The following is a 112,964-nucleotide window of genomic DNA, read 5'->3' as shown; positions in this document are numbered from 1 at the left end:
TCATCGTTCCCATTATTGATCTACGGGTTAAATTTGCACAAAAAGGCGTTAGCTATAACGAAAATACCGTGGTGATTGTGCTGAATCTTGATCAGCGCGTTGTCGGTATTGTGGTTGATGGTGTGTCTGATGTGCTGTCATTGACCAATGAACAGATCCGTCCTGCCCCTGAATTTGCCGTCACTTTGGCGACCGAGTACCTAACGGGGTTAGGTTCTCTGGGCGAAAGAATGCTGATTTTGGTTGATATCGAGAAGTTGTTGAGCAGCGAAGAGATGTCGTTGATTGATGCGGTGGCGAAGGGATAAGAGTTTCGGGGCGAGATCTGGATCTGGTTTCGGTTGATATTCAGTTGAGTGACAAGTTCGGTTGTTAAAACTTCAGTGCTCAACTACCCACCGATGAACCAACCGCCAAAGGGGTTACAAGCGCGTAACCCCCTTGGGACCCCTGCACTAACGCACGGCTCGCTCGGCATCCATGCCTCGCGACCTACCTCCACTCTTCACTCGGCAGCTCAAATGTGCTTTTAACTTCAAAACCTAAAAACAGGGTTTTGATTTTGACTTTCTCTTTTGATGTTGAGCGCAATCAGGAATATTGCCGACAAAGATTGCAGGCCGAATGAGCCGCATGGACGCGGCGAAAGGGGCTGTCGAGCTGGGAGCGAGTCAGCCCCGGTTCGATTAGCCGGCAAGCTGCCGGAGGGAATGGCGCAGCCACAATATTTCGCGCCAGGCGCGGGTGTTGGGCCGCCGCCCTGCGGCCCGACTCGGTTGAGGCGACGGAGATCAGGTCATCACTGAACGAATATCAACCGAAACCAGATCCAATCCCAATCCCAATCACCAGAACGACTATCAACCGAAACCAGATCCAATCCACCACGCAGGAAAAGTGATCACTCAACCCAACCCCATAACCATTAACATGCCATTAAAATAATCCCCCTCCCCGGTAAAGTTCCCCCCTTTGATGCCGATAACAGAGTTAATTAGGCGTCTTGTGATTTGGCGTACCCGTATTTTGACATACCTATGTTTTGGCGTACTTATGAAGGGACAACATGTTTAAGCGTATGAAAGTGGTCACCAGCCTGCTGCTGGTGTTAGTGCTATTTGGTGCCTTACAGCTGGTTTCCAGCGGGCTTTTCTTCAACTCCCTGAAAAATGACAAAGAAAACTTCGCTGTTTTACAAGTTATCCGTCAGCAACAATCGGTGTTGAATGATAGCTGGGTAAATCTGCTGCAAACACGTAATACACTGAACCGCGCAGGCATCCGCTACATGATGGATGTCAATCACACCGGCAGTGGCCCTACGGTCAATGATCTTCTGGCTTCAGCCAAAGGTACATTGGGTGTGGCGGCAGACCGTTTTAAAAACTATGAACAAATTCCGCTGGATAGTCAGCAAGATGCAGAGTCAGCTAAAAAATTAAAACAGACCTATGACCAATACTTTGGCGCACTGACTGAGCTTATCCAATTGATGGAAGCGGGTAAAATCAACGAATTTTTTGATCAGCCAACCTCCAGCTTCCAGAATGCTTTTGAGCAAGATTATAACACTTACCTAACACAGAATGACCGCCTATATGCTTCCGCCGTGGAAGATAGCAACCGCTCCTTCAGCTTTGCTATGGGTGTGATTGTCGCCGTACTGATTGCGGTATTAGCCGTGATTATCGTGGTGTGGCTGGGTATGCAACACATCTTGATTAATCCACTGAAACACCTGATTGAGCATATCAAGCATATCGCCAATGGTGATTTGACCCAAACCATCGAAGTGCATAGCCGCAATGAGATGGGCACCTTAGCTGCCAGCCTGAAACACATGCAGTCTGAATTGGCGACCACGGTTAATGACGTGCGTTTAGGCGCAGATGCCATCTACAGCGGTGCATCTGAAATCGCCGCCGGTAATAATGACCTGTCCGCGCGTACCGAGCAGCAAGCCGCGTCACTGGAAGAGACGGCCGCCAGCATGGAGCAGTTAACCGCCACCGTGAAACAGAATGCTGAAAATGCCCGTCAGGCTAGCCAACTGGCATTGAGCGCATCAGAAACCGCGCAAAAAGGCGGGAAAGTGGTGGCAAACGTGGTGCAAACCATGCACGAAATTGCCGGTAGTTCGCAGAAAATCGCCGATATTACCAGCGTCATCGACGGCATTGCCTTCCAGACCAATATCCTGGCATTGAACGCCGCCGTGGAAGCGGCCCGTGCCGGTGAGCAGGGTCGTGGTTTTGCCGTGGTCGCCGGTGAAGTGCGCAACCTGGCGCAGCGCAGTGCACAAGCAGCAAAAGAGATTAAGGGCTTGATTGAAGACTCCGTCAACCGGGTCGACATGGGTTCGGTGCTGGTTGAAAGCGCGGGTGAAACCATGGGCGATATCGTTAATGCCGTCACGCGCGTCACCGACATCATGGGTGAAATCGCGTCTGCCTCTGATGAACAAAGTCGCGGTATCGACCAGGTTGGTCAGGCGGTCACCGAGATGGATCGTGTGACCCAGCAAAACGCCTCGTTGGTGGAAGAGTCTGCTTCTGCCGCCGCCGCACTGGAAGAGCAAGCCAGTATGTTGACCCAATCCATGTCTGTATTCGTTTTGCGTATGGATAACGGCAGTAGCACCAAGAGTGTGAGAAAAATCAAGCAGCCGACACAGGATCTGAGCGGTACTGCTAAAAAAACACTGGGAAGTGACCTGCAAGATAATTGGGAAACTTTCTAGACATCCCCCCTACACAAAAAATAGATAAAGCCGGCCTATGAGCCGGCTGAGAAGAGGTTACGATGTTTGGCCGAATCCGGATTTCTACCAGCTTTTTCCTGTTACTGATATTGATCTGCTCCATACAGTTAATTTCAAGTGGTCTGTCATTTACGGCTTTTCGCTCAGACTACCAAAACTTAAATCGTGTGGATCTCAGCAGTCAGCAACGGGATGCATTAAGCCTCAGTTGGGTATCCTTGCTTCAGGCGCGTAATACCTTAAACCGAGCGGGGACGCGCTCGGCTCTCAAAGTCCCTCAGGAGCAAGTTAACGCATTAATGGGCAATGCACGCAGCTCATTACAGAAAGCGGATCTCTATTTTAATCAATTCCTGGCGGTGCCGCGCCTTGATCAGAGTGAAACCGGTGGTGAGTTGCTGGATGCCACCAAAAACAGTTATCAGAATTTACGGCTCTCGTTACGGCAACTCATTGATTTTCTGGAGGCCGGCAATCTACAAGGTTTTATGGATCAGCCCACCCAGAAAACACAAGATCTGTTCGAGGCAGATTTTTTGCAGTATTTGCAATATGCCAATGAGGTGATTGCCGAGGCGGGCACAGAGAATCAGCAAGCTTACCACCTCTCTATCTGGATATTTGGTGGCGCGATTTTGATGGTGATCCTGATGGGGCTCTCTTCACTGGTTTGGTTACGCACGATGTTCGTGAACCCGCTGAAGATTATGCGCGCCCACTTCGATCGCATTGCTGAGGGGGATTTGTCCGCTCAGATTGATGTCTCTGGCCGCAATGAAATCAGTCAACTGTTTGCCAGTTTACGCACCATGCAGCACTCGTTAATCACCACTGTCAGCCACGTCCGTGATGGGACCGAATCGATGCTGACAGGGATCCAGGAGATCTCGGCCGGTAACAATGATTTGTCTGCGAGAACAGAGCAGCAGGCAGCATCACTGGAGCAAACAGCGGCCAGTATGGAGCAACTGACCGCCACCGTGAAACAGAATGCGGATAATGCGCGTCAGGCAACACAGTTGGCGCAAGATGCATCGGGAACCGCCGCCAAAGGGGGCGAATTGACCCACGGTGTGGTCACCACCATGCATGATATTGCGACCAGTTCGAAGAAGATTGGTGCCATTACCAGCGTGATTGATGGTATCGCCTTCCAAACGAATATTCTGGCGCTGAATGCGGCCGTTGAAGCCGCACGTGCCGGTGAACAGGGGCGTGGTTTTGCGGTAGTGGCAGGTGAAGTACGTAATTTGGCCCAGCGCAGTGCGCAAGCGGCAAAAGAGATTAAAGTGTTGATCGATGAATCGGTCAGTCGTGTTAGCCAGGGGTCCACACTGGTTGAAAATGCGGGTAGTACCATGGAAGAGATCGTTCGCTCAGTGACTCGGGTTACCGACATTATGGGTGAAATCGCTTCCGCCTCGGATGAGCAAAGCCGGGGTATTGAGCAGGTTTCACTCGCGGTAACACAGATGGATCAGGTCACTCAGCAAAACGCCGCATTAGTGGAAGAGGCTGCGGCTGCGGCTAACGCACTGGAAGAGCAGGCAAGTATGCTCTCCAATGCAGTGTCTGTTTTTCGTTTGGAGCAGGATAGCGACAGCGGGGAGGGGCGAAGCAGTAGTAAGCAATCTGTTGTAAAAGCCACGGTCGCAAAGGAAATCCCAGATTGTCAAATGACGTAACCAAGACTTTGTTATGGGGGGAGGCTGGATGAAATCATCATCGATGAAACAATCGTCTTTAAATCAAGCAGCTCAGCCATCACCCTTAGAGTCTGGGTCAATTCTGACCCAGATGATTCAACGGCTCCCGCTGTCGGATGTCCACTTCCGGCGCATTTGCCAACTTATTTACCAACGAGCCGGGATTGTACTGGCCGATCACAAACGGGAAATGGTCTATAACCGCTTGGTCAGGCGGTTAAGATTGCTAGATATTAACGATTTCGGTCAATACCTTGCGGTGTTGGAGAGTGACCCGAATAGTGCAGAGTGGCAGGCATTTGTAAATGCGTTGACCACTAATCTGACGGCATTTTTCCGTGAGGCGCACCATTTTCCGATTCTGGCTGAACACGCTCGCCAGCGTCCGGGGAGTTATTCGGTATGGAGTACGGCAGCATCGACCGGTGAAGAGCCCTATTCCATCGCCATGACATTAAGTGATGCGCTGGGAAATCGTGCCGGATCGTGTCAGGTCTTGGCCAGTGATATCGATACGCAAGTGCTGGAGAAAGCGACCAGCGGCGTCTATCGGCAGGATGAGCTGCGCTCACTGTCGGCGCAACAGATGCAACGCTATTTCTTGCGTGGCACCGGCCCCCATCAGGGTATGGTGCGGGTGCGGCCAGAACTGGCCAATATGATTCAGTTCCAGCAACTTAATCTATTGGCCCCTGAGTGGGCGTTACCGGGGCAATTTGATGCTATTTTTTGTCGTAACGTGATGATCTATTTTGATAAAGAGACGCAGGAGCGCATTCTGCGTCGCTTTGTCCCTTTGCTAAAACCCGGTGGCCTGATGTTTGCGGGTCACTCGGAGAATTTCAGTCAAATTAGTCGGGAATTCTATTTGCGCGGGCAGACCGTTTATGGACTGACCAAGGAGAGGTGATGAGTAAAATCAGAGTATTGTGCGTTGATGATTCTGCATTGATGCGCCAGCTAATGACAGAGATTATCAACAGTCACCCAGATATGGAGATGGTTGCAGCGGCACCGGATCCATTGGTCGCCCGCGATTTGATCAAAAAATTCAATCCGCAGGTTTTGACGCTCGACGTTGAAATGCCGCGCATGGATGGCTTGGATTTTCTTGAGAAACTGATGCGGTTGCGGCCAATGCCGGTGGTGATGGTTTCATCCTTAACCGGTAAGAACTCCGAAATAACCATGCGGGCGCTGGAGTTAGGGGCGATCGATTTTGTGACCAAACCCCAGTTGGGTATCCGAGAGGGGATGCTGGCTTACAGTGAGTTGATTGCGGAGAAGATCCGTACCGCCGCTAAAGCCCGCCTGCCACAACGCGGACCAGAACATGCTCCGGTGATGCTGACCCACACCCCGTTGCTCAGTAGTGAAAAGTTAATCGCCATTGGGGCATCTACGGGGGGAACAGAAGCTATCCGTACCGTGTTACAGCCTTTGCCGCCCACCAGTCCGGCGCTATTGATTACTCAGCATATGCCACCGGGTTTTACCCGTTCATTTGCCGAGCGGCTCAATAAATTGTGCCAGATCACGGTGAAGGAGGCAGAAGATGGTGAACGTGTATTGCCCGGACACGCCTACATTGCACCCGGTGATCGGCATATGGAGTTGGCGCGCAGTGGGGCAAACTATCAGGTGCGCATCCATGACGGCCCGGCGGTGAATCGCCATCGGCCCTCGGTCGACGTGCTATTTCGCTCCGTGGCGCAGTATGCGGGGCGAAATGCCGTGGGGGTGATCCTGACCGGTATGGGTAATGACGGTGCCGCCGGTTTACTGGAGATGCATCGGGCAGGGGCTTTTACCATTGCACAAAACGAAGCCAGTTGTGTGGTCTTCGGGATGCCGCGTGAAGCCATTGGCATGGGCGGCGTGAATGAAGTGTTGGATCTTAATCAGATAAGCCAGCGGATGTTGGCACAGATTAGTAGTGGCCAGGCGCTACGTATATAAAGCGACTTTAGATATTCATTTTCCGGTGGAAATCGGGCGTTGATAGTTAATCGCTCAGCGGTGAGCAACAAACTTTAGGAGTTGGTATGGCGGATAAGAATCTCAGATTTTTGGTGGTAGACGATTTTTCGACCATGCGTCGTATTGTCCGAAACCTGCTAAAAGAGCTAGGTTTTAACAATGTGGATGAAGCCGAAGATGGTGTAGACGCATTGAATAAATTACGAACAGGTGGTTTTGATTTTGTCGTTTCTGACTGGAATATGCCGAATATGGATGGCTTGGACCTGTTAAAAACTATCCGTGCTGACGGTGCTCTGAGTTCTCTGCCGGTTTTGATGGTCACTGCCGAAGCTAAAAAAGAGAATATCATCGCAGCAGCGCAAGCCGGTGCCAGTGGTTATGTAGTGAAGCCTTTCACTGCCGCTACCTTGGAAGAGAAACTCAATAAGATCTTTGAAAAGTTGGGTATGTAAGGAGGCGGAATGAGTAACCATCAAATGCCTGCATCAGATGCGGCATCAGCCAGTGATATTATTAGCCGTATAGGTAGCCTTACGCGGATGTTACGCGATAGCCTACGTGAGTTAGGTCTGGATCAGGCGATTGCTCAGGCCGCGGAAGCTATTCCGGATGCCCGTGATCGTCTGGACTATGTGGTCCATATGACCGCGCAGGCCGCAGAGCGAGCATTAAATTGCGTCGAAGCAGCACAACCGCGCCAAAATGAGCTGGAGTCATCGGCGAAAGCGCTTAAAGTTCGCTGGGATGAGTGGTTTGCCAATCCAATCGAGCTTTCTGATGCGCGTTCACTGGTCACGGATACCCGTGATTACCTGGATGTGGTGCCACAGCACACCTCATTTACCAATGCGCAATTGTTGGAGATCATGATGGCGCAGGATTTCCAGGACCTGACCGGTCAGGTTATCAAGCGCATGATGGATGTGGTGCAAGAGATTGAGAAGCAACTGTTGATGGTATTGATGGAAAACATCCCAGATATGCCGTCCAAACCGCAAAAGCCGACGGACAGTTTACTCAATGGGCCGCAAATGGATAAAACCGGTGCTGGGGTGATTGCCAATCAAGATCAGGTTGACGATCTGCTAGATAGCCTGGGCTTCTAAGCTGTCGGATGACCATAATATACCTGCAGATGAGAGATTCTCATCTGCAATCTCTCCTCTTCGCAATAACCCTGATCCAATAAATAGCCCACTAATTACCGCGTTGTTCCATCCATCGGCTAGCTGAATATTTGTCATGCTAAGCAGCAATTTTTATCTCTTATCCATTTACCTAATACGGAACGCTCACGCTGAATAGGAATATTGGCTGTGTCTGAAGATAGCGATCTGGAAAAAAGCGAGGAACCCACAGCCCACAAGCTGGAGAAGGCTCGCGAGAAAGGCCAGATCCCGCGCTCGCGCGAACTGACCTCGATGCTGATGCTCGGGGCCGGTTTGGCTATCTTGTGGTTTTCGGGGGAGTCGATGGCGCGACAACTTGCCGCGATGGTGGCGCAAGGGATGCACTTTGATCACGGCGTGGTCACCAATGATAAGCAGATGCTGCGACAACTTGGCATGTTGCTGCGCCAAACATTAATAGCACTGGTGCCGATTTTTGCCGGATTGGTGATAGTGGCACTGGCGGTCCCGATGCTATTGGGCGGGGTGCTGTTTAGCGGTGAATCGATCAAATTTGATCTGAAGCGCATGAGCCTTATCTCCGGCTTAAAGCGGATGTTCTCTTCTCAGGCGCTGGCTGAGTTACTGAAAGCGATTTTGAAGGCGACGCTGGTCGGCTGGGTAACCGGCATCTTCCTGTGGCATAACTGGCCAGATATTATGCGCTTGATCGCAGCGCCACCGGTGGCAGCATTAGGCGATGCGCTGCACTTGATTATTATCTGCGGGCTGGTGGTGGTATTAGGTCTAACACCCATGGTCGGCTTTGACGTGTTTTTCCAGATAACCAGCCATATCAAAAAGTTGCGTATGACCAAGCAGGAGATACGGGACGAATTTAAAGATCAAGAGGGCGATCCCCATGTGAAAGGGCGTATTCGTCAGCAGCAACGCGCGATGGCCCGCCGCCGCATGATGGCGGATATCCCTAAAGCCGATGTCATCGTCACCAACCCGACCCACTATGCGGTTGCTTTGCAGTACAACGAAGCAAAAATGAGTGCGCCCAAAGTGTTAGCGAAAGGCGCGGGGGCGGTTGCGCTGCGGATCCGTGAATTGGGCGCGGAACATCGCATTCCTTTATTAGAAGCGCCGCCGCTGGCGAGGGCACTGTTCCGGCACAGTGAGGTGGGGCAACACATTCCAGCCACCCTTTATGCCGCGGTGGCGGAAGTGCTCGCCTGGGTCTATCAACTGAAACGTTGGAAGCGGGAAGGTGGGTTAATTCCGAAAAAACCTGAACATCTGCCAGTGCCGGAAGCACTGGATTTTGCAACAGAGAGTGAGACTGACTAATGGCAAATTTGGCCGCCCTGCTTCGTTTACCGGGCAACTTTAAAGATACGCAGTGGCAAATACTTGCCGGGCCAATCCTGATCCTGATGATCTTGTCGATGATGGTGTTGCCACTGCCACCCTTCATCCTTGATTTGCTGTTTACCTTCAATATTGCACTCTCCATCATGGTGCTGTTGGTGGCGATGTTTACCCAGCGCACCCTGGATTTTGCGGCATTCCCCACTATTTTGCTGTTCTCAACCTTGCTGCGTTTATCCCTAAACGTCGCCTCCACCCGTATCATTCTGATGGATGGTCACACTGGGGCAGGGGCGGCGGGCCGTGTGGTTGAAGCCTTTGGTCACTTCCTGGTGGGCGGTAACTTCGCCATTGGTATCGTGGTCTTTATCATCCTGGTTATCATCAACTTTATGGTTATCACCAAAGGGGCGGGGCGTATTGCTGAGGTTGGTGCGCGCTTTGTTCTGGATGGGATGCCCGGTAAGCAGATGGCGATCGATGCCGACTTAAATGCGGGATTGATTGGCGAAGATGAGGCGAAAAAACGCCGCTCAGATGTGACGCAAGAGGCTGATTTCTACGGTTCCATGGACGGGGCCAGTAAATTTGTGCGCGGTGATGCGGTTGCCGGGTTAATGATCATGGTGATTAACGTGGTGGGCGGCTTACTGGTCGGGGTACTTCAGCACGATATGGCGGTAGGCCACGCGGCGGAAACCTATACCTTGCTGACCATCGGTGATGGTCTGGTGGCGCAAATCCCGGCCTTGGTAATTTCCACCGCCGCAGGTGTCATCGTGACCCGCGTGAGCACCGATCAAGACGTCGGCCAGCAGATGGTTACCCAGCTATTCAACAACCCACGGGTGATGGTATTAAGTGCCAGCGTACTGGGTTTGCTGGGCATGGTGCCGGGGATGCCTAACTTTGTGTTCCTGCTGTTCACTGTCGCCTTGCTGGCATTAGCCTGGCGCCTACGCGGCAAACAGACACAAAAACCTGCGGTAGCAGAAGCTCCGATGATTCAGGATCAACAACAGGCGGCTGAAGCGACCTGGTCAGATGTTCAGTTGGAAGATCCACTGGGGATGGAGGTGGGTTATCGCCTGATCCCGATGGTAGATTTCCAGCAAAATGGTGAGTTGTTGGGCCGTATCCGCAGCATCCGTAAAAAGTTTGCCCAAGAGATGGGCTATCTGCCGCCCGTGGTGCATATCCGCGATAATCTGGAACTGCCGCCCGCCAGCTACCGGATATTAATGAAAGGGGTCGAGATTGGCAGTGGTGAAGCCCATCCGGGGCGCTGGCTGGCAATCAACCCAGGTAACGCGGTCGGTTCATTACCCGGCGAGGCGACGCATGACCCTGCTTTTGGTCTGGCGGCGGTCTGGATCGAAAGTGCATTGCGTGAGCAGGCGCAGATTCAAGGTTTTACCGTGGTTGAGGCCAGTACCGTGGTGGCGACGCATCTAAACCACCTGATTAGCCAATTTGCCAGTGAACTGTTTGGCCGTCAGGAGACCCAGCAGCTTCTGGATCGGGTCACCCAAGAGATGCCGAAGCTGACAGAAGACTTTATTCCCGGCATCGTGACCTTAACCACGCTGCACAAAGTGCTGCAAAATCTGCTTATGGAGCGGGTGTCGATCCGCGATATGCGCACCATTATTGAGACACTGGCGGAACACGCGCCCAATCAAACTGACCCTTATGAACTCACCGCCGTGGTGCGCGTCGCATTGGGGCGCTCCATTGCGCAACAGTGGTTCCCTGGCACCGATGAAATTCAGGTTATTGGGCTGGATGCGGCATTGGAGCGCTTGTTGTTACAGGCACTACAAGGTGGCGGTGGCTTAGAGCCGGGTTTGGCTGATCGTCTGCTAGAGCAGTCTAAGCAAGCGCTGCAACGGCAAGAGATGCTGGGTGCACCGCCAGTGCTGCTGGTGAACCATGCACTGCGTGCACTATTGGCCCGCTTCCTGCGCCGCAGCCTGCCGCAGATGGTGGTGCTGTCTAATCTGGAAATTGGTGATAATCGCCAGATCCGTATGACCTCAACCATAGGGGCGGCCTGATGCCGATCCATCTCTCTCAAGTGATATTTGCAGGTTTGTTGTCGCTCTATTTGTTGCCGTTGAGTGCTGTTGCATCAGGGAGTTGGGTAGCAGACGACATTGGCGTAACACAAGGTTTGCGCGGTGTGGCAACCTCCGCCAGGCCGCTGCAATCACCGACGGCGCTGGTTCAGGATAATGCGCGGATTGTGTCCGTAGGCTGGCGCTACCAGTTAATGTCAGCAGCGCCAGATGGCTTACAGGTGAAGTTATGCACCCCCACTCGCTGTATGCCCCTTGAGGGCGGCAGCGGGCAGAGCCGGGGATTGGCCGGTGAAGCGGCGGCAACTCAACTGACTTTTGTCTACTTTATTGCCGGCAAAGGTCGGATTAACCCGCCGCTACAAGTGATCAACAATCAGGTATTGGTTAATTATCGGTAACTCCACATCGGGGGAGTACAGATGAAACAAAAACTGTAGGGGAGAAAACCCGCCCTCTTTATTTCAGCCGTTTGCGCGGTCTGAGTCATTGACAGTGCCCCACAGAACAGCAAACTCCACAACATATTGACTCTCTGTTTTCTCATATCGCCTCCTTATTGACTAAGCAAATAGTTGCTTAGCCACGCCAGAGTAGCGCGCCGCAAAAAAAGAGAAAAAACCCTTTTTTGAGGAGGTAGAAAGCAAAGGTATTGAGACGGCAAAATGGGAGGTAAAGCAGAGGGTTCCCACAGAGATAAACCCCGCGCAGCGGCAGTCAATCTCTGTGGCAAATCAATTCATTCAGATGTGATGGGGGAGTGCTAAACGCCAATCTTACGGCCCAGTAAGCTGGCACCTTTGGCGTGACCATCAGGGCCATAGAGTGACTGACCGTGGCGAGTGTTCAAAATAGCCAGCGCCTGAGTGTTATGCTCAATATGCTGTTGCAGCAGTAGCCCGTTGTGCAGGTTGCTGTACTGAAGATGCTCGGCCAGTTGCAACATCCGTTGCCACCGCTCAGCGAGCGCCTGATTGTTGCTATAGGGCGCGTGGATCTTGGCCGTGGCTTCAGTGGTGAGTCGGGTTTGATCCAGATAAGCCAGCGTCGCCAGTATTGAACTTTTTTGTTCAGTCACCCCTTGCAGCACGATGCCCTGAATCCGACCGGAGCAGAGTAATTGCTGCTCTTGTGCCACAACAGTCGTCAATGATTCTAGCAGTTCTAATTGCTGGTCCAGATTGATCTGTAATCTCTCCACCACGACGTTCCTTTTACGATAAATACTGGTTGTTACCACTAGCAATTTAGTTGCGATTAGCCATCAACTTAGTAGCGATTAGCAATATCGTCGCAACTAACTGTTCTTAAGGTCATCTGCGACATTTTTCAGCAAAGCATCGGCAATTTTACCGGTGTCCATGGTCAGTTGGCCTGAGCGAATAGCCTGTTTTAATGTCTCTACGCGCTCTACATTGATATCCTGACTGCCCGGTTGCATCAGTTTTGCCTGCGCATCACTCAATTTAACCTCGGTACCGCTCACCTGCGTTTTTGTCTGGGCAGAAGGCTTACGCGACTGTTGCGCAATGTCACTGATCTCCCGTGTTTGCACTTTTGTTGCTGGTGATAGCGGTTGAGTGCGTTCAATACTCATGTTGTGTTGCTCCCTCTAGCGCGGGATTGAGGTTTATCGACCCGCAATTTGATGGCGGGATTGTCACTATTTTACCCGCAAATAACTGCATATTAGTGTTATCGGCAAAGGTTAAAAAAACTTTAATCACGACACCCAAAGAACTTAACGTTGCAGGTAGGCAGCAAGCGTGTTAATCCCGATGAGCTTACATGAGTAAGTGATTCGGGTGAATACGCGCCGTCAACAACCCTGCAACTTTAAGGGCGAAGAGTTATAACATAATGCGAATGGTGCCATCTTCGCCCACGACACCACTGACTATCTGACCCGACGCCATGCGCACGCGGAGGTTATCCTGAATGGCCGCATTGTTCATCGCTTTACCATTACTGTTAACATTAAACCCTTCACCCTGCGCGAGCACCTGCACATCTTGCCCCGATTTTATGATCCACAGACGGCGCAACATATTGCGGGTCAATGGTTGCCCTGCATTGATTTGCCGCAAACTGACGGCACCTTGCGCAAAATGGGGTTCCAGTAAGGCACCGGGTGGCAGGGTATCCAATCGGCCTTGCTTCATCTCAACATCTTGCGCGGTAATTTTTGCACCAGCGGCTAGTTGACGAATGGCGACCACATAGCGGCCACTCACCTGAACTTGCGTCTGGATAAAGCGGCGCACGCCATCGCAACGTACCGACAGGCTGATATTCCCCCAAGGGCGGGTGTTGGTCGGCAGTGTTATTTCAGGCATTTCGCACTGCGGCCATTGGTTCTGCGGCGTTTTGATAATGACATTAACCTGACTCTCTTTATCAGGATATTGCTGCTGGAAGAGTTGATTTACCTGCGCGGATAAATCTGCCGCCATCGCCTGATGGGCGAATGCCTGACTCACCAGCAGCAGCCCCAAAGCTAAGGTTTTGGCGTCAACTCTTTTTATTGTCATTACTTCCATCTCCACCGCTATCATCGGGTAAAACCAGACTCTGCCTTTTAACACAGCCCCTTTTCGCATCCTAGTGTACCCGTACCGTCATCAGGTTAAGGGGACAAATAGCGACGCATTTTGCTCTTATTCTGACGATAGGCTTTCCTATGCGGCGTTTATGCTGTCGACTCCAAATTCTAACCTTGCGGGGGGACTATGCTCGACAAACTGGACGGTGCTCTGCGTTTTCAACAAGAGGCGCTGAACTTGCGCGCTCAACGACAGGAGATCCTGTCGTCCAACATTGCGAATGCGGATACACCTGGCTTTCAGGCACGTGATATTGATTTCTCCAGCCAACTGAAAAAAGTGGTGGAGCAAGGACGTGTTAGCGGTACAGGGGTGTCGCTCAGTTTAACGTCAGCCCGTCATATCCCGGCAAGTACGGTTCAACCCCCTGATCTTGATCTGTTATTCCGCGTACCGGACCAGCCATCAATGGATGGCAACACCGTGGATATGGACCGTGAACGTACCAATTTTGCCGATAACAGCCTGAAATATCAGACTGATTTGACTGTGATCAGCAGCCAAATCAAAGGGATGTTGTCAGTGTTACAACAAGGATAAGACGCATGTCTTTACTGAATATTTTTGATATTGCCGGTTCGGCACTATCAGCTCAGTCGCAACGATTGAACGTTAGCGCCAGTAACATGGCTAACGCTGACAGTGTGACCGGCCCGGATGGTCAGCCTTATCGCGCCAAGCAAGTGGTCTTTCAGGTGGCGGCACAACCGGGGCAGGAGACCGGTGGCGTGCGTGTGTCACAGGTGGTTGATGACCCCGCACCGGATCGTTTGGTGTTTCAACCGGGTAACCCGCTGGCTGACGCCAAGGGCTATGTCCGTATGCCTAACGTGGATGTGACCGGCGAGATGGTGAACACCATCTCCGCTTCGCGCAGCTATCAGGCCAATGTTGAAGTGCTCAATACCACCAAATCTCTGATGCTCAAGACGCTGACACTAGGTCAATAACAGGAGCCTGCATATATGGCCATTACCAATTCCCTGACCGATAGCGATTACGGTATTAACAGCAGCAGCGGCACGAACGCCAACGCCGCCAGTGGTAGTACCAGTCAGGATCTACAAAACAGCTTCCTGACGTTGTTGGTTGCGCAGTTAAAAAATCAGGACCCGACCAACCCAATGCAAAACAACGAGTTGACTACGCAACTGGCGCAGATCAACACCGTGAGTGGCATTGAAAAACTGAATACCACACTGGGTTCCATTTCCGGTCAAATTGACAGCAGCCAATCTCTGCAAGCCAGTAGCCTGATTGGTCACGGGGTGATGATCCCTGGCACCAATGTGTTGGCGGGTAGCAAAGATGGTGTTGTCACCACCACCCCATTTGGCGTTGAGCTGGATCGGGCGGCGGACAAAGTGACCGCCACCATCAGCGATAAAAATGGTCAGGTGGTGCGCACCATTGAGATCGGCAGTTTGAAGGCGGGAGTACACGCCTTTACCTGGGATGGCTCATTAGATGCCGGTGGCAATGCTCCAGATGGTGCTTACACCGTGGCGATCACCGCCAGCAATGGTGGCTCATCATTGATGGCGACGCCGTTAAGTTATGCGGTGGTTAATGGCGTTACCCGTGGCAGTGATGGTTCCAAATTGGATCTCGGGCTGGCAGGCACTATCACCCTGGATAAAGTCCGTCAGATTTTGTAGGTCAGTGATTCGTCGCAAGCAGTAGTCAAACCAATACGACGGTGGGCCAGGGATTCGAACTGACTCGCCATCAATTTTAAAAGCAGCATTGATATGTCATCAATGCGCAAGGTCTGTAACGGACCCCGAATTTAACGGAGAAGAAAATGGGCTTTTCTCAAGCAGTCAGCGGTTTGAACGCAGCATCCAGCAACCTGGATGTGATCGGTAACAATATCGCCAACTCGGCGACGTCAGGTTTTAAAGCCGGCTCAGTTTCTTTTGCCGATATGTTTGCAGGTTCTCAGACCGGTATGGGCGTCAAAGTGGCGGGGATCACGCAGGACTTTAACGACGGTACTGCCACCACCACCAACCGTCGTCTGGATCTGGCTATCAGCCAAAATGGCTTCTTCCGGATGCAAGACAGCAGCGGCGGGATCTTCTATGCGCGTAACGGCCAATTTAAGCTGGATGCGGATCGCAATATCATCAACATGCAGGGCCTGAGTCTGACCGGCTACCCGGCAACAGGAACACCGCCAACCATTCAGCAGGGTGCGAACCCGGTTCCGCTGTCGATTCCGCAGGATATGATCTCTGCTAAAGCGACAACCTCCGGCTCCATGGTGGCGAACCTGACCTCAACCCACGATATTGTTCCTGCCACTCCAGCCTTCGATCCGGACAAACCCGCCACTTACAGCTTTGTCAACAACATGACCACTTTCGATACCTTGGGTAACCGCCATGAGATCAATGTGTTCTATGTTAAGCGCACCGAAAGCTCAACAGCAGGTAACTCATGGGATGTCTACACCCGCGATAGCAGCGCCAATCCGGCGCAAATTGCGGCCTTACGTGGCTCCATGCAGTTTGATACTAATGGTGCACTGAAGACGGTGACCAATGGAGCGAACCCAGCCAGTGCTACTGATTTCACCCTGACTATCCCAATGGGGGTGGTGAATGGCGCAACAGCAGCTCCCTTCACGCTGAGTGTCGCCGGCACTAAGCAGCAAAACACCGGCACCGACAGCATTGTTTCGCAAAACCAAACCGGCTATGCCGCTGGTGAGTTCACCGGTTTCCAGATCAACAACGATGGCTCTGTGGTTGGCACCTACTCAAACTCACAGACCCAGTTGCTCGGCCAAATCGTGATGGCTAACTTTGCCAACCCAGAGGGGCTGTCATCGGAAGGCGATAACGTGTGGAAAGAGTCGCTGGCTTCCGGTAACCCAATGCTTGGGACGGCAGGCGGTGGCGGTTTCGGTACTTTGACCAGTGGTGCGCTGGAGTCCTCGAACGTGGATTTGAGTAAAGAGCTAGTGAACATGATTGTGGCGCAACGTAACTATCAGTCCAATGCGCAGACCATCAAAACCCAGGATCAGATCTTACAGACTCTGGTTAACCTGCGTTAATCGAACTGACGGGATAAGCTCATGGATCACGCAATATATACCGCGATGGGCGCGGCGCGACAGTCGCTGGATCAGCAGGCGGTCACGGCGAACAACCTGGCGAACGCCTCGACGCCGGGGTTCCGCGCGCAGTTGTCCGCCATGCGTGCTGTACCTATCGACGGGCCGAGCATGGCAACCCGCACTATGGTGGTGGCATCAACCCCCGGCGTGGATATCAGCCAGGGGACGATAAACTTCAGTGGCCGCCCGCTGGATGTAGCTTTACAGCAGGATGGCTATCTGGCGGTGCAACTGCCCGATGGCACGGAAGCCTATACCCGCAACGGGAATATTCAGGTGGCGGCTAACGGCCAAATGACCGTGCAGGGTTACCCGCTAATGGGTGATAACGGCCCGATCGAAGTGCCCCCTCAGGCAGCGGTCACCATTGCAGCGGATGGCACCATCTCGGCACTGAATGCCGGTGATTCACCCAATACCATTGCGCAACTGGGGCAAATCAAACGGGTTCGGGCAACACCGGGTGAAGTGATGCACGGCGATGACGGCTTGTTCCATCTGACTCCCGCCACGCAACAGACGCGGGGTGCTCAGTTGGCCAATGATCCGCTGATTAAGATCATGCCGGGCGTGCTGGAAGGTAGCAACGTGAAAGCGGTTGAGGCCATGACAGACATGATTGCCAATGCCCGCAGTTTCGAAATGCAGATGAAAATTATCCACAGTGTGGATGAAAACGAACAGCGCGCTAATCAGCTGTTAGCAATGGGCTAAGCGCGCAGGCGCAGAGGAGTAAACTGATGATCCGATCATTATGGATTGCCAAAACCGGTTTGGATGCACAGCAAACCAACATGGACGTCATCGCCAACAACCTGGCGAACGTCAGCACCAATGGCTTTAAACGTCAACGTGCGGTATTCGAAGATTTGCTCTACCAGACCATGCGCCAACCGGGGGCACAGTCCTCCGAACAGACCACCTTGCCGTCGGGTTTACAGATTGGTACGGGGGTTCGTCCGGTGGCGACTGAGCGTTTGCACAGTCAAGGCAACCTCGCCAAGACCGATAACACCAAAGATATCGCCATCAAAGGCGAGGGGTTCTTTCAGGTGCAGATGCCGGATGGCACCAATGCCTATACCCGCGATGGCTCTTTCCAGGTTGACCAAAATGGTCAGTTGGTCACTGCCAGCGGTTTTCCGGTGCAGCCGGCGATCACCATTCCGGCGAATGCGCTGAGTATGACCGTGGGCCGTGACGGGATAGTCAGTGTCACCTTGCAGGGGCAGACCGCCACGCAGCAAGTGGGGCAACTGACACTGACCACCTTCATTAATAACAGCGGCCTGGAGAGTATGGGTGAAAACCTGTATCAGGAGACCGCCAGCTCCGGCGCGCCGAATGATACCACGCCGGGCCTGAACGGCGGTGGCTTGCTGTATCAGGGCTATGTTGAAACCTCTAACGTCAATGTGGCGGAGGAGTTGGTCAATATGATCCAGACCCAACGCGCCTATGAGATCAACAGTAAAGCGGTTTCAACTTCCGACCAGATGTTGCAAAAACTGACCCAGCTGTAAATCCGCTTTCGGGGGGCGATAGCGCCCCCTGATTGCCGCAGAATAATGAGTATTCGGGGCTGACCTTGCCAGCCTCTAACAGGTAACAGGACTGATAATCAGAGATGGACAGAAAGCCGCTGCGCAAATCAGGTGGATTGAAATGGGTCTGTATGCCGTTGACGGCAATGCTACTCAATGGCTGCGCGTATATTCCGCATAAATCACTGGTGGATGGCACGACCTCTGCCCAGCCGGCACCGGCCAGTGCACCATTACCTAATGGCTCTATTTTCCAGGCTGCCCAGCCGATGAACTATGGTTATCAGCCGCTGTTTGAAGACCGTCGCCCACGTAACGTTGGTGACACCCTGACCATTACCTTGCAGGAAAATGTCAGCGCCAGTAAAAGTTCCTCCGCTAATGCCAGCCGTAATGGCTCAAGCAAATTTGGTGTGGCGACGGCTCCCCGCTATCTGGAAGGGTTGCTGGGCAATGCCCGCGCCGACATGGATATTTCCGGCGACAACACCTTTGGTGGCAAGGGGGGGGCGAATGCCAATAACACCTTCAGTGGCACCATCACCGTGACGGTTGACCGGGTGCTGGCCAACGGCAACTTGCATGTGGTCGGTGAGAAACAGATCGCCATCAATCAGGGAACCGAATTTATTCGCTTCTCTGGGGTAGTCAACCCACGCACCATCAGCGGCAGCAATACCGTGACCTCAACACAGGTGGCTGATGCACGCATCGAATATGTGGGTAATGGTTATATCAATGAAGCGCAGACCATGGGCTGGTTGCAGCGGTTCTTCCTTAATATCTCGCCGTACTAAGAGGCCCATCAATGCGTAAACAATCACTTATCACACTTTTTATCACGCTGCTTTCGCTGGTGTGGATGCCCGCGCAAGCAGAGCGTATTCGCGATTTGGTGACCGTTCAGGGAGTGCGTGATAACGCGTTGATCGGTTATGGACTGGTGGTTGGTCTGGATGGCTCCGGTGACCAGACCATGCAGACACCATTTACCACGCAAAGCCTGAGTAACATGTTGTCGCAGCTGGGGATTACTGTACCGCCGGGCACCAATATGCAGCTCAAAAACGTGGCTGCGGTGATGGTCACGGCTAAGTTGCCGGCATTTTCCCGCGCCGGACAGACCATCGACGTAGTGGTCTCCTCCATGGGGAACGCCAAAAGTATTCGTGGCGGCACACTGCTGATGACACCACTGAAAGGGGTGGATAATCAGGTTTATGCCCTGGCGCAGGGTAACGTCTTGGTAGGGGGCGCAGGGGCCTCATCCGGTGGTAGCAGCGTGCAAGTCAACCAATTGACGGGTGGGCGTATCAGCGGTGGTGCCACTATCGAACGTGAACTGCCAACCACCTTTGGTTCCGATGGCGTGATTAACCTGCAATTGAATACCGAAGATTTCACCATGGCGCAGCAGGTCAGTGATGCCATTAATCGCCAGCGCGGTTTTGGTTCGGCGACGGCGATTGATGCGCGCACTATTCAGATTTTAGTGCCGCGGGGTAACAGTTCACAGGTCCGTTTCCTGGCCGATATCCAGAATATACCGGTGAATGTCGATGCTGGTGATGCCAAGGTGATTATCAACTCCCGTACCGGCTCGGTGGTGATGAACCGCAATGTGGTGCTGGACTCCTGTGCGGTGGCGCAAGGGAACCTGTCGGTGGTGGTTGATAAGCAAAATACCGTCAGCCAGCCGGATACCCCTTTCGGCGGCGGTCAAACTGTGGTGACACCTAATACTCAGATCTCTGTTCAGCAGCAAGGTGGCGTGTTGCAGCGAGTCAATGCCAGCCCGAATCTGAACAATGTGGTGCGCGCCTTGAACTCGCTGGGGGCGACACCTATCGATTTGATGTCTATCTTGCAGGCGATGCAAAGTGCTGGCTGCCTGCGGGCTAAATTGGAAATTATCTGATGAGCGACCTGATGGGTATGCCCGGCACCACCAATGAGATGTTTGGGGCGGCCTATGACGCCCAATCACTGAATAGCTTAAAACGTGATGCGGCAAGAGATCCCGAGGGGAACCTGAAAAAGGTGGCCCAGCAAGTGGAGGGGATGTTTGTGCAGATGATGCTGAAAAGTATGCGTTCTGCCTTGCCGCAAGATGGTGTGATGAACAGTGATCAAACCCGACTTTATACCTCAATGTATGACCAGCAGATTGCTCAGCAGATGTCGGTCAAGGGGTTAGGTCTGGCTGACATGATGGTAAAACAGCTGTCAGGGGCCACCTCGCCAAGTGAAACTGCAGGGACAGTGCCGATGATGCTGGATGATGAAGTGTTGCAAACACTACCGGCACAGGCATTGGCTCAAATGGTGCGTCGGGCGATGCCGACGCCACCGAGCAACAGTGGTGTGTCACTGCCGCAAGGCCCCGGTAATTTTGTGGCGCGGATGTCGATTCCGGCACAAATTGCCAGTCAACAAAGTGGGATCCCTCATCAGTTGATTATGGCGCAGGCCGCGTTGGAGTCGGGCTGGGGGCAACGTGAGATCCCAACCGCTGACGGCAAAACCAGCTACAACGTCTTTGGTATTAAAGCGGGTAGCAACTGGGATGGCCCGGTCAGTGAAATTACTACCACGGAATATGAGCAGGGTGTGGCGACGAAAACCAAAGCCCGCTTCCGGGTCTATGGCTCTTATGTCGAGGCGGTCAGTGATTATGTCAAATTGCTGACGCAAAATCCGCGCTACGCCAATGTCGCCGCGGCACAAAGCCCTGAACAGGGGGCACATGCGCTACAACAAGCCGGTTACGCCACCGACCCGCAATATGCACAAAAGTTGGTTAGTGTGATCCAGCAGATGAGAAGTGCCGGTGAGCAGGCGGTAAAAGCCTACAGCAGCGACCTAGGCGATCTCTTCTAATAGGCTATTTTGCTTGCCATTTTGGGCTTGGGCAGTGCTCAGAATCCTCACGTACTACGTGTACGCTCCGGTTCTTGCGCGCTGGCCGCACCCAAACTGTCTGCACCAATAACGCCTATTGGATAGGTTGTAATTTGGCTGTGTTCGGTTGCCAGCATCACCGGTACCAATGAGGTGAGGATAGGCAGAAGAGTAAAGCGTCCGCGCCAAGGATGGCGCGGCACGAGCCTCCAGGGATGGATTGACGGCGTCTTTACGATCTGCCTGTTCTCACCGTAACGTGTGCGGCTTTATTCCTTGGTTTTACTCACAATAATGCTTGATATTTTCACTCAAGTTTCTCAATGTCGGGCCGATAATCATTACAGGCTGTGCGGGGGCTTAGGTTTCCTCAGGCAGTATCCCAATATTAATAAATGCAGGTGCGCGATGTTAATCACCTGCGGTAAAAGGATCTCTTCATGTCCAATAGTTTAATGAATACTGCGATGAGTGGTCTGAGCGCCGCGCAATATGCCCTGAGCACCGTCAGTAATAACATCACCAATTTCCAGGTGGCTGGCTATAATCGCCAGAACGCCATCTTTGCGCAAAATGGTGGCACACTAAGCCCGGCAGGATTTATTGGTAATGGCGTGACAGTGACCGGTGTCAACCGTGAATATAACTCCTTTATTACCAATCAATTGCGCTCATCACAGACGCAAAGCAGCGGCTTGACCACCTATTATCAGCAAATTTCGCAAATCGATAACTTGCTGTCCAACTCCTCCAATAACCTCTCCGTCACCATGCAGGACTTCTTTAGTAACCTGCAAAACCTGGTGAGCAACGCCGGTGATGATGCTGCGCGTAAAACGGTATTGGGCAAGGCAGAAGGGCTGGTTAACCAGTTCCAGAATGCGGATAAATATCTGCGTGACATGGATACGGGTGTCAACCAGAAGATCACCGAAAGTGTGACCAAAATTAATAACTATGCCGAGCAAATCGCTAAGTTAAATGACCAAATCACCCGCCTGCGCGGCAGCAGTGGCAGCGAACCTAACGCCTTGCTTGATCAGCGCGACCAACTGGTCACTGAACTGAACCAGATTGTGGGCGTCACTGTCACTCAGCAAGATGGCGATGCCTATAACGTCGCCTTTGCTAACGGTTTGCCATTGGTACAAGGTTCTAGCTCTTACAAAGTTGAAGCCATCGCCTCCGGCAGTGATGCTACTCGATTAGCCATTGGTTACAAATATGGCAGTGGTGACGTGATGGAAGTGGATGAGAGCCGTCTGGCGACAGGTAGCCTCGGCGGCACCCTGAAATTCCGCAGTGAAGCACTGGATAGCGCCCGCAATCAGTTAGGCCAACTAGCGCTGGTGATGGCCGATAGCTTTAACACGCAACATAAAGCCGGGTTTGATATCAATGGTGATCCGGGTGAAAAATTCTTTAGTTTTGCTCAGCCAAACGTGCTGAAAAACTCGAATAATCAGGGTGATGCCAGTCTGACGGTGAACTATGCCGACACCTCGAAAGTCAAAGCCAGTGACTACAGCGTGGAGTTTGATGGCACCAATTGGCAGGTGACCCGGTTGTCTGATAACACCAAAGTGCCGGCCAATCCGGTGGTCGATGCCAATGGCGACACCACAGGTTTGAGCTTCGACGGACTCTCCGTCAACATTGATAACGGCACCACTGGCGCACAAGCCAAAGATAAATTCCTGGTGAAAACCGTGTCTAACGTGGCTGCTAACCTCCAGGTTGATATTACCGACTCCAGCAAAATTGCTGCCGCCGGTACGGCCGATGGTGGCGCGAGTGATAACGTCAACGCCAAAGCTTTGCTGAATCTGCAAACCTTGAAGTTGGTTGACGGCAAAGCGACTCTCGCAGGGGCTTACGCGGGTTTAGTGAGTAATGTCGGTAACCAGACCAATACCGCGAAAACCAACAGTGCGGCGCAAGCCAATATTGTTACGCAGCTGACCGCCGAGCAGCAGTCTATTTCCGGCGTGAATTTGGATGAAGAGTACGGTGATTTGCAACGTTTCCAACAATATTATTTGGCCAATGCGCAAGTGATTCAAACTGCCTCGACGCTGTTTAATGCGCTACTGGATCTGCGTTAACTTGTTGTCTGCGGTAGAGTTTTAGTGCCGCAATCCACCACTATTTTGCGTTTGGCCAGCATGGGCGTTGAGACGGATTTGATGGTCGCTGCCCACTAACTGGCTGAACTGTGACTAAAAAGGAACTGACATTGTGCGCTTAAGTACTAGCATGATCTATCAGCAAACTATGCAGGGCGTTTCCACTGCCCAATCTCTCTGGATGCAGTCGGGCCAACAGCTCTCCACCGGTAAACGCGTGGTTAACCCCTCTGATGATCCTATGGCCGCCTCGCAAGCGGTGATGGTGTCGCAATCCCAATCGGAAAATAACCAATATACTCTGGCGCGTAGCTTTGCCCGTAATGAGCTATCACAGGAGACCAAAACCCTGGAGCAGGTGACCAGCACCATTCAGTCGATCCAAAGCATCATTATCAGTGCGAAATCTGATGTATTGAGTGACGATGACCGGGCCTCATATGCGACTCAGTTACAGGGTTTGAAAGATCAGTTGGTCAATCAGGCGAACTCGACTACCGGCAGCGGTCGTTACACCTTCGCGGCGTTTAAAAGTGATAAACCGCCCTTTGTGGTCAGTGCCACCGGCGCTGTAACCTATCAGGGTGGGGATGTTGCGATTGAGCAAAAAGTGGATGCCAGCCGTTCGATGACCATCGGGCACACTGGGAGCAGTGTTTTTCTGGCACTGACCAGTAATGCAAAACCTGAACCTGATGATGCGGCGGGTAATCCGGTCGCCTCTGAAGCCAATATCTTTAATACCATCGATACGGTTTTAAAATCGTTGAAAACGCCACTGTCGGGCGCAACAGATGCGGTGAAAGAGCAGGCACAGGCCGATCTGGACAAAGGGATCCGCGGCATGGCTAACTCATTGAATAATGTGTTGTCGGTTCAGGCGGAAGTGGGTACGCAACTGCAAGAGTTGGATAATCTGGATAGCTTGGGTAGTGATCGCACCTTGAGCAATAAACAGCGGCTGACGGACTTGGTGGATGTGGATTATACCTCGGCCATCTCCTCTTACGTCATGCAGCAGGCGGCATTACAGGCCTCTTACACCACCTTTACCAATATGCAGGGCTTGTCTCTGTTCCAACTGAATAAGTAATCCTGCTTTAACCTGTGGGCCAGCCCCACAGGTTCTCTCCCCAAAATGTTATCAGCTCGCCATCCCACCCAATACCAGCGCCAGGCGGTCAAAGAACTCGCTGAACAGGTGCTCAGCAAAGGGGGCCAGTAGCGGCATGATTAATCCCAGCGACAAAATGCCAACCGTCAGAGTCAGCGGGAAACCTATCACGAATACCGAGAGTTGTGGCGTCATGCGGTTAAGCATCCCTAAGGCTAAGTTTAGGGTTAACAGCAGGGTAATCAGCGGCAAGGCTAGCATCAGGCCATTCATAAAGATGAGTGAGCCGGTCTGCGCCAGAGTCAGAAAACCGCTGCCATTGAGCGGTTCGAACTGGATGGGTAGGGTATGGAAACTGTCGGCCAGCAACGAAATTAGCCATAAGTGACCATTAAAAGTGAGAAATAGCAGCATCGCCAGCAAGTTAAGCAAGCGGGATAATACCGAGGTATTTGGCCCGCCAGACGGATCAAAGAAGGTGGCGAAGGATAGCCCCATCTGCAAACCAATCACTTCACCGGCCAGTCGAATGGCGGCAAATGCAAATTGCATGGTTAAGCCGATAGTGACACCAATCAATATTTGCTGGGCGGCGACCCAAAGCGCGCCACTGGAGACCAATGGGATATTAACTGGCGGCAGCGCAGGGGCAATCAGAAACGTAATCAATACCGCCAAACCCACTTTAACTTTGCGGTTGATCTGCCTCTCGCTTAATACCGGCGCGGTGGTGATCAGCGCCAGTACGCGAATTAATGGCCAGAAATAGTGGCTGACCATGGTCGCAAGCTGGGTGGTGTCGAGGGAGAGCATAGTTGAGAACAGCCCTAGCCAATCAACGTGGGCAGACTGGTAAACAGGTTACGCATATAGTCCAGTATTAAGCTCAGCATCCACGGACCGGCGATCACCATGGTGGCGAAGACCGCCAGTATTTTCGGGATAAATGACAGTGTCATTTCGTTAATCTGTGTTGCCGCCTGCAACAGGCTGACTATCAGCCCGCTTATCAGCGCAGCCAGCAATAGTGGCGCGGCCAGTGCAAGGGCGACCTTCATTGCCTCGACGCCGAGGGCCATTACCGATTCAGGTGTCATGATCTGTTTACCCTTGCCTCAATGCGGCGAATGATTAGCTATAGAAACTTTGCGCCAGTGAACCTAATAACAACTGCCAACCATCAACCAATACAAACAGCATCAGCTTAAAGGGCAGTGAAATACTGGCGGGCGGCACCATCATCATCCCCAGCGCCATCAGCACACTGGCTACCACCAGGTCGATAATAAGAAAGGGAATAAAAACGGTAAAACCGATCTGGAAAGCGGTTTTCAGCTCGCTGGTGACATAGGCGGGCAGCAGGATCCGCATCGGCACCACTTCTGGCCCTTCCAGTGGCGGTAGATTGGCTAAACGGGCATAGAGCGCCAGATCTGATTCGCGGGTCTGGCGCAGCATAAATTCGCGTAATGGTTGCGAGCCTTTATCCATAGCCACTTCCATGCTTATCTTATCCTGACTGAAGGGCAGATAGGCATCCTGATACACCTTGTCGAACACCGGCGACATAATAAAGAAGGTCAAAAACAGTGCCAGACCCAGCATCACCTGATTCGGTGGCGCAGAGGGTGTACCCAATGCGTTGCGCAGCAAACCCAGCACAATAATGATGCGGGTAAAGCTGGTCATCATCAGTAAGGCCGCGGGCAGGAAGCTTAAAGCGGTGATAAAGACCAGTGTCTGCACGGGCAATGACCAACTCTGCCCACCATTCGCCAGGGGTTGGCTGATAAGCCCTGGAAGTTGCGCAAAGACCGCCGGGGAGCAGAGTAAGGTTAGCAGCAGCAGGGTGATTTTATTGAGTCGCAGGCGGAGTGACATCATGCCGATTTTTCCGGATGTTTCAATTTCTTATTAAACAGATGGTGGTTCAGTAGCTGGCGAAAATCAGCAGGTTTGGCATTTTTAGTCGGCAACTCGCTGGCGGTGTCATCCACCGGCGGGCGAGGTAGCGTATGGAGTGACGTCACCTGTTGTGATGTCACACCCAACACCAGCCAAGTGTTATCCACTTCGACGATGACCACACGTTCGCGCTGACCCACCTGACAACTGGCCTTCACACTCAACAACTTATTGTTGCGCGCTTGCGGCGCAAAACCCAAACGGCGCACCAGCCAGGCTCCGCATAGAATCAGCAGTAAAATACCGCCCAACACACTGCCGACCTGAGTTAACACCGAACCGGCGGGTATGGCTGGCGCGGTTTGTTGCACCGCAACACCCGGATGGCTAGCGGCAAAACCGGTGGTAGCCCCCGGAGCTACAGCAGCGGGGGTTGTCGCCTCAACAGAAGTTACTGTCTGCGTTGCAGTCATTAGCGGCTCAGGCGGCGCATACGTTCGGATGGGGTAATGATATCGGTGATACGAACACCATATTTATCCGCCACCACCACCACTTCACCCTGAGCAATCAGATAACCGTTAATCAAGATATCCAGCGGTTCGCCCGCCAGGCCATCCAGTGAGACCACGGAGCCTTGAGACAGGCGCAGCAGCTCTTTAATGGTCATCTTGGTGCGACCCAACTCAACGGTCAGTTTTACCGGGATATCCAAAATCAAATCGATATCTTGCAGGTTACCCAGTGCATCCGGCGCTTCCAGTGATTTAAATACACCTTCGGTGGTGGCTGCTGGTTTCTCCATCGCCTGCTGCTCATTAAACGCATCAGCCCACAGATCGTCCACGGATTCCTTTCCATCGTCAGACGGAAGCTTAGGGTCACTCATTGGGCTGTTCCTCATTCAGAGCATTCAAAATAGGGTTAATCAAATGTTCAACACGCAGGGCATATTGCCCGTTTAATGTCCCGTACTGACTGGTCAGTACCGGTACGCCGTCGACATGACCAATCAGTCGATCCGGCTTATCTATGGGCAGCACATCCCCTGGCTGTAGCTTGAGTATCTGCGACAGTCTCAGCGGGATATCAACAAAATTAGCCACCAATTCCAGCTCTGAATGCTGCACCTGTTTGACCAGCGTTTCACGCCAATGGCTATCTTCCTGACGGGAGTTTTCCAGTGGTGGATTGGTCAGCAGCTCACGCAGCGGCTCGATCATGGCAAACGGAATACAGATGTTAAACTCGCCACTCAACGCCCCGATCTCCACATGGAAAGGGGTGGTGACCACGATATCGTTAGGGGAGGTGGTGATATTGGTGAATTTCACCTGGATTTCAGAACGGACATACTCGACATCTATCTTATAGATAGGTGCCCATGCATCACGGTAAGCATCCAGCGCCAGCCGCAACATCCGATTGATCACCCGTTGTTCCGTGTGGGTAAATTCGCGTCCTTCTACTTTCGTCGGGAAGCGGCCATCGCCACCAAATAAGTTATCAACGGCAATAAACACCAAACTCGGGGCGAACACGAACAGCGCCGTGCCGCGCAAGGGTTTCAGATGGATCAAGTTGAGATTGGTCGGCACCGGCAGGTTGCGGGCAAAATCATGATAAGGCTGAATTTTTATCGGGCCGACCGTGATATCCGGACTGCGGCGTAACAGGTTAAACAGCCCCATCCTGAACTGACGGGCAAACCGCTCATTGATGATCTCCAGCGCGTGCAGGCGCTCACGCACCACACGCCGCTGGGTCGTCGGATCATAAGGTTTAACGTCTGTTTCAGTCCCCGTGACAGCTTCAGGTTCTTCACCCCCGCTATCACCGTTTAACAGTGCGTCAATCTCTGCTTGTGAAAGAATGCTATCGCCCATAATGATTATCGCAGTATGAATGCGGTAAACAGCACATCGCTGACTACCTGATTAGGTTGGCCTTTAACCATTGGCGGGCTAAGTACGTTTTTAATTTCATCGACTAAGCGCTGTTTACCCGCTTCATTCGACAAACTATCGGCAGACTGACGGGAGAGCAGCAACAGCAAGCGGCTGCGCACTTCCGGCAGATAGTCATTGAGTTTTGCGCGAGTGGCATCGTCGGGCAGCCTTAGTGTTAATCCGATATAAAGCACGCGGTCCAGATTGTTATCTGGCGTGATCAGATTGACCGTAAAGGTCTCCAGCGGCATGAATACCGGGATAACAGGGACGACTTTCGCGGTGGTAGATTTGCTTTTGTTGAGCAACCACCAGCTATAACCGCCGCCCGCAGATGCTGCTACAGCAACCAGCACCAACAGGATTACCCAGATCGAACTCTTACGCTTGGCCGGGAAAGTATTTTCAGACATGGAGAAGACAAATTCCTGTTTCGGTATCAAACCGGTGGATCACGATAATAACGTGGGGCAAATGACCCCAGGTTATCCGAATTATTACTGATGATTATCCCGCGTATCCTCAATGCCAATAGGCAGAATAGGTGGCGAAAAACGGCCTAACTTGCCCGTTTGTCATCTTTTGGCGAAACTCGCACCCCTTTTAGGCGAAAATATCAACACCGCCACTGCCGTTAGCCAATGATTGCAGTGCTGCTGGCGTGACTAATGGTGTGCTGGCAAGGGCGTCGACTGAAGCGGTGTCACCGTAGGCTGGCTGGTTGCGTGCGGCGAAACCTTGCTGATTTTGTTGGCTCTGCTGCTGAGCTTGTTGCCACTGTCCTTCACTGCCGACACTGCTCTGGCCCAGTTGAATACCACTTTCAGCCAATGCGCTGCGCAAACTTGGCATTGCCGCTTCAAGGGCGGCGCGGACCTGGCTGTGGGCTGAAGCAAAGTGTAGCTGAGCCTGGTTATCTTCCATCTTCAAACTAATTTGCAATGCACCTAACTCCTGCGGATGTAATCGCAGTTCGGCACTCTGCTGACCATTGCGGCTGAACATCACCACCTGTTGGCCCAGCGACTGTTGCCACTCCTGGCTGCCCAATTGGGCGCTTAAATGACCACTGACCGGCACACTGACTTGAGGGCCAGTGGTAGTGGTCAGAATGGGGCTGGAAACCGGCGCAAGAGAGGGGGTGACGGCCGATGAACTGACGAAAGTTTTATCCAGCGCCGAGGTTGGCGTCACCGCGCTATCTGTCTGTGCTGCCAACGGAGTGGCTTTCACGTTAAGAGCGCTATCGGCATCTTGCGCCGCCAGGCGAGCCAGCTTATCTGGTGAGGTTTTGCTTTTCGCGCTGCTTGCAGAGAGCGGGTCACTGCCCACCGATTTATCACTTTTCACATTGCTGACGGTGGCAAGAGTGCTGCCCATCAGGGCGGCTAAACCTCTATCTTGTGATGTCAGATTAGTGAGCGCGGCCAAATCTTGCCGGGTGCTGGTTTTACTGTCGATCAGGCCATTGCCCTCAGCCAAAGCGGCTTTTTGCCCATTATTGGCGGAGCCTAATGTGGTGGCAACCTGATGCGGTAACATCGCCAGCAAGGTTTGCAAGGCGCTGAGGTCAGCTTTGTCGGCGGTTTTATCCAGTGTGCGGTCATCATCAACCGTGGTTCTCTTCAGGCTAGCCGCTTCACCACTTTGCCCTGCGTGAGTCAGCCCCGCAGGTAGTGTGGCGCTGATATCGCCCAATGCCGCGAGCAACTGATTCAACTTACTGTTACCGGTGGCTGATTTTCCACCGTCAACATCGGCGGTGATATCAGTAGTGGCGGCTAATGATGATTTCAGTGTCGAAGCATCAATGGCAGTCAGCTCTTTACCCAGTTGATCGCCCAACAGTTTGGCAAAATCAGCCGGTAGCCCTGCGTCGGTAAATAGCGCCGCAATAGATGAAGAAGATGCAGCACCCTCAGTTTCACTGGCGGTCGCAGTGGCAGGCAGTAGGGCGATATTCATGAATTAAGACTCCTTTGTGAGGCGCGCTGGGCGAACTCATCCATCAATTTTTGATCCAAACGGTTCTCATGCAGGCGCTGAGTGGTTTCAGCGCGCTCTTGCAGGGTTTCAAACGCGTTCAGCCGTTGCTGCTTCTCTTGCCAATGCTTGACTGCCTGTTCAACTTTGACATTCCACTGCGCTAACTGATGACGATGCTGCTCAATGGCTTGTTCCAGTGTTTGAATAAACTGCTGATAATTTTGCCAACTGGAGGAGGCCATCCCGTTACTCAGCGTGTCATTCAATCGCACCCGATACTCATCCTGATAAGAGAGCAACATCGTGAGTTGCTGCTCAACATTATGGTAGGACAAGCGAACCTGACCCAACTGAGTGGTTGCCTGTTCGACCGCCTTTTGGGCCAAATCGCGCAAGGTGACGAGTGGTGACTGACTTTTCATCGCATTCCTCATACCCTGCGTTCTTGACGCCGCAGGGTTGTTAGCTACGTTCACTCACCCGAATCACTGACTTGAGTCAGCTCATCGGGGATTAATGAGCCTCATCCTTGAGGCTCACCCTGTGGGCTAGCATAAATGCTGTTCAAATCGTTTTTCGACCGATTTGTCATTCACTTGCTGCCTACCTGCAACGCCAATAACTTTGGGTATGTTTTTTCGTTCTCGACGCCGCAGGGTTGTTAGTTTTTAGCCAGGAAACAGGCTCTTTAGGTGCTGGCAGGCATCTTCGTAACTGCTGCGTTCATACATGCCTTGCTGCAAGAAGATCTCCATCTGCGGGTAGAGCGCAATGGCTTTATCCAGCAGCGGATCACTACCGGCCGCATAGGCACCGACACTGACCAAATCGCGGTTACGCTGATAACTAGCCAGTAACTGCTTGAACTGGCGAACTTTACTGTAGTGGTTCTCGTCGATAAGCGATGTCATGGCACGGCTTATCGAGGCTTCAATGTCGATGGCCGGATAGTGGCCGGATTCCGCCAGACGCCGTGATAACACCACATGCCCATCAAGAATGGCGCGGGCGGAGTCAGCAATAGGGTCCTGCTGGTCATCGCCTTCGGTTAATACGGTATAAAATGCGGTGATGGAGCCACCGCCGGTGACGCCGTTACCGGCCCGTTCAACCAATGCGGGTAATTTGGCGAATACGGATGGCGGATACCCTTTGGTCGCTGGCGGCTCGCCGATGGCGAGGGCGATTTCACGCTGCGCCATGGCATAGCGGGTCAGGGAGTCCATAATCAGCAATACGTGCTGGCCGCGATCGCGGAAATCTTCGGCGATGCGCGTGGCATAAGCGGCCCCCTGCATCCGCAACAACGGCGAGACATCAGCCGGGGCGGCAATCACCACCGAGCGGGCGCGGCCTTCCGGGCCTAGAATATTCTCGATAAAATCTTTAACTTCACGGCCACGCTCACCAATCAAGCCAACCACAATCACATCCGCTTGGGTGTAGCGGGCCATCATGCCTAGCAGCACGCTTTTACCCACCCCAGAACCGGCGAACAGGCCCATACGCTGCCCACGACCCACGGTGAGTAGGGCATTGATGGTGCGTACACCGACATCCAATACCTGCTCAATGGCAGTACGCTGCAAGGGGTTGATCGGGGGGGTGATCAGTGGTGCACGATAGCCGGTTTCAGGTGCCGGCAAGCCATCAAGGGGTTTCGCACTGCCATCCAGCACGCGGCCCAGTAATTCAGGGCCAAGTGGCAGTTGTTTACTGGCAGAGGCACCACCAGTGGTCATGCGCGCATAGACTCTTGCGCCGGGGACAATGCCCTCAACCTCTTCCAGTGGCATCAAAAACAGCCGTTGGCCGTTAAAACCGACCACTTCGCTCTCAACTTCCTGCACTTCGCCGTTATCGTAGCGCTCAATGAGGCAAGTTGCGCCCAATGGCAGTTGCAGCCCGGTCGCTTCTAGCACCAGGCCGGTAGCACGAACCAACCGCCCGTAGCGGCGAATAGTGGTTGATTGGCTGATACGCTCTTCGAACTTATCCATCGATGCGAGCCAGCGACCAAGACGGGCGGTCATTATAACTCTCCCGGTGCAGCCAGACGGCAGAGCTCATGCCAGCGGGTGGCCAGACTGGCATCAAGATCACCCTCTTCGGCGCTAACCTTGCAGCCGCCCGAATGAATTTGGCTATCACCCAATAAGCGCCAGCCATTGAGACTGAGGGTGGAACCCAAACGCTGCTCGACGATGGCTAAATCTTCGGGATTGACCCGCAATTGTGGCTTACCGGCAAACATCGGCTCTTGCTGAATCAGTTGCTGAATTTGTGCCAGTAACGCGGTGCCATCACAAATAGCCGGCTGCCCCAGAATTTGTTTCGCCGCCGCCAACGCCATTTGCATTAATCTGGAGGCGATCACGCTGTCCAGGGCATCAAGGGTGCTTTGGAAGTCATTCACCAACAGTTGCCAATGCGCAGTCATCGGGGCCAGCTCTTTCTGAGCATCCGCCAATGCCTGTTGATGACCCTCTTCCAGCCCGGTTTGGTACCCTTTATCCAGCCCCTCTTGCAACCCTTTGGCGAACCCTTGTTGACGACCCTGCTTCTCCGCTTCGAGTTGCAGATTCAGTAATGTTTGTTGCTCATCAACCTCAGTTGGCTCTGCATCAACGCCCGGCTCATCTGTAAACAGCATACTGATATCCGGTGCCTGGACCACCGGAGGTCTCTCTGGCTGACTGGCAAAGTCATTGAGTGACCAGGGCTGCCAGGGCAGGGCATTAATCCGATCAGACATAGATATCCTCGCCACCGCCAATGACTATCTCGCCGCTCTCCGCCAGACGACGGACGATAAGCAAGATAGATTTCTGTTCGTTTTCGACCAGTGACATGCGTACCGGCCCACGGGTTGCCAGATCGTCGCGCAGGATCTCTGCCGCGCGCAGTGACATGTTGCTGAGGAAGCGCTCGCGCAATGCCTGATCGGCACCTTTCAACGCCACCAGCAGTGATTCGTTGTCGATCTCTTGTAGCAAGCGCTGAATGCTGCGGTCGTCGACGCTGATCAGATTCTCGAACAGGAACATCTCGTCGATAATCTTCTGTGCCAACTCGCCGTCGTATTCGCGTACCGCTTCCATAACCGTCTCTTCCTGCTGGGTTTTCATCAGGTTGATAATCTCGGCGGCGGTGCGGATACCGCCCATTTTGCTGCGTTTGAGATTCTGACCATCGAGCAGGTTGTTCAGCACTTCCGTCAATTCAGCCAACGCCGCTGGCTGGACACCACCAAAGGTGGCGATACGCAGCATGACGTCGTTGCGCAGACGCTCGTCGAACAGCGCCAAAATGTCGGCCGCCTGAGCACGTTTCAGATGGACCAAAATGGTGGCGATAATCTGCGGATGCTCGTCGCGGATCAGATCGGCCGCCATCTGCGGCTCCATAAAGTTGAGTGTTTCCATACCACTGGTGGTTTCGCGCGACTCCAGAATGTCCTCCAGCAAGCTGGAAGCCCGCTCCTCGCCCAGTGCTTTGATCAGCACGGTGCGCAGATATTCGCTGGCGTTAACACTTAGCGCGGCATATTGTTCAGCGTCGTCTTCAAACTCAGCAAGGACATCGACCAACTGCTGGTGTGAAACCTGACGCATACTCGCCATAGTGGTACTGAGTTGTTGTACCTCGCGCGAGGAGAGGTGCTTAAACACCTCGGCGGCATGGTCTTCACCCAGAGTCATCAGCATGATGGCGCTTTTTTCAGTTCCGGTCAGGCTCATTGGTCATTACTCATCCATTGACGGATAACCAACGCAACAATACGTGGGTCTTTATCCGCAAGTTCGCGTATACGCTGGGCCTGAACTTCAGCACTCACGCGCTGCTGATTCTTCTTACGCAGGGCCAGCTCTTCTTTACTTTGCTTCACAGTCTCAGCGCTCTGTGCGGTCTGCACCATGCTATTGACCGAAGCTGCGGCTTTATCCGCAAGTTGTTTCTTGGCAATCATTGGGCGCACCAGTTTGCGCCACAGGATCCATGCCACCAGCAAGATAAGCAGATAACGACCGCCATTTAGCAACTGATCAAAGAACGACTGCTGTTTCCAGAAGGGCAGGGAGAGACCGCTACCATCGTCGGTGGCATTAAATGGTGTGTTGACCACATTTAAGGTGTCGCCACGATCAGTAGAGAAGCCCATCGCCTCGCGCGTCAGTGATTCCACTTGCGCCAATTGATCTTTCGACAAGGCAACCGGCTTGCCCGCTTTATCACTGCCGTAATTGACCACAACCGCCACCGACAGGCGCTGCACCATGCCCGCTTGTTGCTGGGTATGACGAATAGTGCGATCGACTTCGAAATTAGTGGTTTGGTCATGACGGCTATTGCTGGATGTGGCTGTCGATCGGGCTGCCGTGGTGGTCGCAGGACGATTGGCGGCATTGGCGTTATTTGCAGCCGCTCCGGCAGCTCCAGCTACAGGCGCTGGCTGAGGTACTTCAATTGGTGCCACTGGCGTAGCCGAGGGCTGATTGGATAGTGCGCCAGGTACGCCACCGACATTGCTGCCGCCCAGTTGCTCGCTATTACTGGTTTGCTGGGAGCGCACCGCCCCTTGATTGGCGGCCTGATTCGGTTTGTACTCTTCGTCGGTCTGTTCGCGGCTGGCAAAATCAACTTGTGCCGTGACCTGCGCATGAACATTACCGCTACCCACCATTGGTGCGAGGATAGTTTCGATGCGGCGCTGGAAGCGGTTTTCGACTTCATTGGTAAATTTGAGTTGCGCGGCATTTAAATCGCGACCGGCGCTGTCGGATTGCGTCAACAGACGACCGGTTTGGTCAACCACAGTCACATTACCCGGCGGCAAACCGGCCACACTGCTGGAGACCATATACACGATAGCATTGATCTGGCCGTCATCGAGTGCGCGTCCAGGTTGCAAGGCGAGGGTGACCGAGGCGGTCGGGGATTTTTGTTCACGGACGAATAGCGAGGGTTTTGGCATCGCCAAATGAACCCGCACATTCAGCACCGGCCCTAGGGTGCCGATAGTGCGGGCCAGCTCACCTTCCAATGCCCGTTGGTAGTTAATTTGTTCACTGAATTGGCTGATACCAAATTTTTCTTGATCCAGTAATTCAAAACCGACCGCACCGCCTTTCGGCAACCCCTGTTGCGCCAGACGCAGACGAGTTTCATGTACCTTGTCTGCCGGGATCAGCAATGCGCCGCCGTTATCAGCGAAGCGGTAAGGAATATTCAGTTGCGTCAGTTGCGTAACGATTTCACCACCGTCACGATCACTCAGATTGCTATAAAGGACGCGGTAATCCGGGCTTTTCGCCCATAACATCAGCGCGACAATGATAGCGACAGCGGCAGCCGCCGCAATCAGCAGTGGGATTTTTGGATTCGCGCGTAGGCGTGCCAGCGTCGTCGTAAAAGCATTATCACGATTTTCACCGCCAGTTATTGAGGCATTCATACACGTCCTTGGCCAAGCTGAACAACGTTTGAGTGAGTATTTTTTATATAATTAATGTGTCGGAACAAAACAGACTCCCAAGTGCTGTGAGCAATAAAGCATCAATAGCTGTTCTCCCCTTTTATGGGCATGTCATTATTTGCTGTAACTCCTGAATTCGATGGGTCAATAAGCTGGTATTTTTGGGCCTAATTAGCCGCTTTAGCGCAAAAATGATGTGTTAGGGTGTCATCCTGAAAATAGTGACAGGTGATAGTGGGTGTATAACGGCACCAACGGAATCATTTGCCACACCATTTTTCGATCAAAATGGTAATTTTACCAACGACCTATTCGGGGATGAGCATGTCTGTTCAAGGTATTGAAGGGGTTTTACAGCAGTTGCAGGTCACGGCATTGCAGGCATCGGGTACAGCGAAAACATTACCCGCTGAGGCCGGTTTTGCCAGCGAATTGAGAGCGGCTATTGGTAAAATCAGTGAAACCCAGCAACATGCCCGTACTCAGGCGCAGAATTTTGAATTGGGTGTCCCCGGTGTTGGTTTGAATGACGTGATGGTGGATATGCAGAAATCATCAGTCTCTTTACAACTGGGGATCCAGGTGCGTAATAAGCTGGTCGCCGCTTATCAAGATGTGATGAATATGGGGGTGTGAGTGGGTAATGCTGTTGCATTTATATCATGCATTCCTATCACTTTGATGAAAATCTAAGCCCGTCAATTATAGCATCCAAGTCTATCTCTCTCTTCGCTGATGTAAGTGCCATGCCCGTTTAAGCAAATGTCTTGCAAGCCACGGGCAATATCCATCTGATAAATCTCAGCCCCTTGCCATGATCGGCATTTTTAGGGGGCATCATCCTTAGGACCGTTCGATGGTCTCGCCAATCTCGCCTTAGCTACAATTAGGGCGGTTTCTTACTTACGGCAATTGATAAAATCAATAATATGCACTTTATCAGAAAGTTGCCTGATAAGTGTGCTGAAACGGTCATTGAGGCACTTCGTAAAATCATCAGTTCAACGTGTGAATCATCGCCTGAACTGATAGGTCAGAATTTATCACTTTAGTATAGGTGACTGACGAAAGGAGTATTTTATGATACATGGACTTCAATTTCCCGGACATTCCAGTTACGTCAATATTATTATGCCAGGTAACTGTCTGGGGGAGTGCCTGGGGGCTACCTCGCCATGGCTTCGCCGCCAGGCATCTAACCTGGGCGCTATTATTAGCCGAAATGTGATCTCCGTATCTATAACAACAGGGGTACGAGAGATAGTACGGCGCTCTATAGAAGCGAGTATCGGAAACGCCGGCGGGGCAGTTGCTCTGGGGGCTATTGCCGGATATTTGCCCTGCGTTTTACAATTTGGCGGACTTTGTCGTGATTTCTATAACCAAAATTATACGCGGTGGACTGTTATAGGCAGGGTTGTTTGTATCATACTGCCGGGTGCGGGTGTGACAATGCTGATTGCGACCGGGACTATGGATGGCGGTGCAGCAGCGGCATTAGCCTCAGCTAACTTTGTTTATACGCCATTACGTGACCTCTTTCAGCATTATATTAATTTTGAGAGTAATCTGGAGCTGGATAACTATCAACGCAGGCTCAGCGCAACGCTAGCGGCTTTGTCATATCTCCCTAATCAGTTTTTGGTCAATGAGGCTATGCAGTATTCGACTGATCTCCTTGTACCAAGCTTAGGCCCTGTCGCTGCGAATGCTGTAGCACGCTCTGTGGTGAACTTTTGGGGTGAAACTGTTGATGATGTGACAGCACTGACCGGTATGTCATTACACAGTAGAAGAGATGTAGAGGTGCATCTTCGGATACATAAGCCGTGGGAGCAGTCATGGGATCAGGTAAAAGACAAAATATTTAACGTCCATGCCAGCCGAAGTGCGTTGCTTTCGACGACGTTTAGTGCCGCTTATCTGACCAATGCCGCGACAACGTCAGCCAATCTCGCTGCAGCGGCAGCCAATTCCGCGATAATGGACAAACATGCTGCGCTTTTACTAGAAAGTGCAGCGGTGGGGGTTTCAGCCGCACTGGCTTATTTTCCTTTCCAGCTCATTTCGGGGCAGACAGCTTCCCATCATCGGAATGAAACGGATCTGAGAGCTGGCCACATGCAGAGTCTTCGTCCGGAAGGGCAGATTCCGCCACCTATTCGCAGAAGAATGAATGAAACCTCAGTATAACAGTCAGCCAGACGAGTCCGCACAGAGGAGATGCATGTTCCAGTTTATCGATTTTGACAGAGTCTTGAGAACCGACAATCCCACCTACGAGCGTATTTTGTGCAGTGATCTGCATGCTGTCATCAATCTGGTCCGGCACGGTTGGGGAACCTTTCGAGTCGAGCAACTGGCATCGGAGATGAAGAAAATATCAGCCATTAAGTGGCAGAAGTACCTGAAGACGAAGCAGTACTTGATCCGCGAATGTCCGGGGTTGCATGATCAACTGCGCCCCCAGTTGATCAACTTCCGTACATTTAACCTGACAGCCGGTGCAGCCGGTGCCATTGACCATACACTTATCTGGCAGAGCGACACCGGTGTACTGGGTGATCTCGCCCATATTCGCGTGCGCGAGAAGGTTTGCTGGCAGGCTCCTGAACACAGAGTGCTGCCCTATGTGATCAATGAGTACCGTCAGAAGGGGGTCCACTATGGTGTAGGTAATGCTATCTATATGCCCGGCAATACAGGTCAGGGTAACGACACCCATACGGTGTTGGGGCCATTTTCACCCAAGATGCTAAATTTTGGCGGTCCCGGCGAACTAGAATTTGTAATAACCCAGACCTACCAGCAAAGCAACGATGGTGGCAGATCCTGGACCGACATTCCTGACAGCACCTACCGGATCCGACGAATAGTCAGGTGTGCAGGGACAAAACTCCAGCTCACTATTTACAAAGAGAACCTGAGCAACCCGTGCGATGCACTAAGCAATATGACTGAAGTGTAATATAAGGGCTTCGTTTGGGAATGGATAATATTGGGCACTGCTACAAATAAGATCCCAGGTTGTCCTCTATTCGCGGTAGCTAATGCTATATTGGCCATGCCGTCACGGCTTATTTGCACCAGTACCCTCTGTTTCGTGTGACAAAGCCCATAAATATAGCGACGCTGTTGTGCCATAAGGGGTATAGCGGCGGCGATATATTTCAAAACGTTCGCGCGGTAGTGTTTTATGGCGATATAAATTCATCATGCCACGACGGATCGCCAAATCACCCCAACTGAGCACATCCGGGCGTGAGAGCGATGATATTAATAGCATTTCTGCGGTCCAAACCCCGACGCCATTGAGACTGGATAGCTGCGTAATCACATCATTATCGGGTAATTGCGCAATTGCCGCTAAATCCAGCGAGCCATCAAGTGCAGCCTCTGCGGCACCTTTAATGTATCCGGCTTTTTTCATCGTCATGCCGCAGCCCTGAATCGCCCCTGCCGATGCCTGCGCAATAGTTATCGGCGTAATTGCACCCAGTAATACCACCAGTCGTGCATTAACCGTGAGCGCCGCTTTAACCGATATCTGCTGATCGACAATATTTCTGATTAACGCCGCAAATAGATCTGGGGATAATGGCCGCGCGATCATCCCCAAACGGTCAATAGCGGCGGCCATTTTTTTATCCCGCCGCTTGAGATGATTGATTTCTGTTTCACCGTAGCTGTAGAACACGTATTCACTCCAGTCAGCGCCTAAGAGAAGGCAAAACCAAATAAAATCCTAACACCCAGTAGGTCGCTATTTAGCATAGCGCCACTTCAGGATAATAACTCTCCCTTTCTTGCTCTCTAAGCCGTCTCTGCCAGCGAAATATTTTGATGCCCCACTTGTTGCAGTAATGCTGAGATATCAATGATATCAACTTTATCCACTTGCAGATAAGCAACGGCATATTCATGCCAGATACCGGATTGCAGAAACAGAATAAACAGATCCCGGTCCAGATGATTTTCATTTACCATGTTAACCATAATATTCAGCGCTTCAGATAACAGTTTACCTGGTTTATAAGGGCGGTCTGCGGCGGTTAGCGCTTCAAATACGTCGGCAATAGCCATCATTCGCACCGGGATGCTCATCTGTTTATAGGTCAATTGGTAAGGATAGCCTTTGCCATCCATCCGTTCATGATGCCCACCTGCAATCACCGGAACATTCGCCATGGTGCGTGGGAAAGGTAATTTTTTTAGCATCACAATAGTTTGCATAATGTGTTCGTTTATTTTGTAGCGGTCCTCCTCCGTAAGTGTTCCACGGCGAATGCTGAGGTTATAAATCTCACCACGGTTATAGAGGAAGGTTGGCTCTTGTACCTTGAAATCATAATATTCCGGACGCTTATTTTTATTATCGCGGTAAATAATATGCTCTTCTTTATCTGCCAGCATCGACTCTTGTACCGGCAATGAAGGTGTGCTCTGCCGCGCCTTACGAACCCGCTCTTCATGGGCAATACCAGCGTTATCATCCAATGTACGAGTCCAATGGTAGCCCGCAATTTGTTGGATGCGCGCAATGGCCTCATCAGACATAAATTCGCCGCCAATATTACAGTGCGCGATAAAGTAAAAATCTTCATCCAACTGGCGTAATTCGTCAGCCAATATTTGCTGGTCTGCTTCACTGGCCGTGACGGTGGTATGACGACGTAAGAAGGCAATCTCTTTTTCACATTTTAATACTTCAAACCGCATGCGTATTTCGTGGATACGATCGTAAATTAACTCCAGCTTTGTTGATTTGTCGACGACAAATTCCGGAGTAGTTATCTTGCCACAGTCATGTAACCAGCAGGCGGTGTGCAGTTCTTCCCACTCGTTCTCGGATAAATTAAAGTGGGCAAAAGGCCCTTCTTTAATATTAATCGCTGCCCGGGCGAGCATCTTGGTTATTTCCGGCACACGTTGACAGTGCCCGCCGGTATAAGCACTTTTAGCATCAATTGCGCCAGCAATAAGCTCAATAAAGGCATTGAGCAGGTTTTTCTGTTCTTGCAGTAGGCGCTGGGTTTCTACTGAAACCGATAAGCTACCCACCAGCGCATTGACTAATTGGATTTTCGAGCGTTCACGTTCGGTATTTAAGACATAAGGATTAAACAGCAGTAAGAAACCTAATAATTGGTCATCATGTGTTTTCATCGGTACAGCAATAAAACGTAAAGGCAAATACGGTTGCAGGAAATCTTGTAGCTGATTAAATATATTCTCTTTATTCAAGGTTCCGACAATAGTTTTTCCCTCAAGCACTTGTTGGAAGGCGCTAAAGTTATCTTTTTCTACCTGTAGTGAAGACATCTCTGCAACGGGGATATTTTCGCCATTCCAGCGAAATGCTGTTGGCGTAAAAGTCCCAGTATCTTTATCTGTGAGAAAAATAATCCCGCCAGTCATGGCCGCAATTTCTGTGGTTTCACCTAATAATCCCTGCATCTGACGATAGAAATTACTTTCTGTTGTCAGCATATTACCCATCGAAATAAACTGTTTTAGCGTTGATTTCATTTTTGACATGGATTTATGTAGCTCATCCACTTCTTCAATGACTGAGTGCTCTAAATCACGATCTTCGAAATACAAGTTACTGATAGCATCGGCATCTTGACGCAGTCGAATCAGCGGTTTGGATATCTTTCTTGAGAAATACCAAACAAGCGGTAAACCGAGCATCAATAGGATAAACGCGATAAAGGTTGAATGATTACGGATAGAGTTCGCATCAGCAGTTAAATAACTCGCTGGCGTGGCAATAACCAACTGATAGGCGTTACCATTGGTATTGATATCAACAACTGAGCCGAACCAGTGCTGGTTTTTCGCTTCAAACATGATGCTATGGGGATGATCATCCCCTTGAGTATTATTGCTAGCAAGATTGCTTTTTTGAGTATTAAGTAGCGCTTGCAATACAGGAACTTGTTTATCTTCGCTAGCGGCTACTACCGTAGTCTCTTTGGTTTTTGGCAGGCTAGCGATAACTTCACCGCGAGAGTTAATAATAATGGCCTGGCTGCCTGGTGGCAGATTTTGTCTTACCAGGAATTGTGATAACGAAGCCAGAGAAACATCTAATCCAATGATCGCCTGTTTATTTTCGGCCTGACGACTATAAGTAAAGCCGACTTCGCCTGTACCTTTAAAAATATAGATAGGGGAGGTGACCAGCGTAGGGTTTGCGGCCGCCAAAATAAACCAATCTCTCCGTCGGGGATCGTAGTTATCATTATCTCGCGGCATCACCGCAATAACCTGCTGCTCCTTATTAAGGTAAATAAAACGTTTTTCCGGCAGACTATCAAGAAAACGATTACTTTGAATCATCCATTCGGCCTCTTCCGGGGCATGGAATAGTATACGGTTAGCCTCAGTCAGGCGTCGCAACATAAATAGATCGCCGTTGGGATGAGCACTATAGACAGCACTGGCATAGTTATTTTGTTGCAGAACTTCAATAAACTTACCGATAAAAGCCATTCTTTGCTCAAGTGTCGATAGTTCTGTTATTTGCATACTGGCGAGAAGGTTAACCGACATCATCATAGGGCGGGTTACCGCATCCAATTCAGCAGCAATGGCTTCCCCGGTTTTTTGATACTGTCGGTTGGTGCTGATCTCGGTCAATTTGGTCAATTGGCTATGACCAAAAGCAATAATGACAATCCCAATTGAGACGATCAGCAGAGTAAATAGGGCCGCTATTTGGATGTGCAAAGGATAGCGGCTTTTTAGTCCGAACAGGTTGCTTAGCATCATAGCCATCCCGAAGTTTATTATTCAATCAATCATAATCATAGAATGTGCTGAAATTATAAACACAGATCCCTAATATTCAGTGAGTTATAAGTAATTGTATGATTAAAAAGACTTTGTTCAATATTGGGTTAGGATTGTTGGATGAAAAAACTAATCGCGGTGTGAAAAAGAATGATTTAACGTGCGGAATATCTAAAAGCAGTATTTAGCAGTCCTGAATGTTGACTGTAAAAAGGATTCTGGCAAGTTAACTAAATGAGATGTGGCGATATTACTGAATGGCTTAACAAGTGTTATGGCAAGGATAAAGGATAAACTGAGTGGGTTACATTCGCCCTAAATCAGGCGTGTGCAAGCTTAAATAATTATGATAACCATCGGACGATGAGTCATTATCTGTTGCCTGTAAACGATGATGTCCGCGTATGGCCGTTGGCGCAAAGCCAAAACGTTTGCGAAAACGTTCGGCGAAACGTGATGCACTTTCATAACCCACTTGACTGGCAATTAAAGAAATTGGCCAATCAGTACCTTGCAACAAACGCAGTGCGCTGGTCATACGTACATCAATCATTAAATCGCGTAATAGTATATTTTCCGCCGCAAGTTTACGTCGTAATACCACTTCACTCATCGCCATATGATCTGCCACTTCTGATGCGGACCATATTTTATGCGGGTCAATAGCCAAACAACGGCGTACTTTTTCACTAAGCGAATGACTTTCACTAAGCGAAAATTTAACGCCACGTTGGGCTAACCAAAGTAGTAATTCAAGCATCCGATGCCTGACAATGGCGGGGGGAATATCACCGGTATCTGAAATTGCTTTAAATGTATTGCCGAATGTATTAATAAACTCAGGTGCTAAATTACGCACCGGCATAACTCCAGGAATAAGCCCAAGCCCAGCTGAAGCGGGATGATTGGCAAAGGTGGCTATCAATCGGGGGTCACAGCGAAGTTGGTGGCTAAAAAATAGTCCGTCATCAGACAAGCCATTAATAACATCAACAGTTTGTCCGCTACTTACCGCAACTATTTCACCGGCTTGAACAACGCACTCCTGATTGTCCCAGCGAATAATCTTATGCCCACGGTTAACCATAATGAGCAAGGGATTCTCAATATAGACTGAAGTGAGTAGCAGCTCTGTGTGTTGAATAACATGCGCTGAGCTACCCACACCAGGGCAAAAATTAATCGTACGTTCCATCGATATTCATTTCACAATTTTAGCCTGAGAATATCTTTACGCTTTGAATGGCAGACTAGCAACTCATTTTAATAGAAAATTCACAGTGACTGACTATTTTAGCGAAAAGTTTTAGGGGTTATAATAATAGCCAGTTCGACCTGAGTAATTGTTACTGTCAATATAATCTCATGTTAAAAATAGTGACAATAAAAACTGCTTACCATGTTAATAGTTGCAGTTGCATGTGATGCTTCACCACGAATCGATATATTAAGGTTCTGTGACCTACGATTACTGTGTCTCACCTAACAGCAATGCGTGGTCGGGAAACTGACCATAAGTATTATTAACCACTTGTTGTCGGGTGGATTGCCCAACTAATTCACTTAATGCGTCAAGGCGCTGTTGTAATAAACGCTTAATTTCCACTTCATTAGCCAAAATAGCGCTTAACTTATCCCGTAATAACTCTTGTAATGCCAAAGATGAGCATGAAGAAATGGTGACGTTAGCAGTACTTTCAACTGCTTTGAGATAAGTCATCTCTAGATCAACCAGCGCATCCCAATTACCCTCGGTCGCCAGCATTAACATTTGCTCACTGAGGGTCAGGATTTGTTGATATTCGGACAAAAGATGCTGGTGACGTTCCATTAAATGGGGTCCTAGTTGGGTTGATAATTTGGGCCGATCTGCCGCCAGGCATCCGCAATATTTTCGAGCAAAGCAGCGACTTCATTAATTGCCTGCTCGTCATTATGCAAATTGGCATGCAGTAAACGCCGTGACATATAATCGTACAAGGCAGATAAATTCTCAGCCATTTCTCCGCCTTTCTCCAAATCCAGCCCTGCATTCAGGCCGTTATTGATAATATCAATTGCTTTGGATAGCGCTGTGCCTTTACCTGGAATATCGCCTTGACTCATCAGGATGCGAGCTCGAACTAGGGCGCTTTGCGCCCCGTCGAACAACATCACGATCAATTGGTGTGGACTCGCACTCATTACACCACTTTCCAAGCCTACTTTAGCGTAGGCCTGGCTCCCTGAACGATTGTACATGTCCTATCCTTTAAAATGACCGGGTCAACAAAATGACCGGGTCAACACAGTTCGTTTTACTTAAATTGCTGCGTTAAGAAACTGGCGGTGTTATTCAACGAGCTTACTAACTTATCAAGTTGAGTAAATTGCGTTTTATACCGTTCGATCGTGGCAGTAATGCTTTCAGTCGTTGCCGTGACCTGCTTATCCAGATTTTTTAACGTTTTATTGATGCCATCAGTCACCGTTTTCAGGGTGCCCTTGGTGGTATCCAGTGCGGTCTTGAGCAATGTATCAGTCTGGGTAGCGAAACCAGTGGTAGTACCATCACCGACAAAAAATGCCGTCACACTGTTTGGCTTATCTTTTAGCGCGGCATCTAATTTGGTTGAGTCGACAACTAATTTGCCATCAAGATCCTGCGTAATGCCCATACTGGCCAATGTTTTTAGGTCACCGACTTGCGAAGATGCCAGTTGGCTTTTCAATTGAGTTTGAATATTACGTAATACGCCATCACCGACTAAAGCCCCATTACCCGCAGATTGGTCTTTGCCTGCTTCTACCGCAGTATATTTAGTCAAAGAACCAAAAGTGGTTTGTAATGAGTTATAGGCATCAACAAAACTTTGTATTGCCGCTTTGGTCGCTGTGCTATCGCGGGCAACAACCAGTTGTTCCGGCTCATTGGTTTTCGTTAAGGTTTTGATATTAATGGTCACACCCTGTGGTGCATCCGTAATTGTATTACTTTGGCGGGTAATGGAGACGCCATTGACACTTAATGTGGCATCTTCAGCTTTGACTTTCTGCGTCATTGCGCCGCTGCCACCAGTGCTGCTTGGCGTGTAATTCAGGAAGTCATTTAACTTGTCATCGCCGGTGACACTGATCGTCATTTCTGACTTGGTGCCGGTATCTTTCGCAGTTAATGAAAGATAATAGGTATCATCATCCGCTTTCATAATACTGGCGCTAACACTGCCTTCTTTTTTATTGATGGCATCGCGAATATCTGTCAGGGAGGTTTGCTGGTTGGTTAATGTCACTTCCAGCGGTTTTTCTTTCCCTGGCTGGGAAATGGTGATGGTACGAGTACCATTGTCATTTCCTAGTTTATCTGTCGCATTAGGGACATCTGCAGATAATAAAGACTGCGCCTTAGCAATGTTGGTCACTTCAATTGAGTAGTTGCCAGCCGTTGCTTTGCTATCGGTTGTCGCACTAAACGCAGTGTTAGAGCTGCTGATTGTAGTCGTGCTCAGTGTATCTGCTTTTTGTAATGCCGCAGATGCTGTTTCCAGCTTTGCCAGTGCACTTTGTAATACACCGTAGGCGGTGAGCTTAGCTTTATAGCTGGATTGCTGGGTGGTTAACGGTGTTAACCGGGTTTGCTCTGCTGCGGTTAACTTATCCAGCAAAGTGCCTAATTCCATATTTGACCCGATACCCAGTGTACTGATACTTGCCATGTCTAATCCTTAATATTCAAGTGTCGTTACCGGGTTATCGGCCAAGAAGAGGAAAAGTTTACACATAAAATAGAATTTATGATGGCTAGAATAACGGGGGATAACAGGGGGCTATTTGCTCCATTGAATAGAGCAGTAATTAAAGAAGAGATAAAGAATAATTTTCAGCTAATTTTAAAATTATTTCAAAGAATGGCTAAAGGTTCCTTAAAGAGCGCCGATACAAGTTGTGACGGTGATGAAGCCGTGGGCAGTAAGCCCAAATCATAACCCAATAGCATTTAAGGAATTCACTATGTCAGTAATTAATACTAACATCCTGTCTCTGAATACTCAGAACAACATGACCAAATCCCAGTCTGCTTTAGGCTCAGCCATTGAGCGTTTGTCTTCTGGTCTGCGTATCAACAGTGCGAAAGACGATGCTGCGGGTCAGGCAATCGCTAACCGTTTCACTTCTAACATCAGAGGCCTGACTCAGGCTGCTCGTAACGCTAACGACGGTATCTCTGTTGCACAGACTACTGAAGGCGCGTTGAACGAAATCAACAACAACTTACAACGTGTGCGTGAACTGACTGTTCAGGCATCCACCGGCAGCAACTCTACCAGCGACCTCTCTTCAATCCAAGACGAAATTCAATTGCGTATGGATGAAATCGACCGCGTATCTGCTCAAACTCAGTTCAACGGCGTGAAAGTTCTGAGCTCAGACACCAAAATGTCTATCCAGGTGGGTGCTAACGATAACGAAACTATCGATATCAGCCTGAAAGAAGTAACCTCTAAGACCCTGAATCTGGAAGGCTTCAACGTAACCGGTCCTAAAGGTGGTGCAACTGCTGCTTTAGCAACTGCTGATTTCCAAAAAGCCTTCGGCGCTACCACTGCAATGACTGCTGCAACTTCAGCAGAGACCACTGATGGTGCCTTGGCCGGCCGTCTGGGTGTTGCTAAGGCGAGTGTGACTGTTGCTGCTGCACCAACCAAAGACAGCGCAGGTAACTGGTTCACTAAAGTTGATATCAAAGCGGCTGATGCCACTGAAGCTAACAACCTGAAAGCCAATGGTTTCGACATCGCTTCTGGTGCAACTAAGTCATTCTATATCGCTGTTGACCCACAAACAGCTGATACCACTACAACAGCAGCCACTGCAGCGATTTCAATTGACACTGCTAACCTGAGCTTGAAAAAACTGACCACTGGCGCTACTAACGATCCGTTGAAAGCACTGGATGCAGCGATTTCTGATATCGACGTTCAACGTAGCTCCCTGGGTGCAGTACAAAACCGTTTCCAATCTACTGTAACTAACCTGAACAACACTGTTAACAACCTGACTGCTGCACAAAGCCGTATCCAGGATGCTGACTATGCAACTGAAGTGTCCAACATGAGCCGTGCTCAGATCCTTCAGCAAGCAGGTACTTCAGTATTGGCACAGGCTAATCAGGTTCCACAAACTGTTCTGTCTCTGCTGCGTTAATTGATATACCGAGTTATATAAAAAAGGCGGCATATTGTGCCGCCTTATTATTCTAAGTTAATTATTGTGACAGATTAATTCACTTAGCATAAAGAATTGGATTTATGGTTAATATTGAGGTTTGCTTGTGAAAGAACTTACCGTAGTTCAACCCGTTTATGTTGAGAACTTCAGTTGCATTGGTGCATCCTGTCGCGATCACTGCTGTAAACGCTGGACTATCTCTCTGGATAAAGAGACCTATCGGAAGTACGCCAAAAGTCATAATCCTGATATTAAGCGAATTGCGGTCACGAATATTGCTGTTACTCGAACCAGTTCCGCTAATTGGGCAGCAATTAAATTGACTGAACAGGGTAACTGCCCCTATTTAGATGTCGATCAGCTCTGCGGTATTTATAAGCGCTTAGGTAAAGATGCATTAAGTGATACATGTACCGTATATCCACGTTCTGAGCATATATATAAAACTGAAAAACGAAAGAGCCTGAATATCTCGTGTCCTGAAGCGGCACGGCAGGTATTGTTTAATCCTGATGGGTTAAATATGAATACCCAGGTGATTGAGCTGAAAAGTTTTTTTCAAGCACCTGAACTAAATATAGAGGGGCAGTTAATAAATCTGTTCTGTGCTAACTTATTGATGTCCGATCAACCTAAAATAGAAGAAAATCTTTATGCAATTGCGTCCTTTTTGCTTTTCTATCAAAAGCTAGAGGGCGATATTAATACTAAGCTGCCATATATGGAATCTGGTTATGAAGGACTATTGCAACAATTTGAATCCAATGAGATTTTAGATTGTTTGGGTAAGCTCACTTTCAATGCAGAGCTACAATGGCAGTTGCTCATAAGATTACAAAATTTCATGACGAAGACGCCTGAATCCAGAGGGCGGGAAACCATGTTTAATTACCTGAATCCGCTCCTTGATCATATAGTTGTGGGTTTTGATGTTGAGCTTGTCGCCGATAAAATGAAAGAATTAAGTCGAGTCTGGTGTGAGGATGCAGGCCCATTCTTTAGCGATAACCCGCATATTCTTCGCAACTATTTTCTTTATCGATTACACCATAACCAATTTGCAATACATGATGAGTTTTCGCTATTGAAACAATTTTATTTAATTGTTGTTGATTTTTTCTTTATACGATCGCTGATCAGCGTTTATGTAAAAAATAACAAACAGTTAACTGAAGATGTCATTATCGATATCTTCTACTCCTATCATGCATTTAGCCAACATAGTACTAGCGTTACAACGATGTTCATTGAGGAAATTGATAAAGTCAAAGTGAATGACGATCTCTCTTCGCTGCAACTACTGATATAGCGCGTAAAACAATAAATACAAAAAATTATGCGGATAAATACAGAATTAAGTCGATAAAAAAGAGGCATCAAAGCTTATAACGTGGGGCATAAGTCAAATAGCCGCCTTTTTATAGGTCTATTCCGGCGATTGTCTGACTGGCCTGACAGGATAATGGTACGACTCTCTTACCCTTAGGTGCCTGTCTAGTGAGCGATTTGTATACCGCCGAAGGCGTGATCGATAAAAATTCCCTCTGGCAACGCTATGTTCCTCTGGTTCGCCATGAAGCACTGCGTTTGCAGGTTCGCCTGCCAGCTAGTGTGGAGTTGGACGATTTGTTGCAGGCTGGGGGTATTGGTCTGCTGAATGCTGTCGAGCGTTACGACGCTTTGCAAGGAACTGCGTTTACCACTTATGCGGTGCAGCGTATCCGTGGCGCGATGTTGGATGAACTGCGCAGCCGAGATTGGGCACCACGCAGTGTGCGACGTAATGCCCGCGAGGTCGCCAGTGCTATGCAGCAGGTTGAACAACGTGTTGGGCGTCCTGCCACTGAGCAGGAGGTGGCGAAAATTCTTGATATTGATTTGGCGGAGTATCGCCAGATCCTGTTGGATACCAACAATAGCCAACTTTTCTCCTATGACGAATGGCGGGAGGAGCATGGCGAAAGTGTCGAACCCTTGCTGGAAGGGCATGAAGATGCCAATCCGTTGCAACATTTATTGGAAGGAAATCTGCGGCAACGCGTGATTGAAGCGATCGAGGCATTGCCGGAACGCGAAAAGATGGTGTTGACGCTGTATTACCAGGAAGAGCTGAACCTGAAAGAGATAGGAGCAGTGCTTGAAGTCGGGGAGTCCCGTGTCAGTCAGCTTCATAGCCAGGCGATAAAACGCTTACGCGCCCGTCTGAATAACGACTCTTAATTCACTTTCGCTCAGTGATATCACAGTGTTTAACTTTATTAATGCAGGTCTTCTTATGCCAGGACTTCAGCTAAAAAAGCGGCCGCTGAGCCGTTATTTAAAAGATTATAAGCACGGCCAAACTCATTGCTCACATTGTAATAAGCAACTTGATCGTATGGCGTTGGTTTTTCGCGGACAAATCATTAATAAAGAAGCGATCGCCGGTATGGATCAGCCGATCGATGATCAAGTGTGGTCAAAACTTCAGCATGAATTAACCGCATTGTGCCGTTTTTGCAGCGAGATATATTGCAACAGTACGCCGGGCTATTTTGATATTATGGCGTTCAAGCAGTACTTATTTGAACAAACAGAGATGAGCCATAGCACGGTTCGCGAATATGTCGTGCGCTTGCGTCGCTTGGATGAAATGTTGGTTGCTACTAATTATCCGGCAGAGAAATTCGCCAGTGAGACTATGCATCAACGCATTATTGATGAGCTGCCAAATGCAGCACATAACAATTATCGCATTGCTTTGCGTAAGTATGATCAGTATTTGGCGTGGCAAAAGAGTTACTAATTTCTGCCGTGAGAGCCATTAGGAGTTGAGAAAACTCTCTATTTTCACCGTCATCACTGATGATATAACGCAAAAATATCAAGTTATTATCTGTAGTGACGCTACGCCCGACGAGGTCCACCTTAGCCGGGCGTTTTAGTTTCTATTTCTGCCATTTTTCAAGCTATATCCACGGTGATTGCTCTCTCTAACGCGAATGACTTTCGGGCGTAAGCTCGTTAAAATCTATTTTTTCCCGCTTTCCTGCCCTTTTGAAATCTATTGGCTATAGCCTATTTATCCTGCAAATTAAGTTATTCCCCTGCGTTATCGATTACTGACATCTATAATAAAATCAGTGATTATTAATGTTACATCTGATAAATCTATGTGCCCCTGATAGTTGAAGTTGCAGGGTATTGGCTGCTTGTGCTGCTCTGAAACTTTAACTATTTTGGGTAATAATTGTCCTAAAATATTAACTCCCTGGGGGACCCGTGACGTTTCAACACAAACTGGCGCAATTTCCACGTCTGGATCTGGTCGGCAATGCCACGCCATTAGAAAAGCTATCCCGACTGTCCGATTATCTGGGACGTGAAATTTATATTAAACGTGATGATGTCACGCCGCTGGCTTTAGGCGGTAATAAGCTGCGTAAGCTTGAGTTTCTGGCGGCTGATGCATTGCATCAGGGAGCGGACACATTGGTTACCGCGGGTGCGATTCAGTCGAATCATGTGCGCCAAACCGCGGCAGTGGCGGCAAAACTTGGGCTGCATTGTGTGGCGCTGCTTGAGAATCCCATCGACACATCGCAGGAAAATTATCTGACCAATGGCAATCGATTGCTATTGGACTTGTTTAATGTTGAGGTGGTGATGTGTGACGGATTACATGCACCTAATCAGCAATTGGCTGAGTTAGCGACCCGACTCGAAGCGCAAGGTTTTCGCCCCTATGTGGTGCCCGTTGGCGGTTCTAATGCCCTGGGTGCGCTGGGTTATGTGCAATGTGCATTGGAAATTGCCGCGCAATCGGCGGGAAATGTTGCTTTTAGCTCGGTCGTTGTGGCCTCAGGTAGCGCGGGCACTCATGCCGGGCTGGCGGTTGGTTTGCAGCAATTGTTGCCGGATGCTGAATTGATTGGTGTCACGGTTTCGCGTAAAGCCGATGAGCAGCGACCAAAGGTGACACATATTCAACAAGAACTGGCTTCATCCTTGGCTATCACCGTCCCGCAGGCAGAGATTACTTTGTGGGATGACTATTTCGGCCCGCAATATGGTATGCCAAATGAAGAGGGGCTAGCCGCGATTGCGCTGTTGGCAAGGCTAGAAGGGGTGTTGTTGGATCCGGTTTATACCGGTAAGGCGATGGCGGGCTTACTTGATGGTTTGGCACTGAAAAAGTTTCGCGATGATGGTCCAATTCTATTTATTCATACCGGCGGCGCACCGGCACTTTTTGCCTATCATCCGCGGGTGTGACCTTTGGTTATTGCTTATTCCATTTGTAGCTATGGTTATTAGTTTATATTCCTTTGTTTCATTAATAGCACTGATAAAGTGTTGAATATCAAAAATAAACATAACAGTCGGGGTATTTATGGGTTTTTCAATTGTACGTCGTCGAGTCGTTCTGGGTATGGTTGCGGTGGCACTGGCAACCGGTTTGAATGTGAAGTCTTACGCGGCGGGTGATCTGCTGAATCAGGTTAAGGAGCGAGGCACCCTGATTGTTGGGCTAGAGGGCACTTACCCGCCATTCAGCTTCCAGGGTGAAGATGGCAAACTCACCGGTTTCGAAGTGGATTTTGCCAATGCTCTGGCTGAGCATATGGGCATCAAAGCAAAGATCACCCCGACAAAATGGGATGGTATGCTGGCTTCGCTGGAATCTAAGCGAATTGATGTGGCGATCAATCAGGTCACCATTTCAGATGAACGTAAGAAAAAATATGATTTCTCAACCCCTTATACGGTTTCCGGTATTCAGGTGTTGACCAAAAAAGGCAATGAAGGCAACTTCAACAAGCCTGAAGATTTGGAAGGCAAAAAAGTGGGTGTCGGGTTGGGTAGTAACTACGAGCAGTGGTTGCGTGAAAACCTGAAAGGCGTTGATATTCGCACTTATGATGATGACCCAACAAAATATCAAGATCTGCGTGTTGGCCGTACAGATGCCATCTTGGTTGACCGTTTGGCGGCACTGGATTTGGTGAAGAAAACCAACAATACACTGGCGGTTGCAGGCCCGGCGTTTGCTCGTCAGGAGTCAGGTGTTGCGCTACGTAAAAATAACCCTGAATTGTTAGCTGCAATCAATCAGGCCATCGCTGAGATGCAAAAAGACGGTACATTGGCCAAGATCTCTGAGAAGTATTTTGGTGCGGATGTAACTAAATAATGCATGAAAGTATTCAATTGGTGCTGGATTCAGCACCATTTTTATTGAAAGGTGCCTGGTTTACCCTCCAGCTGAGTCTGGGGGGGATGTTTTTTGGCCTGGCGCTAGGTTTTATGTTGGCAATGATGCGGTTATCGAGCTTCTTGCCGTTTTCACTCCTATCGCGTTTTTATGTCTCGATTTTTCGTGGCACCCCCTTAATCGCCCAACTGTTTATGATCTATTACGGTTTACCACAGTTTGGTATTGAGCTAGACCCAATGCCTGCGGCCTTGATCGGTCTATCACTTAACACCGCAGCTTATACGTCAGAAACATTGCGCGCGGCTATCTCATCGATTGAGAAAGGGCAGTGGGAAGCCGCAGCCAGTATTGGGATGACACGCTGGCAGACACTTTATCGGGTGATATTGCCACAAGCCGGGCGCACGGCTTTGCCGCCACTGGGTAACAGTTTCATCGGTTTGGTCAAGGACACGTCACTGGCGGCTACGATACAAGTTCCCGAACTTTTCCGTCAGGCGCAATTGGTGACTTCCCGCACATTAGAAGTTTTCACTATGTATCTGGCGGCGTCATTGATTTACTGGATTATGGCGACATTGCTGTCAGCGCTACAAAATCGGTTGGAAGCCCACGTTAATCGTCAGGATCAGGAGTAGCCATGAGTACCATCGACGTTAAAAAACTGACCAAACAGTTTAAAGGTCAACAGGTGCTGCACGGTATCGATCTTGAGGTGAATAGCGGTGAAGTTGTCGCGATCATTGGCCCAAGCGGTTCAGGAAAGACCACCTTATTGCGCAGTATTAATCTGCTGGAGATCCCCGATTCGGGGATGATTCGGGTTGGTGATATTGAGATTGATGGCAGCATACCGATTAGCAAGCAGCAGCGCCAGGTACGTGCGCTACGCCAACAAGTCGGGTTCGTTTTTCAGAGCTTCAATTTGTTTCCGCATCGTTCGGTGCTGGAGAACATTATTGAAGGGCCGGTTATTGTCAAAGGTGAAAAACGGGCTGTGGCGGAGAAACGCGCTCGTGAGTTGCTGGCAAAAGTGGGCTTGAGCGGCAAGGAAGATGCTTACCCACGGCGCTTATCTGGTGGGCAGCAGCAACGGGTTGCTATAGCACGGGCGTTGGCGATGCAACCACAGGTTATTTTGTTTGATGAGCCGACCTCTGCGTTGGATCCGGAACTGGTCGGTGAGGTCTTAAATACGATCCGCGCACTGGCAGAGGAAAAACGCACCATGGTTATCGTGACCCATGAAATGAGTTTTGCCCGCGATGTAGCAGACAGGGCGATTTTTATGGTTCACGGACGGATTGTTGAGCAAGGGCCAGCAAAAGAGTTGTTTGCCCATCCGCAACATGAGCGGACTCGGCAGTTCCTCGATAAGTTTTTGAATAATCACTAATTCGGCTAGATATTAGTGAGATAAGCAAAGTGAAATAAGGGGGCTGTCTATTGCCCCCCGTTTTATCGGTCCGCCTTACAGGAATGCCTCGAGTTTAAGGCGGTGGGCGGTGGTTTTAACTTCTTTCATCCGCCCATGACCGGGCAATACTTTTTGTTCAACGGTGACCAATCCGGCTTTTTTCAGAATAGCGACATCGCGGGTAACTGCACTGCGATCTCTTTTTAGCCGTGCTGAAAGGGAGGTGATAGAACCGGGATACATCTTTACTGTCCGCAGCAACAGGATACGTGCAGCACTTAATACCCGCACCATCTCCAATGGGTCTTCGAAGGTAATTGTGTGCTCCTCGGGTAGTGCTTTCCCTGCATCAGCCAAGGCCGCGAGCTGTTTGCCTCGCTTGAAAAACTCATCTTCCGTTGCTGTTTTGATGAATAGCTTGTCCATTAATTTCTCCTTAGTGAAGTCCAATCCTTTTGAAAGCAATCCTCTATCTGTTCAAAACTGATAAAATCAACCGCTTCAACTCCGCCCAGGTAGTGACGATGATGAAAACCATGGGAATTGTCATAACCGATTACCCGGCCATTATCACCCCGCGATAATCGATGGTTGATATAGGCTAAATTATAGCGGGTAACAACACCGTACTGGTCAGCCCATATCTCACGACGTAATTGACCATTACCGCGCCGATTAGCAATTTTATGAAGTTCATCGACAATTTTCTTATCAGCCATGAGTATAATAATCACCTCTGTAGGTTGTTGTACACAATATCTTCACTCAGAAGAAAGCTAGGGCCGCAAACATCTCAGTCATTTGCTTGAATTAATAATGGGTTAATGGCAACCAAGAGCACAAGGATGTCAAATGAAGGCTGCGCGATGGTGCCAGAAGAAAATGGTTTTGTTGCGGATTTGCATTATGTGATGCGAGCCATCTCGAAGAGTTAGCCACAAACCATGCTACTGGCGAGACAAAAAATAGAGGCCCCGGAGGGCCTCGATGGCGGATGATTGCAATGCGGAATTTGCCAAACCGCTAATCTGCAAAACTAGCCGATAGTCATCAGACTGGCATTACCGCCCGCCGCTGCGGTATTGACACTGAGGGAGTGCTCAATTAACAGGCGCTCGAGCAAGATATTCGTTTCACCACGGGCAAAGCCTTGCACCGAGACAATCGGCCCATCGATTTGCGCGATCTGCTCGCAGACCGTGCGTAGCTGATCGGCATCGCCATGGTAGATGGCGGCATCAAAGGTGATATTCGCCGTTTGCCAATTGTCGGTGAGGGTAATGCGCGCTTGCACTACCGCAGGTAATTTGCGCAACAGATCTTTTTGTACGCCATTTCCCGACCATAAAACCTCACTGCCGACGGCCAATACGGCAGCCAGTTGCAGCAGTGTATCCGCTTCATTATCCGCCAGGCAGAGAACACGCTCACGGGGGAGCAGGGCATAGGTGTTGCGTTCACCGGTCGGCCCCGGTAGCAAGCGGACAGTGCCCCCTTGCGCCAGTTCGCCATAGCGCTGTGCCAACGAGAGCAACTCACCCCGCTGCTGTTCGCCCATCCACTTGATCAGTGCCTGATGGGCAGTTTGCAATGTTTCACGGCCAGCGATATTGGGGGCCGACTCACTATCCTGCTGCGCCAGTGTGTTAATCACCGCATCTTCTGGCCGATGGGACAGCAGACGATATAAGTAGAGTGGCCCGCCGGCTTTCGGCCCGGTTCCGGATAGCCCCTCACCACCGAAAGGTTGGACACCCACTACGGCCCCGACCATATTGCGGTTAACGTAGAGGTTGCCCACTTTGGCTTTTTCAGTGACATGGGCAATGGTTTCATCAATACGGGTATGAATACCTAAAGTTAAACCATAACCCGATGCATTTATTTGATCGATTAGCGTACTGAGGTTCTGGCGCTGGAAGCGCACGACATGCAGCACCGGCCCGAAAATCTCTTTTTGCAGCTCATCAAAGCTCTCCAGCTCGATCAGTGTCGGCTTGATAAATGTGCCGCGTTGCCACTCTTGTTCATCCTGCGTGTTGGCGCGCGCCGCTTGGTAAACCTTACGCCCTTTGGCGCGCATTACTTGAATATGGCGCTCAATATTAGCTTTGGCGTCGGCATCAATCACTGGCCCTATATCGGTAGAGAGGCGCTCTGGATTGCCCATGCGACATTCAGCCATCGCGCCACGCAACATCTGCAACGTATGCTCAGCAACATCATCCTGAACACAGAGAATACGCAGGGCAGAGCAGCGTTGCCCGGCACTGTCGAAAGCGGAGGCCACCACATCAGTCACCACCTGTTCGGTGAGTGCTGACGAGTCGACTATCATGGCATTGAGGCCACCGGTTTCGGCAACCAACGGCGTTGGACGGCCTTGTGGGTCGAGTCGGCCTGCAATGCTGCGTTGCAAAATGGCCGCCACTTCAGTGGAGCCGGTAAACATCACGCCGCGTACGCGGTCATCATTTACCAGTGCTGCCCCGACACTATCACCCTGGCCCGGCAACAGTTGCAAAACACCCTGAGGAATACCGGCTTCCAACAAGATACGTACCGCCTGCGCGGCAATCAGCGGCGTCTGTTCCGCGGGTTTCGCTAACACACTGTTACCGGCGGCCAGTGCAGCGGCGACCTGACCGGTAAAGATAGCCAGCGGGAAGTTCCACGGGCTGATACAGACCACCGGGCCTAGTGGGCGGTGACTGTCATTGGCGAAATTATCTCGCACCAGTCCGGCGTAATAGTGGAGGAAATCAATGGCCTCACGCACTTCGGCAATGGCATTACTGAAGGTTTTACCCGCCTCGCGAACCAGTATCCCCATCAGGGTTTGCATCTGAGCTTCCATCAACTCGGCGGCACGCACCAGGATTGCGGCGCGCTCAGCCGGTGGTGTGGCAAACCAGATAGCCCCCGCACTGGTGGCAGCATCCAAGGCGCGGCTGACCTCAGCCTCCGTTGCTTCGCGCACGTAACCGACGATATCCATCGGTTCCGCCGGATTGATCACTGGTTGCAATGCGTTGTTTTCAAGCTCAATGCCACTATCAAGCTCGGCATCAATGATCGGTTCTGCCCGCCACACTTGGCTGGCACTGGTGAGCAGGGCGCTGGAGAGTGAGGCCAAGCGATGTTCGTTGGCCAGATCTAATCCGCTGGAATTAGCCCTCTCTTTACCGTACAACTCACGCGGTAATGGAATGCGTGGATGGGGTAAACCGAGCTGACCTTCAGTTGCCGCAATAGCTTCTACGGCACTGACCGGATCCGCGACCAGCTCATCCAGCGGTAGTGTGGCGTCTGCAATGCGGTTCACAAATGAAGTATTCGCCCCGTTTTCCAACAGGCGGCGCACCAGATAGGCGAGTAGGGTTTCATGGGTGCCTACCGGTGCATAAATACGGCATGGGCGGTTCAGTTTGCCGTCGGCGACTCTCCCCACCACTTGCTCATACAGCGGTTCACCCATGCCATGCAGGCATTGGAACTCATACTGGCCGGGGTAGTAATTCTGCCCTGCAAGGTGGTAAATCGCCGCTAAGGTATGGGCGTTATGGGTTGCAAATTGAGGGTAAATCAGGCTAGGCACCGCCAGTAATTTGCGGGCGCAGGCCAGATAAGAGACATCGGTATACACTTTGCGGGTATAGACCGGATAACCCTCTAAGCCCTCCACTTGGGCGCGCTTAATTTCGCTGTCCCAATAAGCCCCTTTGACCAGACGAATCATCAGTCGGCGGCGGCTACGCTGAGCCATATCTATCACAGCATCAATAGTTGCCGGGCAGCGCTTCTGGTAAGCCTGGATCACGAAGCCGATACCATTCCAACCGGCAAGTTTTGGCTCAAAGCAGAGTTTTTCCAGCAGATCGAGTGAAATTTCCAGACGATCGGCCTCTTCCGCATCAATGTTGATCCCGATGTCATACTGGCGGGCTTGCAGGGTGAGTGACAGTAATCGCGGGTAGAGCTCATCCATCACCCGCTGGTATTGAGCGCGGCTATAGCGGGGGTGCAGGGCGGAAAGCTTGATTGAGATCCCCGGCCCTTCATAAATTCCGCGCCCATTCGAGGCTTTACCAATGGCGTGGATCGCCTGCTGGTAGGAGAGCAGGTAGGCCTGCGCGTCTGCTTCCGTCAGTGCGGCCTCCCCCAACATATCGTAAGAGTAGCGGAACCCTTTATCTTCCAGCTTACGGGCATTGGCCAATGCCTCGGCAATGGTTTCGCCGGTGACAAATTGCTCACCCATCAGGCGCATCGCCATATCCACACCTTTACGGATCAGGGGTTCGCCACCTTTGCCGATAATGCGGTTCAATGAGCTGGAGAGTTTGACTTCATTGTGGGTAGAGACCAGATGCCCGGTAAATAGCAGGCCCCAGGTGGCGGCATTGACAAACATCGATGGGCTGCGGCCCAGATGGGAGTGCCAGTTGCCGTTGCTGATTTTATCGCGGATCAGCGCGTCACGCGTAGGTTTGTCGGGAATGCGCAGCAGCGCTTCCGCCAGGCACATCAATGCCACGCCCTCTTGCGAAGAGAGGGAGAACTCCTGTAGCAAACCTTGCACGATGCCTGCGCGGCCATTGGCACTTTTTTGATTACGTAGCTTCTCGGCAATGGAGTAGGCGAGTGAATGTGTCGCTTGCGCTAAATCAGCGGGCAAACGTGCTTGCGCCAGTAGCATGGGGATAGCTTCTGTTTCCGGGCGGCGGTAAGCGGCGGTGATGGCGGCGCGGGCCACTGATTGTGGCAGCACCTGCTCGGCAAAATCTAAAAATGGCTGGTGGGCGCTATCAGCGACTTGCGGCATAATGTCGTCCGCTTCGGATTGAGAGGGGGCATGTGTGGTTGGTAGCTCAGGTAATTCACTGCCACTTTCCAGCCGCTCTAAATAGTTAAAAATGGCTTGCTTGATCAGCCAGTGAGGTGTGCGGTCAATATGCTGTGCTGCGGCCTTGATACGGTCGCGTGTTACTTCATCGAGTTTCACACCCATTGTGGTACTAGCCATGCTGCCAGGCTCCTTTTATAAGGGGAGTTATGATTTTATTTCAGACAATATCAATCATGTTGCAACTTTGTGCAACCGTGTTAAATCGGGTTGATGAATGAACTGTGAAATTAGTCTGGTTTTTAACAATTAATCCGCAGGTGAGATGGCGAGAATATTACGTAACATGATGGTTAACCCTAATAATGATAGGGTTTGTGGGGCATTTACCTAAGGTGTCACTCATTTTGTTATGGAAGGTGTCACTCCAAACAAGGATTAATGTGATGTGGCGTGAATTTTTTGTAAATAAATTGTTTAAATTGTTGTGGGCGGAGAAAGTCCTCCACTAGGATAGCCACCGTGAGGTAGCGGTTTGCTAGCAAATAGTTGTGCTGATAATTTATCTGAGGTTAATCGTTCGTCCCTGGTGCAACTTAGTGTCACGTTCCGACCGCCAGAGATAAACATGACGCCGCACTCAGAGAGAAGAACTAAAAATAGCGGGACATATTAAAACGATAATACGCACTATGGAGATGTTGCATGACCATGAATACACCGATGTTGGTGACTTTTTTAGTTTACATTTTTGGGATGATATTGATTGGCCTTATGGCCTACCGGGCAACCAATAACTTTGATGACTACATTCTGGGCGGGCGAAGTTTAGGCAGTGTGGTGACTGCACTATCTGCCGGCGCTTCCGATATGAGTGGCTGGCTATTAATGGGGCTGCCGGGTGCAATCTTCCTGTCAGGTATTTCTGAAAGCTGGATAGCTATTGGTTTGACGATTGGTGCTTACCTTAACTGGAAGCTGGTTGCAGGGCGTTTGCGGGTGCATACCGAAGCCAATAATAATGCGCTGACACTGCCGGATTATTTCACCAGCCGCTTTGAAGATAAAAGCAAATTGCTGCGGGTGATATCAGCCGTGGTTATTCTGGTCTTCTTTACCATCTATTGCGCTTCAGGCATTGTTGCCGGTGCGCGCCTGTTCGAAAGCACCTTTGACATGAGTTACAGCACTGCATTGTGGGCCGGTGCTGCTGCCACCATCGCTTATACCTTTATTGGTGGTTTCCTGGCGGTCAGTTGGACCGATACCGTGCAGGCAACACTGATGATTTTCGCCCTGATATTAACGCCGGTTATCGTTATTCTGGCTGTGGGTGGCATCGATACCTCAATGATGGTAATTGCGGCGAAAAACCCAGCCAATATTGATATGTTTAAAGGGCTAAATCTGGTTGCGATCCTCTCGTTGTTGGGCTGGGGTTTAGGCTATTTCGGCCAGCCACATATTCTGGCGCGCTTTATGGCGGCAGACTCCCATCGGACTATTCGTAGTGCACGCCGCATTAGTATGACCTGGATGATCCTCTGTCTGGCAGGGACTATCGCTGTGGGCTTCTTTGGTATTGCTTACTTTGAAAACCACCCGGAACAAGCGGGGAACGTGAGCCAAAATGGTGAGCGGGTATTTATTGAGTTAGCCAAACTGCTGTTCAACCCATGGATTGCGGGTATTTTGCTCTCCGCGATCCTGGCGGCGGTAATGAGTACGTTAAGCTGCCAACTGCTAGTGTGCTCCAGCGCGCTGACAGAAGATCTGTATAAAGCCTTCCTGCGTAAAAAAGCTAGCCAGAAAGAGTTAGTTTGGGTAGGCCGTGCCATGGTGTTGCTAGTGGCATTAATTGCCATTGCGCTGGCAGCGGACCCCGATAACCGGGTTCTTGGTTTGGTGAGTTATGCATGGGCGGGCTTTGGCGCTGCATTTGGCCCAGTGGTGCTCATCTCGGTGACCTGGCCACGGATGACCCGTAATGGCGCGTTGGCGGGGATGCTGATTGGTGCTATCACCGTTATCGTCTGGAAACAGTACGCCTGGCTGGGCTTGTACGAAATTATCCCAGGTTTCGTGTTTGCCAGTATCGCCATTGTTGTCGTGAGCTTGATGGGTAAAACACCAAGCAATGCGATTACTGAACGTTTCCACCATGCTGAAGCTGAGTTCAAAACCGTTTAATCACCACGTTGGCTCTACTTACATCGGCCCCCTGTTTTTACTGGGGGCTTTTTTTTTACAGAAAATCCTGTGTGCCTTTGACGGTGATATGAATAGCTATCTTGATGAATTTATTTGTTATCTAACCACTTAGAAACAATTTGCCACACTTTGATTAACAATATTCTTACGCCGTCTATTGAATTTCTTTTTAACAGAATGATAATCACTATCGTTTTAAGTTTTACTTTTCTTTACGCCAATTGACACTACTTGTCATCATCAAGTTATACCCATACCTACCGCAGGGGTTCTGGCATGTTCGTCCCATTTCTTATTATGTTTCGTGAAGGGCTGGAGGCCGCGCTGATTGTTAGTTTGATCGCCAGCTATCTTAAACGTACTCAACGCGGTCAATGGATGGGGGCAGTTTGGATTGGCGTGATAACAGCGGCGGCGCTCTGCCTGGCTATCGGCATCTTTATTAATGAAACCACCGGTGAGTTCCCACAAAAGCAGCAAGAGCTGTTTGAAGGGATTATCGCGGTAGTGGCAGTTTGCATATTAACCTATATGGTTTTCTGGATGCGTAAAGTATCCAAGTCGGTGAAAACGCATTTGGAAGGAGCCATCGATAGTGCGCTGAACTCTGGCCGCAGTCAGGGCTGGGCCTTGGTGGCAATGGTGTTCTTTGCCGTGGCCCGTGAAGGGCTTGAGTCGGTGTTCTTCTTACTGGCGGCTTTCCAGCAGGATGTCGGGATGGGCGCACCCATCGGTGCAATATTGGGGCTGACCTGCGCCATTCTGGTCGGTATGGCTATCTACTGGGGCGGCATTAAGTTGCATCTGGCGAAATTCTTCAAATGGACCAGCCTGTTTATTCTGTTTGTTGCCGCAGGGCTTGCCGCGGGCGCGATCAGAGCCTTCCATGAAGCAGGTCTGTGGAACCATTTCCAGGATATCGCGTTCGATCTGACCAATGTGCTCTCGACCCACTCATTGCTCGGCACCTTCCTCGAAGGCATGTTCGGCTATCAAGAAGCCCCAACAGTCAGTGAAGTGGCGGTCTACTTTATCTATCTGATTCCGGCATTAATCCTATTTTTCCTCCCACCACGCACCACGGCGGCCTCAACCGCACCTGCTGCGCGGAAAACTAACTAATCATTCAGGGATTTATTACATGTCTAACCGGTTCTTCCGTCGCACTGCTCTGCACGCCGCTTTACTGGCACTGCCTGCTGTGGCTATCAGCGCACAAGCTGCTGATATTCCGCAAGTTAAAATCACGGTTAATGATAAGCAGTGTGAGCCAATGGCGCTAACTATTCCCGCCGGTAAAACTCAGTTTATTGTCCATAACGTCAGCCAGAAAGGTCTGGAGTGGGAGATCCTCAAAGGCGTCATGGTGGTTGAGGAGCGGGAAAATATCGCCCCTGGTTTTACCCAAAAGATGACCGCTAATCTGGAACCGGGTGAATATGACATGACCTGCGGTTTGCTCAGCAACCCGAAAGGTAAGTTGACCGTCACGGCGGCTGGCGCTGAAACCGCAGTGAAACCGGATGCTATGGCATTGGTTGGGCCGATCGCTGAATACAAAGTCTATGTCACACAAGAAGTTGCCCAGTTAGTCACCCAAACCAAAGCCTTTACCGATGCGGTGAAAAAAGGGGATCTGGCACTGGCCCGTAAATTGTACGCGCCGACGCGCCAGCATTACGAGCGCATCGAACCCATTGCTGAACTGTTCTCTGATCTAGATGGCAGAATTGATGCCCGTGAAGATGACTTTGAGCAGAAAGCCGCTGATCCGAAATTTACCGGTTTCCACCGTTTAGAGAAAATTCTGTTTGGCGACAATACCACCAAGGGTGCAGCTAAATTTGCCGACCAACTCTATCTGGACACCTTAGAGCTGCAAAAACGCATTACCAGCCTGACATTTGCGCCGAATAAAGTGGTTGGCGGGGCGGCGGGATTAATTGAAGAGGTTGCGGCCAGCAAAATAAGCGGTGAAGAAGATCGTTACAGCCGCACTGATTTGTGGGATTTCCAGGCTAACGTTGATGGCGCACAGAAAATTGTTAATCTGCTGCGGCCACTGCTGGAAAAAGCCGATAAGCCACTGCTGCAAAAAATCGATGCCAACTTCAAAACCGTGGATAGCGTATTGGCTAAATACCGCACTAAAGAGGGCTATGAGTCCTACGAGAAGTTAACCGATGCCGATCGCAATGCGATGAAAGGGCCAATTACGGCGCTGGCGGAAGATCTTGCTCAGCTCCGTGGTGTGTTAGGTCTGGATTGAGGCATTAACCATGAGCCAGAAAACCGGCCCACAACAGGGGCCGTATCAGCAAGATAACGGGGCGGCCTTGCCGTCACGTCGGCGTTTACTGCTAGGGATGGGGGTGATGAGTGGCGCACTGGCGCTCGGTGGGGCAAAAGCTGCTCGTGCGGCGGATTGCCCGGCACCTGAGGTAGCGCCTGCCCAGGATGAACGTTGGCAGAAACAACCCTTTTACGGTCAGCATCAATCCGGCGTGTTAACCCCACAACAGGCGGCAATGATGCTGGTGGCGTTTGATGTGCTGGCAGCGGATAAAGCCGCATTGACCCGCTTGTTCAAACTGTTGACCGAGCGCATCGCCTTTTTGACCACTGGCGGAGATGCGCCATCAGTCAATGCCAAATTGCCACCGCTGGACTCAGGGATTATGGGGCCAGAAATCTACCCGGATAATCTGACTATCACAGTTTCCGTCGGTGATTCGCTGTTTGACCAGCGCTTTGGCTTGCAGGGGCAAAAACCAATGCGGTTGCAGAGAATGACACGTTTTCCGAATGATTCACTGGATGCAGCTCTGTGTCATGGTGATCTATTGCTGCAAATTTGCGCCAATACCAATGAAACCGTGATCCATGCGCTGCGCGATATCATTAAGCACTCACCGGACCTTCTCAGTGTCCGCTGGAAGCGCGAGGGTTTTATCTCGGCCCATGCGGCGCGCAGTCAAGGCAAAGAGACACCTATCAACTTGTTGGGTTTTAAAGATGGCACCGCGAATCCAAAAACCAGTGATAAGCCCTTGATCAAGCAAGTGGTTTGGGTGCAGGAGAGTGCTGGTGAACCGGCATGGGCAGTCGGGGGAAGCTATCAGGCGGCACGAATTATCCGCTTCAAAGTGGAGTTTTGGGATCGCACCCCATTGCAGGAACAGCAAACCATTTTTGGCCGTGATAAGCACAGTGGCGCGCCCTTGGGGATGGTGCATGAGCACGATGAGCCGGATTTCAGCAAAGATCCCTATGGCAAAGTGATTAAGTTGGACTCGCATATTCGTCTGGCCAATCCCCGGACAGCAGAAACCCAGAGTAACCTGATGTTGCGCCGTGGCTACAGCTACTCGCTGGGTGTCTCCAATTCGGGGCAATTGGATATGGGGTTACTGTTTGTCTGCTACCAATCTGATTTGGAAAAAGCCTTTCTGACGGTACAACAGCGGCTGAACGGTGAGGCGTTGGAAGAGTACATTAAACCCATTGGCGGGGGATATTTCTTCACGTTACCGGGTGTGGTGGATGCCAATCACTATCTGGCCCAAGCTCTGCTCGAAGCCTAAATCTGCTCGCAACTTAATTTCAAACACCGACGACTCGATCGATAACGGTGAGGACAGGCAGAAGAGTAAAGCGTCCGCGCCACGGATGGCGCGGCTCGAGCCATCAGGGATGATTTTACGGCGTCTTTACGATCTGCTTGTTCTCTCCGCTCAGGCGACTTTATCAATAACCTTGAGCACCGTTTTCACACGGTGCTTTTTTATGACCTTTAGCTCTTCAGCTTGGCCGTGATCTTCGCCACATGTTCACCCTGGAAACGGGCAATCGCCAGCTCTTCAGCGCTGGGTTGACGGGAGCCATCACCACCTGCAATGGTAGTTGCGCCATACGGGGTGCCACCGCGAGTCTGCGAAACATCGAATAACTCTTTAGCGCCATAACCGATAGGAACAATAATAAAGCCGTGATGTGCCAGCGTGGTCCAGGTTGAGGTGATGGTATGTTCTTGTCCACCACCAGTACCGGTTGAGGAGAATACGCTGGCGACCTTGCCGAACAGCGCACCAGATGCCCATAAGCCTCCGGTTTGATCGAGGAAGGTGCGCATCTGTCCTGCCATATTACCAAAGCGGGTTGGTGTACCAAAAATAATGCCATCGTAATCGGCTAACTCTTGTGGTGTGGCCACCGGCGCTTGTTGACCCGTTTTACCGCCCGCATTGGCGAAAGCCTCGGCAGGCATGGTTTCTGGCACGCGCTTTATCGTCACTTCAACGCCGCTGACTTTCTTTGCACCTTCGGCTATTGCACCGGCAAGTGTCTCGATATGTCCATACATGGAGTAGTAAAGTACTAAAATTTTCGCCATCTCGCTTTGCTCCAATCAAATATATTGAATAACGCTGATGAGGTCATCATAGTCGCTGCTTATGACACTTATTAACCATACGCCAATACCAGCAGGCTGCAACTTTGCCCGCACAGAAAGTGAAACATGGACAACGCGCTGAGATAAGCAAATAGGGTGCAGCTAATAACGTGTTTTAAAAATCCAATATGATAATAGGAGCGCGAAGCCGGAGAGTGATATATATATCCCCGCATAAGTCAGGCCATAGGGTAATAGGCTATCAATAATTAATGGCGTCATGCCACCAAATAAACTGATTGATATATTACAGCCAACTCCCATCGTTGCGGTGTGGCCCTTTGCCACTTGCGCTATAACAGATAAGTTACCACACAATATCATGGCTGCATTGGCGCTAATAAATAGCTGCGCCAATAGAACAAACTCGAAAATGGTGCTGGATAAGAGAAAGTAGAGGGGCATTGAAAATATTATTAAGCTATAAACCCCCCATGCAAATACTTTTGATGCACTTGCATATCTGTCTGCCAGCCAGCCAGTTAACATTAATAACAGGCAAAACAGAGCGGTGGAAAATATCGCATATAGGTTTTTAAAATTACCTATATGAAGCGACTCCCGTATTATCGACATTGACATATTTTGTGCATAGAAAACAGTGGTGGCCGGAGCCATAATCAAACATATATGCATGGCATCGACCCAATTAACCCGGCGCTTATAAGCTATTGTCGCTTGGATGGGTAATTTAATCCTAAACCAAAAACTCACGGCGATATTGACGATACCAAGCAGTAAAGGAATTCGCCAGCCGACGGTTTGCATAGTTTCCGAATCAAGAGTGTGCTCAAGTAGATAGACAATAATCAGTGATGCGAGAACCCCAATAAGAGAACTACCCACAATCAAACTACAAATTCTGGCGCGCTCATTAGTTGCCGGGTCATCGAAAAGGTAAGTGGTTAGCGAGGCCACTTCACCACCAAAGCTAAGTGATAATGTCATTTGTAATAGCAAAACGACTAAGGGCGCATAATAGCCCAATGTATTGATGGGTAATAATGCCATACAGAGAGTCGCCAGCCCGGTGATTAAGCTGGTGAGGACTAATGCGGCTTTCCGGCCAGCTTGATCCGCATAACGGCCAATAATATATCCACCCAGCGGCCTTGTGATAAATCTCAAAGCAAATATACCCCAGACGATACTTTCGGGATTTTGATACCCTTGCTGTGCGAATTCGGCACTCAGGTACATAGATATTGCTGCAAATACCGCAATATCATAATACTCCAATGTATTACCAGCTACTGCCCCTAATCTGAATTTCCATTTCATCCTATTCCCTCAATCTATCACACGGTTTTATAGTGTTGTTTTGATAAGAACGTCCAGACAAGCCAATGTTACCCCATGATCTCTAAGCGCTTTGAATAACGAGGCAGATGATTGATGCTGACAATTGAGTTTCTCTTTTATATGGTGAATGCGGGCTCGCTCAGTCGTCACGGTGCAACCGTGGAATGTAGCAATCTCTTTGATTTGTCGATGTGAAAGTAAAAATCGAATAGTCGAGATCTCCTTGCGGGTAAAGCGAATATTACCAAAACGCATATAGGGGTGATAATCAAGTGAATCTTTATACGTATTATTGGCTGCGATTTTATCAAGTGTAATCTCCTCCCTTAGTGGTAGCGCTGTTTCTTGCGGATGCTGTTTTTTCCATAATTTATTGGTGTAGTCACTTAATATAGGTTTAAACTTTAGGAACGCTATTATATCTTTGGGAGGTAATATTTTTGTTGAGTTTACAGAAATTAATTCGAATACTGATCCATGGCAAGTGCACATGTCTACTTTTTCTCTGTATTTTTTATTTTTGAATTTAAATAGCGTTTCTGAAAATATTGATGAATAGTTCTCCCAGTATTGTACTCCCGCAGCTAATCGCTCGCTAATACGTAAGTCTAAATTATCTTCCCAACATAATAAATGCCATTCGTAATCACTGGTTATTCCATTTATTTTCTTTTTTTTAATATCAACCATTGCATAATTAATGGCTATATTATCCCAGTCAAAACAGTGAGAAAAATCATTTCGCATTTTAGTGCAATTTATTTCAAATTGATTATTTGTAACGTCCATAAATACTCCAGTTTGAAGTTGTGTGCAAAAAAGAGGAAGCTATAGATCTAACATGTCACTATTTAAAATAACAGATCTTTTTATAATAATAGATTTTTGATTGTTTATGTTTTAGTCTGTTTAATTCGATGGGTGTCTATTGGGTAATTACCAAGCTAAAGATAGTAATAAGCATTGGAAATTAATAATTAATCTAGAGATTCATATATTATGATTAATAGCGATAATACTGATTGATAGGGTGCCGATATTATTTCGGCGATACATAAAAAGGATTATCCACTCTCAGATTTTAGCGGGGTTATATCACTCAAGGGCAACTTCTGGGCTGCCCTTGAGTTTTACCTGTTATCACAGATTACGTAGCTTCTTTTGCAGGCGCTTTTGCTGCCAGCGCTCGACCCAATTGCCCAGTAAAAAAGTATTAATGGCTCTTAACCCTAATGGGATACCCAATCCAAGCACGACCCACCATGCCCACATATAGCCCGGTGAGGTGAACCAGTTAATGGCAAACAGGAGTGCACACAGGATAACCGCGCGCAGTAATTGGCGGAAAAAAGCCATTTCATTGTCAACGGCATCACGGGCATCAAGTACACGTTGGTCAACGGCATCAGCGGGTGCCGCTTGTTGCTGGCTGGCTCCGGGGGCGTAAAGCTCGCTGACTTTCAGATCCAAAACTGCGGCAATGGCACTTAAGGTTTCAAGGCTGGCTTGCTCGCCACTCTCTACTCGCTGGATAGTGCGCACATTAAGACTGCAAAGTTCGGCTAACTGCTCTTGTGACCAGGCGCGAGCCTGCCGTAATTCACGAATACGATAAAGATTCATATTAAGCTCCCCATGGGGTTTGTTGGTATACCAGCAAACCTACACGCACGCGTTCGACATCACCACGACAGTAACCCGACATCTTCCCGACGCCAGGCAGACAGAAACATCACGGCCTATTTTGCTGATTATCTCAGCTCAATATCTACCCCATCACCGGGTTATTTATCACAGTTACTTGCCATCCATATTGACAGAACCCGGCGCGGTTAATATCTTGATTGACAGTTAAGATCCATTTTAATAATTAAAGTGGAGTTTTGTTTTCAACAATTAGCTAACAGACTCTCGCCTGAATTATTGATCAATGGGGAACACCGCTGATGACTCAGATATACCGCCAATATAAGAAAAAAAGGAGTGCAAGAGTAGTACTGTTTAGCGCTCTCACTCTATTAGTGACCTTCTCCTTGCCGCAGGCCAACGCCCGGCACTATCCTGATGTGCCTGTTCCCTTTAAAAACGGGACGGGTGCGCGGGTGAATAACCATTTGTATATTGGTCTGGGCAGTGCCGGTCAATCCTGGTTTCACCTTGATACGGATAACCTCAGCAGCGGTTGGCAGAAAATAGCGGACTTCCCCGGGCAACCGCGGGAGCAAGCGGTCACGGTAGCGCTGGATGGGAAACTGTATGTTTTTGGCGGCGTGGGTAAAAGTAGCGCCAGTGATACTCAAGTGCGTGCGCTGAATGATGTCTACCGCTTTGATCCATCAACGAATCAATGGCAGCAGTTGGCAACGCGCGCTCCGCGTGGCTTAGTCGGCACGGCGGTCACGACCTTGGATGGCACTCAGGCGCTGCTGTTCGGAGGGGTAAATAAAGCAGTTTTTGATGGTTATTTCGCTGATTTGGCGACAGCCGGAAGCAATGAAACGCAGAAGAGCGCAGTGATTAATGCCTATTTTGGTCAGGCCCCCGCTGATTATTTCTATAACCGTGATGTGCTTATTTATGAGCCGACTAAGAATCAGTGGAAAAGTGGCGGTCAGGTGCCATTTTTAGGCACCGCCGGATCAGCAATCACTGGCATGAATAATCGTCTGATATTAATTAATGGTGAAATTAAGCCCGGTTTACGGACTGCGGCAGTTTGGCAAGGGGAGAAGCAGGGTGCAGAGCTGAAATGGCAGCAGTTGCCCGATTTGATCGGGGCAGAAAAGGGAGTCGCGCAAGAGGGATTGGCAGGGGCATTTTCCGGTGTCAGCCATAACACCGTGCTGGTGGCTGGCGGGGCCAATTTCCCCGGTGCCTGGAAACAGTTCAATGCGGGTCAACTTTATGCGCACAAGGGGCTGAAAAAACAGTGGCAACAAGGGGTCTATGCGCAGGTAGATGGTCAGTGGCAGCTGGCAGGTAAATTGCCTCAACCACTGGGTTACGGTGTTTCTATTCAGGATAATAATAGGGTGATTCTGCTGGGGGGCGAAACCACTGATGGCGTCGCGACATCTGCGGTGACTCAGCTATCCTGGCAGGGTCAGCAACTCCACATAGAGTAAATCTTTATTGTATTTGGGGAAATAACGCGCTCATGGCGATATTGAGCAAAATATCAGCGCACTATTTCCCCCGTGATTAGACTTTGCCTTTCCCGATGATTTTACCGTTTTGCATCACAAAGAGTTTGTGTGTTCTGGTGTAATGGATAATGTTAAAAACACCTTGCTGATAGACGGTCGCATCCTTATTTTGTTCGGTAATCAGCGCGGGTTTGCCATCAACGTACATCTGCTGCTGTGCATTGATCACAATATCCAATCCCGCCAGATGGGTCTTAACGGTTTTATGCGCCGCCTGCGCATACTGTTTGGCCGGATATTGTTTTGCCGCATTTTGCAATGCGGCGGCTTCTGCGGCATTGGTAATACTGGCCTGCCGATTCTGTTCGGCAAGGTAGCAGGTATCTTTGGAGATACCTTTAGATTCACAATCAGCCATTCTGGCCGCCTGACTTGAACAGCCGGCTAACAAAACAACGCTTACCAACACTGCTAGTTTATTAATCATATAAATTGAAACCTGAATTGTAGTTATAGGGAGCTAGCTACCGGAAATTACCAGCCCACCGCAAACGAACCCGCGACACCGGTCCCGCTGTTATTATCCTGACTAGCCGCAATGGTGGTTGCAACGTTTTCCGCGAATTTGTGGCGATAACCCAGTGCAATAGCCGAGCCGCCCTGATAACTCCCCGCCCCCAGCGCCATACTATTATTGGTATCGACATAGTGAAGGCCAGAGATGGCCAGCGCATTACTGACCCCAGATTTCATGGATTTGCGATCATCATCTTGTTGCGACTGAAGCGCGTCTAGCCGTGCTGAGTTTTGACTGGCATCAATGGCGGCAAAGTTAGCCGGTATGACGGGTAGCGGCAGGGATGTCGCGGCGGCTGTGCCAACCTTTGCTACCGGAGTTGTTTGTGGCACCACCAGTTGAGCTGGCATATGTCCGAGTAACTCCTCCACCAGTGAGGGTTTTGCGTTGATCACCGTATGTTGTTGGTCTGGGGTTAGCGCATCCCACATAGCATGAACGCCAGGGGGGCTTGTTCCTTCTCTATGTGCAGTCTCCAGAAAGTCATCTACCGCATCAGCATGGGCGATTGCAGGTGCCAGGCCGCAGATTGCCATGATGACCGCTGCCGTTTTGAGTAGATGGCGGATGGAGGCACCACGGCGAACAGTGTGGAGTTCAAAAGCGGGGTCACATGTATTGGCAGCATAAGGCTCTGCAATAATTGGGCTGTTGCGGCGATTGGACATTGATTGCTTTCCGATGACTTATTGGGTTTTTCGTGCGAATGAGTCTGCACTCGTGATGAAGGTCACACTTTGTTTTAGATCAAACTTATAAATTATCAATAAATAACTATATTAGATTGTATCACGATCTGATATGGTTCGTATTATGAACTTTGAAATGTGTTTTTTTCCACAGAAGATGCTTTATTTATTGATCTCTAATAAGAGTTTATTGTTCGTAATAGGAACTTAATTGGTTGCGTGCTACTCTGTTGCTATAAAAAAAGATGCGGAGTTTTATTCATGATGAGAGAGAAAGTGTGGAAACCAGAAGAGTTACAACGGTCGGAGGAATTCAACGCGATAGTCGAAGAGTTGGGCTTACCACGCCCATTGTTAGCAAAAGTATGCCAAACAAACCGATCTACGCTTCATGGCTATCTGAATAAAGATAAGCCGGTAAAAGTCCCCGCCATGGCCGTGTCGGTGATGCGATTATTGAAGTTCCTCAAATCAAGGTCTCAGAGGGATTTTGACGATTACTTGATCCTGAGCGCTGCTGAACTACTAAGTGAGGGGACGGAGAACAGAGAGCTAGCACGAATTTTGGTTAAATCTAAGCAAATTCAGGCAAAAGCAGGGTTGAAAGAGTATCTGGATGAATTAAAGTAAGCTGTAAAGCTTTAATATGAAAATAAACAATGAAATACAATCAACTATCTTTATTTCACCCGAAAAAAAACGCGACCCATTAAGGTCGCGTTATGCTTGATTTGATGAAATACCGCTATTTCCCGGCTAAATAGCTACGGGGAATAAGGGGGGCTCTGGTTAGATCTCTTGCGGTATTGCGCTACCTGATAGGGATAGCTGAAAAGGGCCGAGAAAATTGGCGTCAGAGAGACTCTGACGCCAGATAACTTAGCGGTTATCACTGTCGAACAGCTGGGTTTTGCGTCTTTTCAAGATGAGATAGCCGATGGTCAGGATGACAAACCACAGCGGCGTGACCATCAGTGCCTGACGAGTATCACTCTCCAAGGTTAACAGCACCAGCACGAAGGCGAAGAACGCCATGCAAACCCAAGACATGAAAATGCCGGCTGGCATTTTGTAGATCGATTTTTTATGCAGCGCTGGGCGTCTTTTGCGATAGACCAGATAAGAGCAAAGGATAATGGTCCAAACGAACATAAACAGGATCGCCGAAACGGTGGTGACCAGTGTGAAGACAGTCATGACATTCGGGATCAGGTAGATCAGCACCACACCGCCTAGCAGGCAGATACAAGAGAATGTCAGACCAGAAGCTGGAACGGAGCGGCGTGACAACTTACCAAATTGCTTTGGTGCATCGCCCTCTTTTGCCAGCCCGAACAGCATACGGCTGGTGGAGAATACGCCGCTGTTGGCTGAAGAGGCGGCGGAGGTCAAGACCACAAAGTTGATCACACTCGCAGCGGCGGGTAACCCGACTAATACGAATAGCTCAACAAACGGGCTTTTATCCGCAACCACCGAGCTCCATGGAGTTACCGACATAATCATAATCAATGAGAAAACATAGAACATAATAATGCGGATAGGAATGGAGTTGATAGCGCGGGGTAATACCACTTCAGGATCTTTGGTTTCAGCGGCGGTGGTCCCGACTAACTCAATACCCACAAACGCAAAAACAGCTATCTGAAAGCCAGCAAAGAAGCCGCTGATGCCTTTCGGAAACATCCCGCCATCACTCCATAAATGGGTAAATGACGCGGTAGTGCCGGAAGGGGAGTGATAGCTCATTAACACCATGGTCAATCCGGCAAAAATCAGAGCCACAATGGCCACGATCTTAATCATGGCGAACCAGAACTCCATCTCACCGAACATTTTTACCGTTGCTAAATTCAGTGATAGCAGTAGTAAAACCACTAACAGTGAGGCGACCCATTGAGAGAAACCGGGGAACCAGAATTGCGCATAAGCGGTAATGGCGACCACATCGGCGATCCCGGTGATGACCCAACAAAACCAGTAGGTCCAGCCAGTGAAAAATCCGGCCCAAGGGCCAAGTAGGTCAGCGGCAAAATCACTGAATGACTTATATTTTAAATTCGATAGCAACAGCTCACCCATTGCTCGCATCACGAAAAACAACATAAAACCGATAATCATATAGACGAAAATGATCGACGGCCCGGCAAGGCTTATAGTTTTACCCGATCCCATAAACAACCCAGTACCTATGGCACCGCCAATAGCAATCAGTTGAATATGGCGGTTGGAGAGATTTCTTTGAAGGTGCTCTTCAGGTTCCGGCAAAGGCTCTGCCACTATCTTGGATTGGTCTACCATCTTTCCCATTCCCTCTTCCTGTATTTGTGAAGTTGTTGAGCTCTATGTTGGCTCTTTGGTCTTAGCTGTCTGTCTGTCTGTCTGTCTGTCTGTCTGTCTGTCTGAATTCTCTATATTTACATCATATTTTGCGAATTATTTAATATCCTAGTAACAATAATTACACAATACGCCTCGTTTTCCAGTGTTGATATTTCATACACTGAATTTTGTTAAGTTCATCACAGCGCGTGGAATTACAACATGAAGTTACATAACTAACAATAATCGTCAGTATCAGATGAATAATTAATCGACGATGGCGGAAATAGCGCAGTATAAAGAGAAAAATCCGATGAAATGTTTGACAGCCAAGGCTAACAGGAGAATAATTATCGCCGTTGGGTCGTTAGCTCAGTTGGTAGAGCAGTTGACTCTTAATCAATTGGTCGGCGGTTCGAACCCGCCACGACCCACCAACAAAATCAATCACTTATACAACATTAAGTATATCTTGATTATATTTGTGTGTCATATTCTCGCCATTAAGATTTAATATTTTGTCTATTTTTTCCCATGTATGTCTTAAATTATGGAGTTGGAAATCTTCTATTCTGGCCTTTTTAATCCAGCCTTCCATGCCTTATTTCCGTCAACTCTCATTTTCCTTATTTCAGTGTTAATTTTACGTTTGGTTTCACTAATGAAAACATGTGAACAAAAAAACACCGATTATGTTCCTTATCGATATGCCAATTGACCGCCAGGGGAACCCGGTAACTATTTAATTCAATTGCTCAATTGAGCCACGTACTCCCGAGTTTAAAAATCCATTTATTATGTTTATTAGCTTCTTCATATAACAACGAACTCCGATTTTTTGCATAATAAACTCAATCAGTTCCATGCACGCCACATGTGTAGTAAAGGTTATCAACACGATAGAACCAATGAGAATAGTTAAGATAATTAAAAGTTTTTTCATTCGTAGCCCATCTGTTGACTCAAGAAAATTCATATAACAACAGATATGCATATTGGTAATAAAGTTCAATCTTCATCATTTTTTGTTGGTTGACGATTGCTTAAGATATAAGCTAAAAACAGGTAAAAAACCAAATAATGAAGGCCCCCACTCTTCTAAGAGTATGATAATAACTCCTTGTTTGGCCAAAAGATTAACATAAGTTCCTAATGTTCGATGTTGCCTAATAACACTGTCAGCTAGCCAGTTTGTTATTCGTTCTCCTTCAGCTTGATAGCTATTGACCGGCCATGATTTTCGCGCTAATAAAAAGCGCTGCTAGTCTAGCATTAGCATGAGACGTTTAAATAGACTGGCGAGTGCGTTGAATATTATTGCCCCTGCAATATTTGGTGGTTGGGATTGGTTGATTGAGTCATGAGGGCTAATATCTGATAGCTCAAACTAATTAATACGAATGTGAGATGGGATTAATATTATCGCAATAGTGTTATTTGTCGGCAAATAGGCTAAACTTTGTACAGAACGATTGGCGAATGATTGCTAATTGTTCTGGCTTCTCCAAAGACTGATAAAGCATGCATGTATTGCTAGTGCAGTTGGTCATTATCACGATTAAGGTGCTTTATCCCTGACTAGATGCTTCTATTGAAGGAGATAGCGATGACTCCAGTACAAATACTGATTATTCTGGTGCTAACACTTTTTGCATTGTACCGTCAGTCGGCCAGTCACGAGGTGCCGTTAGGTCCCGCTCGTTTTAAATGGGCTTGGGTATACGGGATGGTCGGCCTGGTAGTGGGTGGCACTTATATGCCAGCTACAGCGACCTCCTGGTTGGTTTTAGGTAGCGGTGTTGTCTTTAGTATTGTCATTGGTATTTTACAAGGCCGCCTTATAGAAATTTGGCGTGAAGCAGATGGACGTATCTTTTGCAAAGGGACACCACTGACCATTACCTTATTCCTGCTACTTGTCGGATCTAAATGGATTATTGGCACACTGCAATATCTTTATAATCAGCCAACGGAACAAGGTGGTTTTGGTGAGATTCTGATTATAATCGCAGTGATGGCCGCATTTCAGGTTGAAATTGTCAGGCGTCGTATTCGGGTTTTATATCCGGATAATCCGGTTGACTCACTACCTGAAGGGCAGTAATAAAACGTTATTTCAGCTGACAGTCGAGGAGAGGCTGTTAGCTGATGCACAAAAGAGTCAGTATTCGGAGAGACTCTGGTTCAATCGACAATAAAAAGTTTAGCACCTGAGATTGTTGACGAGCGGTGTGCTTCCGCATGATCCGCAACCTGATAACTCATCCCAGCCTTTAATATAAAAATTCGGCCATCATCCAATTCAGTACTTAATTCCCCGCCAATGCAGAGCAAAATATGGCCTTTGGAACACCAGTGGTCTGCCAGGTATCCCGCACTGTACTCAACCATGCGCACTCTTATACTGCCAAAATTCTGTGTTTGCCAATAGGCAACACCGTGCTCTCCTTTATGCTCGGTTTTATCTATTGTTGACCAATCGGTGATACCAAATGGAATATCCACTATATTCATTTAAGCCTCATATTTTTAATATAGATACACGGCTTACACATTAACGCAATCTCAAAAGGAATACACAGTCTATTACCTTATTATCAGTCCAGTTTTTATAAAGTGGGCCATACTATGGGGTAGAAGGTAAAACGGAGCTATCAAGCCTATGAAAAATCCCACGATTTTCCAGTTTTTCCATTGGTACTACCCAGACGGTGGCAAATTATGGCAGGAAGTTTCTGAACGCGCGGAGCATATCAGTCAGCTTGGCATTAATTTTGTTTGGCTTCCTCCTGCCTATAAAGGTGCCTCCGGAGGCTACTCTGTTGGGTATGACACCTATGACTTATTTGATTTAGGCGAATTTGATCAGAAGGGAACGCGGGCGACAAAATATGGCGATAAAGAGGGGCTGTTAAATGCGATTAATCGATTAAAAGAAGTGGATATAAAAGTACTTTTTGATGTGGTGCTCAATCACAAAATGGGTGCCGATGAAAAAGAGCAAGTTAGTGTTCGCAAAGTGAACCCCGAAAACCGCACTGAAATTGATGATGAGATTATCGACGCTCAGGCTTATACCCGTTTTACATTCCCTGGACGCCATCAAACTTACTCATCATTTATCTGGGATAAGCAGTGTTTTTCTGGGGTTGATTATATTGAAGAACCGTCAGATGAAGGAATTTTTAAAATCGTAAATGATTATAGTGATGAGGGTTGGAATAGCGAGGTCGATGATGAATTAGGTAATTTTGATTATTTGATGGGGGCGGATATTGATTTCCGTAATCCTGCAGTGATGGGCGAGTTAAAATATTGGGGTGAATGGTTACTTGATACATTGCCAATTGATGGTTTTCGCTTGGATGCAGTGAAACATATTCCCGCCTGGTTTTTTAAAGAGTGGATAGAGCATGTACGAAATAAAGCGGGGCGAGACCTGCTGATTATTGCTGAGTATTGGTCAGCGGATATCGAAAAATTACAACAATATTTGGCACGGGTAGAGGGTAATGCGATGCTGTTTGATGTCGCCTTACATCACAAGTTTCACGATGCCTCTAAACAAGGTGAAGACTTTGATTTAACTCAAGTATTCAATGGCTCGTTAATCGAAGTCGATCCGATGCATACCATAACTTTGGTCGCTAATCATGATACTCAACCCCTTCAATCACTGGAGGCACCGGTTGAGCCTTGGTTTAAGCCTTTAGCTTATGCGTTAATTTTAATTCGTGAACAGGGCATCCCCTGTATTTTCTATCCTGATCTTTTCGGTGCCAATTATGAAGATAGCGGTGATGATGGCGGTACTTATCAGATAGAAATGCCGATTGTTACTGAGTTAGAAAAATTAATTCAAGCCAGGCAACGTTTCGCTCATGGAGCGCAGACAGATTATTTTGATGATAAGAACTGTATCGCTTTTGTTCGTGCAGGCACGGAGGAAGATCCCGGCTGTGTCGTCATCCTGTCTAATAGCGCTGAAAATGAAAAAACAATTGCACTTGGTGCAGATTTCCCGAATAAAGAGTTCGTCGACTATTTAGGTAATCACCCGGCTACTATTACTACCGATGACGCTGGGGAGGCGGTATTTCCAGTGAATGGTGGAAGCGTCAGTCTTTGGGTGCTGAAAGATTTGTTGCCATAAATAACATAAATTGTATTGATATCAGTGCTAAGAGCTAAACCCTTGACCCATATTGGGCTTAGCTCCGATTCATTATTTTCCTAACTTACTGTGGAGCCTTAATCTGAAAGAAGCGAATAACCTGACGTAATTCTGCACCTTGCTCAGTTAATGATTGCGCCGCGGCTGCGGCCTCCTCAACCAATGCTGCATTCTGTTGCGTCACTTGGTCCATTTGTTCTACCGCTATGCCGATTTCTTGAATACCAATATGTTGCTCTTGTGACGCAATGGATATTTCGCCAACAATATGTGCAACTTTACTCACCGAATCAACAATTTCGCCCATTGCCTGACTGGCATGGTCAGCACGTTCTGAACCGGCATTAATTTTTTCAACCGTACCGACAATGAGCAGCTTAATTTCTTTCGCCGCATTTGCACTTTTTTGGGCCAATGTTCGCACTTCACTTGCAACAACGGCGAACCCTTTTCCTTCTGTACCGGCTCTGGCAGCTTCAACCGCAGCATTTAGGGCTAATATATTGGTTTGGAAAGCAATCCCCTCAATCACCGCAATAATATCGACAATTTTCTTCGAACTATTTGATATTTCCTGCATACGAAGCAGCATTTCATCAACAATAACTCCGCCTTCGGTTGCTGTGGCTGCGGTATTAACGGCCAGTTCGCTTGCTTGCCGTGCATTATCAGCATTTTGCCGCACGGGTTGGGTTAATTCCTGCATATTGGCAGAGGTTTGGATAAGTGACGATGCTTGCTCTTCAGTGCGTTGTGATAAATCAGTATTGCCTTGTGCAATTTGATTTGATGCAACAGAAATTGATTCACTACCGTGCATGATCTCATTAATAGTGCTCTTCAACTGCTGGTTCATTGTGCTCAAGGAAGCCAGTAAGCTATTTTTATCACCAGGGCGAAGCTTTATTTCAGTTGATAAATTGCCAGCCGCGATATGCCCCATAATAGATACCGCATAAGCTGGCTCTCCGCCCAATAAGCGGGATAAATTACGAGCAATCATGCTAGCAAGCAGCGCTGAAATAAGAACTGCGAACAATAATAGAGCGAGAAGTAAGCTTTTAGCAGTATTAAAACTTTGTTGACCCTCGGTTGCTGCTTTTTCTCCCCCCTGAACTTCTAGCACTACTAATTCAGCTAAATCTTTCATTAACTGCGTGCGGTATTTTCTGGAGGTGTCGCCACTGATCTTACTGGCTTCAACTAATTGGTTATTATTAACCGCATCAATAACAAAACTGTTTGCATGAGAGAAATTATCAAAGTCTGACATTATTCTCTTAAATAACTCGGAATCATTATAGCCTTCAGGTAACTTTAAGAATCGATTTTGTGCTGCACGGAAGTTATCAACGGCCTGTAAAATCTCCAATTGGTGGCCTTCACGCTCTTTTTCTGTCGATGAGGCGATGTATTGCACCTGTTGTAGTCGTAATTCGGCCAAAACACCACGCATTTCCAGCGCATAACGGACGCCTGGTAACCAACTGTCTCGATAGGCCTCTAGTCTGGCGTTATTACTACTTAACTGAGATAGTGCTACAGCGCCAAGTAATAACATCATTACAATAACAACAGAGAATCCGGAGAGTAATTTTGTCAAAATAGAGAGTTCGGAGAACTTTTTCATGGTCTTTACGCTTATTAAAATAGGTGCAATGTATAACGGCCAATGCGATGAATTCTTGATGTAGTAAAACTACTTAATTTAGTTTTTTTTAGTACTTTATTTTTGCGTGCGAGTTATAGTGAATTGTTGCCTTATTGGTTCTCTTTGTTGCTTTATAGTTCGTGATTAGGTGATTGAGCTGGTTTTGTGGTTTTTGCTAAATATTATATTCTGATCTTATGCTCGATTAGCGCCATCGTTCTATAGGGAAATTAACGAATTACTAACCTGATGCTAATCTTTATGGTGTATTTATACTTGAAGTTTTTTATCGTTTTTGAAATTTTACTACTTTTTTCTTGGCGCAACTTAATGGTTTTTAAGGAGTGTGCTAAGCTCGAATGACTAAAAATTTAGGTGGTCAATCATGGTCTTTGTCATTCTTTGGTTTGCTATTGTAGCGCTGAGTGAGTATCTGGTGTGGGGATATCCCCTATTGGCGGTGTCGTTAGCTCTGCTTTTTGTGCTACTTGGCGGGTATTGGATCTACAGAATTAGGAAAATCCAGGTAAGCGATGAGTCTTCAGATGAACTCAGGTCAAGATCTATCAATAACCTGAATCTTATTTTCTCTGTGGCAATGTTAGCTATCCATGCACTTGTTTTATTATTATTGCGTTGATTTTATAGGGATTTTTGGCATGATTTGTCGCTAGCTGTGCCATTGACTCCAGACGGATATAAGTCCCCATGCAGCAATAGTCCAACATATAACAGCTACAACTAAAGCTTGCGATAAGCGTAAATGCTCGATGAGAAAATAAAGGGATATCAGGTAGATAAAGTAAGGGATGATGGCCCACAAACCAAATATAATTGTTGTGCGCAGTGCTTCAATACTGTGTTCTTTACCGACAATATAGTGTGCGATGAGGGCGAAAGTAGGGAACAATGGAATTAAGCCAGCAATATAGTAATTGCGTGTTTTCGATAATATCCCAATCAATACCACAACACTGGCACCGATCAGTGCCTTAAGTAATAATCCCATGACACTCTCGAAAAATAAAAAAGAAGCTGCCGATTGAATATATTTCAATAAAAATAATGAAATTTATAAATCAGGCAGCAGGGTAAAATTGGTTTATTACATGTTGTTTCTAGCGGCTATTGACGATAGCCGTTCTTGATTTGAGCCACTGTATTGGTGAAAACTTCAGCTTGAGCAGTGTCTTCGATACCGGCAATAGAGCGCTCGATATTTAAGATTACTTTCCCAGCATCGGCTTGGCCGATGGCTTTTAGCAGTAGAGTCAATGTTGCTTTCAAGCATGCAACTTCATTTGCTAAAGTTTCTGGGTCAGCAGAAGTGGTAAAGTCTGGATTGCTCATTTTTTTCCTGAAGTGATAGCTTGCCAGTGAACAAGGTGATGTTGGGGAGCCCAGTATCGCAGTGAACATTCGCGGCATTATTAAACAGTTGTTGTATCATACCATAAACTGATAGTTCGCTTTGATAACAAGTGCGCAATCTTTTATTGGTAGCCCAAATTTTGACCGTGCTTGTGGCGATGAAAGGCGCTGCTTGTCAATGTTTCTTATCTTAATGTACGCTTTATCTTAATTAAGTTAGTTATGTTCATAAAAACCATATCATTTTCGAATGGGTAATTTGTGTCAAGAATCACACGCCGTGAAAGTGAATAAGAGATAAACAATAAATAAGCAAAACTAAGAGTAATTCCTATATCGGAGAATGAGTAGCAGGTCACTTGATCTTTAGTTGTATCAATACGTTGTGTTTTTTTGGTATAAAACTAATTATCTTAATGTCGGTAATTATTTTTCTGTGTGAATAGCTGAGTTACAGCAAGAAAAATCTTAAAAAAACTTTTCTTTTTTATCAGGCTGTTAAATGATATGTCTGCAAATTTATGTACATAGTTAAAATGTTGATGAAAATAATATATGTCAAACAGTATAGATATGATTTTGCAATTTTTCTGTATTCATTATTTGGTCGAAAACAAGTAATATCATTGTCGTAAACAAAGTGTGATTAGGTTACTCCCTTATTTTTGGAGAATTTTCTTTGATTAGCGTTCTTCTTGTTGATGACCACGAACTGGTGCGCGCAGGGATACGACGCATTCTTGAAGATATCAAGGGTATCAAGGTAGCGGGTGAGATGCAGTGTGGTGAAGATGCGGTAAAATGGTGCCGTAGCCATGTTGTCGATATCGTTTTGATGGATATGAATATGCCCGGTATCGGCGGGTTGGAAGCTACGCGCAAGATTTTGCGTTATTCTCCGGATACTAAAGTTATCATGCTAACCATTCATACGGAAAATCCCTTGCCGGCGAAAGTCATGCAGGCGGGCGCTGGTGGGTATTTAAGTAAAGGTGCGGCACCTCAGGATGTTGTTACGGCTATCCGTGCTGTTCATTCGGGGCAACGTTACATTGCTTCGGATATTGCACAGCAGATGGCGCTGAGTCAGTTGGAACCGCCTGCTGAAACACCTTTTAGCTGTTTGTCAGAGCGTGAATTACAAATTATGTTAATGATAACTAAAGGCCAAAAGGTGAATGAGATATCGGAGCAACTTCACTTGAGTCCAAAAACAGTGAACAGCTATCGTTACCGGATGTTTAGCAAGCTGAATATTAGTGGTGATGTTGAATTGACACATTTGGCTATTCGCCATGGTCTATTTAACGCGGAGATGTTATCTAATAGTGACTGATTGTTTTGATTCTAAAGAGTTTTTAAAAACTGTCACCAGCCAACCTGGCGTATACCGTATGTATGATAAGTCGGGGACAGTTATTTATGTCGGTAAAGCAAAAGACCTTAAAAAACGCCTGACGAGTTATTTCCGTGCCCAAGTCGCGAGTCGTAAAACAGAGACTTTGGTCAAGAATATTGCTCAGATTGACGTGACCGTGACGCATACAGAAACGGAAGCTTTGCTGCTTGAGCATAATTACATCAAGCTTTATCAGCCTCGCTACAATGTTTTGTTGCGAGATGATAAGTCGTACCCACTTATTTTCTTAAGCGCGGATACTCATCCGCGTCTGGCTATTCATCGCGGAGCAAAGCACGAGAAAGGGGAGTACTTCGGGCCGTTTCCAAACTCCTATGCTGTTCGCGAAACATTGGCTTTATTGCAAAAGCTTTTTCCGGTCAGGCAGTGTGAAAATAGTGTTTACCGCAATCGCTCGCGCCCCTGCCTGCAATACCAAATTGGTCGTTGTTCTGGCCCCTGTGTTACGGGGCTGGTGAGCGACGAAGAGTATCAGCGTCAGGTAGATTATGTGCGCTTGTTCCTGTCGGGGAAAGATCAGCAAGTATTAACTCAACTGATTTCCCGTATGGAGGAAGCCAGTAAATCGCTGAATTTTGAAGATGCGGCGCGCATTCGTGATCAAATACAAGCTGTGCGGCGAGTTACCGAGCAGCAGTTTGTTTCCGGTGACAGTGAGGATCTCGATGTTATCGGTGTGGCATTTGATGCCGGACTGGCTTGTGTCCATGTGCTATTTATACGACAGGGAAAAGTGCTTGGGAGCCGAAGCTACTTCCCGAAAGTTCCTGCGGGGACCGAGCTAAGTGAAGTCGTCCAGACATTTGTTGGGCAGTTTTACTTACAAGGAAGTCAGGGGCGCACACTCCCAGGTGAGATTCTGCTGGACTTCACACTTGAAGAGAAGGATCTACTGGCCTCATCTCTTTCTGAACTGGCCGGCAGGAAAATTCAGATCCAAAGTCGCCCTCGGGGTGATCGGGCTCGCTATCTGAAACTTGCTCGCACAAATGCCTCAACTGCGTTGATTACTCGCTTATCGCAACAATCAACCATTCACCAGCGGATGAAAGAGTTAGCCAAGATACTTAATCTTGATGAGATCAATCGTATGGAGTGTTTTGACATCAGTCATACGATGGGGGAACAGACAGTAGCATCTTGCGTGGTATTTGATGCAAATGGACCTGTACGTTCAGAATATAGGCGCTACAATATTAGTGGCATCACGCCCGGTGATGATTATGCCGCGATGTCCCAAGTGCTTAAGCGTCGGTATGGCAAGGCATTAGATGAGAAAAAAATTCCTGACGTTATTTTTATTGACGGTGGGAAAGGTCAACTGTCTCAGGCTTTTGACGTCTTTGCTTCGCTCAACGTGCCGTGGGATAAGCAAAAACCATTATTAGTGGGGGTTGCAAAGGGGAGTGATAGGAAGGCGGGGCTGGAAACACTGTTTTTGGCGGCGGAAGGGGAAGGTTTCTCCTTACCACCAGACTCACCAGCATTGCATTTGATTCAACATATCCGTGATGACTCTCACAACCACGCAATAACTGGGCACAGACAGCGTCGTTCTAAAGTAAAAAATACCAGTGCGTTAGAAATGATAGAGGGGATCGGCCCTAAGAGACGGCAAATTTTGCTGAAATACATGGGCGGACTGCAACCTTTACTTAACGCAAGCGTCGAGGAAATTGCAAAAGTGCCGAGTATTTCACAAGCATTGGCAGAAAAAATCTACAATGCATTGAAACACTGAGGCTAATGTTGCACCATACTCATAATGTCCACACCAGCCAGATAGTTATCGTAGCATTATGCAATTGAATATACCGACTTGGCTTACCCTGTTTCGTGTTGTACTCATCCCATTCTTCGTTCTGGCATTCTATCTGCCATTCGTATGGGCTCCGATGGTTTGTGCCATCATATTTGTGTTTGCAGCAGCAACCGATTGGTTTGATGGTTTTTTAGCCCGCAGATGGAAGCAAACAACCCGCTTTGGGGCTTTTCTTGACCCGGTAGCGGATAAAGTCATGGTCGCCATTGCGTTAGTGCTGGTTGCTGAGCATTACCATGTCTGGTGGATTACATTACCTGCAGCGACTATGATAGCCCGAGAAATTATCATCTCCTCCCTCCGTGAGTGGATGGCGGAACTCGGTAAACGCAGTAGTGTCGCGGTATCATGGATTGGTAAAGTTAAAACAACAGCTCAAATGGGATCACTCGTTGGCTTACTTTGGCGCCCAGACCATAACATCGAGCTTGCCAGCTTTGTTCTTCTTTACATTGCTGCGGTATTGACATTCTGGTCAATGTTTCAATATTTAAACGCGGCCTGGAAAGATTTGCTCGAACCTTGATCGAAGCGCCGTAAAAAGCAGCAAACGAACGTATTAGTCAGATAATTTTATTGACTCACTGCGTCAGGTAAGTAGAATGCATCGCATCAGACGGCAGCAATAAAATGTCGAAAGATAGCAAAAGAATCAGTAAGTTCTGATGTTGCGGGAATAGCTCAGTTGGTAGAGCACGACCTTGCCAAGGTCGGGGTCGCGAGTTCGAGTCTCGTTTCCCGCTCCAAATTAGTAGGTTGGCTTTAAGCGGACCTCAGCTGTAAAGGCAAAGAAGAATAAGGCGCGTTGGCAGAGTGGCCATGCTACGGATTGCAAATCCGTCTACCTCGGTTCGACTCCGGGACGCGCCTCCAGTTTTCCAGAGCCCGGGTGGTGAAATCGGTAGACACAAGGGATTTAAAATCCCTCGGCTTATGGCTGTGCGGGTTCAAGTCCCGCCCCGGGCACCATGGAAAATATTCTAAGTAAAACAAAGTAGTATGAGTATGTCGTTAACCGCCGAGAGGCGGTTTTTTTGTGCCTGAAATCACATTCCTAAGATGTTCCTAACATCATTTCCTAACATGATTTTGGTAATCTGAATAAAAACTCACTTTTTCTGACCACCTACCACCGGCACAATTTCTGTTTTCCTGTCATATCTTGCTGTCTGAGCCGTATTCTTATGCCCTGAAATGGCTTGCTTCTCTTCGAGCGTTCCCTCTAAGTCGGATATTCCCTTTGCCTTTAAATCATGAAATGTGAAATCAAAATCCAATTCGGGAAATGTTTTTGCGGCCAATAATTTTGCATTGCGCCATCGACTATTGAAACCATCTCTTGTGTAACCATGCCCTGACTTTTGATGTAGTACATAAATACTGCTCACACCTGGGGCGATTTTTATTTCATCGGCAATCTTGATGGCCTGCTGTAATCTTTCCGTCCATGCCTTGATCTGTTTCTTGCCGGTTTTCCCTTGCTGTATAAATACGCCACTATCCATTAGCTGTGACTTTTTCAAAGCGAGTATGTCCGCTTGCCGAGCGCAACAAAGATAGGCAAGTTCCATTGCAGCTTTAACAATGAGCGGTGCAACATTGTAGAGCGCGTTATATTCAGCATCGGTGATGTACCGCTCCCTGCTGGATTCTTTAAATTGTTTTACGCCTCTACATGGATTACCTTTCACCATTCCCCGCTCATACCCCCAACGATAAACCCGCGAGAGGAAGGTTTTCTCACGGTTTGCTTGCGTTCTGCTGGCTACCCCACGTTTATCCATATATTTCCTGATATGTTCAGGTTTTATATTGTCTGGTTCCATTTTCCCGAACACTGGTAATACTCTAAGTGAATATTTTCGGTAGTCTTTCTGTGTCTCAATAGCTAACTCATTAAAATCAGCAGAGCGGAAAAACTGTTCAGTGAGTTTATTCAAGCTGGCTTTTTCTAATGGCTCATTATTTATCTTTTCGTAGCATGACCAGACTTGAGAAATAGGTGCATCCAATGGGCAAAGCGATATTGAACCACCGCGTGCCGGGTGAAATTCATATTTAGATTTGCCGCGATATACCCTAGGTGGCAATGCCGCGTCTTCGGGATTTTTGCGTTTACCGGCCACTGTTCATGGCCTCAAAATTGGGTTCTTCTTTCTCAGGCTCCACCTGCTTACCGCGTAAAGTGACTGGGTTCAAAAAATGGCCCCAAGTGGTTTTCGGGTGACCGTCCGGGCGCCGGATGAAAAAGATCCCCGAGCGGCTTAAAGATTCACACTGTTTGGTTTTATAGTGATGACCGGTCAACTCAATCATCTCCTCTTTGGTGATTATGTCGTGGTCGTTTCTCATGGTCTTGCCCCTGTATCATGCGGCCTATCGCTCTGTCGGTTTCAGAGCAGGCCCGCTGTATATCTTGGTCGGTGAGTTGTTGCTTGCGTACACTGGCTGATAGTTTGCCGATCTTAATGTCGAACTCGGTTAATAGGCGTTTGCCCGGTTGCCATGGCTGCATGGTGATTTCCCTGGTGTTGGTTTACCACCATGCTAGCGGGGCCGGCTGATTATTTCTGATTATGCAAAATCAACTTTTGGTTGGTACCTTTCTTTGTCTCCAGCACCCCATAGCCAAACCGGTACCGAATGAAAACGCAGCGACTGCGCTAACCTCGGCCCCATAGATAAAAATTAAGGCTGTACCTGCTGTGATAAAAAATACGGCTAGTTGAGGGCGGATCATTGGTTGACCTCCTTTTCAACGATTGGCTGCGGTGGTGTGCTGCTAATCCGAACATCTATCGGAAAATCGTAGTGAACATCACAACGGCGATCGGTATGGATAGTTCCCGTTCGCCCATCAGGTAACGTGATATAGGACTTTTCGCCGCGCTTGTGGGTACGCTTTAGCATGGGTCTGGCCTCAATAATGCCCCGTTGGCCCGGGGCTGAATGAAATTAGCGAACCTGCAGGCTACGACTACCTATCTCGATATGCGCCCCTTTAACATCAACGCCATTCTCTATGGCTTCTTTGATGGCCTTTTTATCGGGGGCTACGATGGTTTGCACTGTCACTAATTCACTTGGCAACAAATCCTCGTTGTCGATCACCACACTGGCCACACCTTTTCGCGCGGTGAATGTGTTGTACGGCGTTTTCAACGTGTTCATATCTGCGGCTAATAAACAGCTGAGCACATACTGTTTGATCGATTTTGCCCGGTTCTCGAATGACCGCTTACGGTCAGCCAGGCGTTTCGCCTCTTCATCACAGGTTTTAGCCTGCCCCTCTAAATTACGGACAAAGACATAGGTTGCATCTAGCTTATCCCCCAAAGCACCCTCTAAACCCTCTAGCGTGTCGGCGATCATTTCTGGCGTGAGTTCTTCGGAGGACTCAACCAACTGTTGCAGTTTAAAAAGGTCTGCGGCTAATGCGATTGCGGTGTTGCTCATGCTGATTGCTCCTGTGCGGTAAGTTCGGCAACCCGTTTTTCAGTTACGCGGTGTAATGCAAGCAATCGGGTTTTGAGGTAATTGGCGTGTTGGTGATCGGCTTTGGCTTCGGCATCTTTGCGATGGACATCAACTTCGCGGGCAATAGTGCCGTATATTTTACTCACTTCATTGGTAGTGACGGCATTCGAAATGGTATTGCCGACTTTGGTTAATTTCTCATCCAGCTCTTTGCGCAGGCGAACGGTGTCACCGGCTTTTTCACTGGCATTTTTGATGGCGAACTCAGCGGCGTTATCAGTGCGGTATCCGAGATCATCAAAAAGACCGAGGAATACATCGGCTGAGAAACCAAGTTGTGAGAGTGCCTTTTTAGTCGCATCCGTTAGTGATTTTTTGGTGACCTCACTATCACAGGTAAGACCATTTTTGGTGTTGTAGATATATGGGGTGCAGCCATAAGCAGGGATTTCGCCACGCTCACCACGCAAGGTGTAAATTAAGCGTATCTTAATGACATGGTTTATCTCAGTCAGATAGCCACCAGAACCATTGGGGATAATTTCTTTAATATAATTCCCATCAGCACCTTTAACTGACCGCATAATAGGTACGCCGTTATCAAAGCGCTCTTCTAAAATTTCCACCTGCCAGTTGATACCTTGTGGCCCAAGCAATTTTGTCGCTTGCATAACCATATAGGTGCCGTTAATCGACGTGCCACCACCATTATTTGAGAATGCTTTAGTGAAGCGCTCATCGGTTCTTTGCACCGAGCGCCACAGATTCATGTTGTCCTGCACATCTTGAGGCTGTGCAGAGATATCCTCTTCAATGATGACGGCTCGCTGCTGAAACTCATCAGTGTTGATTTCAGATGCAACCTCTTCACTACGCCGGATAGTTTCTGCAGGTTGCTCCGGGCTATCTTCAACTGAGGCATAAACGCCATAACCCAACTGATCCAACGTATCTTTAGCCTGCTGAGCGGCATTATCGGTGATAGGTTCCTGTGCAGTGTTTTCCGGTTCTGTTGCAATAATTGGCGGTTTTTTTTCGGTTTCTGGCTCAGTATTGGCAACCAGGGCTAGTTTTATTTCACTGTTCGCCGCGGGTTGTGGTTCACCACCGACCAGACCATCAATCGAGAACTTACCGTCACCTAAATTTTTAACCGCGGGCCGCGGCCCTTTGACGGCGATACATTGTGAGATAAATTCTTTTCGGGCGGCGGCATCGGTTAGGAAAATAGGTTTCTCTTTACCGGCGCGGATCATCTCAAAGATGGTTTCACGCGGGATAGATAACGCATCGCTACGAACACGCAATTCGGTTGACCATTTACGCCAAGCATCATCATTACTGTCCATCAGCTCTTTTGCCTGCCTCATTTCTGCTGAGTGGATTTCCCAGCAATTAAAATCTGCAGGTACTAAGGCGAGGGCAACTTCGAGATCGAGGGTTTTATAGGTGTGATCAAAGCCGCGCTTAATTGGCGCATCCGGATCAGGTGTGGTTATGCGGGTAACTTTTTTCGCCCCGGTTAATTCGTCCCGTTTATTAGGTTCATCAACCCATTTTTGGGCAAACTTCTGTACCTCAGGGAATTGAGGGATTTTAGGGAACTTCACATTAATAGCATCGATCAGCTCTTTGACTGACTCCTGATACATCGCGCCGATAGCCGGTATGCCTGCCAATGCGGTTATAATTGAACGTAGCCCGGCATCACCCTCGTCGTCGTTAATCAGGTCATACACTAGCGATAGTTCGTGCGTATCGATGTCACGCAACTCATACATTAGGATCTTGCCAACTTTGACATCAATCCCTAGCTTGGCGTAGTTCACTAAGTCTGAATTATCACCCTGTTCGTCGCCGTCGTTATCATCCTCATCCTCTGGCGATGCCACGCTATTTGGCGTCCACACCTTGCCATCAAAGGTATTATCCTGGGCGAACTGCTCATCGAAATCACCCACAGCAGGGCGTGGTTGTCCGATAGTATCCTCACAGATTTTTGGATCTGTAAAGTTATCACCGGCGGCGGGGTAGGCCTCCCACAATTTACCGATGGCCAGTGCCGATGCCATTTTCTTATTTATGGCTTCCAGCGCTATAACTAAGGGTATAGCCCCATTTTTGAGTGCCGCTTTTTTCGGCTCGAATAAACAAATAAATACAGTCATGTTGGTCTTGCCTCTTTGGTTTTTAAACGGTTTTTGGTCTTTGATGTAGGGCTAATTAGAACGGAATGTCGGTATCGTCAGTGATGTTGGCTGGTGTGGTGTGTTCGATGCAGAGCAGCGCCTGAATCTGATCATCAATTAGTAACTGATGCCGATATGATTCCGCCGCCAGCCGCTCCTTTTGAGCGCGTAGTGAATCAACCTGCTTACTGATGATTTCAAATGGATCGGGTTCGTCGAACGCCAGTGTGATTTCGCGGGTTTCGAGTAACGCATAGGCTGGCGCAGACTGTGACATGTCACAGGTACACACAATAAAGCGGTTATCTTTCAATGCCGAATGCGGATTAACATGAATATAGAGCGTGGTGGTTATCTGTAGTGCTGTCATAGCAACTCCTGATATACTAGTTTTAAGGTCGATGGCGTAAGCCGTTGGTCTTGCCTCTGTTAACGGGTTGGTCCCCGTTAGCAATTCCCGGTTAACTTTGGTCGGTGATCCGGGGTAAAGAAGCCCACTTCGGTGGGTTTTTTTACGTCTGTAATTTGGTGCCGTCTTTCCGGGCTGTCAGGTCTTCGGTCTTGCCTCACCACATTTTCCCGTTGTGGCTACGTTATTGGATTGGGTTGCTGCGCTGTGGTAATCATGCCGAGCCTTGGCGCGGGGTTCTCCTCCAATGCAACAACCCAAATTCTGTTGTTACCGTACTTTTACTACTTGATAATCCCGCCCAGTATTACGTGCGTAATCATCAGCTTCTTTGCGCGTTGAGTAAGTATTTCCGTTAACCCACATCCCACTTTGGCGATACTGAATCTGGAATTTACCCGTTTGCTTTTTAGTTACTTTCATAACTTCATCTCCGCTGTCTTCCCAGCTGCCAGAACGTACTGAACCTAAACTGCTTATCGGCTGCTGTGCCGTGTTGATGAAAACAATTAAACACTTTAGTTGTATTTGTGTCAACAACTTTGGTTGTATTTTATGGTGTATTGGTTTTATATGTATTTTCTTAGCTTGAGTTTGGTTATGCTTTTTTGAATTTTTTAGAGGTTAATCAAGTAATGAAGGCTGAATTTAGGTAGGCGTTTATGGCGTAGGGATTCATGTATGCGCCCCTCCAATGAGAAGGGGCAGGAAATGGATTACTATTTTTTCTTGTTTCTGAAATTATCATCGTCCATACAGTAATTGTATGAATCCAAGATTAGCCCGGATAATCGTAAAATATTTTCAGGGCGATCTATTATAATTTGATTGCCTGGAGCTAGCTCAAGTCCCGCTCGCTCAACTTCTGCAATAGCTTTTTCATCTAATTCAATTGGTAAGATTATCGATGGTCGCTGTTTACTATCAAAATAGCGCACAACCCAACGGTTTGATTTTCCTTGGCAAAGAATATTGTAATAACTGGCTGTGTCTTTTGCTGAAATATCAGCCTGTTCACCAAGTAATAGTTGAATATTACTAAAAAATAACCTTTCGTTATGCGTAGTAACTATATTTGAATTTTCAGGATCCACGACTGACGCTGTTTCATCTATTTTTTTCAGCTCTGGTGCTAGTGAGACTTCAACATCTTTGTCTTTGTTGGAAGCCATTGATAGCCCAGAAACTACCATTGCACTAACAGCTCGTTCTACTGCCATTTTTACTAGTGGTGTAATTGTGTCGAGAAACTTTTGGTTCAACTGTCGTTGTACGCTAGAGCGACTTGCAACATAGCGGACAAAATCAGCATCAACATTCCTTAAACTATCACTGATAACATCAGTAAATGCTGATAAGTATATGCTTTCTTCAGCTAAGGTTCGAAGTGCTTCTGGTTGGAACTGGTCGTGACGGAATTGATATAGCTGATGAGCATCAGAGTCCGATGCTTCATCTACATCAATCTGTAGGAATGGAGAGGCATCCATAATATTTCTTTGCTTAAGGTCGGTAAAGAAACGCCATTGGGTGCCATTAGTTATAGCTGCAATAGTGACCTCAGGTGTCGCGTTAAAGTATCTAGAAAGCTGAGGGCAATGGTTATCAAGTTTCTGATTATAGCCCTTGGCCTCAATAAACATAACAGGAACACCATGGCAAAATAGGGCATAGTCGACTCGTTCACCTACTTTAACACCAGGGAAATCAGCGCCATATTCTGCTTTAACTTTCGTTGGGTCATAAGAGTTAAAGCCAAGAATATCTAACATTGGCAATATTAATGCTTGTTTAGTCGTTTCTTCGGTAGAACAATGATGGCTTACTTTTTTTACGTGATCAGAGTGCGCTCTTAATTTCTCAGCGAATATCTTCATATTTTCCTTTAACTCTTAGGTTGAGTGACACTCCTACCCTCATTGGACTACTTAGAAGTTAGAGCTATCAATAATCCAGAACTGACCACCAAAACACGCGGCCAATAATTTCTACGGTTTCTCCGTCAGCATCTTCATCTGGGTGCTCGGCTTTATTAAAGCTGCGGATACTTAGCTTATTTCCTGGCATACGATATAAAAGTTTAAGACGTTTTAATCCGTCTTGATTGATTGCATATATTTTACCATCGATAATTTTTTTATTTGCACAATCAACAGCTACTGTCGTACCGTTTGGTAGAATCGGCTCCATGCTATTTCCATGGGCTGGAAAGCAAATGACATTCTCTTTCTGAGCGCCAACTCGCCGCAAGGTCGATTTCGAAAAGCGAAGTTTAAAACCATTGTAGTCTTGATCACAAAAGCTACCATCACCGGCAGCAAGTTCAATATCACGTAAGAATGGCACTTCGACCTCGTCTTCGTGAATTGGGCACTGACTATCCCAAGGTATAATATTCCCCCATTCATTCTCAGAAGGAATATTTGATTCCTGATTTATTGTTTTAGTCGATTCCTTCATCGGCAAAATCCCTTCTCCAAGCCATTCCGGGCGTACCTGGAGTGCGCGGGAAATTTCCAGTAGCTTAGTGGTGCTCTGGCTTTTACCGGACGTTATTTTTTGAATAGCAGCTTGTGAAACTCCAGCCTTCTCAGCTAGTGCAGCCTGAGTTAGCCCAGATTCCTTCATGGCTACTTTCAATCTTTGTGCAAGTGTCATTCCCATCCTCGCAAAATACAACCTTAGTTATACCCGGTCAAATCACTATTGTTGTTGCTAAAAAACAACCTTGGTTGTATATTTGCAGTTAAATACAACAAAGGTGATTGAAATGGATAATGTAATTAAGACGGCAATTCAAATTGTTGGCACTCAAAAGAGACTAGCGGAGGCGTGCGGCGTTACTCAGGCGGCCGTTCAAAAATGGTTATGCGGCAAAGCAAAGGTAGCCCCGAGAAATGTTAAATTCCTCGTTGAAGCTACCAATGGTGAGGTACAAGCGCATCAAGTTCGCCCTGATTTACCTGACTTATTTCCGCATCCAGAACCTGAAATCAGTCTAACCAAACCCCACACACAAATCTGATTATCAATAATCAATTTCCTGCGACAGGAGACGCATCGTGGAACAAGAAATCAAAGCCCTTAAAGCCGAAGTTCAGGCGTGGGCGGCAGAACGGGGGCAGGAACATGTAGCTATCGAGATCAGCAGAATGTTTTTCTTGCTCAATATCAGCACCGGTTCGGTTCGCCTCACTCCCATTGAAGACGGGGAGGGCAATGCTGATTGGAAGTCTATCAACAACAACCGGCAGCAGTTATTTCGTTGGCTGCGCGGGGATTCAAAAGCATCAATGCGCAAGGTTCTGGAATTATCACCGGTACTTAAAGCGGCGCTCCCGGCAGAACGGCGGGCCAGGGTGAATGGCGAGACCGTGAATTATTTGGTTTCGATTGCCAGCAGAGAGTTTGCCGCAGCAATTAGCGCGGTTCTATTAGATGGCTGTGACATGTCACAAAGAATATCGGGCGCTGTTGCGGCACTTCACGCAATCAGACCACAACACCACCGGCTGACCACCGTATAAAACAGAGGCAAGACCAATGCTGACATCTATCGACAAAATCACCTGGTGCAACGGATTCCGGCTTAACGGCCAACCGGCAAGCATGGCTGACATCGCCCCTATTTTTGCCGGGCGTCAGGTAGCCGCATATAGCGTGTGGGAGCAGTATGAGCAGAGGAAAGCAGACCTGCGCGGGATGAACCTATCAGCTGATGATTATCAGTCTGCCTGTCGGCAAATAGCCGCAGCGCTGGGGATCTGACTATGAGTATGAATCTAATGGCTCGGGCCATGAATATCAAAGTCGGCAACCCGTTACGAAAGTTAGTGCTGATAAAATTAGCGGATAATGCGAACGATCAGGGCGAGTGCTGGCCATCGGTTCCCTACATTGCCGATCAGTGTGAAATATCCGAACGCTCGGTACAGAATCATATTCAAGAACTGGTAAAAAGTGGGCTGGTGAGGATTGAAGAGCGTAAATCTGATAATGGCCTGAATCGTTCAAATGTTTATCACCTGCGCTTAAATTCCGCTGGTGCAAATGCTGCACCCTATGGTGAATCTCCTGCACCCTCTGGTGCAAATGGTGCACCGGTTAGTGGTGCAAATGCTGCACCCAGAACCAGTCACTCTTTTGAACCAGTCATAGATCCAAGTACACCCCTTACCCCTCAAGGGGAAACCGAAAATATTCTCGCTGACGCTGAAAGGGCTTTGGCGCATTACAACCAACTCACTCACACCCGATGTGAAGATTCTAGCCCATTCGAAACCTTGCTGACGGCAACCAAATCACGCAAAGCCTACGCGCTGGCTGATTTGCAATTGGTGACCCATTGGGTGGTCAGCACCTGGAAACCCCGCAACGGTAAGTATGCTAAACCTGCGAATATCTGCCGTGTAAACCGGTTCGATGGTTATCTGGCCGATGCCCGTGCATGGTCTGATTCCGAAGGGCGGATTGATTGCGATGCGGTCGTTGCCGCGTACAATCGGGTGTTCAGTGATGTTTTGCCACCGACTGAAATCGATCAGGACCGTAAGCGCGCCATTTGTGAATTACTCCAATATCTGAAAACCCAAGACCTCGACGCGTTCCAGAGCTACTTCGAAGCTTTTCGCGAGCAGGCATCCGCGTTTTATTTCGGTGGTGATGATGGTACCCACTGGCGGGCAAATTTTGATTATTTAATGAAACCGGACGTGTTGAGAAAAACCCGTGATGGTGCGCTATGAAGCCGCAGGAATTGGAGGCGGCGATCCTCTCCGGTCTGCTCTATGGCGGTTCTACCCCCGATGCACTGGAGGTGATTGCCACCCTGCCGGAAGAGGCGTTTAGCATCAGGATTTATCGTGCGGCCTATGCGGAAATTAAAAAGCAGGCACTGACTAAAGGGTTGATTGATGTCCTGTTTGTCAGTGAGGCGTTGGGCGGCGGCAGTCTGGCCACACTCTCTGAAATTGTCCGTATGCCGGGTAACGTAGCGAACCTGAAAGGCTATGCCGCACATGCCCGTAAGACCTGGTATAGCCGCACCATGACCGCATTATTTCAGACCGCGGCGGATGGTATCCGGGGGGCGAACAATCAGGAACAGCGTGATCAGGTGATTCAGGGCGCGGTAACGCAACTGATCGATATGACGGCAGACAGTGGCGGCATCATCCCCGTGCATCTGAATGACCTATTGCCCAACTACATGGATATGCTCGATAAGCGCATGAATGGCGAAATTGAGTCAATGAACCTGCAAAGTGGCATTGTCGAGCTGGATGCCATAACAGGCGGCTTTAACCCGCAGGATTTGGTGGTTATCGCCGGGCGTCCGGGGATGGGTAAGACCGAGTTTGCATTGAAGATTGTCGAGGGTGCCACACAGAATGGCGGCGGTGCGCTGATATTCAGCATGGAAATGGCCTCCCTACAGATGGTGGAGCGATCCGTTGCCGGGGCCGGTAATTTGCCGGTATCAAAATTGCGCGACCCTAAAACGCTATGTGATGAGGATTGGGCGCGTATTAATTCAGCACTACAGGCATTGAATGGCCGGGATATTTGGATTGTTGATGCCAGCGAACTGACCATCGATCAGATACGGGCTATCGCAGAAACACACAAGCGCCGGTACCCGAAGTTAAGAATGGTGATGGTTGATTATCTTGGCCTGATCACCAAGCCAAAAGCAGAGCGTAATGACCTGTCGATCGGCATCATTTCACGCGGATTAAAAACGCTGGCCGGTCGGATAAATACCCCGATTTTTGCCCTTAGCCAGTTATCGCGAAAAGTGGATGAGCGGCCACCGGGCAGCCGCAGGCCAATCAGTTCCGATCTGCGGGACTCAGGTTCAATCGAGCAGGACGCCGACAGCATTATCATGCTGTATCGCGAGGCGGTTTATAACCCGGATAGTCCGGCGGCGAGATTTGCCGAGGCCATTGTAACTAAAAACCGATTTGGCGAACCCGGCACCGTTTATCAGGAGTTTAAAAACGGCCACTTTCTACCGGTGGATCAGCTGGTGGCAAAGGAAGCTAGCCGAATGGCGAAAGAGGCATCAAGGCCACCGGCCAAAGAAAAACACTATTCAACACCAAAATTTTAACCGCGCCTGACCAGCGCTTGAACTAACCCAAAGAGGCAAGACCATGAAAAAACGTGAACTAACGACCCGCGAACTGGCAGAGATTATGCTGGGCCAAAGCATGAACTATGGACAGATAATCGAGGCTATGGCCTTAAAACTCCCTCACGCTGAAATGCCTATTAGCGTGCTGCGTTACCGCGTGCAGGGCATGGTGCGCTCACCCCATGCAGATATTACCCGCCGTAATGGTCGCAAGACCCAATACACCCTCAACAGTATCTCAGAGGATTTTTTCCGATTCTCTGACACGCAAGTTAAACGCAGTAAAAGCGAACCCCGAGCCAAGCCCGCCCGCATGCCATTTGATGAAAAGGAGCTGGCGTACTGCTTGCGAGTATCCCGAATAAATCAACTGATGAGCACTGTCGGCATGGGGAGTTAACACCATGTCCGGGCAATCGGATTATCTCCCGCCCGGACTCCCGTACAACATTTGCCTCTGGCCTCAGGAATACCAAGAAAAGCTAAATCTTGATTTGAGAGCCAGCGGCTTAATCAAAAACCTGTACGAGCGTAGGACCAACCGCGCCCACGTACTGGAAGCGATTGAACGGGTACCGGTGCATTATCGGGAATTTTTTAAACAGCGCTTAAATTACTGGCGTGACCGTAGAGACCACAGAGGCGAGACCAAATGAATATCTCAACCGATGGCATGATTGCTGCGATTCGTTCAGCAGCGGAGAGAGTGGGACCACGTGAAAGTGAGGTGTTAAACGGCATCGCTGACCGTATAACGGAGCTGGTGGCCTCAGCCAATAAGAACCGGCGCACAGCAAAGCACTACGAGCGGGAGTGTTTGGAGTGGCAGGGGAAATGTAGCGCAGCAGAAGAGAAGCTACTCAAGCCTGTTATGTTGCCGGAACGATACTCGTTTGACTGTGGAGTATGCGCAGATCCAAATGGCGAGTGGCTAGAATTAAATGACGTTAAAGAAGCAATTTGCGTAGCTGGTTTCACGGCGCAGGATGGTGCTGAATGATCTGGCCTAGCGGCATGACAGAGATAAAACATCCGGTCATCCGATACCATGGCGGCAAGTTTCGATTAGCGAAATGGATAACCAGTTTTTTCCCGGCTCACCGTTGCTATGTTGAGCCGTTCGGGGGGGCGGCATCAGTTCTATTGAGAAAGGCCCGCTCCCACGCGGAGGTTTATAATGATCTTGATGGCGAAATCGTGAACCTATTCCGAGTGCTGCAAGATCCAGTAATGAATATACGGTTACGTGATTTATGTGTACTGACACCGTATAGTCGTGAAGAGTTTAACTTTGCCTATGAGCCTATTGATGATGAATTGGAACAGGCCCGCAGGACGGTAATTAAGGCCACAATGGGATTTAGTTCAGCGTCGGCCACAGCCAATAAATCAGGGTTTAGGACTGATACCAAAAGAGAATATTCGACAGCCCAGCAGTTATGGGCGTCTTATCCTGATAATTTAGCTGCCATTGGTTCACGTTTACTTGGTGTGTTGATAGAGAACCGCCCAGCTGTTCAGGTGTTACTGGATCATGATACTGATAACACTTTGAATTACATTGATGCGCCATATTTACCAGAAACGCGCCAACGCTGGAAACCAACCGGTTATTCATATCGCCACGAAATGACCGAGCAAGACCATATCGAATTACTCGAGCCGGTCAGAAAATTGAAAGGTATGTCGATCATTTCCGGTTATGACAGTGAACTGTATAACGACATGCTGGCCGGATGGCGTAAGGAAACGAAATCAGCACAGGCCAGCGCTGGTATGGGCGGCACGGTCACCAAAATAGAATGCCTATGGTTCAGCCCTAACATTGATAAACGGGAGCATCCGCATGAGTGACACCAAAGAGCGGGCTGCGGCCCGTAAACGCCTACAGCGTCAGAAAGAGCGTGATAGTGGCAGCTATAAATTAATAGCGACGATAGACCAGCAAGAGAAAGAAATGTTACAGCAGAACTGCGCCTTACGTCGCCCGCAGCGTGATCCGTATGACATGGACGAATACAAACCATGCTAATCCGCAAAGATAACGCAGAGCTACAGGCGCAGCTCAAAGAGCAAACCGGGCGCAGGTGTGGCAAGTGCGGTGACGCTCTGCCGGGTGATCCGAATGGTTGCTTGCTTATTGGTGATTCGGAGTGCTGGCAGCACGCGGGCTGGCATGAGACTAAATTAACTATATAGTGATGTGACATGTCACAGGAATAATGAAATGAAAATAGACCATGAGTATTTGCGTAATTTACTCGAAGCCTTTGAATCTTCTGAGAGGCCAGAAACCAATATTAATGAATTAGAGTTAAAAGGGTTTGACTCTAATGAAAATTTTGTTTTCCATATGAGGTTAATGGATGACCAAAAATTAATTTGTCGCACAGATGGTCGTCCGGGTTTTGGGTTAGCATCTGCGGAATGTGATGATGACGATGGTGGCTATGATTGGGCAGTATTTCCCTTAAGACTCACATCTGACGGCCATGACTTCATTGATGCTTTAAGAAATCAAGATGTATGGAATACTATTAAAGTTGGATTCAAAGATGCCAGCATGGGAACTTTAACCTCAGTAGCTAAAGAGCTTGCTGCCGGATACCTTAAAAAGAAAATATCTTCTTACCTTGATAGCTAACTTTGTTATTATATAAGAATCGGACTGAACACCTGATAGCCTAAATTAATATCGTGCTGCTGTGCCATACATCCGGGGGCGGAAATGGCACAGTATAGTTTTACCAAATCAACAGGTGGGATCTTGGTACCGGCTACGCCGGATGCTGAGGATTTTGTTAAAAATACCAAGCTGGGGACTATTGTCACTGGCGAATTTAAACGTGTGCGTAATGCGCCGTTTCACCGTAAATTCTTCTCGTTACTCAACCTTGGCTTTGAATATTGGGAGCCAAAGGGTGGGGCGATATCACCATTCGAAGTAAAATTCCTGCGCGGCTATGTAAGCCAACTTATTTCCTATGTGGGGAATGAGGGCGTACTTCATGAAATAGCTGACGATTATCTGGCGCTGGTGGCCGGTAAACGAGCGGCGAACTTATCTACAGCAAAATCATTCCATGCTTTCCGCCGTTGGGTGACTGTCGAGTCAGGACATTATGATCTGTTCGAATTACCGGACGGCTCAACGCTGCGTGAGCCCCGTTCTATTTCATTCGCAAAAATGGACGAGCTGGAATTCAACGATTTATACAAATCAACACTGAATGTGCTCTGGACTTTTATTCTCAGTAAATCATTCAGTCATCCATCTGAGGCGGAGAACGCCGCCAGTCAATTAATGAGCTACGCGGCTTAGGGGGTGTCATGGCTAATTTACGCAAAGAGGCAAGGGGCCGCGAGTGCCAGATCCGTATTCCGGGTGTGTGCAATGGCAACCCTGAAACGGTGGTACTCACCCATTACCGGCTGGCAGGTACCTGCGGTACCGGAATTAAACCCTCTGATGAACAGGCCGCATGGGGATGCTGTGCATGCCATGACGAATGCGACCGGCGCACCCGGTTAATTGATGGTGACACGGCACGGCTATATCACGCCGAGGGCGTTATGCGCACACAGAATATATTGAGAAAGGAGGGGAAATTATGATTTATCCGACAACGTGCGGTAGGGCAGACGGCAACGAATTACACCTCAATACGTTAGAGCTTATTTGGCTTAAGGGTAAGCTGAAAATGTGGGGGCGCTGGTCACGTATAGCCAAAACAGGCGGCGCTCAGGGGGTATTTTCTCGATTATTGGCAAAACAACAAATAACTAAAGCCGCATTAAAAGCCGCTATTAGCCAATTACGAAAATCAGGTTTATCAAAAGAGGAATTATTCGAGATATTTGGCGACCTAAACAACCCCAAGGCCCACAGTAACCTAATCTATTGTACGGATGATGAGGGACTATTAATGGATTCGGTTGTTGGCTTGGTTCTACAATCAACCCCTGGGTTAATTGGTATACTGCAACAGCATTATATTTTTAAAAAGAAACGCTACACGATGGCAGAAGAAATGCAGGAGGCACACCCGGAGCTTTCAATTTCAACCTGCCGCCGCCGTATTGATGTCTGGATTAACACTGCCGAATATATGCTTTATCGCCCTATGAGTGACGCCTTTGATAAAGATATGAAAAGATTTGAGAAAAAAACTTTGACTATTTGAACAAAAAATATATGATTTAGTCATAAGCTCGCGGAGCTATACACGCAAGCGACGAAATCAAAAGAAACCCGCCATCTGTGCGGGTTTTTCTATTTCTGCCCCCCAACAAAAAAAAACGCCTGACCTTTTGAGTCAAGCGGCTATCATTTATCACTCGTTAGAAATGGGCGACCCCGATATGTATCAGCATATCAGGGCCATTACACCCATGTTTCCGGTCATGAGTATAACCCAGGCCCACCCTGCTAACGTCAGCGGTGGTATCCTAACGGAATACTGTATATATGACCATGAAAAAATTAAGTTACAAAAATGCATCCCGCGCCGTGGGTAAGCCTGAACCGGTAGTTTATGACGGTGTAACCGTGGGGTACGGATGTTCAGATTTGCATGTCGCTACAATCCCTGTCTGGTTGGCCCGCCTGGTTATCATCAACTTTCATTACAGCAAGCGCATCGTGAACAACTCATATTTGCATCTGGGGATCTTCTCCGGGCGCGATCTGGTTGGCGTTATGCAATGGGGCTATGCAATGAATCCCAGCAGTGGCGGGCGAGTAGTGGAGGGAACCGGCAACCGGCAATATATGGAATTGAACCGCCTATGGGTGCATGACGATATGCTGACCAATACCGAATCACGGGCGATCAGCTACGCACTCAAAACTATCAAATTGCTTCACCCCAGCGTTGAGTGGGTGCAGACGTTTGCTGATGAGCGTTGTGGTCGTTTCGGTGTGGTATATCAGGCCAGCAACTTTGATTATGTCGGTAGCCATCAAAGCACGTTTTATGAGTTAGATGGCGAGTGGTACCACAAGATTGCTTTAACCACTAAGGCTAGCAAGGCAGGGGCGCGCGGTTTGCATCTGCAGGCCAATTTTCACCGGGCTACCGCACATAAATTTACCCAGTTCCGCTATATCAAGTTTCTTAATAAGCGGGCCAGAAAACGGCTCAACACGAAGCTGTTTAAGCCCCTCCCATATCCAAAACCGGGAGGGGACAAATAGAGCTGCCGGATGGTGGCTTTTATATTTGAACCAATCACGCCCAACCCGTCCGGGAGGGGGAGACCATGAAAATGAGCAATATTGCGTCCAATGCTTCCTACCTGGTATCGGGTGGTAGTTTTATTTTTTGGGTTAAAGAGCTGATCGCCGGATTCACCCCTGATGAGTGGACGGTGATTGGCGTTCTTGGTTCGCTATTCTTTATGGCCCTGACATTTATGCTTAATGCGGGCATCAAGATTTGGGATCGTCGCCACGGCTATAAACCGGATGGTGAGTGATGGCCTCGACAAAAAGCAAACTCAGCGCTGCGGTTCTTGGCTTGGTTTTAGCAGGTGCGCCAGCATCAATTATTCTCAGTCAATTTCTGGATGAGAAAGAGGGTAACCGGCTTTCAGCTTATCCCGATGGTAAGGGGCTTTGGACTATCTGCCGTGGCGCCACAATGGTTGATGGCAAACCGGTAGTGAAAGGGATGAAGCTGTCAGCAGAGAAGTGTGCTGCGGTGAATCAGCTAGAGGCTGACAAAGCTATTAGCTGGGTGAAGAAAAATGTCCGGGTACCGCTGACGGAACCACAGATTGCCGGCATCGCGTCATTTTGCCCCTATAACATCGGCCCGAGTAAATGTTTCACCGCCACGTTCTATAAAAAACTCAATGCAGGTGATCGCAAAGGTGCTTGCGCTGAGATCAAACGCTGGGTTCACGACGGCGGCAAGGATTGCAATATTCGCTCAAATAACTGTTACGGGCAGATAGAACGCCGCGCACAGGAAAGCGAACTGACCTGTTGGGGGCTGGATGAATAAGGCCATTGGATTAGTCATTGCTGTGCTGGTGGTCGTTATGTCGGCTTCGCTCTTTAACAGCTACCGCCTCTCAAATCAGGTCGAAAAAATAGAAAAGAATTTGGTAGCCGAGCAAAACACAAACACGGTGCTGGGAAATATCATTGATGCATACCAGGTGAATGAAGCCGCCAACCGTGCAGCCACAACTCGTCAGCTAGAGAACGAAAGGAAACTACGCAATGAAAGTGAATTACAGGTTGCACGGTTTAAGGCAGCAGCGGCGAGTGATGATTGTTCTATCAAGCCTATGCCTGGTGATGTCATTAGCGTCATGCGCGAATAAGCCAGCTAAACCGCTTGTTACCGAATCCGCACTATTATTGCCCCCAGAGTCAGCGCTTACCCCCTGTGAAGTTCCAGAATTTACCGGTATTACATGGGGAGATGGCGGGTTGTACGCAATGGAGTTAAAGCGGGAACTACGAATCTGCAAAGGTCGGCTTGATGAGGTTATCGACTGGCGGCAGAGAGTCGGGAGTAAAACTTAACCCTGAAATAAGGAACAGCAGATGCATAAGCTACAGGTAAGCATTATCCCACCCACTGAGAAACAGATTAGCGAGGTAACTGATAGCCTATTGCGCAAATATGCAAAGGTTAAAGCCACTCCCAAGAATCTGAGCGCCATTTCTCGCGAAGCAACCCGCCGCATCCGTAAGATGACTATAACGAATGTTGATATCGTGAGAACCTAATTAAGGGTATTTGTTGAGAGTTATCAATAATACCCGCTATAAAACTAGCGCTGATGATTCCACCTGCTAACTTAATAGTTCTATTTATCAAAAGGAGATTGCAATGCTTAGAAACTATTATGACCACGACAACTGCCCCACGGACGCCAGACAAAGAAGACTTGTTGCGGTTAACGTGGCTGTAGAGTTGGTGAAAGTAAGATTGGGTGCAAGTAATGCAGCAACAGGGCCACTCACGGGAAGAGACATCAAAGATGCAGCCAAAGAAATAAAAGAGTTAGCAGATGCAATCCAAGACGCTTTGAAATTTTAAGTGAATTATCACATAACCACCTGCGGGTGGTTTTTTTCGCCTAAATATCATCACAGAGCAACCTAACAAGGTTACTGCGTAATGACACTAAGGGAACATCATGGCAAAAGACACTGACTGGAGAGGCATAGAGCGTGACTACCGTTCCGGCGCTCTTTCCATCAGAGAGCTTGCCAAGAAATACGGTGTGAGTGATACAGCGGTAAGAAAGAGAGCAAAGGCTGAGGAGTGGCCTAAACACGAACAGGTTCGCAATAATGTTGGTTCGCAGACAATTAGTGCGAACCAAAACAAGAGCCCGCGAACCAAACATAGAAAACCAGCAATTCACGTTGAAAGTGAAATAGATTCAGAATACCTGGTAGATGGAAATGGCGAACCAGAATTCATATTAAACCCTGACGAGTACGGGCTTAATGATATGCAGGCTCGTTTCGTGAGTGAATACCTGATCGACTTGAATAGCACGGCTGCATATAAAAGGTCTGGCGGCAAAGGAGAGGGCAATACGGCTTACGTTAACTCTTCACGCATGTACAGGAATGCTAAGGTTAGCCGGGCCATTCGCGATGCATTGGATGCAAGAGAAAGACGCACCCGAATAACCCAAGATGCCGTATTGAAATGGTGGTGGGATATTGCCACAGCCGATGCTAGCCAAATTACGGAACTACGCCGTTTGTGTTGCCGCCATTGCTGGGGGTTTGGTTACCAGTACCAGTGGCGCGATGCTGTTGAGTTTGAAGAAGCCCGGTTAAAAGCGGTAGAAAGTAAAAAACGGGAACCCTTAGACGTTGGCGGTTACGGTTTTGATGCCACGCTAGATCCTAACCCTGATTGTCCGCGCTGTAATGGTGAGGGGGTTGGGCGCACCCACTTTCACGATACACGGGATCTGCGAGGTGCAGCTCGTCGCCTGTTCTCAGGGGTGAAAGAGGGTAAGTTTGGTATTGAGGCCATTACCCGCAATCAGGATGAGGCTTTAAAAATGGTTGCCCAGCATTTAGGTATGCTGAAAAACAAAACAGAAATTAGCGGCCCTGATGGTGGCCCGGTTAAAACTGAGACGGTGAATATGACCCCAGACGAAGCCGCCGAGGCGTATCGTAAACTGATGGGCTGATTTTGGTAAACATCCAGAAATAGCCCGTTAGATTGATAAATCCTCTATGCAAAATAGAGGGCATTTTATGCATGATTTATGCACTCAACTATCCAATATTCTGACACGTTAACCCTGATAAATAAGCCTCTCATGCTGCTTGTTCGGTGAGTGCTATGCGCTCGGTGCGGGTAACGTCCATTATGTTAAAAAGTCCTAAAATTCACTCATTTATCGAGTAAAACCCAAATGCCGATCCCATTCCCATTTAATTTTAAAAATCCGGACTACATGCAGGTTTTTGAGTGGCGAATGGAGCGATTGCAGCGCATTCGTCAGCAACCTGAATTACTGCCGGTCATGAAAGCGTTTTACAAAGACAACCCTGCACAGTTCATTATTGATTGGGGTATGACTGTTGACCCGCGCAACGTCGAGCGTGGATTGCCCGCCCGTATCCCGTTCCTCTTATTCCCAAAGCAGGAAGAGTGGATCGAGTGGTTTGTCGAGCGCTGGCGTAATGCTGAACCGGGCATTACCGAGAAAACCCGTGATATGGGGATGTCATGGCTGACGGTTGGCATGGCTTCCTCGCTTTGCCTGTTCAATCGTGGCGTGTTTGCCGGGTTCGGATCTCGCAAAGAAGAGTATGTTGATAAAATCGGTTCGCCTAAGTCGTTATTCGATAAAGCCCGTAATTTTATCTCTCTGCTGCCAACTGAGTTTCGTGGTGGTTGGAGCCTTAAACAGCATGCACCACACATGCGAATCCTGTTTCCTGAAACTGAATCAGCCATGACCGGTGAGGCGGGGGACGGAATAGGGCGCGGTGACCGCACCAGCTTCTACATAGTCGATGAATCAGCGTTCTTGGAGCGGCCTTATCTGGTCGATGCGTCTTTGTCTGCTACGACCAACTGTCGGCAGGACGTATCAACGCCAAACGGTATGGCTAACTCATTCGCTGAACGGCGGCACAGCGGCAAAATTAAAGTGTTCACCTTTCACTGGCGCGACGACCCGCGCAAAGATGATGCTTGGTATCAAAAGCAGGTTGAGAACCTTGACCCCGTTACCGTGGCACAGGAAATCGATATCAACTATAGCGCCTCTGTTGAAGGTGTCTTGATCCCGTCCGCATGGGTGCAAGCAGCCATCAACGCGCATGAGGTATTGGGTATTGTGCCAACTGGCCAGCGCTTAGGTGCTCTCGATATCGCTGACGAGGGCAAGGACACCAACGCCTTTGCTGGTCGTCACGGCTTCCTACTTGAAAGCATCGAAGAGTGGTCGGGTAAAGGTGATGATATTTTCGGTACCGTACAAAAAGCCTTTGATATTTGCGATGCACAAAACCTCGAAACTTTCCGCTTTGATACCGATGGATTGGGAGCTGGTGCGCGTGGTGATGCCCGTGTTATCAACGAGCAACGCGAAGAACAACGCAGACGGCACATCGTCGCTACGCCGTTCCGTGGTAGCGGTGGCGTAACCGACCCAGATGATGAGGCGGTCCCCGGCGATAACGGACAGCAAGGGCGGCTTAACAAAGATTTCTTTGCGAACGCCAAAGCACAGGGCTGGTGGAGTTTGCGCACCCGGTTCCAGAAAACGTACCGGGCGGTTAAAGAGAATATGGAGTTCAATCCCGATGACATTATCTCTATTCCGAAAGACCTCAAAAACCTGACCAAATTAACTTCTGAATTATCGCAACCTACCTACTCAGTTAATGGCGTAGGGAAAATTGTGGTGGATAAAAAACCTGACGGCACCAAGTCACCTAACCTGGCGGATTCAGCAATGATTTTATATGCACCAATGGATAACGCGCTGGATATCTGGCTACGGCTAGGGGGGGCGTAATGTCGAGAAAACGTAAAACAGGCAAGGCGTCATCACCGCAGAGAACCACCGATAGCTATCAAAACCTCACCGCTCGCTATGGGCTGCGCACCGAGAACCAAAGCGCGGATTATAGCTACCAACCTAATTGGACATCCCGCAACCGTCAGCTGATAGAAAACGCTTACCGGTCGTCGTGGCTGGTGGGCGCGGCGGTTGACACTATCGCCGATGATATGACCCGTAAGGGGATTAACATCACCTCCAAGATGGCACCCGATGCCAAGATGCGGATTGAGGGGCGCTGGGAAGAGTTATCTCTCTGGGATGCGATTAACGACACCATCAAATGGTCTCGGTTATACGGTGGTGCAATTGGTTTCATCATGATTGATGGGCAAGCCCCGGAAACGCCACTACGGGTAGAAACCATCGGCAAAGATGCGTTTAAAGGGTTGCTGGTGCTCGACCGTTGGATGGTTAACCCAACCATCAGCGATAGAGTGACAGCAATGGGGCCAGACCTCGGCATGCCTAAATATTATCAGGTGGTCACCACAGGCAGCGGCATTCCGAGCATGAAAATACATCATAGCAGGGTGATCCGCCTTGATGGTGTTGGTCTCCCATACCAGCAAAAGCGAACAGAAAACGAATGGGGTATGTCGGTTATAGAGCGGCTGTTTGACAGGTTGCTAGCATTCGATAGCACCTCGACTGGCGCGGCTCAGTTGATTTTTAAGGCGCACTTACGCACCTACAAAATCAATAAATTTCGTGAGCTGGTCGCCATGGGGGGCAAGGCATTTGATGGGCTAATGAAAAGCATGGATATGATCCGGCAATTCCAAAGTACGGAGGGCCTGACCCTGATGGATGCGACTGATACGTTTGAAACCCACAGTTATGCATTCGGTGGATTGTCTGACGTGATGGCGCAGTTTGCCCAACAGATAGCCGGTGCCATTGGTATTCCGCTGGTGCGCCTGTTTGGTCAGTCTCCTGCGGGGTTCTCAACCGGTGACGCTGACCTGGCTAACTACTACGACAATATCGGTACTCAACAAGAGCGCCGTTTACGTCGTCCACTGCGTCGATTATTCGAAGTGATCCACTATTCCGAGTTTAGTTCGCCACTGCCCGACGGCTTCTCCTTTGACTTCAACCCGCTGTGGCAAATGTCGGAACCTGACCGGGCAACCGTGGCAGAGCAAACCGTTAATACTATCAATGCTGCAATGGACTCAGGTTTGCTGACGTTACAGGGTGGCATGACTGAACTCAGGGACAAAGCAGGCATTATCGGTATCGGCTCAAGCATCAGCGATGAGGATATAGAGAGTGCGAAAGACATCGACCCGCCGAACCTCGGCGAAAACGCAGATCTCAACCCGCCTGAAGTCGCGCCGCGCGGAGATCCAATATCAAACTCAGCTACGCAAGATAGCGCGAATGGTCGGCGACATCGTAAATGGTACTTACGATGGTTCTAACGATTCGGTCTATAACGTTATGGATAGCCTTAACCGCTATTCAGACCTGATTGACGGCTGGGCCAGAACCACCGCCAGCAAGATGTTTGATGCCGTTAACGCAAAAGACGTCGCGATGTGGCGCAGCAATTCGCAGGTAATATCCGTGGGTTTGCGCCAGATAGTAGAAAACACCGCCGTGGGACAGGTGGCCCGCAGTATTGTTGAAGAGCAGATAAAACTCATCAAGTCACTGCCATTACAGGCCGCTGACCGGGTGCAGGATATCCATAATCAGGCGATAGAGGCGGTCATCACTGGCGGTCGCGCTGGGCCACTCGCTAAGGAAATAGCCAAATCCGGCGATGTGGCAATATCCCGCGCCAACATGATCGCCCGTACGGAAATAGGGCGGGCATCAACGGCACTCACTCAGGCCCGATCACTCTCTATTGGTTCCAGTGGCTATATCTGGCGCACCGCCGAGGATAGCGACGTCCGCCACTCACATCAGAAAATGGAGGGTAAGTTTGTTCGCTGGGATAACCCGCCGACCCTTGACGGCATGACAGGCCATGCGGGCGCATTACCTAACTGTCGTTGTTACTGCGAAGTCATCATTCCGGAAAGATAACCCATGCAATATTTCTATAACTCCCGCCTGGGAGAGACGCGCTTCACCATGAGCGATGGTGGGCTATTGTGCAAAGACGTGCCAATAGGCCGAACCGGAGTACAGCTCTATGGCGGTGAAGAGCTGGACGATATCGAACCCGACAGTGACGGAGAAATTCTCGTTGAAAGGTCTGAGGAGGATGTTTTCCGCCCCGAGACGCTCGCCAGCTTTGAGGGAATGACGTTCACAGTATCTCACCCCATCGAAGATGTCACACCTGATAACTGGGGCCGCTACGCCGCTGGACACATTCAAAACGTCAGGCGGGGTACAGGTGACCAATCAGATCTAATGATCGCCGACATCGTGGTCAAGAAAGCCGAAGCCATAAAGGTGATTCTTGAAGATGGTGTTGATCAAATTTCGGCTGGCTACGATGCCGAATATCAGCAGACCGCCAGAGGCAAAGCCCGTCAGTACGACATCATAGCTAACCATGTCGCTCTCGTTCCCACGGGCCGCGCAGGGAAACGCTGTTCAATTGGAGATAGTAAACGTATGACAACCAATAACACTTGGCTCGCAAAGCTACGCCGGGCAATCAAAACCAAAGATGCCGCCGCGATGGAGGAAGCAATGGAAAGCGTTCCATCAGAGTTAACCAGTGATGAGGGTGCCGGCGAACTGCCAAAGGCCATCAATATCACCATTAACCCGCAACAGCCGTTACCGAAACAGGAGCCTGAATTAGATGCCATCGCCACTAATGATAGTGGTGACATCGAAACCCGAGTTGCTGCAATGGAGACGACCTTAGCCGCGATTCTGGAAAAATTGGGTTCAACCACCGACTCCGATCCCGATGAGGAGGAAGAGGGCCGACGTATTACCAGCGATGCCGCCTATCATCAGGATGTTGTTTCCCGCGCGGAATGGATTGTACCCGGCATTAAATTGCCCGAGGGTGGCAAGCTGGCATCCTTTAAACGAACTGTATTGGATGCGGCGTTTAAAACCACCGAGGGCGAGAAATTGCTAAAAGGCATTGTTGGCGATAAGCCAGACTTTGCCAAGATGCCGAAACTCTCCCTTGATGCGGCATTCATTGCCGCCAGCGAGATTGCCAAGGGCCGCAATAACCTTCAGTTGAACCGCCGAACTATCGATTCTGCTATTCCAAATCGCCGACCTACCGCCGCCGACCTCAATAAACAGAACGCCGCGTTCTGGGCTAAAAAAGGAAACTAATTCATGACAGCATATTTATTCCGGATGCCTGCGGGCATTGCCGGGGCCGTCTCGCGCCCGCAGGATCTGACTATTGAGCCGGTACTGATTAATACGGCCAACCCATTTAGCCAGTACGGTCTGGCCGGAAAGTTCAGCGGCAATTTCTTTGTACCGCTGGAAGAGGATGATGCTGCTGACAAAATCGTCGGCATCTTTGTCCGACCATTCCCCACCACCTCAACGCCAGACAAAGTGCGCCAAATTGGTACCAGTAACAACTTTGCCGGTGATGCGCTAAAGCGCGGTTACCTGTCGGTCAATATTGGCGCTACGGCAGCGGGTGTGACTAAAGGTGCGCCGGTCTATATCCGTATTGCCGGTGCTACTGACGATAGCCCGCTAGGTTCGGTGCTGGCCACTGCGATTGCTGACACTACCGTGGTGCTGCCTAACGCTTATTTCACCGGTGCCGGTGATGCCGCTGGTAACACTGAAATCTCTTACAAGATTTAAGGAACAATCAATATGATCACATACGACAGCCAGCGCACCATTGATGCCAGCGGCGCATTCCTGATTGGGGAGCTGGAGCGATTAGATCCAGAGATTAACCTGCCGTTGGTGGGGACGACCTACACCCGCGACATTCAATTCCGTGAAGACGTGAATATCGCCGATGAAATCAGCTCATTCACTAAAACCGGCTTTGCTGCAGCCGGTACCGGTGCCAATCCAAAGGGTAAAAACTGGGTTAGCCAGGAGTCGACCGCACTGGCAGGCATTAATTTAGATATCGATAAAAAGGGTTTCCCGCTGACACTGTGGGGGATGGAACTGGGTTGGACGGTGATTGAATTAGCCGCCGCTCAACAGATGGGCCGTCCAATTGATACGCAGAAATATGACGGCATGGTGTTGAAATGGCATATGGATGCCGACGAACAGGTCTATCTCGGTGACACCGATCTGAGCGTAAAAGGTCTGGCCAACTACACCGGTGTGGCGATTGGCAATGCGGTGAAATCGTGGCTGACCTCGACCGTGGCGGAGATCCGCGACTCCATTAACAAGGTGCTTTCCGATGCCTGGGCCGCGTCCGGCTATACCGTGGTACCGAAAGACCTGCTATTACCCCCTGAGCAATATGCCTATCTGGCGCAGGTGATTGTCTCTGATGCGGGTAACCAGTCATTACTGACCTACCTGACCACTAACACTATCTCTTTCCATCAAAACGGTATTCCTCTAAATATCCGCGCGGTGAAGTGGCTGAAAGGTGCGGGTATTGCGGGTAAAGATCGCATGGTGGCCTACACCAATGACCGTAAATATGTACGTTTCCCATTGGTGCCACTGACCAGTATCCCGATCCAGTATCGCGGGTTGTGGCAGTTAGTGACCTATTACGGGAAGCTGGGCGTGGTTGAGGCCCCGTACATTGAAACACTGGCTTACTTCGACGGCATTTAATAACGCTAATGGCCTCACCGGAGGCCTGTAAGGTGAAATGATGAAAATTGCAGTACATACCCCGTTTAAATTATCGCTGGCCGGTCAGCCGGATATCGGCTTTCTGGTCGGCACTCATAAGGTGACGAAAGAGGTTGCTGAGCATTGGTTCACTATGGCGCACGCTGAGGTGATTGACGGTGAAACAGAACAAAGCAATACCGATCTGCAAGCATCGGTGATTGAGATGCAGGGGCGGTTCGATGAGCAGGAGCGGGTGCTGGTGGAAACCATATATGACCTGCAGAAGAAATTGAGTGAACAGGTCGAAGAAAACCACACGCACAACGCAACCATTGCTGACCTGCAGAAGCGGCTAAATGAGCAAGCAGATGAAATCGACTCACGCAACACCAACATTGTTGACCTGCAGAACCAGATTGATGAGCTGAATAAGGTGAAAGCAAGTGCCAAAGAGTCGAAATCTACCCACGGTGGAAAAGTTTAGAACTGATTTTCCCCAGTTTTCTGATGTGAATAAATACCCCGAGTCCGCCATCCAATTCCGCCTCAATCTTGCTGACAAACTGCTAAGTGAAAATCTACTGGGTGACATGTTTCCTTACCTGGTCGAATTATTCGTTGCCCACTACACCACGTTGCAGGCCAAAGATGTGCAGTCTGCGGCTATGGGCGGCGGTAGCGGCTCCACCAATGGCGCGGCCTCGTCAAAGAGTGTCGATAAAGTTTCAGTTAGCTATGACAACAGCGCCACGCTGAACCCTGACGCCGGATTCTGGAACTTTACCCGCTACGGGGCTGAATTTTACCAACTAGTGACAATGTTCGGCGCGGGTGGTCGCCAGTTATGAAAAGCGGCTTAAAGGTGCGGGTAGATAAGGCTAATGATGTGTTAGCGGCATTTAAGGCCATCGGTAGGAAAGACGTGTTGATTGGTATTCCAGAGGAGAGTAGTGGGCGGGAGGATATCCCTTTCGGTAACGCCGGGATCGGTTATATCAACGAATTTGGTTCACCGGCGCAAAATATCCCCCCACGACCCCACCTACAGCCGGGCGTCAGGTCGGTACAGGACGAAACCACCCAAAAGCTGAAACAGGCGGCGCAGGCGGTTTTGGCGGGCAATCAGGCCGCCGCAGATCGCGCGTTAGAGCAGGCGGGCACCATCGCCAGTAATGCGGTGAAACGCTATATCACTATTACCGGCTTTACCCCTTTAGCTGACAACACTATCAGCGCTCGTTTGCGGCGTGGTCGCACCGGGGATAAGCCACTTATTGACTCAGGGCAATATAGACGGGCGATAACGTCTATCGTGAGGAGTAAAAATGCCAAATCTTGATGTTACTGATGTGCTGTTTGACCCGGACTTCTGTGACATGTCACTGGTGGTTAAACGAAACATTCAGACGGTTGATGCTGATGGATTCGCCACAAATACTGTCATTGAAAAGGGGTTCGCGGGTGTAGTTACCGTAGACCGCTCGCTTGAATCGCGCCGGATGATGTCAGGGAATGTTATTGGTGGCGCAATTCTTATTGTGACCATTGAGTGTCAATTATGGTCTAAAAGTGAGCCACAGTTATGCTTTAAAAGTGCGCCACTTT

121 protein-coding genes, 4 tRNA genes and 3 pseudogenes (1 of these 128 running past the window's edge) are annotated in these 112,964 nt (G+C 48.8%); 81 read left to right on the top strand and 47 right to left on the bottom strand.

From position 1 onward, the window contains the following. From cheW to AACW11_RS13890, 10 genes and pseudogenes are all read left to right on the top strand, one after another. Positions 1-308 carry the 3' portion of a chemotaxis protein CheW gene (cheW, locus tag AACW11_RS13935; RefSeq protein ID WP_212584490.1) on the top strand. Its footprint begins 190 nt before the window's first position, so only the last 308 of its 498 coding nucleotides appear in the window; its start codon lies beyond the left edge, outside the window; its stop codon occupies positions 306-308. A 758-nt stretch (positions 309-1,066) separates the two neighbouring features. Then, positions 1,067-2,618, top strand: a pseudogene (locus tag AACW11_RS13930) (methyl-accepting chemotaxis protein); the annotation flags it as partial. A gap of 184 nt (positions 2,619-2,802) precedes the next feature. Beyond that, positions 2,803-4,446 (top strand): methyl-accepting chemotaxis protein, encoded by a 1,644-nt coding sequence (locus tag AACW11_RS13925; protein ID WP_212584488.1) that lies wholly within the window; start codon positions 2,803-2,805, stop codon positions 4,444-4,446. Between the two features lie 112 nt (positions 4,447-4,558). Then, the gene (gene cheR / locus AACW11_RS13920) at positions 4,559-5,377 is read left to right on the top strand and encodes a protein-glutamate O-methyltransferase CheR (protein ID WP_249192743.1); all 819 of its coding nucleotides are present in this window, start codon (positions 4,559-4,561) and stop codon (positions 5,375-5,377) included. Then, positions 5,377-6,426, top strand: coding sequence for a protein-glutamate methylesterase/protein-glutamine glutaminase (locus AACW11_RS13915; protein ID WP_212584487.1), 1,050 nt, complete (start codon positions 5,377-5,379; stop codon positions 6,424-6,426). The genes cheR and AACW11_RS13915 overlap by 1 nt, the downstream gene beginning before the upstream one ends. An 86-nt stretch (positions 6,427-6,512) precedes the next feature. Beyond that, the gene (gene cheY / locus AACW11_RS13910) at positions 6,513-6,902 is read left to right on the top strand and encodes a chemotaxis response regulator CheY (protein WP_032815462.1); all 390 of its coding nucleotides are present in this window, start codon (positions 6,513-6,515) and stop codon (positions 6,900-6,902) included. 9 nt (positions 6,903-6,911) lie between these two features. Then, a complete protein-coding gene (cheZ, locus tag AACW11_RS13905; protein ID WP_032815463.1) occupies positions 6,912-7,556 on the top strand; it encodes a protein phosphatase CheZ in 645 nt (214 codons plus the stop codon). Between the two features lie 210 nt (positions 7,557-7,766). Next, the gene (gene flhB, locus AACW11_RS13900) at positions 7,767-8,915 is read left to right on the top strand and encodes a flagellar biosynthesis protein FlhB (RefSeq protein ID WP_212584486.1); all 1,149 of its coding nucleotides are present in this window, start codon (positions 7,767-7,769) and stop codon (positions 8,913-8,915) included. After that, complete coding sequence (gene flhA / locus AACW11_RS13895; RefSeq protein WP_212584485.1) at positions 8,915-10,993, top strand: flagellar biosynthesis protein FlhA; 2,079 nt, start codon at positions 8,915-8,917, stop codon at positions 10,991-10,993. The genes flhB and flhA overlap by 1 nt, the downstream gene beginning before the upstream one ends. Further along, entirely contained in the window at positions 10,993-11,415 is a 423-nt protein-coding gene (locus AACW11_RS13890; RefSeq protein WP_212584484.1) for a flagellar protein FlhE, read from the top strand. The genes flhA and AACW11_RS13890 overlap by 1 nt, the downstream gene beginning before the upstream one ends. Positions 11,416-11,777: 362 nt before the next feature. Here AACW11_RS13890 and AACW11_RS13885 read toward each other — a convergent pair whose 3' ends face one another. From AACW11_RS13885 to flgA, 3 genes are all read right to left on the bottom strand, one after another. Continuing rightward, positions 11,778-12,218, bottom strand: coding sequence for a flagella synthesis protein FlgN (locus AACW11_RS13885; RefSeq protein WP_212584483.1), 441 nt, complete (start codon positions 12,216-12,218; stop codon positions 11,778-11,780). A gap of 93 nt (positions 12,219-12,311) precedes the next feature. Beyond that, on the bottom strand, positions 12,312-12,611 hold the full coding sequence (flgM, locus tag AACW11_RS13880) for a flagellar biosynthesis anti-sigma factor FlgM (RefSeq protein WP_212584482.1): 300 nt from the start codon (positions 12,609-12,611) through the stop codon (positions 12,312-12,314). A 253-nt stretch (positions 12,612-12,864) separates the two neighbouring features. Beyond that, a complete protein-coding gene (gene flgA, locus AACW11_RS13875) occupies positions 12,865-13,545 on the bottom strand; it encodes a flagellar basal body P-ring formation chaperone FlgA (protein ID WP_212584481.1) in 681 nt (226 codons plus the stop codon). A 198-nt stretch (positions 13,546-13,743) separates the two neighbouring features. Here flgA and flgB point away from each other — a divergent pair, with 198 nt between their 5' ends. The 11 genes from flgB to flgL all read left to right on the top strand — a co-directional run bounded on the left by flgB (position 13,744) and on the right by flgL (position 24,408). Then, complete coding sequence (gene flgB, locus AACW11_RS13870) at positions 13,744-14,157, top strand: flagellar basal body rod protein FlgB (protein ID WP_005277461.1); 414 nt, start codon at positions 13,744-13,746, stop codon at positions 14,155-14,157. Positions 14,158-14,162: 5 nt separating this feature from the next. After that, positions 14,163-14,567 (top strand): flagellar basal body rod protein FlgC, encoded by a 405-nt coding sequence (gene flgC / locus AACW11_RS13865; RefSeq protein ID WP_004877518.1) that lies wholly within the window; start codon positions 14,163-14,165, stop codon positions 14,565-14,567. A 15-nt stretch (positions 14,568-14,582) separates the two neighbouring features. After that, entirely contained in the window at positions 14,583-15,275 is a 693-nt protein-coding gene (gene flgD, locus AACW11_RS13860) for a flagellar hook assembly protein FlgD (RefSeq protein WP_212584480.1), read from the top strand. Positions 15,276-15,421: 146 nt separating this feature from the next. Continuing rightward, positions 15,422-16,681, top strand: a complete 1,260-nt coding sequence (gene flgE / locus AACW11_RS13855) for a flagellar hook protein FlgE (protein WP_212584479.1) — start codon at positions 15,422-15,424, stop codon at positions 16,679-16,681. Between the two features lie 21 nt (positions 16,682-16,702). Next, on the top strand, positions 16,703-17,458 hold the full coding sequence (locus AACW11_RS13850; RefSeq protein WP_212584478.1) for a flagellar basal body rod protein FlgF: 756 nt from the start codon (positions 16,703-16,705) through the stop codon (positions 17,456-17,458). Between the two features lie 26 nt (positions 17,459-17,484). Continuing rightward, a complete protein-coding gene (flgG, locus tag AACW11_RS13845; RefSeq protein WP_005277453.1) occupies positions 17,485-18,267 on the top strand; it encodes a flagellar basal-body rod protein FlgG in 783 nt (260 codons plus the stop codon). A 104-nt stretch (positions 18,268-18,371) separates the two neighbouring features. Beyond that, complete coding sequence (gene flgH, locus AACW11_RS13840) at positions 18,372-19,085, top strand: flagellar basal body L-ring protein FlgH (RefSeq protein WP_005277452.1); 714 nt, start codon at positions 18,372-18,374, stop codon at positions 19,083-19,085. 11 nt (positions 19,086-19,096) lie between these two features. After that, the gene (locus AACW11_RS13835; protein WP_005277450.1) at positions 19,097-20,206 is read left to right on the top strand and encodes a flagellar basal body P-ring protein FlgI; all 1,110 of its coding nucleotides are present in this window, start codon (positions 19,097-19,099) and stop codon (positions 20,204-20,206) included. Then, positions 20,206-21,168, top strand: a complete 963-nt coding sequence (flgJ, locus tag AACW11_RS13830) for a flagellar assembly peptidoglycan hydrolase FlgJ (RefSeq protein ID WP_212584477.1) — start codon at positions 20,206-20,208, stop codon at positions 21,166-21,168. Before AACW11_RS13835 ends, flgJ begins: the two co-directional genes overlap by 1 nt. A gap of 461 nt (positions 21,169-21,629) precedes the next feature. Continuing rightward, positions 21,630-23,294, top strand: coding sequence for a flagellar hook-associated protein FlgK (flgK, locus tag AACW11_RS13825; protein ID WP_212584475.1), 1,665 nt, complete (start codon positions 21,630-21,632; stop codon positions 23,292-23,294). Between the two features lie 133 nt (positions 23,295-23,427). Beyond that, a complete protein-coding gene (gene flgL / locus AACW11_RS13820; RefSeq protein ID WP_212584474.1) occupies positions 23,428-24,408 on the top strand; it encodes a flagellar hook-associated protein FlgL in 981 nt (326 codons plus the stop codon). Positions 24,409-24,459: 51 nt separating this feature from the next. Here flgL and fliR read toward each other — a convergent pair whose 3' ends face one another. The 13 genes from fliR to fliF form a co-directional block, all read right to left on the bottom strand. Continuing rightward, the gene (fliR, locus tag AACW11_RS13815; RefSeq protein ID WP_049599048.1) at positions 24,460-25,242 is read right to left on the bottom strand and encodes a flagellar biosynthetic protein FliR; all 783 of its coding nucleotides are present in this window, start codon (positions 25,240-25,242) and stop codon (positions 24,460-24,462) included. Positions 25,243-25,256: 14 nt separating this feature from the next. Beyond that, positions 25,257-25,526 carry a flagellar biosynthesis protein FliQ gene (gene fliQ / locus AACW11_RS13810; protein WP_005277439.1) on the bottom strand — a complete coding sequence of 90 codons (270 nt, stop codon included), beginning with the start codon at positions 25,524-25,526 and terminating at the stop codon, positions 25,257-25,259. Between the two features lie 34 nt (positions 25,527-25,560). Then, complete coding sequence (fliP, locus tag AACW11_RS13805; protein ID WP_445285821.1) at positions 25,561-26,313, bottom strand: flagellar type III secretion system pore protein FliP; 753 nt, start codon at positions 26,311-26,313, stop codon at positions 25,561-25,563. Further along, positions 26,310-26,807 (bottom strand): flagellar biosynthetic protein FliO, encoded by a 498-nt coding sequence (gene fliO, locus AACW11_RS13800; protein ID WP_212584473.1) that lies wholly within the window; start codon positions 26,805-26,807, stop codon positions 26,310-26,312. The genes fliP and fliO overlap by 4 nt, the downstream gene beginning before the upstream one ends. After that, a complete protein-coding gene (fliN, locus tag AACW11_RS13795; RefSeq protein ID WP_032898540.1) occupies positions 26,807-27,223 on the bottom strand; it encodes a flagellar motor switch protein FliN in 417 nt (138 codons plus the stop codon). Before fliN ends, fliO begins: the two co-directional genes overlap by 1 nt. After that, positions 27,216-28,220, bottom strand: a complete 1,005-nt coding sequence (fliM, locus tag AACW11_RS13790) for a flagellar motor switch protein FliM (RefSeq protein ID WP_212584472.1) — start codon at positions 28,218-28,220, stop codon at positions 27,216-27,218. The genes fliN and fliM overlap by 8 nt, the downstream gene beginning before the upstream one ends. A gap of 5 nt (positions 28,221-28,225) precedes the next feature. Continuing rightward, the gene (fliL, locus tag AACW11_RS13785) at positions 28,226-28,696 is read right to left on the bottom strand and encodes a flagellar basal body-associated protein FliL (protein WP_212584471.1); all 471 of its coding nucleotides are present in this window, start codon (positions 28,694-28,696) and stop codon (positions 28,226-28,228) included. Between the two features lie 190 nt (positions 28,697-28,886). Continuing rightward, positions 28,887-30,248 carry a flagellar hook-length control protein FliK gene (locus AACW11_RS13780; protein WP_212584470.1) on the bottom strand — a complete coding sequence of 454 codons (1,362 nt, stop codon included), beginning with the start codon at positions 30,246-30,248 and terminating at the stop codon, positions 28,887-28,889. Then, on the bottom strand, positions 30,245-30,691 hold the full coding sequence (fliJ, locus tag AACW11_RS13775; RefSeq protein ID WP_212584469.1) for a flagellar export protein FliJ: 447 nt from the start codon (positions 30,689-30,691) through the stop codon (positions 30,245-30,247). The genes AACW11_RS13780 and fliJ overlap by 4 nt, the downstream gene beginning before the upstream one ends. Before the next feature lie 246 nt (positions 30,692-30,937). Next, positions 30,938-32,302, bottom strand: a complete 1,365-nt coding sequence (fliI, locus tag AACW11_RS13770) for a flagellar protein export ATPase FliI (protein WP_005275635.1) — start codon at positions 32,300-32,302, stop codon at positions 30,938-30,940. Next, positions 32,302-33,024: a flagellar assembly protein FliH gene (fliH, locus tag AACW11_RS13765; protein ID WP_212584468.1), complete on the bottom strand. Its 723-nt coding sequence runs from the start codon at positions 33,022-33,024 to the stop codon at positions 32,302-32,304. The genes fliI and fliH overlap by 1 nt, the downstream gene beginning before the upstream one ends. After that, positions 33,017-34,009 (bottom strand): flagellar motor switch protein FliG, encoded by a 993-nt coding sequence (gene fliG / locus AACW11_RS13760; RefSeq protein WP_212584467.1) that lies wholly within the window; start codon positions 34,007-34,009, stop codon positions 33,017-33,019. Before fliG ends, fliH begins: the two co-directional genes overlap by 8 nt. After that, on the bottom strand, positions 34,006-35,724 hold the full coding sequence (gene fliF / locus AACW11_RS13755; RefSeq protein WP_212584466.1) for a flagellar basal-body MS-ring/collar protein FliF: 1,719 nt from the start codon (positions 35,722-35,724) through the stop codon (positions 34,006-34,008). The genes fliG and fliF overlap by 4 nt, the downstream gene beginning before the upstream one ends. A gap of 345 nt (positions 35,725-36,069) precedes the next feature. On the opposite strand from fliF, the gene fliE reads away from it, so the two are divergent. The 3 genes from fliE to AACW11_RS13740 all read left to right on the top strand — a co-directional run bounded on the left by fliE (position 36,070) and on the right by AACW11_RS13740 (position 38,713). Next, a complete protein-coding gene (gene fliE / locus AACW11_RS13750) occupies positions 36,070-36,381 on the top strand; it encodes a flagellar hook-basal body complex protein FliE (protein WP_005275629.1) in 312 nt (103 codons plus the stop codon). A gap of 444 nt (positions 36,382-36,825) precedes the next feature. Continuing rightward, positions 36,826-37,938, top strand: coding sequence for a hypothetical protein (locus AACW11_RS13745; RefSeq protein WP_339379064.1), 1,113 nt, complete (start codon positions 36,826-36,828; stop codon positions 37,936-37,938). A gap of 34 nt (positions 37,939-37,972) precedes the next feature. Then, complete coding sequence (locus AACW11_RS13740; protein WP_212584464.1) at positions 37,973-38,713, top strand: hypothetical protein; 741 nt, start codon at positions 37,973-37,975, stop codon at positions 38,711-38,713. A gap of 102 nt (positions 38,714-38,815) precedes the next feature. Here the strand turns inward: AACW11_RS13740 and AACW11_RS13735 are convergent, their stop codons facing one another. From AACW11_RS13735 to fliD, 6 genes are all read right to left on the bottom strand, one after another. Beyond that, entirely contained in the window at positions 38,816-39,442 is a 627-nt protein-coding gene (locus AACW11_RS13735; RefSeq protein ID WP_212584463.1) for a DNA-3-methyladenine glycosylase family protein, read from the bottom strand. 116 nt (positions 39,443-39,558) lie between these two features. Beyond that, entirely contained in the window at positions 39,559-42,519 is a 2,961-nt protein-coding gene (locus AACW11_RS13730; RefSeq protein ID WP_212584590.1) for an HD domain-containing phosphohydrolase, read from the bottom strand. Between the two features lie 328 nt (positions 42,520-42,847). Continuing rightward, entirely contained in the window at positions 42,848-43,738 is an 891-nt protein-coding gene (locus AACW11_RS13725; protein ID WP_212584462.1) for a helix-turn-helix transcriptional regulator, read from the bottom strand. A 273-nt stretch (positions 43,739-44,011) separates the two neighbouring features. Beyond that, positions 44,012-44,374, bottom strand: coding sequence for a flagella biosynthesis regulatory protein FliT (gene fliT, locus AACW11_RS13720; RefSeq protein ID WP_005275622.1), 363 nt, complete (start codon positions 44,372-44,374; stop codon positions 44,012-44,014). Between the two features lie 11 nt (positions 44,375-44,385). Then, entirely contained in the window at positions 44,386-44,784 is a 399-nt protein-coding gene (gene fliS / locus AACW11_RS13715; RefSeq protein WP_032898159.1) for a flagellar export chaperone FliS, read from the bottom strand. Positions 44,785-44,840: 56 nt separating this feature from the next. Further along, positions 44,841-46,238 carry a flagellar filament capping protein FliD gene (gene fliD, locus AACW11_RS13710; protein ID WP_212584461.1) on the bottom strand — a complete coding sequence of 466 codons (1,398 nt, stop codon included), beginning with the start codon at positions 46,236-46,238 and terminating at the stop codon, positions 44,841-44,843. Positions 46,239-46,533: 295 nt separating this feature from the next. On the opposite strand from fliD, the gene AACW11_RS13705 reads away from it, so the two are divergent. The 8 genes from AACW11_RS13705 (at position 46,534) to tcyN (ending at position 54,344) form a co-directional block, all read left to right on the top strand. Continuing rightward, entirely contained in the window at positions 46,534-47,727 is a 1,194-nt protein-coding gene (locus AACW11_RS13705) for a FliC/FljB family flagellin (protein WP_212584460.1), read from the top strand. 127 nt (positions 47,728-47,854) lie between these two features. Continuing rightward, positions 47,855-49,060: a flagellin lysine-N-methylase gene (gene fliB / locus AACW11_RS13700; RefSeq protein ID WP_212584459.1), complete on the top strand. Its 1,206-nt coding sequence runs from the start codon at positions 47,855-47,857 to the stop codon at positions 49,058-49,060. Between the two features lie 188 nt (positions 49,061-49,248). After that, on the top strand, positions 49,249-49,971 hold the full coding sequence (locus AACW11_RS13695) for an RNA polymerase sigma factor FliA (RefSeq protein WP_005275605.1): 723 nt from the start codon (positions 49,249-49,251) through the stop codon (positions 49,969-49,971). 55 nt (positions 49,972-50,026) lie between these two features. After that, positions 50,027-50,536 carry a flagella biosynthesis regulatory protein FliZ gene (gene fliZ, locus AACW11_RS13690; RefSeq protein ID WP_005275602.1) on the top strand — a complete coding sequence of 170 codons (510 nt, stop codon included), beginning with the start codon at positions 50,027-50,029 and terminating at the stop codon, positions 50,534-50,536. A 476-nt stretch (positions 50,537-51,012) separates the two neighbouring features. Then, positions 51,013-52,005 carry a D-cysteine desulfhydrase gene (locus AACW11_RS13685; RefSeq protein WP_212584458.1) on the top strand — a complete coding sequence of 331 codons (993 nt, stop codon included), beginning with the start codon at positions 51,013-51,015 and terminating at the stop codon, positions 52,003-52,005. Between the two features lie 118 nt (positions 52,006-52,123). Continuing rightward, positions 52,124-52,924 (top strand): cystine ABC transporter substrate-binding protein, encoded by an 801-nt coding sequence (tcyJ, locus tag AACW11_RS13680; RefSeq protein ID WP_212584457.1) that lies wholly within the window; start codon positions 52,124-52,126, stop codon positions 52,922-52,924. Continuing rightward, positions 52,924-53,586 (top strand): cystine ABC transporter permease, encoded by a 663-nt coding sequence (gene tcyL, locus AACW11_RS13675; RefSeq protein WP_032815174.1) that lies wholly within the window; start codon positions 52,924-52,926, stop codon positions 53,584-53,586. Before tcyJ ends, tcyL begins: the two co-directional genes overlap by 1 nt. 2 nt (positions 53,587-53,588) lie before the next feature. Further along, positions 53,589-54,344, top strand: coding sequence for an L-cystine ABC transporter ATP-binding protein TcyN (gene tcyN, locus AACW11_RS13670; RefSeq protein WP_212584456.1), 756 nt, complete (start codon positions 53,589-53,591; stop codon positions 54,342-54,344). A 75-nt stretch (positions 54,345-54,419) separates the two neighbouring features. Here tcyN and AACW11_RS13665 read toward each other — a convergent pair whose 3' ends face one another. The 3 genes from AACW11_RS13665 to putA form a co-directional block, all read right to left on the bottom strand. Then, complete coding sequence (locus AACW11_RS13665) at positions 54,420-54,791, bottom strand: HVO_A0114 family putative DNA-binding protein (RefSeq protein ID WP_212584455.1); 372 nt, start codon at positions 54,789-54,791, stop codon at positions 54,420-54,422. After that, complete coding sequence (locus AACW11_RS13660; RefSeq protein ID WP_212584454.1) at positions 54,791-55,084, bottom strand: toxin-antitoxin system TumE family protein; 294 nt, start codon at positions 55,082-55,084, stop codon at positions 54,791-54,793. The genes AACW11_RS13665 and AACW11_RS13660 overlap by 1 nt, the downstream gene beginning before the upstream one ends. 317 nt (positions 55,085-55,401) lie before the next feature. Then, on the bottom strand, positions 55,402-59,391 hold the full coding sequence (putA, locus tag AACW11_RS13655; protein ID WP_212584453.1) for a trifunctional transcriptional regulator/proline dehydrogenase/L-glutamate gamma-semialdehyde dehydrogenase: 3,990 nt from the start codon (positions 59,389-59,391) through the stop codon (positions 55,402-55,404). A gap of 525 nt (positions 59,392-59,916) precedes the next feature. Between putA and putP the strand changes: the two genes are divergently transcribed. The 5 genes from putP to AACW11_RS13630 all read left to right on the top strand — a co-directional run bounded on the left by putP (position 59,917) and on the right by AACW11_RS13630 (position 65,219). After that, positions 59,917-61,401, top strand: a complete 1,485-nt coding sequence (gene putP, locus AACW11_RS13650; protein WP_212584452.1) for a sodium/proline symporter PutP — start codon at positions 59,917-59,919, stop codon at positions 61,399-61,401. Positions 61,402-61,698: 297 nt separating this feature from the next. Continuing rightward, positions 61,699-62,544 (top strand): iron uptake transporter permease EfeU, encoded by an 846-nt coding sequence (efeU, locus tag AACW11_RS13645; RefSeq protein WP_212584451.1) that lies wholly within the window; start codon positions 61,699-61,701, stop codon positions 62,542-62,544. A 19-nt stretch (positions 62,545-62,563) separates the two neighbouring features. Beyond that, positions 62,564-63,691 (top strand): iron uptake system protein EfeO, encoded by a 1,128-nt coding sequence (gene efeO / locus AACW11_RS13640; RefSeq protein ID WP_212584450.1) that lies wholly within the window; start codon positions 62,564-62,566, stop codon positions 63,689-63,691. A 10-nt stretch (positions 63,692-63,701) separates the two neighbouring features. Beyond that, entirely contained in the window at positions 63,702-65,006 is a 1,305-nt protein-coding gene (gene efeB / locus AACW11_RS13635) for an iron uptake transporter deferrochelatase/peroxidase subunit (protein WP_212584449.1), read from the top strand. Between the two features lie 102 nt (positions 65,007-65,108). Beyond that, on the top strand, positions 65,109-65,219 hold the full coding sequence (locus AACW11_RS13630) for a gluconate 5-dehydrogenase (protein ID WP_212584589.1): 111 nt from the start codon (positions 65,109-65,111) through the stop codon (positions 65,217-65,219). Here AACW11_RS13630 and wrbA read toward each other — a convergent pair. The 4 genes from wrbA to AACW11_RS13610 form a co-directional block, all read right to left on the bottom strand. Further along, positions 65,216-65,815, bottom strand: coding sequence for an NAD(P)H:quinone oxidoreductase (gene wrbA, locus AACW11_RS13625; protein WP_212584448.1), 600 nt, complete (start codon positions 65,813-65,815; stop codon positions 65,216-65,218). The genes AACW11_RS13630 and wrbA overlap by 4 nt on opposite strands. A gap of 162 nt (positions 65,816-65,977) precedes the next feature. Next, on the bottom strand, positions 65,978-67,156 hold the full coding sequence (locus AACW11_RS13620) for an MFS transporter (protein ID WP_212584447.1): 1,179 nt from the start codon (positions 67,154-67,156) through the stop codon (positions 65,978-65,980). Between the two features lie 27 nt (positions 67,157-67,183). Continuing rightward, on the bottom strand, positions 67,184-67,966 hold the full coding sequence (locus AACW11_RS13615; RefSeq protein WP_212584446.1) for a helix-turn-helix transcriptional regulator: 783 nt from the start codon (positions 67,964-67,966) through the stop codon (positions 67,184-67,186). A gap of 351 nt (positions 67,967-68,317) precedes the next feature. Continuing rightward, positions 68,318-68,800 carry a helix-turn-helix domain-containing protein gene (locus AACW11_RS13610; RefSeq protein ID WP_212584445.1) on the bottom strand — a complete coding sequence of 161 codons (483 nt, stop codon included), beginning with the start codon at positions 68,798-68,800 and terminating at the stop codon, positions 68,318-68,320. Between the two features lie 323 nt (positions 68,801-69,123). Here AACW11_RS13610 and AACW11_RS13605 point away from each other — a divergent pair, with 323 nt between their 5' ends. After that, positions 69,124-70,302 carry an N-acetylneuraminate epimerase gene (locus AACW11_RS13605; RefSeq protein ID WP_212584444.1) on the top strand — a complete coding sequence of 393 codons (1,179 nt, stop codon included), beginning with the start codon at positions 69,124-69,126 and terminating at the stop codon, positions 70,300-70,302. 76 nt (positions 70,303-70,378) lie between these two features. Here the strand turns inward: AACW11_RS13605 and AACW11_RS13600 are convergent, their stop codons facing one another. Together AACW11_RS13600 and AACW11_RS13595 are read right to left on the bottom strand one after the other, a co-directional pair. Then, positions 70,379-70,810: a hypothetical protein gene (locus AACW11_RS13600; protein WP_212584443.1), complete on the bottom strand. Its 432-nt coding sequence runs from the start codon at positions 70,808-70,810 to the stop codon at positions 70,379-70,381. A 47-nt stretch (positions 70,811-70,857) separates the two neighbouring features. Continuing rightward, the gene (locus tag AACW11_RS13595; protein WP_212584442.1) at positions 70,858-71,568 is read right to left on the bottom strand and encodes a YadA C-terminal domain-containing protein; all 711 of its coding nucleotides are present in this window, start codon (positions 71,566-71,568) and stop codon (positions 70,858-70,860) included. Between the two features lie 282 nt (positions 71,569-71,850). Between AACW11_RS13595 and AACW11_RS13590 the strand changes: the two genes are divergently transcribed. Beyond that, on the top strand, positions 71,851-72,219 hold the full coding sequence (locus tag AACW11_RS13590) for a hypothetical protein (RefSeq protein ID WP_212584441.1): 369 nt from the start codon (positions 71,851-71,853) through the stop codon (positions 72,217-72,219). 249 nt (positions 72,220-72,468) lie between these two features. Here the strand turns inward: AACW11_RS13590 and cycA are convergent, their stop codons facing one another. After that, positions 72,469-73,890 carry a D-serine/D-alanine/glycine transporter gene (gene cycA / locus AACW11_RS13585; RefSeq protein ID WP_212584588.1) on the bottom strand — a complete coding sequence of 474 codons (1,422 nt, stop codon included), beginning with the start codon at positions 73,888-73,890 and terminating at the stop codon, positions 72,469-72,471. A 382-nt stretch (positions 73,891-74,272) separates the two neighbouring features. Between cycA and AACW11_RS13580 the strand changes: the two genes are divergently transcribed. Further along, a tRNA-Lys gene (locus AACW11_RS13580) sits at positions 74,273-74,348 on the top strand. Between the two features lie 644 nt (positions 74,349-74,992). Here the strand turns inward: AACW11_RS13580 and AACW11_RS13575 are convergent. Continuing rightward, a pseudogene (locus AACW11_RS13575) lies at positions 74,993-75,154 on the bottom strand (SAM-dependent methyltransferase); the annotation flags it as partial. Positions 75,155-75,517: 363 nt separating this feature from the next. On the opposite strand from AACW11_RS13575, the gene AACW11_RS13570 reads away from it, so the two are divergent. Further along, positions 75,518-76,015, top strand: coding sequence for a hypothetical protein (locus AACW11_RS13570; RefSeq protein WP_212584440.1), 498 nt, complete (start codon positions 75,518-75,520; stop codon positions 76,013-76,015). An 80-nt stretch (positions 76,016-76,095) separates the two neighbouring features. Here the strand turns inward: AACW11_RS13570 and AACW11_RS13565 are convergent, their stop codons facing one another. Continuing rightward, positions 76,096-76,425, bottom strand: coding sequence for a DHCW motif cupin fold protein (locus AACW11_RS13565; protein ID WP_212584439.1), 330 nt, complete (start codon positions 76,423-76,425; stop codon positions 76,096-76,098). 148 nt (positions 76,426-76,573) lie between these two features. Between AACW11_RS13565 and amyA the strand changes: the two genes are divergently transcribed. Further along, entirely contained in the window at positions 76,574-78,064 is a 1,491-nt protein-coding gene (gene amyA, locus AACW11_RS13560) for an alpha-amylase (RefSeq protein ID WP_212584438.1), read from the top strand. Positions 78,065-78,149: 85 nt separating this feature from the next. Here amyA and AACW11_RS13555 read toward each other — a convergent pair whose 3' ends face one another. Further along, complete coding sequence (locus tag AACW11_RS13555; RefSeq protein ID WP_212584437.1) at positions 78,150-79,715, bottom strand: methyl-accepting chemotaxis protein; 1,566 nt, start codon at positions 79,713-79,715, stop codon at positions 78,150-78,152. Positions 79,716-80,121: 406 nt separating this feature from the next. On the opposite strand from AACW11_RS13555, the gene AACW11_RS13550 reads away from it, so the two are divergent. Next, complete coding sequence (locus AACW11_RS13550; protein ID WP_212584436.1) at positions 80,122-80,376, top strand: hypothetical protein; 255 nt, start codon at positions 80,122-80,124, stop codon at positions 80,374-80,376. A 30-nt stretch (positions 80,377-80,406) separates the two neighbouring features. Here the strand turns inward: AACW11_RS13550 and AACW11_RS13545 are convergent, their stop codons facing one another. After that, positions 80,407-80,745 (bottom strand): GlpM family protein, encoded by a 339-nt coding sequence (locus tag AACW11_RS13545; protein WP_212584435.1) that lies wholly within the window; start codon positions 80,743-80,745, stop codon positions 80,407-80,409. Between the two features lie 116 nt (positions 80,746-80,861). Next, positions 80,862-81,086 (bottom strand): DUF2594 family protein, encoded by a 225-nt coding sequence (locus AACW11_RS13540; protein ID WP_005275539.1) that lies wholly within the window; start codon positions 81,084-81,086, stop codon positions 80,862-80,864. 700 nt (positions 81,087-81,786) lie between these two features. On the opposite strand from AACW11_RS13540, the gene uvrY reads away from it, so the two are divergent. The 6 genes from uvrY (at position 81,787) to AACW11_RS13510 (ending at position 85,318) form a co-directional block, all read left to right on the top strand. Continuing rightward, on the top strand, positions 81,787-82,443 hold the full coding sequence (uvrY, locus tag AACW11_RS13535; RefSeq protein WP_032898140.1) for a UvrY/SirA/GacA family response regulator transcription factor: 657 nt from the start codon (positions 81,787-81,789) through the stop codon (positions 82,441-82,443). Continuing rightward, entirely contained in the window at positions 82,436-84,268 is a 1,833-nt protein-coding gene (uvrC, locus tag AACW11_RS13530; RefSeq protein WP_212584434.1) for an excinuclease ABC subunit UvrC, read from the top strand. The genes uvrY and uvrC overlap by 8 nt, the downstream gene beginning before the upstream one ends. A 58-nt stretch (positions 84,269-84,326) precedes the next feature. Next, on the top strand, positions 84,327-84,875 hold the full coding sequence (pgsA, locus tag AACW11_RS13525) for a CDP-diacylglycerol--glycerol-3-phosphate 3-phosphatidyltransferase (RefSeq protein ID WP_032815476.1): 549 nt from the start codon (positions 84,327-84,329) through the stop codon (positions 84,873-84,875). A gap of 144 nt (positions 84,876-85,019) precedes the next feature. Then, a tRNA-Gly gene (locus AACW11_RS13520) sits at positions 85,020-85,095 on the top strand. 53 nt (positions 85,096-85,148) lie between these two features. After that, a tRNA-Cys gene (locus AACW11_RS13515) sits at positions 85,149-85,222 on the top strand. 10 nt (positions 85,223-85,232) lie between these two features. Continuing rightward, positions 85,233-85,318, top strand: a tRNA-Leu gene (locus AACW11_RS13510). A gap of 140 nt (positions 85,319-85,458) precedes the next feature. Here AACW11_RS13510 and AACW11_RS13505 read toward each other — a convergent pair. The 10 genes from AACW11_RS13505 to AACW11_RS13460 all read right to left on the bottom strand — a co-directional run bounded on the left by AACW11_RS13505 (position 85,459) and on the right by AACW11_RS13460 (position 93,088). Then, positions 85,459-86,475, bottom strand: a complete 1,017-nt coding sequence (locus AACW11_RS13505; RefSeq protein ID WP_212584433.1) for a tyrosine-type recombinase/integrase — start codon at positions 86,473-86,475, stop codon at positions 85,459-85,461. After that, the gene (locus AACW11_RS13500) at positions 86,465-86,701 is read right to left on the bottom strand and encodes a DUF4224 domain-containing protein (protein ID WP_212584432.1); all 237 of its coding nucleotides are present in this window, start codon (positions 86,699-86,701) and stop codon (positions 86,465-86,467) included. Before AACW11_RS13500 ends, AACW11_RS13505 begins: the two co-directional genes overlap by 11 nt. Next, entirely contained in the window at positions 86,658-86,864 is a 207-nt protein-coding gene (locus tag AACW11_RS13495; protein ID WP_138775317.1) for a hypothetical protein, read from the bottom strand. The genes AACW11_RS13500 and AACW11_RS13495 overlap by 44 nt, the downstream gene beginning before the upstream one ends. Before the next feature lie 221 nt (positions 86,865-87,085). Beyond that, positions 87,086-87,259: a hypothetical protein gene (locus AACW11_RS13490; RefSeq protein WP_212584431.1), complete on the bottom strand. Its 174-nt coding sequence runs from the start codon at positions 87,257-87,259 to the stop codon at positions 87,086-87,088. Positions 87,260-87,304: 45 nt separating this feature from the next. Then, positions 87,305-87,805 (bottom strand): siphovirus Gp157 family protein, encoded by a 501-nt coding sequence (locus AACW11_RS13485; protein WP_138775316.1) that lies wholly within the window; start codon positions 87,803-87,805, stop codon positions 87,305-87,307. Continuing rightward, entirely contained in the window at positions 87,802-89,994 is a 2,193-nt protein-coding gene (locus AACW11_RS13480) for a transcription termination factor (RefSeq protein ID WP_212584430.1), read from the bottom strand. The genes AACW11_RS13485 and AACW11_RS13480 overlap by 4 nt, the downstream gene beginning before the upstream one ends. 55 nt (positions 89,995-90,049) lie before the next feature. Then, a complete protein-coding gene (locus AACW11_RS13475) occupies positions 90,050-90,385 on the bottom strand; it encodes a hypothetical protein (RefSeq protein ID WP_145932257.1) in 336 nt (111 codons plus the stop codon). 309 nt (positions 90,386-90,694) lie between these two features. After that, a complete protein-coding gene (locus tag AACW11_RS13470) occupies positions 90,695-90,847 on the bottom strand; it encodes a hypothetical protein (RefSeq protein ID WP_186381602.1) in 153 nt (50 codons plus the stop codon). Between the two features lie 296 nt (positions 90,848-91,143). Beyond that, on the bottom strand, positions 91,144-92,301 hold the full coding sequence (locus tag AACW11_RS13465; RefSeq protein WP_050163530.1) for a type I restriction endonuclease: 1,158 nt from the start codon (positions 92,299-92,301) through the stop codon (positions 91,144-91,146). A gap of 67 nt (positions 92,302-92,368) precedes the next feature. Beyond that, on the bottom strand, positions 92,369-93,088 hold the full coding sequence (locus AACW11_RS13460; protein ID WP_145544569.1) for an XRE family transcriptional regulator: 720 nt from the start codon (positions 93,086-93,088) through the stop codon (positions 92,369-92,371). A 106-nt stretch (positions 93,089-93,194) separates the two neighbouring features. Here AACW11_RS13460 and AACW11_RS13455 point away from each other — a divergent pair, with 106 nt between their 5' ends. The 32 genes and pseudogenes from AACW11_RS13455 to AACW11_RS13305 all read left to right on the top strand — a co-directional run. Next, positions 93,195-93,449 carry a transcriptional regulator gene (locus AACW11_RS13455; RefSeq protein ID WP_145544568.1) on the top strand — a complete coding sequence of 85 codons (255 nt, stop codon included), beginning with the start codon at positions 93,195-93,197 and terminating at the stop codon, positions 93,447-93,449. 37 nt (positions 93,450-93,486) lie between these two features. Next, a complete protein-coding gene (locus AACW11_RS13450) occupies positions 93,487-93,951 on the top strand; it encodes a toxin YdaT family protein (protein ID WP_138775311.1) in 465 nt (154 codons plus the stop codon). A 16-nt stretch (positions 93,952-93,967) separates the two neighbouring features. Then, positions 93,968-94,192, top strand: a complete 225-nt coding sequence (locus AACW11_RS13445; protein ID WP_145500555.1) for a hypothetical protein — start codon at positions 93,968-93,970, stop codon at positions 94,190-94,192. A gap of 2 nt (positions 94,193-94,194) precedes the next feature. Beyond that, positions 94,195-95,169, top strand: a complete 975-nt coding sequence (locus AACW11_RS13440; protein WP_212584429.1) for a helix-turn-helix domain-containing protein — start codon at positions 94,195-94,197, stop codon at positions 95,167-95,169. Continuing rightward, positions 95,166-96,539, top strand: coding sequence for a replicative DNA helicase (locus tag AACW11_RS13435; protein ID WP_212584428.1), 1,374 nt, complete (start codon positions 95,166-95,168; stop codon positions 96,537-96,539). Before AACW11_RS13440 ends, AACW11_RS13435 begins: the two co-directional genes overlap by 4 nt. Before the next feature lie 43 nt (positions 96,540-96,582). Next, positions 96,583-96,963: a hypothetical protein gene (locus AACW11_RS13430; RefSeq protein WP_138775307.1), complete on the top strand. Its 381-nt coding sequence runs from the start codon at positions 96,583-96,585 to the stop codon at positions 96,961-96,963. Positions 96,964-96,967: 4 nt separating this feature from the next. Beyond that, a complete protein-coding gene (locus AACW11_RS13425) occupies positions 96,968-97,219 on the top strand; it encodes a DNA polymerase III subunit theta (RefSeq protein ID WP_212584427.1) in 252 nt (83 codons plus the stop codon). After that, the gene (locus tag AACW11_RS13420) at positions 97,216-97,563 is read left to right on the top strand and encodes a hypothetical protein (protein WP_212584426.1); all 348 of its coding nucleotides are present in this window, start codon (positions 97,216-97,218) and stop codon (positions 97,561-97,563) included. Before AACW11_RS13425 ends, AACW11_RS13420 begins: the two co-directional genes overlap by 4 nt. Continuing rightward, positions 97,560-98,417, top strand: coding sequence for a DNA adenine methylase (locus AACW11_RS13415; RefSeq protein WP_249192730.1), 858 nt, complete (start codon positions 97,560-97,562; stop codon positions 98,415-98,417). Before AACW11_RS13420 ends, AACW11_RS13415 begins: the two co-directional genes overlap by 4 nt. Continuing rightward, on the top strand, positions 98,410-98,595 hold the full coding sequence (locus tag AACW11_RS20855) for a hypothetical protein (protein WP_445285820.1): 186 nt from the start codon (positions 98,410-98,412) through the stop codon (positions 98,593-98,595). The genes AACW11_RS13415 and AACW11_RS20855 overlap by 8 nt, the downstream gene beginning before the upstream one ends. A 195-nt stretch (positions 98,596-98,790) precedes the next feature. Continuing rightward, positions 98,791-99,207, top strand: coding sequence for a DUF2513 domain-containing protein (locus tag AACW11_RS13405; protein ID WP_212584425.1), 417 nt, complete (start codon positions 98,791-98,793; stop codon positions 99,205-99,207). A gap of 84 nt (positions 99,208-99,291) precedes the next feature. After that, complete coding sequence (locus AACW11_RS13400; protein ID WP_212584424.1) at positions 99,292-99,885, top strand: DUF1367 family protein; 594 nt, start codon at positions 99,292-99,294, stop codon at positions 99,883-99,885. 8 nt (positions 99,886-99,893) lie between these two features. Continuing rightward, entirely contained in the window at positions 99,894-100,178 is a 285-nt protein-coding gene (locus AACW11_RS13395; protein WP_042592969.1) for a DUF1364 domain-containing protein, read from the top strand. Beyond that, entirely contained in the window at positions 100,175-100,747 is a 573-nt protein-coding gene (locus AACW11_RS13390) for a DUF1133 family protein (protein WP_212584423.1), read from the top strand. The genes AACW11_RS13395 and AACW11_RS13390 overlap by 4 nt, the downstream gene beginning before the upstream one ends. Positions 100,748-101,031: 284 nt before the next feature. After that, positions 101,032-101,760 (top strand): Mom family adenine methylcarbamoylation protein, encoded by a 729-nt coding sequence (locus AACW11_RS13385; protein ID WP_212584422.1) that lies wholly within the window; start codon positions 101,032-101,034, stop codon positions 101,758-101,760. A 65-nt stretch (positions 101,761-101,825) separates the two neighbouring features. Continuing rightward, entirely contained in the window at positions 101,826-102,041 is a 216-nt protein-coding gene (locus tag AACW11_RS13380) for a phage holin (protein WP_050096147.1), read from the top strand. Next, the gene (locus AACW11_RS13375; protein ID WP_049602734.1) at positions 102,041-102,571 is read left to right on the top strand and encodes a lysozyme; all 531 of its coding nucleotides are present in this window, start codon (positions 102,041-102,043) and stop codon (positions 102,569-102,571) included. Before AACW11_RS13380 ends, AACW11_RS13375 begins: the two co-directional genes overlap by 1 nt. Beyond that, positions 102,564-102,896: a DUF2570 domain-containing protein gene (locus AACW11_RS13370; protein ID WP_212584421.1), complete on the top strand. Its 333-nt coding sequence runs from the start codon at positions 102,564-102,566 to the stop codon at positions 102,894-102,896. Before AACW11_RS13375 ends, AACW11_RS13370 begins: the two co-directional genes overlap by 8 nt. Then, positions 102,793-103,101 (top strand): Rz1-like lysis system protein LysC, encoded by a 309-nt coding sequence (lysC, locus tag AACW11_RS20850; protein ID WP_445285819.1) that lies wholly within the window; start codon positions 102,793-102,795, stop codon positions 103,099-103,101. The genes AACW11_RS13370 and lysC overlap by 104 nt, the downstream gene beginning before the upstream one ends. 21 nt (positions 103,102-103,122) lie before the next feature. Beyond that, a complete protein-coding gene (locus tag AACW11_RS13365) occupies positions 103,123-103,308 on the top strand; it encodes a hypothetical protein (RefSeq protein WP_212584420.1) in 186 nt (61 codons plus the stop codon). 103 nt (positions 103,309-103,411) lie between these two features. Next, positions 103,412-103,621, top strand: coding sequence for a hypothetical protein (locus AACW11_RS13360; protein WP_212584419.1), 210 nt, complete (start codon positions 103,412-103,414; stop codon positions 103,619-103,621). Between the two features lie 100 nt (positions 103,622-103,721). Then, the gene (locus tag AACW11_RS13355; protein ID WP_212584418.1) at positions 103,722-104,744 is read left to right on the top strand and encodes a terminase small subunit; all 1,023 of its coding nucleotides are present in this window, start codon (positions 103,722-103,724) and stop codon (positions 104,742-104,744) included. A 228-nt stretch (positions 104,745-104,972) separates the two neighbouring features. Beyond that, positions 104,973-106,589 carry a TerL protein gene (locus AACW11_RS13350; protein WP_212584417.1) on the top strand — a complete coding sequence of 539 codons (1,617 nt, stop codon included), beginning with the start codon at positions 104,973-104,975 and terminating at the stop codon, positions 106,587-106,589. Next, a complete protein-coding gene (locus AACW11_RS13345; RefSeq protein WP_212584416.1) occupies positions 106,589-108,061 on the top strand; it encodes a DUF1073 domain-containing protein in 1,473 nt (490 codons plus the stop codon). The genes AACW11_RS13350 and AACW11_RS13345 overlap by 1 nt, the downstream gene beginning before the upstream one ends. Continuing rightward, positions 108,021-108,674, top strand: coding sequence for a phage head morphogenesis protein (locus tag AACW11_RS13340; RefSeq protein WP_249192729.1), 654 nt, complete (start codon positions 108,021-108,023; stop codon positions 108,672-108,674). The genes AACW11_RS13345 and AACW11_RS13340 overlap by 41 nt, the downstream gene beginning before the upstream one ends. A gap of 3 nt (positions 108,675-108,677) precedes the next feature. Continuing rightward, positions 108,678-109,904 (top strand): DUF2213 domain-containing protein, encoded by a 1,227-nt coding sequence (locus tag AACW11_RS13335; protein ID WP_212584415.1) that lies wholly within the window; start codon positions 108,678-108,680, stop codon positions 109,902-109,904. Positions 109,905-109,907: 3 nt separating this feature from the next. Beyond that, complete coding sequence (locus AACW11_RS13330; protein WP_212584414.1) at positions 109,908-110,399, top strand: structural cement protein Gp24; 492 nt, start codon at positions 109,908-109,910, stop codon at positions 110,397-110,399. Positions 110,400-110,411: 12 nt separating this feature from the next. Further along, a complete protein-coding gene (locus AACW11_RS13325) occupies positions 110,412-111,356 on the top strand; it encodes a DUF2184 domain-containing protein (protein WP_145932271.1) in 945 nt (314 codons plus the stop codon). 37 nt (positions 111,357-111,393) lie between these two features. Continuing rightward, positions 111,394-111,843 carry an STY1053 family phage-associated protein gene (locus AACW11_RS13320; protein WP_145932272.1) on the top strand — a complete coding sequence of 150 codons (450 nt, stop codon included), beginning with the start codon at positions 111,394-111,396 and terminating at the stop codon, positions 111,841-111,843. After that, a complete protein-coding gene (locus AACW11_RS13315) occupies positions 111,803-112,207 on the top strand; it encodes a DUF4054 domain-containing protein (RefSeq protein WP_212584413.1) in 405 nt (134 codons plus the stop codon). Before AACW11_RS13320 ends, AACW11_RS13315 begins: the two co-directional genes overlap by 41 nt. Continuing rightward, positions 112,204-112,698 carry a hypothetical protein gene (locus AACW11_RS13310; RefSeq protein ID WP_212584412.1) on the top strand — a complete coding sequence of 165 codons (495 nt, stop codon included), beginning with the start codon at positions 112,204-112,206 and terminating at the stop codon, positions 112,696-112,698. Before AACW11_RS13315 ends, AACW11_RS13310 begins: the two co-directional genes overlap by 4 nt. Then, a pseudogene (locus AACW11_RS13305) lies at positions 112,685-112,964 on the top strand (hypothetical protein); the annotation flags it as partial. The gene AACW11_RS13310 and the pseudogene AACW11_RS13305, both read left to right, overlap by 14 nt.

Origin of the sequence: Yersinia sp. Marseille-Q3913, assembly GCF_963892745.1 — a bacterium.
Classification (GTDB): Bacteria; Pseudomonadota; Gammaproteobacteria; order Enterobacterales; family Enterobacteriaceae; genus Yersinia; species Yersinia bercovieri.
Note: the sequence above shows the minus strand (reverse complement) of the source record. Positions and strands in the feature narration are given on the sequence as shown.

What these genes read in the sequence shown, in the direction of transcription:
- AACW11_RS13925 (WP_212584488.1), top strand. Translation starts at nt 2,803, where the DNA reads ATGTTTGGCCGAATCCGGATTTCTACCAGCTTTTTCCTGTTACTGATA.
- cheR (WP_249192743.1), top strand. Translation starts at nt 4,559, where the DNA reads ATGATTCAACGGCTCCCGCTGTCGGATGTCCACTTCCGGCGCATTTGC.
- AACW11_RS13915 (WP_212584487.1), top strand. Translation starts at nt 5,377, where the DNA reads ATGAGTAAAATCAGAGTATTGTGCGTTGATGATTCTGCATTGATGCGC.
- cheY (WP_032815462.1), top strand. Translation starts at nt 6,513, where the DNA reads ATGGCGGATAAGAATCTCAGATTTTTGGTGGTAGACGATTTTTCGACC.
- cheZ (WP_032815463.1), top strand. Translation starts at nt 6,912, where the DNA reads ATGAGTAACCATCAAATGCCTGCATCAGATGCGGCATCAGCCAGTGAT.
- flhA (WP_212584485.1), top strand. Translation starts at nt 8,915, where the DNA reads ATGGCAAATTTGGCCGCCCTGCTTCGTTTACCGGGCAACTTTAAAGAT.
- AACW11_RS13890 (WP_212584484.1), top strand. Translation starts at nt 10,993, where the DNA reads ATGCCGATCCATCTCTCTCAAGTGATATTTGCAGGTTTGTTGTCGCTC.
- flgM (WP_212584482.1), bottom strand. Translation starts at nt 12,611, where the DNA reads ATGAGTATTGAACGCACTCAACCGCTATCACCAGCAACAAAAGTGCAA.
- flgA (WP_212584481.1), bottom strand. Translation starts at nt 13,545, where the DNA reads ATGACAATAAAAAGAGTTGACGCCAAAACCTTAGCTTTGGGGCTGCTG.
- flgB (WP_005277461.1), top strand. Translation starts at nt 13,744, where the DNA reads ATGCTCGACAAACTGGACGGTGCTCTGCGTTTTCAACAAGAGGCGCTG.
- flgC (WP_004877518.1), top strand. Translation starts at nt 14,163, where the DNA reads ATGTCTTTACTGAATATTTTTGATATTGCCGGTTCGGCACTATCAGCT.
- flgD (WP_212584480.1), top strand. Translation starts at nt 14,583, where the DNA reads ATGGCCATTACCAATTCCCTGACCGATAGCGATTACGGTATTAACAGC.
- flgE (WP_212584479.1), top strand. Translation starts at nt 15,422, where the DNA reads ATGGGCTTTTCTCAAGCAGTCAGCGGTTTGAACGCAGCATCCAGCAAC.
- AACW11_RS13850 (WP_212584478.1), top strand. Translation starts at nt 16,703, where the DNA reads ATGGATCACGCAATATATACCGCGATGGGCGCGGCGCGACAGTCGCTG.
- flgG (WP_005277453.1), top strand. Translation starts at nt 17,485, where the DNA reads ATGATCCGATCATTATGGATTGCCAAAACCGGTTTGGATGCACAGCAA.
- flgH (WP_005277452.1), top strand. Translation starts at nt 18,372, where the DNA reads ATGGACAGAAAGCCGCTGCGCAAATCAGGTGGATTGAAATGGGTCTGT.
- AACW11_RS13835 (WP_005277450.1), top strand. Translation starts at nt 19,097, where the DNA reads ATGCGTAAACAATCACTTATCACACTTTTTATCACGCTGCTTTCGCTG.
- flgJ (WP_212584477.1), top strand. Translation starts at nt 20,206, where the DNA reads ATGAGCGACCTGATGGGTATGCCCGGCACCACCAATGAGATGTTTGGG.
- flgK (WP_212584475.1), top strand. Translation starts at nt 21,630, where the DNA reads ATGTCCAATAGTTTAATGAATACTGCGATGAGTGGTCTGAGCGCCGCG.
- fliR (WP_049599048.1), bottom strand. Translation starts at nt 25,242, where the DNA reads ATGCTCTCCCTCGACACCACCCAGCTTGCGACCATGGTCAGCCACTAT.
- fliQ (WP_005277439.1), bottom strand. Translation starts at nt 25,526, where the DNA reads ATGACACCTGAATCGGTAATGGCCCTCGGCGTCGAGGCAATGAAGGTC.
- fliP (WP_445285821.1), bottom strand. Translation starts at nt 26,313, where the DNA reads ATGATGTCACTCCGCCTGCGACTCAATAAAATCACCCTGCTGCTGCTA.
- fliO (WP_212584473.1), bottom strand. Translation starts at nt 26,807, where the DNA reads ATGACTGCAACGCAGACAGTAACTTCTGTTGAGGCGACAACCCCCGCT.
- fliN (WP_032898540.1), bottom strand. Translation starts at nt 27,223, where the DNA reads ATGAGTGACCCTAAGCTTCCGTCTGACGATGGAAAGGAATCCGTGGAC.
- fliM (WP_212584472.1), bottom strand. Translation starts at nt 28,220, where the DNA reads ATGGGCGATAGCATTCTTTCACAAGCAGAGATTGACGCACTGTTAAAC.
- fliL (WP_212584471.1), bottom strand. Translation starts at nt 28,696, where the DNA reads ATGTCTGAAAATACTTTCCCGGCCAAGCGTAAGAGTTCGATCTGGGTA.
- AACW11_RS13780 (WP_212584470.1), bottom strand. Translation starts at nt 30,248, where the DNA reads ATGAATATCGCCCTACTGCCTGCCACTGCGACCGCCAGTGAAACTGAG.
- fliJ (WP_212584469.1), bottom strand. Translation starts at nt 30,691, where the DNA reads ATGAAAAGTCAGTCACCACTCGTCACCTTGCGCGATTTGGCCCAAAAG.
- fliI (WP_005275635.1), bottom strand. Translation starts at nt 32,302, where the DNA reads ATGACCGCCCGTCTTGGTCGCTGGCTCGCATCGATGGATAAGTTCGAA.
- fliH (WP_212584468.1), bottom strand. Translation starts at nt 33,024, where the DNA reads ATGTCTGATCGGATTAATGCCCTGCCCTGGCAGCCCTGGTCACTCAAT.
- fliG (WP_212584467.1), bottom strand. Translation starts at nt 34,009, where the DNA reads ATGAGCCTGACCGGAACTGAAAAAAGCGCCATCATGCTGATGACTCTG.
- fliF (WP_212584466.1), bottom strand. Translation starts at nt 35,724, where the DNA reads ATGAATGCCTCAATAACTGGCGGTGAAAATCGTGATAATGCTTTTACG.
- fliE (WP_005275629.1), top strand. Translation starts at nt 36,070, where the DNA reads ATGTCTGTTCAAGGTATTGAAGGGGTTTTACAGCAGTTGCAGGTCACG.
- AACW11_RS13745 (WP_339379064.1), top strand. Translation starts at nt 36,826, where the DNA reads ATGATACATGGACTTCAATTTCCCGGACATTCCAGTTACGTCAATATT.
- AACW11_RS13740 (WP_212584464.1), top strand. Translation starts at nt 37,973, where the DNA reads ATGTTCCAGTTTATCGATTTTGACAGAGTCTTGAGAACCGACAATCCC.
- AACW11_RS13730 (WP_212584590.1), bottom strand. Translation starts at nt 42,519, where the DNA reads ATGCTAAGCAACCTGTTCGGACTAAAAAGCCGCTATCCTTTGCACATC.
- AACW11_RS13725 (WP_212584462.1), bottom strand. Translation starts at nt 43,738, where the DNA reads ATGGAACGTACGATTAATTTTTGCCCTGGTGTGGGTAGCTCAGCGCAT.
- fliT (WP_005275622.1), bottom strand. Translation starts at nt 44,374, where the DNA reads ATGGAACGTCACCAGCATCTTTTGTCCGAATATCAACAAATCCTGACC.
- fliS (WP_032898159.1), bottom strand. Translation starts at nt 44,784, where the DNA reads ATGTACAATCGTTCAGGGAGCCAGGCCTACGCTAAAGTAGGCTTGGAA.
- fliD (WP_212584461.1), bottom strand. Translation starts at nt 46,238, where the DNA reads ATGGCAAGTATCAGTACACTGGGTATCGGGTCAAATATGGAATTAGGC.
- AACW11_RS13705 (WP_212584460.1), top strand. Translation starts at nt 46,534, where the DNA reads ATGTCAGTAATTAATACTAACATCCTGTCTCTGAATACTCAGAACAAC.
- fliZ (WP_005275602.1), top strand. Translation starts at nt 50,027, where the DNA reads ATGCCAGGACTTCAGCTAAAAAAGCGGCCGCTGAGCCGTTATTTAAAA.
- tcyJ (WP_212584457.1), top strand. Translation starts at nt 52,124, where the DNA reads ATGGGTTTTTCAATTGTACGTCGTCGAGTCGTTCTGGGTATGGTTGCG.
- tcyL (WP_032815174.1), top strand. Translation starts at nt 52,924, where the DNA reads ATGCATGAAAGTATTCAATTGGTGCTGGATTCAGCACCATTTTTATTG.
- tcyN (WP_212584456.1), top strand. Translation starts at nt 53,589, where the DNA reads ATGAGTACCATCGACGTTAAAAAACTGACCAAACAGTTTAAAGGTCAA.
- AACW11_RS13665 (WP_212584455.1), bottom strand. Translation starts at nt 54,791, where the DNA reads ATGGACAAGCTATTCATCAAAACAGCAACGGAAGATGAGTTTTTCAAG.
- AACW11_RS13660 (WP_212584454.1), bottom strand. Translation starts at nt 55,084, where the DNA reads ATGGCTGATAAGAAAATTGTCGATGAACTTCATAAAATTGCTAATCGG.
- putA (WP_212584453.1), bottom strand. Translation starts at nt 59,391, where the DNA reads ATGGCTAGTACCACAATGGGTGTGAAACTCGATGAAGTAACACGCGAC.
- putP (WP_212584452.1), top strand. Translation starts at nt 59,917, where the DNA reads ATGACCATGAATACACCGATGTTGGTGACTTTTTTAGTTTACATTTTT.
- efeU (WP_212584451.1), top strand. Translation starts at nt 61,699, where the DNA reads ATGTTCGTCCCATTTCTTATTATGTTTCGTGAAGGGCTGGAGGCCGCG.
- efeO (WP_212584450.1), top strand. Translation starts at nt 62,564, where the DNA reads ATGTCTAACCGGTTCTTCCGTCGCACTGCTCTGCACGCCGCTTTACTG.
- efeB (WP_212584449.1), top strand. Translation starts at nt 63,702, where the DNA reads ATGAGCCAGAAAACCGGCCCACAACAGGGGCCGTATCAGCAAGATAAC.
- wrbA (WP_212584448.1), bottom strand. Translation starts at nt 65,815, where the DNA reads ATGGCGAAAATTTTAGTACTTTACTACTCCATGTATGGACATATCGAG.
- AACW11_RS13620 (WP_212584447.1), bottom strand. Translation starts at nt 67,156, where the DNA reads ATGAAATGGAAATTCAGATTAGGGGCAGTAGCTGGTAATACATTGGAG.
- AACW11_RS13615 (WP_212584446.1), bottom strand. Translation starts at nt 67,966, where the DNA reads ATGGACGTTACAAATAATCAATTTGAAATAAATTGCACTAAAATGCGA.
- AACW11_RS13610 (WP_212584445.1), bottom strand. Translation starts at nt 68,800, where the DNA reads ATGAATCTTTATCGTATTCGTGAATTACGGCAGGCTCGCGCCTGGTCA.
- AACW11_RS13605 (WP_212584444.1), top strand. Translation starts at nt 69,124, where the DNA reads ATGACTCAGATATACCGCCAATATAAGAAAAAAAGGAGTGCAAGAGTA.
- AACW11_RS13600 (WP_212584443.1), bottom strand. Translation starts at nt 70,810, where the DNA reads ATGATTAATAAACTAGCAGTGTTGGTAAGCGTTGTTTTGTTAGCCGGC.
- AACW11_RS13595 (WP_212584442.1), bottom strand. Translation starts at nt 71,568, where the DNA reads ATGTCCAATCGCCGCAACAGCCCAATTATTGCAGAGCCTTATGCTGCC.
- AACW11_RS13590 (WP_212584441.1), top strand. Translation starts at nt 71,851, where the DNA reads ATGATGAGAGAGAAAGTGTGGAAACCAGAAGAGTTACAACGGTCGGAG.
- cycA (WP_212584588.1), bottom strand. Translation starts at nt 73,890, where the DNA reads ATGGTAGACCAATCCAAGATAGTGGCAGAGCCTTTGCCGGAACCTGAA.
- AACW11_RS13570 (WP_212584440.1), top strand. Translation starts at nt 75,518, where the DNA reads ATGACTCCAGTACAAATACTGATTATTCTGGTGCTAACACTTTTTGCA.
- AACW11_RS13565 (WP_212584439.1), bottom strand. Translation starts at nt 76,425, where the DNA reads ATGAATATAGTGGATATTCCATTTGGTATCACCGATTGGTCAACAATA.
- amyA (WP_212584438.1), top strand. Translation starts at nt 76,574, where the DNA reads ATGAAAAATCCCACGATTTTCCAGTTTTTCCATTGGTACTACCCAGAC.
- AACW11_RS13555 (WP_212584437.1), bottom strand. Translation starts at nt 79,715, where the DNA reads ATGAAAAAGTTCTCCGAACTCTCTATTTTGACAAAATTACTCTCCGGA.
- AACW11_RS13550 (WP_212584436.1), top strand. Translation starts at nt 80,122, where the DNA reads ATGGTCTTTGTCATTCTTTGGTTTGCTATTGTAGCGCTGAGTGAGTAT.
- AACW11_RS13545 (WP_212584435.1), bottom strand. Translation starts at nt 80,745, where the DNA reads ATGGGATTATTACTTAAGGCACTGATCGGTGCCAGTGTTGTGGTATTG.
- AACW11_RS13540 (WP_005275539.1), bottom strand. Translation starts at nt 81,086, where the DNA reads ATGAGCAATCCAGACTTTACCACTTCTGCTGACCCAGAAACTTTAGCA.
- pgsA (WP_032815476.1), top strand. Translation starts at nt 84,327, where the DNA reads ATGCAATTGAATATACCGACTTGGCTTACCCTGTTTCGTGTTGTACTC.
- AACW11_RS13500 (WP_212584432.1), bottom strand. Translation starts at nt 86,701, where the DNA reads ATGAGAAACGACCACGACATAATCACCAAAGAGGAGATGATTGAGTTG.
- AACW11_RS13495 (WP_138775317.1), bottom strand. Translation starts at nt 86,864, where the DNA reads ATGCAGCCATGGCAACCGGGCAAACGCCTATTAACCGAGTTCGACATT.
- AACW11_RS13490 (WP_212584431.1), bottom strand. Translation starts at nt 87,259, where the DNA reads ATGCTAAAGCGTACCCACAAGCGCGGCGAAAAGTCCTATATCACGTTA.
- AACW11_RS13485 (WP_138775316.1), bottom strand. Translation starts at nt 87,805, where the DNA reads ATGAGCAACACCGCAATCGCATTAGCCGCAGACCTTTTTAAACTGCAA.
- AACW11_RS13480 (WP_212584430.1), bottom strand. Translation starts at nt 89,994, where the DNA reads ATGACTGTATTTATTTGTTTATTCGAGCCGAAAAAAGCGGCACTCAAA.
- AACW11_RS13475 (WP_145932257.1), bottom strand. Translation starts at nt 90,385, where the DNA reads ATGACAGCACTACAGATAACCACCACGCTCTATATTCATGTTAATCCG.
- AACW11_RS13470 (WP_186381602.1), bottom strand. Translation starts at nt 90,847, where the DNA reads ATGAAAGTAACTAAAAAGCAAACGGGTAAATTCCAGATTCAGTATCGC.
- AACW11_RS13465 (WP_050163530.1), bottom strand. Translation starts at nt 92,301, where the DNA reads ATGAAGATATTCGCTGAGAAATTAAGAGCGCACTCTGATCACGTAAAA.
- AACW11_RS13460 (WP_145544569.1), bottom strand. Translation starts at nt 93,088, where the DNA reads ATGGGAATGACACTTGCACAAAGATTGAAAGTAGCCATGAAGGAATCT.
- AACW11_RS13455 (WP_145544568.1), top strand. Translation starts at nt 93,195, where the DNA reads ATGGATAATGTAATTAAGACGGCAATTCAAATTGTTGGCACTCAAAAG.
- AACW11_RS13445 (WP_145500555.1), top strand. Translation starts at nt 93,968, where the DNA reads ATGCTGACATCTATCGACAAAATCACCTGGTGCAACGGATTCCGGCTT.
- AACW11_RS13440 (WP_212584429.1), top strand. Translation starts at nt 94,195, where the DNA reads ATGAGTATGAATCTAATGGCTCGGGCCATGAATATCAAAGTCGGCAAC.
- AACW11_RS13435 (WP_212584428.1), top strand. Translation starts at nt 95,166, where the DNA reads ATGAAGCCGCAGGAATTGGAGGCGGCGATCCTCTCCGGTCTGCTCTAT.
- AACW11_RS13430 (WP_138775307.1), top strand. Translation starts at nt 96,583, where the DNA reads ATGAAAAAACGTGAACTAACGACCCGCGAACTGGCAGAGATTATGCTG.
- AACW11_RS13425 (WP_212584427.1), top strand. Translation starts at nt 96,968, where the DNA reads ATGTCCGGGCAATCGGATTATCTCCCGCCCGGACTCCCGTACAACATT.
- AACW11_RS13420 (WP_212584426.1), top strand. Translation starts at nt 97,216, where the DNA reads ATGAATATCTCAACCGATGGCATGATTGCTGCGATTCGTTCAGCAGCG.
- AACW11_RS13415 (WP_249192730.1), top strand. Translation starts at nt 97,560, where the DNA reads ATGATCTGGCCTAGCGGCATGACAGAGATAAAACATCCGGTCATCCGA.
- AACW11_RS20855 (WP_445285820.1), top strand. Translation starts at nt 98,410, where the DNA reads ATGAGTGACACCAAAGAGCGGGCTGCGGCCCGTAAACGCCTACAGCGT.
- AACW11_RS13405 (WP_212584425.1), top strand. Translation starts at nt 98,791, where the DNA reads ATGAAAATAGACCATGAGTATTTGCGTAATTTACTCGAAGCCTTTGAA.
- AACW11_RS13400 (WP_212584424.1), top strand. Translation starts at nt 99,292, where the DNA reads ATGGCACAGTATAGTTTTACCAAATCAACAGGTGGGATCTTGGTACCG.
- AACW11_RS13395 (WP_042592969.1), top strand. Translation starts at nt 99,894, where the DNA reads ATGGCTAATTTACGCAAAGAGGCAAGGGGCCGCGAGTGCCAGATCCGT.
- AACW11_RS13390 (WP_212584423.1), top strand. Translation starts at nt 100,175, where the DNA reads ATGATTTATCCGACAACGTGCGGTAGGGCAGACGGCAACGAATTACAC.
- AACW11_RS13385 (WP_212584422.1), top strand. Translation starts at nt 101,032, where the DNA reads ATGACCATGAAAAAATTAAGTTACAAAAATGCATCCCGCGCCGTGGGT.
- AACW11_RS13380 (WP_050096147.1), top strand. Translation starts at nt 101,826, where the DNA reads ATGAAAATGAGCAATATTGCGTCCAATGCTTCCTACCTGGTATCGGGT.
- AACW11_RS13375 (WP_049602734.1), top strand. Translation starts at nt 102,041, where the DNA reads ATGGCCTCGACAAAAAGCAAACTCAGCGCTGCGGTTCTTGGCTTGGTT.
- AACW11_RS13370 (WP_212584421.1), top strand. Translation starts at nt 102,564, where the DNA reads ATGAATAAGGCCATTGGATTAGTCATTGCTGTGCTGGTGGTCGTTATG.
- lysC (WP_445285819.1), top strand. Translation starts at nt 102,793, where the DNA reads ATGAAAGTGAATTACAGGTTGCACGGTTTAAGGCAGCAGCGGCGAGTG.
- AACW11_RS13365 (WP_212584420.1), top strand. Translation starts at nt 103,123, where the DNA reads ATGCATAAGCTACAGGTAAGCATTATCCCACCCACTGAGAAACAGATT.
- AACW11_RS13360 (WP_212584419.1), top strand. Translation starts at nt 103,412, where the DNA reads ATGCTTAGAAACTATTATGACCACGACAACTGCCCCACGGACGCCAGA.
- AACW11_RS13355 (WP_212584418.1), top strand. Translation starts at nt 103,722, where the DNA reads ATGGCAAAAGACACTGACTGGAGAGGCATAGAGCGTGACTACCGTTCC.
- AACW11_RS13350 (WP_212584417.1), top strand. Translation starts at nt 104,973, where the DNA reads ATGCCGATCCCATTCCCATTTAATTTTAAAAATCCGGACTACATGCAG.
- AACW11_RS13345 (WP_212584416.1), top strand. Translation starts at nt 106,589, where the DNA reads ATGTCGAGAAAACGTAAAACAGGCAAGGCGTCATCACCGCAGAGAACC.
- AACW11_RS13340 (WP_249192729.1), top strand. Translation starts at nt 108,021, where the DNA reads ATGGTCGGCGACATCGTAAATGGTACTTACGATGGTTCTAACGATTCG.
- AACW11_RS13335 (WP_212584415.1), top strand. Translation starts at nt 108,678, where the DNA reads ATGCAATATTTCTATAACTCCCGCCTGGGAGAGACGCGCTTCACCATG.
- AACW11_RS13330 (WP_212584414.1), top strand. Translation starts at nt 109,908, where the DNA reads ATGACAGCATATTTATTCCGGATGCCTGCGGGCATTGCCGGGGCCGTC.
- AACW11_RS13325 (WP_145932271.1), top strand. Translation starts at nt 110,412, where the DNA reads ATGATCACATACGACAGCCAGCGCACCATTGATGCCAGCGGCGCATTC.
- AACW11_RS13320 (WP_145932272.1), top strand. Translation starts at nt 111,394, where the DNA reads ATGATGAAAATTGCAGTACATACCCCGTTTAAATTATCGCTGGCCGGT.
- AACW11_RS13310 (WP_212584412.1), top strand. Translation starts at nt 112,204, where the DNA reads ATGAAAAGCGGCTTAAAGGTGCGGGTAGATAAGGCTAATGATGTGTTA.